Source organism: Mycobacterium sp., assembly GCF_035506235.1.
Taxonomy (GTDB): domain Bacteria; phylum Actinomycetota; class Actinomycetes; order Mycobacteriales; family Mycobacteriaceae; genus Mycobacterium.
Genome location: NZ_DATJPU010000248.1, coordinates 53,897 through 166,482, shown reverse-complemented (window position 1 = coordinate 166,482; position 112,586 = coordinate 53,897). Strand labels below are relative to the sequence as shown.

The window sequence follows — 112,586 nt, the reverse complement described above, 5'->3', positions numbered from 1 at the left end:
ACCTGGATTGTGGGTACGCCAGGCGCGTTGACCGTCGACGCCAAGAACCTGTCGCCCTCGTATTCGATTCTGGCGATTGGCGATCCACCCACACTGGCCGCGGCCATGAACATCCCGGGTGGCGCGGAGGACAGCATCAAGCGGGTCGGCGCGCGGATGTCCGTGCAGCAGGCCGACCGAGTGGACGTGACCACCTTGCGGCAACCAAAACCGCACCAATACGCTCAGCCCGTCAAGTGAACTCGCCTTGTGAGAAGCGACAGAACAGGATCACCCGTGAGCGATATTCCGTCCGACCTGCACTACACCGCCGAACACGAGTGGGTTCGACGAAGCGGTGAGGACACCGTCAGGGTGGGGATCACCGACTTTGCGCAGTCGGCCCTGGGCGACGTCGTTTTCGTCCAGCTGCCCGATGTGGGCAGCCAGGTGGCCGCGGGCGAATCGTTTGGCGAGGTGGAGTCGACGAAATCGGTGTCGGATCTGTTCGCCCCCGTTTCCGGGACGGTGTCGGCGGTCAACGGCGACCTGGAGGGCAGTCCGCAGCTGGTCAACTCCGACCCGTACGGGGCCGGCTGGCTGGTGGATGTCCAGGTTGCCGACGGCGCCGAGCTCCAGTCGGCCATATCGGCGCTGCTCGACGCCGAGGCCTACCGGGGGACACTGACCGAATGACGATTGCTAATGTCCCTGCCAGCCCGCCCGCCGACGCGTGCGGCGGGCAGCCCCACAATCGGGCTCGACGATCCTCAGGTGGTGGGCGCATCGCCGACCGGCGCGCGGTACGGTCGACGGATCGACACTTGATAGACACTAGAAGGCACCAGACGGTCGAGTAATAGGCAATACGGGGGGCCGAGAACGACTCGGGAACCTCGAGAAACCTAGAGGAGAGCCGGGCACGCCGCCCGGCCGGATAACGCCACAGCGGCCAGTGAGGAGCAGCGCGTGACGGACATGGACTCGGATATGGGGAAAGACCAGACCTCTGAGGAAGTCACGGTGGAGACGACTTCAGTTTTCCGTGCCGACTTCCTCAACGAACTGGACGCCCCCGCGCAAGCGGGGACCGAGAGCGCGGTGTCCGGGGTCGAAGGGCTCCCGGCCGGCTCGGCGCTGCTGGTCGTCAAACGGGGACCGAATGCCGGATCGCGGTTCCTGCTCGACCAGCCCATCACGTCCGCCGGCCGGCACCCCGACAGCGACATCTTCCTCGACGACGTCACCGTCAGCCGTCGCCACGCCGAATTCAGGTTGGAAAACAACGAATTCCACGTCGTAGATGTCGGTAGCCTGAACGGCACGTACGTCAACCGTGAGCCCGTCGATTCGGCGGTGCTCGCAAACGGCGACGAAGTGCAGATCGGCAAGTTCCGGTTGGTGTTTTTGACCGGACCCAAGCAGGGTGACGACGATGGAGGTTCCGGAGGGTAGTGAGCGCACCCGATAGCCCGGCGCTCGCCGGGATGTCGATTGGGGCGGTCCTGGATCTGTTGAGGCCGGATTTCCCCGATGTCACCATCTCCAAGATCCGCTTCTTGGAGGCCGAGGGGCTGGTGACACCGCAGCGCGCCGCGTCGGGATATCGGAGGTTCACCGCCTACGACTGCGCCCGGCTGCGGTTCATCCTCACCGCCCAGCGGGACCACTACCTGCCGCTGAAGGTGATCAGGGCGCAGCTGGACGCCCAGCGCGACGGTGAGCTGCCCCCCATCGGATCGCCTTACGGTGTACCGCGATTGGTGTCGGTGCCGGATCGCGGGGAAGTGGGCGCCGGGGGCGAGGCCAGGCCCGACGCGGCGGCGGTGGCGCCGCCCCGCATCCGGCTGAGCCGGGAAGACCTGCTGGAACGCTCCGGGGTGGACGACGGCCTGCTCACGGCGCTGCTCAAGGCCGGGGTGATCACCACCGGTCCGGGCGGCTTCTTTGACGAACACACCGTCGTAATCCTTCAATGCGCGCGGGCGCTGTCCGAGTACGGCGTCGAGCCGCGGCATCTGCGCGCCTTCCGTAACGCCGCCGACAGGCAGTCCGACCTGATCGCCCAAATCGCCGGGCCGGTAGTCAAAGCCGGCAAGACGGGGGCCCGCGATCGTGCCGACGACCTGGCGCGTGAGGTGGCTGCGCTCGCTATCACACTGCATACCTCGCTGATCAAGTCCGCCGTTCGCGACGTTCTGCATCGCTGAGGATTAGACTTCGTTGGACAGCTAGGTGCTCGGCGGGGCGACACCGTCGCACCGAGTTGTCGTGAGACCACAGCGGCCTATGCGGAGGGCAGACACAAATGGCTGAAGTTCGTGTTGTCGGCATTCGCGTCGAGCAGCCGCAGAACCAACCGGTGCTGTTGTTGCGCGAAGCCAACGGTGACCGATACCTGCCAATTTGGATCGGTCAGTCTGAAGCCGCCGCGATCGCGCTGGAGCAGCAAGGCGTCGAGCCGCCTCGCCCGCTGACGCACGACCTGATCAGGGATCTCATTGCTGCCCTTGGTCATTCGCTGAAAGAGGTGCGGATCGTCGATCTCCAGGAAGGCACTTTCTACGCTGACCTGGTCTTCGACCGCAACATCACCGTTTCGGCGCGTCCCTCGGATTCGGTGGCGATCGCTCTGCGGGTCGGCGTTCCGATCTACGTCGAGGAAGCCGTGCTCGCCCAGGCCGGCCTGCTCATCCCCGACGAGAGCGACGAAGAGGCCAACACCGCCGTCCGGGAGGACGAGGTGGAGAAGTTCAAGGAGTTCCTCGACAGCGTCTCTCCGGACGACTTCAAGGCCACCTAGCCCGCCGACGATGCAGCCCGCGCGACGGGGTGTTGAGGAGGCGGGCCATCCGGCCCAGCCCGCCGACGATGGGGCCGGGACGCCGCATGCGGCGGGCCCGCGCTGCGCACCGCTACGCTGGATGTCGAATCACGGATCTATCTCATCTGGCACCGCGATGTCGACACGCTGGCCGATGGTGCGGCCACAAAGCTCCGCAGCGGCCATACTTTGATCACGACTTTAAGGGCGCGGCGGCTATCGAAAAGCGTAAGCTCTCTAGCACTCGGGCCTGAGCAAACGTGGCTGCGGTGCGGCCAATAACGACAGCGCGATCGGCGAGAGGAACCACCGTGAGCGAGCAGCCACGTCAAGAGCAGCTGGACCTAGCTGACAATGCGAACGCCGCGAGCAGCGCCCAGACCGGCACCGCAGCGAGCGCACCCGTGCAACCAGGGCTGTTTCCCGACGATTCCGTGCCCGACGAGCTCGTGGGTTACCGCGGGCCGAGCGCTTGCCAGATCGCCGGTATCACCTACCGGCAGCTGGACTACTGGGCGCGTACGTCGCTGGTGGTCCCGTCGATCCGCAGCGCGGCCGGCTCCGGCAGCCAGCGGCTGTACTCGTTCAAGGACATCCTCGTTCTCAAGATCGTCAAGCGGTTGCTCGACACCGGCATCTCGCTGCACAACATCCGCGTCGCGGTCGACCATCTGCGCCAGCGCGGCGTGCAGGACCTGGCCAACATCACCCTGTTCTCGGACGGCACCACGGTGTACGAGTGCACCTCGGCCGAAGAGGTTGTCGACCTGCTGCAGGGCGGGCAGGGCGTCTTCGGCATCGCCGTCTCGGGGGCCATGCGCGAGCTGACCGGCGTCATCGCCGACTTCCCCGGCGAGCGCGCCGACGGCGGCGAATCCATAGCCACCCCCGAAGACGAGCTGGCCTCCCGGCGCAAGCACCGCGACCGCAAGATCGGCTAGCCGCCTCCCTCCGCGAGCAGACGCGAAAGCACCCCACTTCGGCATGAAATGGGTGCTTTCGCGTCTGCTCGCCAGTGTGTCGCGCGCCCGGGTAAACTGGCGCACGCGTCGCACTTGGGCGGGAGAGTTCCGTGGCTGCCAGTCACGGACGCCGAAGGAGCAACACCTCTCCGTCAACCTCTCAGGCACCCGGACCGCGCGAGTTGACGATGCCTCTGGAAAGCGGTGGAGATCGGGAACGGTCCCCGCCCGCCGATGGGGAAAGGCGCTGGGGGACAGCACCGGCGCCGAATCTCTCAGGCGCCCGGCGAACGGGTGAAGACAGAGGGAGAGGGCCGCTAGTCCCTCGACCTCAGGAGTTCGCGTTGGCTGAGTATTCCGGAATCGTCAGGCCCGACCGATCAACGTTCGCAGACCGGCACATCGGCCCCGACAGCCAGGCCGTCGCGGCCATGCTCGCCGTCATCGGCGTCGAGTCGCTAGACGAGCTGGCATCCAAGGCCGTTCCCGCGGGCATCCTCGACCAACTCGTCGACGGCGGTGCCGCGCCCGGTCTGGAGAAGTTGCCGCCGCCCGCGAGCGAGGCCGAAGCGCTGGCCGAACTGCGGCGGCTGGCCGACGCCAACACCGTCGCCGTGTCGATGATCGGGCAGGGCTACTACGACACCCTCACGCCGCCGGTGCTGTTGCGCAACGTCGTGGAGAACCCGGCCTGGTACACCGCCTACACGCCCTATCAGCCGGAGATCAGCCAGGGCCGGCTGGAGGCGCTGCTGAACTTCCAGACGATGGTGGCCGACCTGACCGGCCTCGAGGTGGCCAACGCGTCGATGCTCGACGAGGGCACCGCCGCGGCCGAGTCGATGACCCTGATGCACCGCGCGGCCCGCGGCGGCTCGAACCGGCTCGCGGTGGACACCGATGTCTTCGCGCAGACCGCGGCCGTGCTGGCCACGCGGGCCGAGCCGTTGGGCATCGAGATCGTCACCGCCGACCTGCGCGACGGGCTGCCGGACGGTGACTTCTTCGGAGTCATCACCCAGCTGCCCGGCGCCAGCGGGCGGATCACGGACTGGTCGGCGTTGGTTTCCGAGGCCCACGGCCGGGGCGCGCTGGTTGCCGTCGGCGCCGACCTGCTGGCGTTGACGCTGATCACACCGCCGGGGGAGATCGGCGCCGACGTGGCGTTCGGCACGACCCAAAGGTTCGGTGTCCCAATGGGATTCGGTGGGCCGCACGCCGGCTACCTGGCGGTCCACGCCAAGCACGCCCGCCAGCTGCCGGGGCGGCTGGTTGGTGTGTCGCTGGACGCGGACGGGTCACCGGCCTACCGGCTGGCGCTGCAGACGCGGGAGCAGCACATCCGTCGCGACAAGGCGACCAGCAACATCTGCACCGCGCAGGTGCTGCTGGCCGTGATGGCCGCGATGTACGCCAGCTACCACGGAGCCGACGGGCTGACCGCGATCGCGCGTCGGGTACATGCCCAGGCCCGGAAGATCGGCGCCGCGCTGGGCGATGCGCTGGTGCACGACACGTTCTTCGACACCGTCCTGGCGCATGTCCCCGGGCGCGCCGACGAGGTGCTGGCCGAGGCGAAGGCGCGCGGGGTCAACTTGTGGCGCGTCGACGCCGACCACGTCTCGTTGGCCTGCGACGAGGTCACCACCGACGAGCACGTGGCCGCGGTGCTCGAGGCCTTCGGGGTCCAAGCCGCCGAGCCGGCATCCGCCGGCATCGTCACCCGCACCTCGGAGTTCCTCACCCATCCCGCGTTCACGCAACACCGCACCGAAACGGCGATGATGCGGTACCTGCGCACGCTGGCGGACAAGGACATTGCCTTGGACCGCAGCATGATTCCACTCGGCTCCTGCACGATGAAACTCAACGCCGCCGCCGAGATGGAACCGATCACCTGGCCAGAATTCGCCCGCTTGCATCCGTTCGCGCCGGCCTCCGACACGGCAGGAGTGCGCCGGCTGATCGCCGATCTGGAGAACTGGCTGGTGCAGATCACCGGTTACGATGCCGTGTCGCTGCAGCCCAACGCCGGGTCGCAGGGCGAGTACGCCGGCCTGTTGGCGATCCACGCCTACCACGCCAGCCGGGGCGAACCGCACCGCGACATCTGCCTCATCCCGTCCAGCGCGCACGGCACCAACGCCGCATCGGCCGCGTTGGCCGGGCTGCGGGTGGCCGTGGTCGCCTGCCGCGACAACGGCGACGTCGACCTCGACGATCTACGGGCCAAGGTGGCCGAACACGGCGACCGGCTGGCGGCGTTGATGATCACCTACCCGTCCACACACGGCGTCTACGAGCATGACATCGCCGAGATCTGCGCGGCCGTGCACGAGGCCGGCGGTCAGGTCTACATCGACGGCGCCAATCTCAACGCGCTGGTCGGTCTGGCCCGGCCGGGGAAGTTCGGCGGCGACGTCAGCCACCTGAACCTGCACAAGACGTTCTGCATCCCGCACGGCGGCGGCGGGCCGGGCGTCGGCCCCGTCGTGGCGCGCGCGCACCTGGCCCCGTTCCTGCCGGGTCACCCCTACGCCCCGGAGTTGCCCGGGGGCCATCCGGTGTCGTCGGCGCCCTACGGGTCGGCCTCGATCCTGCCGATCACCTGGGCCTACATCAGGATGATGGGCGCCGAGGGCCTGCGGGCGGCCTCGCTGACCGCGATCGCGTCGGCCAACTACATCGCCCGGCGGCTCGACGAGTACTTCCCGGTGCTGTACGCCGGCGAGAACGGCATGGTCGCCCACGAGTGCATCCTCGACTTGCGCGGCATCACCAAGTCGACCGGCGTGACCGTCGACGATGTCGCAAAACGGCTGGCGGACTACGGATTCCACGCGCCCACCATGAGCTTCCCGGTGGCCGGCACGCTCATGGTCGAGCCCACCGAAAGCGAGACGCTGACCGAAGTCGATGCGTTCTGCGAGGCCATGATCGCCATCCGCCGCGAGATCGACCGCGTGGGCGCCGGGGAGTGGACCGCCGACGACAACCCCCTGCGGGGCGCGCCGCACACCGCGGAGTGCCTGCTGGTCTCCGACTGGAATCACCCCTACACCCGGGAGGAGGCCGCCTACCCGCTGGGCAAGGGCTTCCGGCCCAAGGTGTGGCCGCCGGTGCGGCGCATCGACGGCGCCTACGGCGACCGCAACCTGGTCTGCTCCTGCCCGCCGGTGGAGGCGTTCGCCTAGCGCAACACGCTCGCGAACGTAACCGCACTGTGAAATGCGGCCGGATTTTTCACAGTGGCGTTACGCTCGCGGCTGGTCGAGGCACGCAGGTCAGCCGAAGCGCTCGATGATCGCCGCGGCGATCCGGTCCGGCGCGTCCTCCTGGATGAAGTGCTTGGCGTCGGGCAGTTCGACGACGACATGATCGGGAAACGCCGCGCGCATGCGCGGGAGCGCCGGGCCGGGCCTGAAGGCGAAGTCCTTCATCCCCCAGACGAACAGCGCGGGCTTGCCGCCCAATTTGGCCGGCACTTCCGCGGCCAGCCGGGCCAGCAGCGGATGGGCGGCCAGGATCTGCTTGGGCATCTCGGCCACGCCCTTCCGCGCCTCCGCGCTGGGCTGCACGGCCCGGTAGTGCTCCATCACCGCTGCGCTGGGCCGGTGCTGGGTGCCCGCCGGGATCAACCGTTCGACAAAGAAATTGCGGTGCAGGATGGCGTACTGCATGGGCGGGCTGGACATGACCCGGCTGAAGGCCTTCGTCGACAGCGTGTCCGCCGGCCAGAACCAGGTGTTGCCCAGCGTGATGCCGCGCACCCGGTCGGCGCGCTCGACGGCGACCGCCATGCCGATGGGCCCGCCCCAGTCCTGGCCCATCGTCAGGTAGCCGTCGAGCCCGAGGTGGTCGACGAATTCGCCGACCACCCGGGCGTGCTCGTCGATCTTGTAGCCGAACCCCGCGGGGCGCTCCGAGAGCCCGAACCCGAGGTAATCCGGTGCGATGCAACGGAACCGGTCGCGCAGCGCGACGATGATGTTCCGGTACAGGAAGCTCCACGTCGGGTTGCCGTGGCACAACAGAAGCGGCGGGCCGTCACCCTCGTCGACATAGTGGAGACGTCCGCGCGAGCTGTCGAACCAGCGCGACTGGAAAGGATAAAGCAGCGGATCCGGAGTGAAATCGACCTTCATGACGCTCCCTTCGGCAACGCACACGATGCTATGCGGGAGGGGTGATCGCCGGAGTGTCAACGGGAGTCGATCACCATAGGCTGACCCCCGACAGCCACGCCAACCCTGGTCGCGAGCGTAACGGGACTACGAAAAACTCGGCCTAAACTCGCAGTGCGGTCACGCTCGCGGCGGGTCGCGCGTCGATTAGCGCTCTCAGCTCAAAAACATGTTGACGGCTGTGGCCAAATCCGGTGACGCCGACGTGGCCAGGTTCTGGTATCCGCCGCCGCTGAGTTGGGCGACGGCCTCCCATGTCGATCGGTCCGGGTCGCCGCCGAAGTCGATGACGTTGACGGCGATCGGTTTGGCCGGGTCGGCGCTCCTACGGATGAAATCCTGCAGTCCGGCGCCATCCAGGCTTTGGTCGGTGTGCGGCCCGGACGTGATCACCAATATCGAATTCGCCTGCCCCACATGGTAATTGGCCTGGAGCTCCTGGTAGATGATGCGCAGGGTGGTGAACGACACCGCGCCGCCCGCCGACGAATACTGCTTGTCCAGCGCCGCCGCCAGCGCCGCCGAGCGCGGCTGGCCGCCGACGGGGTCACCCAGCGGTCCACCCGGCACCTCCGAGCGGCCCTCGTGGCCGTCGAAGGTCCACAGACCCACGCTGGCGGTGGGCGGCAACGACTTGATCTTGTCCCGAAGCGCCCCGATCACGTTGGCAAGCCGGGTCTTTCCGCCTTCGTCGGTGGGCATCGACTGGTCGAGCATGATGGTCGCGGCCATTCCGCTCGACGGGGCGGCCATGGCTTCGGCCAGCGTGACGCGCATCGCGTCGTCACCCACCGACAGGGTGGCCGGCAGCGCCGGGAAACTGGTGACCGGGCTGCTCGGCGGTTTGACCCCGTTCACCCGGAAGCCGGCCTTCGCCAGCTTCGCGAGTTGCTCGGGTTTTTGCAGGAAGCGGGCGAACCCGCTGGCCGCGGAGGTCTGCTCCGGTGTCAGCCACGAGCCGCTGAGCTGCACCGCGGGATAGTCGGCGACCGGCGCGGGCCCAGCCGGCAGCCAGGAGGCCAGCGCGCCCTTGGCGTCGGACAACGACTGGCCGCGCTGGAACAGTTGCTCCTCGGTGGTGATCACCGCGTGCACCGGTGCGGTCGCCGCGTCGCCGGACTTGAGCAGCGTGTTCATCGCCTCGGTCAGGGAGTTGTCGGCCAGCTTGGGTTGGGCGTTCAACAACGTGCGCACGGCGCCGGTGCCCTGGGTCGGCGGCGCACCCGCCGGAACCGACGCGGCCGCGACGGCCTCGCCGGCCAGAAACGACGCGTCGCCGTTGCCGTTCATGGGCAGCGCCAGCCGCAGCGATCCCCACGCCGGCATGTTCAGGCCGGCCAGCGAGGTCGGGTTGGTTTGCAGGCCGGGCAGCGCGGCCCAGTTCTGGGTCGCCAGGGCCTGCCCGAGTTCGGGCCGGACGGCGAGCACGACCGGCGACGTCACCAGCGAATGGCTTTCCGTGATCGTTTTCTGGCCCGCGGTGGCGGCGAGCCGCGCGGCGGAAACTGAGCTGCCCGGAATCCACAAGGCCGGCTGGCCGCCCAACTCGGCCGGCCACTTGCCGGCGAATCCGTTGAGCACCGCATCGGAGCCGGCCGGTTTGACACCCACCACCATGCAGTGATCGCCGACGGGGCCGGCCGTGGAGTTGTAGCTCTCGGCGAGCTGCTGCACGGGATCGGAGATCGACGGGTCGGCAATGACGGCGACCGACTCCTTGCCCCCGATGCAGCGGGCGGCGGCGTTGTGCGAGCGGTGGGACAGCGCGTCACCGAAGAAGCTCCACAGGATCACGGTGCCCACGACGACGACCACGGCGACGAGCGCGACGATCACCCCGATGCTGACGCCGCGGCGCCCGCCCTCGCTGCGGTGGCCGCCGAGCCGCTCGCCGAGCCCCCGGCGCCCGCCACGGAACCGCGACGACAGCGACGGTGGGGAGGCCGGCGGCTCGGCGCCCGGCTTGCGCGGGGGGAATTCCGGATAGTCGTCGGCGGTGTGGGCGGGAAAGCCTTCGTCTGCGTAGTCGTCCTCACCCCGATATTCATCGGTCGCGGCGCCGCGGTGGTGGTGACCCGTGTCGTCGGCGGGGTACGGCTCGTCGGCGAGGTGTTCGTCAGCGGGCTGGTCGACGGAATCCTCCGGCTCGGGCATGCTGTGCCTACCCATACCGGTGCCCGCCGCCTTTCCGTCGACTCGTCACGTGGGCTTCATTCATCACGTGGGCTTTCCCATCACGTGAGGTGGACTCGGCGCAGATTCTAGTCATCGGCCGCACTACCTACCGCATTGTCGAGCCGCGTTCACCCACCGGCGGCGCGGGCCTTGAATTCGCGCCGGCGCCGATGCAGGATCGGCTCGGTGTAGCCGTTGGGCTGCTGTGTTCCGGACAAGATCAGCTCCTGGGCGGCCAGGAAGGCGACGCTGTCGTCGAAGTTGGGCGCCATCGGCAGGTACTTGGCGTCACCGGCGTTCTGCTGATCGACCATCGGGGCCATCCGTTCCAGGCTGGCGCGGACGTCCTCGCTGGTGATGACGCCGTGCCGCAGCCAGTTGGCCAGCAGCTGGCTGGAGATCCGCAGGGTGGCGCGGTCCTCCATGAGGGCCACGTTGTGGATGTCGGGCACCTTGGAGGATCCGACGCCCTGGTCGATCCAGCGCACCACGTAACCGAGGATGGACTGGCAGTTGTTGTCGACCTCCTCGCGGATCTCCTCGGGGGCCCAGGCCAGCTCCTTGGCCAGCGGAATGGTCAGCAGCTGATCGATGGTCGTCCGCTTCTTGCCGGCCAGTTCCTTCTGCACCGCGATGACGTCGACCTGGTGGTAGTGCATGGCGTGCAGGGTGGCAGCCGTCGGCGACGGCACCCAGGCAGTGCTGGCGCCCTGCTTGGGCTGGCTGATCTTCTGCTGGACCATGTCCGCCATCAGCTCGGTCATGGTCCACATGCCCTTGCCGATCTGCGCGTGACCGGCGAAGCCGGCGGCCAGGCCGGTGTCGACGTTGTTGTCCTCGTAGGCCAGGATCCACGGCTGGGTCTTCATGGCGCCCTTGCGGACCATCGGACCGGCCTCCATCGAGGTGTGGATCTCGTCTCCGGTGCGGTCCAGGAAGCCGGTGTTGATGAACACGATCCGGTCGGCGGCGGCCTTGATGCACGCCTTCAGGTTGACGGTCGTGCGCCGCTCCTCGTCCATGACGCCCACCTTGAGCGTGGTCTGCGGCAGGCCGAGCACGTCCTCGACCCTGCTGAACAGCTCGGTGGTGAACGCCACCTCGTCGGGGCCGTGCATCTTGGGCTTGACGATGTAGATGGAACCGGTGCGACTGTTGACCAGCGGGCCGTTCGCCCCGTCGTTGTCCGAGGCGCCCTTCAGCCCGTGGACGGCGCACAGGCCGGTGAAGAGCGCGTCCTGGATGCCCTCGAAGATCTCTTTCTCCTCGCCGCCGTCGCCGCTCAACACGATTGCGTCGTTGGTCATCAGGTGCCCGACATTGCGCACGAACAGCAGCGCGCGCCCGGGCAGCACCAGCTCGCCGCCGTCGGGGGTGGTGTAGTGGCGGTCCTGGTTGAGCACCCGGGTGAACGTCTTGCCGTCCTTGTCCACCTCCGCGGCAAGATCGCCCCGCATCAGGCCCAGCCAGTTGCGGTAGGCGCGGGTCTTGTCGTCGGCGTCGACGGCGGCCACCGCGTCCTCGAAGTCGATGATCGTGGTCACCGCCGACTCCAGCACGACGTCCTTGATGCCGGCGCGATCGGTCTTGCCGATGGGCGAGTCGGGATCGATCAGGATCTCGATGTGCAGGCCGTGGTTGACCAGCAACACCGACCAGTCGGGGGAGCCGAGCTCGCCGCTGTATCCGACGAACTTGTCGGGCTCGGCCAACCCGACGGCCTCCGCATCCGCACCGACGGCGAGCTCCAGCCGGCCGTCGGCGATGCTCAGGCCCGTCACGTCCGCCCATGAACCCGACGACAGCGGCACGGCCTCGTCGAGGAACCGGCGGGCATAGGCGATCACCTTGTCGCCGCGCACCTTGTTGTAGCTGCTGCCCTGTTCGGCGCCGTCGGTTTCCGGGATCACATCGGTGCCGTAGAGGGCGTCGTACAGTGAGCCCCACCGGGCGTTCGCGGCGTTGAGCGCGAAGCGGGCGTTGGTCACCGGCACCACCAGCTGGGGGCCGGCCGTCGTGGTGATCTCGGGGTCGACGCCGGAGGTGGTGATGCCGAAGTCGTCGGGCTCGGGCAGCAGATAGCCGATCTCGGTCAGGAACTCGCGGTAGGCCTCCGTGTCGATCGGCTCGATGACCCGCTGCCGGTGCCACCTGTCGATCTGGGCCTGCAGCTCGTCGCGGCGGTTCAGCAAATCCTGGTTCCGCGGCGTGAGGTCGGTGACGACTTTGTCGACGCCGGCCCAGAAGCTGTCCGGGTCGATGTCGGTGCCGGGCAGGGCCTCGTTGTTCACGAAGTCGTAGAGCACCTTGGCGACGCGCAAGTTCCCCACCGACACACGATCAGTCATGTTTCTCCTCCATAATGGCTCCTCGGGGGCCAGGCGGAACCTCACCGGCCTCGACAGGCATCGTCGTCAGCCTACCGACCGGCAGCCTGGCGACAGTTACCCGGCCGACCCGCAACAGCAGGTCACGCCGGGCTCCAGCCACAACGATGGTGCCGCGGCGGGCCCGGAGGGTCGCGTCTGGCAACGCATGTTCCGCGGGCCGGGACCCTCTGCTTCTCCAGCATTTCCTTGACTGGTAACCGCTGCAGATCATACGGCCTCCGCGCGGCGCCGCCCGCCTGCCAGGCCCCGGCTGAGCTATGCGTCGCGCATGGCGCCGACGAGGTCCTCCACCAGATCCTCCATCGCCACCATCGCGACCACGGTCTCGGTGGCCCCGGTGGTCCCGCTATCAGCGGTCACCAATGCCAGGTGGCTGTTGCTGCGGCGCATCCGCGACAGCGCGTCGGCCAGCGGCAGCGACCTGGGAACCCGCGGCAGCGGCCGCACCAGCGCCAGGTCGATCACGGTCTTCGGGTCGTCGTCGAGCGTCAGCACGTCCTTGATGTGCAGGTAGCCGATGAACTTGCCGTCGAGGTCGGCGACGGGGAACCGCGAATAGCCGGTTTGCGCCAGGGCCTCCTGGACCGCGCCGACCGTCGGCCCGGAGCCGGGCGCGGCCACCCGCACCGCGCGGATCTCGGCGAGCGGCCGCGCGACATCGCCGACCATTCGGGTACGAAGCTGCAGCGCCCGCGTCAGCCTGCCGTGCTCCTCGGCGTCCAACAGGCCCTCGGACACCGATTCGGTGATCATCATCCTCAACTCCGTGGTGGACACCGCGGCGTCGAGCTGTGACTTGGGCTCCACACGCAGCGCGCGAAGCACCACGTTGGCGCACTTGTCGTAGAACGTGATGAACGGCCGCGCGACGCGGACGTAGGCGAGGTAGGGCGGAACCAGCAGCATCGCCGTGCGCTCCGGGCCGGCGAGCGCGATGTTCTTCGGCACCATCTCACCCAGCAGCACATGCAGGGTCACCACGATGCCCAGCGCGATCACCAGCGACACGGTGTGCAGCACCGCCGGATGCATGCCGGTCAGCTCGAACGCCCTGCGCAGCAGGTCGGCGACCGTGGCCTCGCCGATCCGCCCCAGCAACAGGGAGGCGACCGTCACCCCTAACTGCACGCCGGCCAGCATGGCCGGCAGATTCTGACTGGCGCGGATCACCGTGACGGCGCGCGCCTTGCCCTGCTCCGCCAACGCCTCGAGGCGGTCGCGCCGGGCCGAGATCAACGCGAATTCGGCGCCGACGAAGAACGCGTTCACCCCGATCAGCAGGATGGCAAGCAGCACTCCGAGGGCGTCGTTCATCGCCGGTCCCGTCCGGCGGCGGTTTGGGCGCGGCTGTCCAGTTGTTGCAACTCGAGCAGGTCGATCCGGCGCCCGTCCATCCGAACCACCGTCGCCTGCCAGCGCACCGAGGTGTCCAGCAGGCCGTCGGCGTCCAGGGCGGTCAGTTCCACCGTTTCCCCGGCCACCGGGATGTGGCCGATTTCGCGCAGCACCAGGCCGCCGATCGTCTCGTATGGCCCTTCGGGGGCCCGAAATCCGGTGGCGGCGGCCACCTCGTCGATGCGCAGCAGCCCGTTCACCCGCCAGCCGTTGCCGGCCGCGACCACATCGGGGGTGGCATCGTCGTGTTCGTCGCGGACGTCGCCCACGATCTCTTCGATCAGGTCCTCGACGGTCACCATGCCGGCCGTGCCGCCATACTCGTCGACGACCATCGCGGTTTGCAAGGGGTTGGCACGGATCTCGGCCATCACCGCATCGCCGTCCAGCGTCGAGGGCACCACCGGAACGTGCTGCGCGAGCGTCGTCAGCGGGGTGTGCGGACGATCGGCCGGCGGCACCGCGAACACCTGCTTGACGTGCACTATGCCGACGGTCTCGTCGAGGTCGCCGTCGACGATGGGGAACCGGGAGAACCCGGATTCGGCGGCCGCGGCGATCAGGTCGGCGACGGTGTCGTCGGTCTGCAGCGCCACGATCTTCGACCTCGGCGTCATCAGTTCCTCGGCGGTCAGGGCGCCGAACTGCAGCGATCGCCGCACCAGGGCGGCGGTGGCCGCGTCCATGGTGCCGCTGCGGGCCGAGCTGCGCACCAGCGACGCCAGCTCCTGCGGCGAGCGGGCCGAGCGCAGCTCCTCGGCCGGCTCGATCCCCAGCTTGCGCACGATCCAGTTGGCCGCGCCGTTGGTCAGCCGGATGGCCGGGGTGAAGAGCAGCGAGAAGAGCGACTGAAAGCCCACGACGGCGCGGGCGCTGGACAGCGGGCGCGCGACGGCGAGGTATTTCGGAACGAGCTCACCGAACACCATCGACACCGACGTCACGATCACCAGCGCCAGGAACGCGATGATCGCGTCGGCCAGCCGGTTCGGGATGCCGAGCGAGCTCAGCGCCGGATGCGGCAAGTCCGCCACCAACGGGTCGGTCAGGTACCCGGTCGCCAGCGTGGTGGTGGAGATGCCCAGTTGGGCGCCCGACAGCTGAAACGACAGCTGCCGCTGGGCGCGCTGGATGAGGCGGTCGCGGCGGCCGCCGGCGCGGGCGTTGGCGTCCACCACGCTGCGGTCCAGCGCGGTCAGGGAGAACTCGGCCGCGACGAAGACCCCGTTACCGAAGATGAGCAGCGCGATGGCGAGCACGCTGCCCAGGGTGAGGGCGACGTTCACGACCGCGTCCTGCGGAAGGCCCGGGTCGGCGGTGGGGCCCCGGCGCGTGCCTGCGGCACGTCATCCCTTTCCTCGATGCGGCGCAGCGCTTTGCTGCCAGCCGAAAACTCACGTGAATTCACATGGTAGCCAAGACGTCCAGCGGACAGAACCGCCGTCGCCGGCTTAGCGCTCACCAGCCCAACGGCAGCGGATGGCCCTCGGCGAAACCCGCGGCCGACTGGACACCCACGACGGCGCGCTCGTGCAGCTCGGCCAGGGTGGAGGCACCGACATAGGTGCAGGTGCTGCGCACTCCAGAGGTGACGTGGTCGATCAGGTCCTCGACGCCGCCCCGGATGGGGTCCAGCCCCATCCGCGCCGTCGAGATGCCCTCCTCGAATAGCGCCTTGCGGGCGCGATCGAACGCGGTGTCGTCGCCGGTGCGGGCGACCACCGCCCGCTTGGACGCCATGCCGTAGCTCTCCTTGTAGGGCTGGTCGTCGCGGTCGCGCATCAGGTCCCCGGGCGACTCGTAAGTGCCGGCAAACCACGACCCGATCATGACGTTCGACGCCCCGGCCGCCAGCGCCAGCGCGACGTCCCGCGGATGCCGGATGCCGCCGTCGGCCCACACGTGGCCGCCGGCTTCCCTTGCCGCGGAAGCACATTCGAGCACCGCGGAGAACTGCGGGCGACCCACGCCGGTCATCATCCGGGTGGTGCACATCGCGCCCGGCCCGACGCCGACCTTGACGATGGTCGCCCCGGCGCCCAGCAGATCCCGGGTGCCCTCCGCCGACACCACGTTCCCCGCCGCCAGCGGCAGGCCGAGGTCCAGCTCTGCCACCATCTTGATCGCGTCCAGCGTCTTGACCTGATGCCCGTGTGCGGTGTCGATCACGAGCACGTCGACACCGGCCTCCGCCAGCGACCGGGCCTTGGCGCCCACGCCGCCGCTGATGCCGACGGCCGCGCCGACCCGCAGCCGCCCGCGGGCGTCGGTCGCCGGGGTGTACAGGCCGGCACGGATCGCCCCGGTGCGGGTGAGCACCCCGGCCAGGGTGCCGTCGGCGTTGGTCACCACCGCGACGCCGATCGCCGAGTGCTCGAGCAGGTCGAAGATCTTGCGCGGTTCGGTGCCCACCGGGGCGGTGACGAAGTCGGTCGCGACGACATCGCGCACCCTGGTGAAGCGGTCCACGCCCAGGCAGGAGGATTCGCTGACCACGCCGATGGGACGGCCCTCGAACAGCACGACGGCCACGCCGTGCGCGCGCTTGTGGATCAGCGCCATGGCGTCGGACACCGAGTCGTCGGGCTCCAGCACCACCGGGGTGTCGAGAACCAGGTCGCGGCTCTTGACGAACTGCACCGTCTGCTGCACCGCGGTGATGGGCAGGTCCTGGGGCAGGATCACGATGCCGCCCCGCCGCGACACGGTCTCGGCCATCCGCCGCCCGGCCACCGCGGTCATGTTGGCGACCACGACGGGAATGGTGGTGCCGGAGCCGTCGGTGCTGGACAAGTCGACGTCGAAGCGCGACGCGACCTCCGACCGGTTCGGCACGATGAACACGTCGTTGTAGGTCAGGTCATACCCCGGCCGGTGCCCGTCCAAGAACCTCATGTGACTCGACTGCCCCCTTTGCGCCCTCTTACACGCCGGCCGCCGTCAGGCGGGCACTTCGCTGCGGTCACCGCTCCACAGCGTATGGAAGCGCTTGTCCGGTTCGTCGTCGACGCGGCCGTAGGTGTGCGCGCCGAAGAAGTCGCGCAGTCCCTGGGTTAGCGCCGCGGGCAGCCGCTCGGTGCGCAGCGCGTCGTAGTAGGACAGCGCCGAGGAGAACCCCGGGATCGGGATGCCCAGCTTGGTGGCGGTCACCACGACGCGGCGCCAGCCGTCGATCGCGGCCTCGATCGCGCTGCGGAAGTACGGCGCGACGATCAGCGTCGGCAGGTCTCGGTCCTCGTCGAACGCCTCCTTGATGCGGTTGAGGAACTTCGCCCGGATGATGCAGCCGCCGCGCCAGATGGTGGCCAGGTCGCCCGGCGTGATGCCCCAGTCGTATTCGGCGCTGCCGGCCTGAATCTGGTTGAATCCCTGGGCGTAGGCGATGATCTTCGACGCGTACAGGGCCTGCCGGACGTCTTCGATGAATTGGGCTGCGTCGCTTGGCTTTTGGCCCAGCCGGCCCGAGGCCAGCCCGGTGGTGGCCCTGCGCTGGGTGACCGAGCCCGACAGCGCCCGGGCGAACACGGCCTCGGCGATGCCGGTCACCGGCACGCCGAGGTCGAGGGCCGACTTGACCGTCCACCGGCCGGTGCCCTTCTGCTCGGCCTCGTCGAGGATGACGTCGACGAGCGGCTTGCCCGTCTTGGCGTCCTTCTGGCGCAGCACCTGCGCGGTGATCTCGACCAGGAAGCTGTCCAGGTCGCCGGAGTTCCAGTCGTCGAACACGTCGGCGATCTCGTCGGCGGTCTTGCCGAGCCCGTCGCGCAGCAGCTGGTAGGCCTCGCCGATCAGCTGCATGTCGGAGTACTCGATGCCGTTGTGCACCATCTTGACGAAGTGGCCGGCGCCGTCGGGGCCGATGTGCGTGCAGCAGGGCACCCCGTCGACGTGGGCGGAGATCTCCTCGAGCAGCGGGCCCAGCGACGTGTAGGACTCGGCCGGGCCGCCCGGCATGATCGATGGCCCGTTGAGCGCGCCCTCCTCGCCGCCGGAGATGCCGGCACCGACGAAGTGCAGGCCGCGCTCGCGCATCGCCTTCTCGCGGCGGATGGTGTCGGTGTAGAGGGCGTTGCCGCCGTCGATGATGATGTCGCCTTCTTCCATGGCGTCGGCGAGCTCGTTGATGACCGCGTCGGTGGGGTCGCCGGCCTTGACCATGATCAGCACCCGCCGCGGCTTCTCCAGCGCGTCGAGGAACTCCTCGATGGTCTCCGAGCGCACGAACTTGCCCTCGTCGCCGTGCTCGGAGAGCAGCGCGTCGGTCTTGGCGACGGATCGGTTGTGCAGGGCCACGGTGTATCCATGGTGGGCGAAATTGCGGGCGATGTTCGAACCCATGACCGCGAGGCCGGTGACGCCGATCTGCGCGGTAGCGGTTTTCGCGTCCGACGAACTCATGGCTGCCCTCTCCGTTGGGGAACTCTTCCGAATATCCTTCGGTGACACTGTGTCACAGCGGGCCTGCGTCCGCCCGCGGTGACCGCCGCCCGGGAATCAGAGGTTGAACAGCCGTCGCAGCTCGGTGAGCCACGGAACGACGAGCGCGATGGTGGGCACCACCATGACGGCCGCCGCGGCCAGATATGCGGCTGCCGCGAGCCTCAGGCTGTTGCCGCGCCCGGACAACCGGCGCACCCGCAACACCGTGCTGGGGCCGCCGACGGCGAGCGCGCCCGAGGGCGCCCGTCCCGACGCGCAGGCCACCAGAGCGCGGGCCAGGGGAGTGCGACCGGTGGCGCGTACCGCGGCGTCGTCGGCCAACAGCTCGACGAGCAGCTGCACCGCGCGCAGCGCGTTGGTGCTGCGCACGAGCCGCGGGAAGGCGGCGTGCACGGCGGTGAACGCTTCCAGCACCAAATCGTGGCGGGCCCGCAGGTGGGCGCGCTCGTGGGTGAGGATCGCCGTGACCTCCTCGTCGGCGAGCGTGCTCAGCGCTCCTTCGCTGACGACGACGCGGCTGCGCACGCCGGGCAGGCAGTAGGCGAGCGGCTGCCGAACGTCCAGGATGCGCAGGTCGCGACGGCGGGCACGCGGCTGGCCGGCGGCCGCGTCGTGCCCGACCCCGACGAGGTCGACGAGCATGCGGTGATGGGCCCGCCGGCGCCGGTTGGCGATGGCCACCCGCACGACAGCGACCATCAACCGGGCGCCGACCACGACGGTCAACGCGAAGACGGCAATGTATGCGGTCCACAGCGGCCATCCGAGCCGGCCGGCGGAGCCGACGATGCCGGCCGTGGGCCGCCCGTCGGGACCGGGGACGAGCAGCCGGCTGGCGATCGCGATCCCGGCGCTGAACGCCGACAGGACCGCGGCCAGCGCGACGGACTGCCAGAGCACCATAGCGGCGCGGGGCGCGCGCAACGGCCAACTCGCTCGTGCCAGTATGGCCGGCGCCGGGCCGACCAACAGCACCGCGAGGATGGTGAAGGCCAGCGCTGACACGCTGCTAGTCTCCCTCAGTCCTCCGCCGCTGCGCCAGCCGACGGCGTGTCATTGCGTTGACTGGCTTCCAGCTCGGCGAGCGCGCGCCGCAGCGCCTCGGCCTCGTCGGCGCCGACCCGCTCGACGAAGTGCACCAGCGCCGCCTGCCGTCCCCCGGAGTCCTCCGCCTGCGCCAGCGCATCGACCATGAGCCCGGCGACCAGCTCGTCGCGACCGTGCACCGGTGCGTACCGGTGGGCGCGGTCGTCGCGGATCTGGGAGACCAGGTTCTTCTTGGCCAGCCGCTGCAGGACGGTCATGATCGTCGTGTAGGCGAGGTCGCGTTGCGCCGACAACGCCTCGTGGACTTGGCGAACGGTCTGGGGTTCGGCGGTGGACCACAAATGATCCATCACCGCGCGTTCCAGATCCCCGAGCCGGGTCAGCTTGGCCATAGTGCGTTCATCTCCTGAGCGTCGAAACCAGGGTACTCCGCTTACTACCGACGGTCGTACCAACAAGGTCCGCGTGCGCCGTGTTTCAGCGAGAACATACCTTGCGAGCTTAGGGCAGCCTTGCCTATGCTAATGGCGGTCGAGCGACAATGACCGCGGCGGAGTCCTGAGGGCTGCAGCGACCCCCGGTCTACTCGATCGGCGAGCCCCGCGCCCGGCGCGGGGCTCGCCCGTTTCACGGGCAGGCGTTCCGCTCCGACGGCCCCGTGTCGCCAATGGTGTAGACACATAACGTGCCACCGCCGCCCGACGCGAACTTGCCGCCGAATGCCACCGCGCCGTTCGATGCCGAGCTGGGGCTGCGGTTCACCGAACTCGGCCCCGACGGCGCCCGCGCCGAGCTCGAGGTCACGCCGAAACTCTTGCAGCCGATGGGCCTCGTGCACGGCGGCGTCTACTGCTCGATCATCGAGAGCATGGCCAGCGTGGCCGCCTACACCTGGCTCAACGCGAAGGGCGACGGCGGCAACGTGGTGGGCGTCAACAACAACACGGACTTCCTGCGCTCGATCGGCTCCGGGATGGTGTACGGCGACGCCGAACCGATTCATCGCGGCCGGCGCCAGCAGCTGTGGCTCGTCACGATCACCGACGACGGCGATCGGGTGGTGGCCCGCGGTCAGGTGCGGCTGCAGAACCTCGAGGCGTAATTCCCAGCAAGTTCCCAGCAGCCGGCCAGTCATTACGGAGGCTGCCAGCCACGGCGGCGTGGGCCTTCCGAAAATGCCTGTTCCGCAAGGGAAATCACGACGCCCCCGTGCTCCCGCGGCCGATGTTCGGGGCCGCGGCGGCTCCCGCCACCTCGGTGCACTTCGTGGCACCGCAGGCCATCGAGGCGGGCCTGGCCGAAAGGCTCGCCCTCAACCGGCGATTGGTCCCCGTCAAGGACGTCGGCTCCGTCGGCAAGGCCGACCTGCCGCTCAACGACGCCATGCCGGCCATCGAGATCGATCCCGACACCTTCACCGTGTGCATCGACGGCGAAGTCTGGGAAGAGCAACCGGCGACGGAACTTCCCATGGCACAACGATATTTCCTGTTCTGATGGTGCGCTGATGGTTCAGACGCCACTGGCAACCCTGCTCGCGCTGGCCGACTCGCGGCTGCCCACCGGCGCGCACGTGCACTCCGGTGGCGTCGAAGAGGCCGTCACCGGCGGCATGGTGACCGGCCCGGCTCCGGCAAGACCGCACTGGTCGCGGCCCTGTGCCGGCAGTTGCGCGGCGAGCTGTCGCTGGCGGTGCTGACCAACGACATCTACACCACCGAGGACGCCGACTTCCTGCGCAAGAACGCCGTGCTGCCCGACGACCGGATCGCGGCCGTGCAGACCGGGGGCTGCCCGCACACCGCGATCCGCGACGACATCACCGCCAACCTGGACGCCATCGACGACCTGACCGCCGCCCACGACGCGCTGGACCTGATCCTGGTCGAGTCCGGCGGCGACAACCTGACCGCCACCTTCTCGTCGGGCCTGGTGGGCGTGCAGATCTTCGTCATCGACGTGGCCGGCGGGGTGACCTACTCGGATCTGTTGGTGGTCAACAAGATCGACCTCGCGCCATTGGTCGGCGCCGACCTGCAGGTGATGGCCCGCGACGCGGACGCCGTGCGCGAGGGCCATCCAAGATCATGCAGCCGTTGACCAATGACCCGGCGGCCACCGAGGTGCTGGCCTGGGTGCGCGCCCAGTTGGCCGCTTCGCCCTGATGCACTCCGAGGTTGTGCTGGTCGCGTCGGCCGGCCGGGTGCCTCGCATCCGGTGCCGCGGCGGCGGCATCCAGGCGCGCTGCACCCGCGGCCGACGCGGTGCACCTGGTGTCGGCGGCCGCCATGCCGCTGGGCGGCGACACCATCGACATTCGGGTCATCGTCGAATACGGTGCCCGGCTCAGGCTGCGCAGCGCCGCGGCCACAGTGGCGCTGCCGGGCGCAACAACGCCGACGTCGCGCGCCCGCTGGGTGCTCGAGGTGAGCGGGAGCCTCGACGTCGACCTCGAGCCGACCGTCGTCGCCGGCGCTGCCCGGCACCTGTCCGGCGTGGCCCTGTCCCTGCACGACGAGGGGATGGTCCGGTTTCGCGAGCGGGTGCAGATCGGCAGATACACTGAGCGCGAAGGGTTTTGGTTCGGCTCCCTGCACGCCGACCGGAACGGCCTGCCGCTGCTGCGCCATCGGGTGGAACTGGGCGCGGGATGGCTGGCCGACGACCACATCGCGTCGCCCCGCGCCGCCGTCAACGAATTACGCTATCCGGCAACGAGTTTCGAAGCCGCCGCCATGGACGAAGGATCGACCGTGCTGGCGTTGGCCGGCGGTGGGACGCTGAGCACCTGGCAGGCCGAGCGGCTGGCGGGTTAGCTGGCCCGCCTGGCCGCCGGACGCTTGGCCTCGGCCGCTGCCACCGCCAATTGTTCGAGGCGGGTGCGGGCAAACGCCTGCTGCTCGGTGATGGTGAGCTGGCCGCGGCGGGTGCTCAAGAAGGTCACCGTCCACGACAGCAGCGTGCTGACCTTGGTTTTGAACCCGACCAGGTAGACCAGGTGCAGCACCAGCCACATCAACCAGGCGATGAAACCGCTGAACTCCAGCGGGCCGATCTTGGCCACCGCGGAAAACCGCGACACCGTGGCCATGGAGCCCTTGTCGAAGTACTGGAACGGCTCGCGCTCGGCGGGATCGGCGCCGCCGAGTTCGGCCTTGATCGCGGCGGCGGCATACTTGGCGCCCTGGATGGCGCCCTGCGCCACGCCCGGCACGCCCTCGACGGCGGCCATGTCACCGATGACGAACACGTTCGGATGCCCGGGGATCGACAGGTCCGGCAGCACCTTGACCCGCCCGGCCCGGTCGACTTCGACCGATGACTGCTCGGCGAGGTCTCTGCCCAGCCCGCTGGCCTGAACCCCGGCGGACCACACCTTGCACGCGGACTCGATGCGCCGGGTGGTGCCGTCGGAGTCCTTGACCGTGACGCCGTTGCGGTCGACATCGGTGACCATCGCGCCCAGTTGGATCTCCACACCCATCTTCTCCAGCCGCGCGGCCGCCCGCTCGCCGAGCTTTTCGCCGAACGGCGGCAGCACCGCGGGGGCGGCGTCGAGCAGGATCACCCGCGCCCTGGTGGAGTCGATGTGCCGAAACGAGCCCTTCAGGGTGTGCGTGGCCAATTCGGCTATCTGACCGGCCATTTCGACGCCGGTGGGGCCGGCACCGATGACCGTGAACGTCAGCAGCTTGGCCTGTCGTTCCGGGTCGCGGGACCGCTCGGCCTGCTCGAAGGCGCTCAAGATCCGTCCCCGGACCTCGAGCGCGTCGTCGATCGATTTCATGCCCGGGGCGAACTCGGCGAAGTGGTCGTTGCCGAAGTACGACTGGCCGGCGCCGGCGGCGACGATCAGGCTGTCATAGGGGGTTTCGTAGGTGTGGCCGAGCAAGTCCGAGACGACGAAACGCCCGTCCAGATCGATGTGCGTGACGTCGCCGAGCAGCACCTGGACATTGCGCTGCCTGCGCAGGACGACCCGGGTCGGCGGGGCGATGTCGCCCTCGGACACGATCCCGGTGGCCACCTGATAGAGCAGCGGCTGGAACAGGTGGTGGGTGGTGCGGGCGATCAGCTTGATGTCCACGTTGGCGTGCTTCAGCTTCTTTGCCGCGTTGAGCCCCCCGAATCCCGATCCGATGATGACGACTTGATGACGACGCTCCGGTGCGGCAGTGGTTTCTGCCTGCGTGCTCATGTTCGGGCTGCTCCTGATCGGGGGCTGCTGGACGCGCGAGTTCAGTTAGCTACCACGCTAGTCAAGGCGATGCCCCCATACCAAAATCGTAAGCATGTGTAATCAAGCACATTGCGCATCGGGCCTGGTCGAGTGAACGTGATACTCGTCATGCCCGACGCGAAATGCGTTGTGCGTTAAAGCCCGACGACCGGGCGCAGCGCTTCGCCGGCCGCGCTGATGACGCCGGGCGTGTAGAAGGGCATGTTGATGATCACCCCGTCGACCCCGGCGTCGAGGACCTTGGTCTTGATTTGTTCGGCGACCGACTCGGCGCTACCTACCACCATGCGCTGGGCCATCTCGGCGGGGATCTGGTCGGCCTTGAAGTTCTCGTCGACGACCGCGGTGGTCAGCGTGCTGGTCTCCAGCGTGGCCGGGTCGCGGCCGATTTCCTCGCAGCGCTGCTGCACGACCTTCAGCTTCGCCGGCAGCTCGTCGAACCCGGCGATGACGTTGAGGTGATCGAAGTGGCGCGCGGCGAGCGGGATCGTCTTCTTCTCGCCGCTGCCGCCGATCATCAACGGAATGTGATCGCGGAAGCGGGGATTGGCCATCGCCTGGTCGACGTGGTACCACTTGCCGGCGAACGTCGGCCGCTCACCCTTGAGCATCGGCAGGATGATCTGCAGCGCCTCGTCGAGCCGGTTGAACCTGTCGGTGAAGGTGCCGAATTCGAAGCCCAGCTGGTCGTGCTCGAGCTCGAACCAGCCGGTCCCGATGCCCAGGATCGCCCGCCCCTGGCTCACCACGTCCAGGGTGGTGATGATCTTGGCGAGCAGGGTCGGATTGCGGTACGTGTTGCCGGTCACCAGGGTGCCCAGCTGCACCCGCTCGGTCCCGGTGGCCAGCGCGCCCAGCGCGGTGTAGGCCTCCAGCATCGGCTGGTCGGGATCGCCCAGCATGGGCAGTTGGTAGAAGTGGTCCATCACGAAGACCGAATCGAAGCCGGCCGCTTCGGCCTCGCGAGCTTGAGCCAGAACAGTGGGGAAGAGCTTGTCCACCCCGGTGCCGTAGGAAAAGTTGGGAATCTGCAAACCGAGTCGAATAGCCACGCTAGTTACCGTAGCCACCGGCCCGGCGTCCGAACCAGAGCGTGAAACCGATTCGATTCAGCCTCAGGCGAAATGCGCCAGCGCGCCGTGGCTCACGTGCAGCGTCTGTCCGGTGATGTGGCGAGCCGCCGGGGTGGTGAGGAACAGCGCCAGGCGAGCCAGCTCCGCGGCCGCCGGCGGCGCGGTGCGGGACAGGCCGTCGTAACCCGGCTGGACGCTGCGGCCACTGGCCACGGCGTTGACCGTGATCCCGCGAGTGCCGAAGAGGCCCGCCTGTCCGGTGATCCAATTCGACAGCGTCGCTTTGATTGCGGCATCGATGCTTCCGGCGGGCGGGTTCTCGGCCACCACGCTGACGATCGAGCCACCGGAGCGGAGGTGATCGCCGACGGCCTGCACGGTCAGCACCGCCGACAACACCGTCGCGTCGAGGGCATGGCGCCACGCCGCGGCCGTGTCGGACAGCGAGTACGCGCGCGGGTCGCCCGCGTCCCGGGTCGGCGCCGGCACGTTGACGATGGTGTCCAGGTGATGCGGGAACAAACCGCGAACCGACTCCAGGCTGGCCGGGTCGGTGGTGTCGCAGACGATCGCGTCCGCGTCGAGCTCCTTCGCGGCGATCTCGAGGTCGTCGCGGCGCGCGCCCACCAGGGTGACCTTGTGACCGTCATCGCGGAAACCCTCGGCTACCGTGCGCCCCAGCTCCGTGTCCCCGCCAGTGACCAGCACCTCCACTGCCATGACCTCCTCGTCTCGGCCCGCTATGGCATCGACCGCGGTTTATGTTACTGGACGGTAGCTAGTCGGCGAAATTCCGGACGCCGCGACGCGCGGATCAATTGCATAACGCTTCAGCCGTTCCTTTTTTGCGACGATTCGGCCCGCGAGCCGACCGCATCCTCGGCGGGATAGGGTTCACCCATGCGGCGGATCGGGATCCTGGCCGGTGTGGTTTCGACGGTGCTGATCGCGGGCCTGGTCGGGTGCGGTTCGAAACCGCCCTCGCCGGCGTCCGGGAAGGTTGTCGTGTTCGGCGCGGCCTCGCTGAAGCCGGCGTTCACTCGGATCAGTCAGCAGTTCACGGGCGAAAACCCCGGCAGCACTGTCGATTTCGAGTTCGCGGGTTCCTCCGAGCTCGCCACCCAGTTGACGCAGGGCGCGACGGCCGACGTCTTCGCGTCGGCCGACACCGCGCAGATGGACACCGTCGCCAGAGCGGGACTGCTGGCGAGCGGCCCGACCAACTTCGCGTCGAACACGCTGGTCATCGTCACCGCCCCGGGCAACCCGAAGAAGCTCGGATCCTTCGCCGACCTCGCCCAGCCCGGGCTGGTCGTGGTGATCTGCCAGAAGCCGGTGCCGTGCGGGGCGGCGACCCGGCGCATCGAGGACAACACGGGGGTGCACCTCAACCCGGTCAGCGAGGAACTCAGCGTGACCGATGTCCTGAACAAGGTCACCACCGGACAGACCGACGCCGGGTTGGTGTACGTCACCGACGCCCGCAGCGCCGGGAACAAAGTGGCGACCGTGAACTTTCCGGAGGCCGCCGGCGCGGTGAACGTCTATCCGATCGCGGCGCTGAAGAACGCCCCGCAACCGACGTTGGCGAAAAAGTTCGTGGCCATGGTGACCGGTGACACCGGTCAAAACATCCTGTCCCAGTACGGCTTCGCCAAACCTTGAACCGTGCACCGGTGCACCACCGCTCACCGCTGAACCACCTCCGCTCCTGAGGGGGCGTTCAGCTGGGGGTGCTCGAGTTCTGTTCGGGCCTGGTCGATTCGGTCATAGGCGTACGTCGCCATGGCGGTAATCGTCATCGTTTCGCCCTTGCGGGCGAGCGATTCGTAGCGTTCCTCGCCGAGAACGTCGCGGAGATTGGCGATCGCAGTGGTGATCTCGGGAAGAACCGTGAACAGGAACGTCACGACACCCGAAGGAGCGGGCACCTCTGCAGAATCTCACAACAGACCCGCTCCGAACTCGCACATTGGCGGAAACTAACGCGCCGAGCACAGGACGCTAGCCGATTCGCAACACGCCCAGCCGGGACGTTCAAGCCTGCTCAAAGCGCTCGGCGTGGGAGCACAGATCGACCAGCGCGAGTCAGTACTGATAGATGAGGATTTTCTGCCGATCACCGCCCGGTGAAACGAACACCCGGCGTCCCGCCTTGTCGACCTCCAGCCACCTGGTGTCGCTGGGCGCCGACCCGGGAATATCGGGGAGTGCCACAAATTTCGTCAGGGTGCTCGCTCCGCCGGAGAGCACATACAGATCGTTCGAGTTGAAAAATATGACAAACAAGCGCCCGTCACCGGTAGCCGCAAACCCCTGACACCGTCCCGGTCCGCTGAATTCCCCTGTTTTCGTGCCGGTGCCACCGTCAAAGACGGAAATCCTTGAGGGCGAGATGACCGGGTCAGCCCCGACTTCGACGTAGGCAGTATTCGTCTTCGGCTCGAAGCCCATGGTCATTGGTTCGCCTGGGCCGTTGACTGGCGTGCGCCATTTCTCCTTCAACATCTTGTCCGCACGCGCGAGACCGAACGCGTTCAAGTACAGAAGGTCACCACTCGCCGAGTCCACCGCGATCTGTCCGACCATCGGGCTCTTGCCCTTCACGTTTGGCCCGACGACATTTTCGCGGAGGATGTGGCCGTCGGCATCGAACTCGACGAGGCACGCGCCCTCGTCGGTGGCTCCGCCGGCGTACACCACGTTGGTGGCCTGGTTGATCGCGAGCCCCTCTAAGGAGCAGGACGGCTTCTGGGCTGTGGACATGAGCGTGTCCGAGTCCGTGCTGAACACCTTGATATCCCCCGACATCATGAGCGCGTACCCACGCCTGAGGTGGTCATTGACCACGATGTTTTGCTGCAAGCCCTCGATCGACGTGTCGAACCGCTCAATTGGCCCCGTCGGTGCTGCCGACAGCGAGACGACATACTCTCTCCATCGTGGCGGCGGTGAACCCCGTGCTGTTCCACCCTCGATGCCACTTGCATACAACTTGTTGGCCGAGGCACTAAACGTCACAGACATAGGCTCAAATGGCAACGCTATGGCGGTCGTCAGCGGCGGCGGGCCAGTTGGGGACAAGGTTGCGGGCTGGGACATTCTTAGGGGTTGTGGCGGCGTCCTATTGAGCCAGCAGCCAGCGAGAATTGCGGTCAGCGCGATCGCGATTGCCCAGCACAACTGCCGGTTCCGCATGGAGGCAATTGTCGCAGCAGCGGGCTTTTGCTGCGCGCACTTCGGGGCGGACGCTGCACCACTCCGCGCCGCGCCGATGCAGGCAGACGTTCGGTTGACCAATATGCGGCGGGTCGACCTGCACCCGGACCGGGTCGTCGGTTCGCCCGGAGCTGAGCAAGGCAAGGGCTCCGAGCTCGCACATCGGCGGAAACTACCGCGCCGAGCGCACGACGCTAGCCGATTCGCAACACACCCAGCGCTAAGTTGAGGCGGTTTAGATCTCCCGACCATGGCTAGGGGTGTACGTATTAGCGAGCGTCGCACGGATCTGCCGCGGTGGGTATACATTCCCGCCGCCGTGGGGACCGCGTTCGTGGTCCTGCCGCTGGTCGCGATCGCGATCAAGGTCGACTGGCCGAACTTCTGGTCGCTGATCACGAGCGACTCGTCCAGGACGGCGCTGATGCTGAGCCTGAAGACCGCCGCCGCCAGCACAGTCCTGTGCCTGCTGCTGGGAGTGCCGATGGCGCTGGTGCTGGCCCGCAGCAGGGCGCGCCCGGTGCGGATGCTGCGACCGCTGATCCTGTTGCCGTTGGTGCTGCCGCCGGTGGTGGGCGGCATCGCGTTGCTCTACGCGTTCGGCCGGCTGGGCCTGATCGGGCACTACCTGGAGGCCGCCGGCGTGAGCATCGCCTTCACCACCAGCGCGGTGGTGTTGGCGCAGACGTTCGTCTCGCTGCCGTTTCTGGTGATCTCCCTCGAGGGCGCCGCGCGCACCGCCGGAGCCGACTACGAGGTGGTGGCCGCGACGCTGGGCGCGCGGCCCAGCACGGTCTGGTGGCGGGTGACCCTGCCGTTGCTGCTGCCGGGGATGACGTCGGGAGCGGTGCTGGCGTTCGCCCGCTCGCTCGGGGAGTTCGGGGCGACGCTCACGTTCGCCGGTTCCCGGCAGGGCGTCACCCGGACGCTGCCGCTCGAGATCTACCTGCAAAGGGTGACCGACGCGAACGCGGCCGTGGCGCTGTCGATCCTGCTGGTGGCGGTCGCGGCGCTGGTGGTGCTGGGTTTGGGGGCCCGCCGGCTGACCGGGACGGACGCGGGGTAGCCGCGATGAGCGAGCTGCAGCTGCGCGCCGTCGTCGCCGACCGCCGCCTGGATGTGGAGTTCTCGGTATCCCCCGGCGAGGTGCTGGCCGTCCTGGGGCCCAACGGCGCCGGCAAGTCCACCGCCCTGCACGTCATCGCCGGCCTGGTTCGTCCCGACGAGGGGGTGGTGCGGCTGGGGGATCGGGTGCTGACCGACACCGCGGCCGGGGTGAACGTGGCAACGCACGATCGTCGGGTCGGGTTGCTGCTGCAAAACCCGCTGCTGTTCCCGCACCTGAGCGTCGCCGCCAACGTCGCGTTCGGGCCGCACAGCCGCCGCGGGTCGGTCCGCCCGGCCCGGGCCGGACGGCGGGCGACGGCGCTGCGCTGGCTGCGCGAGGTGGACGCCGAGCGCTTCGCCGACCGGAAACCGCGGCAGCTCTCCGGGGGCCAGGCCCAGCGGGTGGCGATCGCCCGCGCGCTGGCGGCCGAACCCGATGTGTTGCTGCTCGACGAGCCGCTGGCCGGGCTCGACGTCGCCGCGGCCGCGGGCATCCGCGCGGTGCTGCGCAACGTGGTCACCCGAACCGGCTGCGCGGTCGTCGTGGTCACCCACGAACTGCTCGACGTGTTCACGCTGGCCGATCGCGTGCTGATCCTCGAGTCGGGGAAGATCGCCGAAATCGGGCCGGTGGCAGAAGTTCTCACGGCGCCGCGCAGTCATTTCGGTGCCCGCATCGCGGGCATCAACATCGTCAACGGCACCGTGGGCGCCGACGGGTCGCTGCACGATCGCTCCGGCGCTCATTGGCATGCGACCCCGGCCCAGCAGCGGGACCCCCACACTGAAAACATCGTCAACGCGGTCGCGGTGTTCGCGCCCACGGCGGTGGCCGTGTATCGGGACCATCCACACGGCAGCCCGCGCAATACGGTCGAGGTGACGGTGGCCGAGCTCGATGTCCGCGGGTCCGCGGTCGTGGTGCGGGGCCGGGAACAGTCGGATGGCGCCCCGGGACTGGCCGCCGAGATCACCGTGGACGCCGCCACCGAGTTGCGGCTGACACCCGGGGAGCGGGTGTGGTTCTCCGTGAAGGCCCACGAAGTCACGCTGTATCCGGCACCGCGATGACCTGCGTGGACGCCCGCAAGGTTGCACGTCGGCAACATCGGCAAAACTGCCGCAAGGCGCCCTTGCGTCACAGCGGTAACACGGTAGGTTCGTCGCCATGGAGCAGGTGGACGCGAACTCGACACGTCGCAAAGGATTCTGGGCGACGCTGGCGGTCGCCACGGTGACCGGCGCCAGCGCGGTCGCCATCGCATTGCCGGCGACCTCCAGCGCCGATCCGGAGACCCCGACCCCGGTGCCGCCGAGTACGACGACGGCGCCCGCACCCGCCCCCGCACCGGGCACCACCACGCCACCGCCCCCGCCGGGCGCCCCGGGAGCGCCGCAGGCCCAGCCGGGCGATCAAAACCCGGCACCGCCGCCACCGCCAGTTGACCCGAACGCGCCGCCGCCACCGCCCGTCGACCCCAACGCGGGCCGGATCGGCAACGCCGTCGGCGGGTTCAGCTTCGTCCTTCCGCCCGCCTGGGTGGAGTCTGACGCGTCCCACCTGGATTACGGTTCGGAGTTGCTCAGCAAGACCACCGGCCAACCCCCGGCTCCCGGGCAAGCGCCGCCCGTCGCCAACGACACCCGCATCGTGATGGGCCGGCTGGATCAAAAGCTCTACGCCAGCGCCGAAGCCACCAACGCCAAAGCCGCGGTCCGGTTGGGCTCGGACATGGGTGAGTTCTTCATGCCTTACCCCGGCACCCGGATCAACCAAACCAGCACCCCGCTGACCGCCGCCAACGGGATCACCGGAAGCGCGTCGTACTACGAGGTCAAATTCAGCGACCCGTCCAAGCCGAACGGCCAGATCTGGACGGGCGTGGTCGGCTCGCCCTCGGCCGGTAGCGCACCCCCGCAGCGCTGGTTCGTGGTGTGGCTGGGGACCTCGAACGACCCGGTGGACCAGGGTGCGGCGAAGGCGCTGGCCGAGTCGATCCAGCCCTGGGCACCCCCGGCCGCCCCGGCGCCCGAGCCGGGTGCCCCCGCGCCGGCCCCGGGGGCACCGGCACCGGCTCCGGCTCCTGGTGCTCCCGCCCCCGCACCGGCCCCGGGCCAGGCGCCCGCGGGCGAGGTCACTCCCGGCGCCGCGCCGACGCCGCAGCAACGGCCCGCGGCAAGCTGATCCGGCGGTCCTCTCTTCCGCCAATTCGGCACATGTTTCATAAGGAGAAATCGGGTATTCCCAGAGGACGGCCCAGCGGTCCCGCTGGGCTTTGCCGACGATTGCAAGGAGAGCCGCATGGACGTCATCGCAGCAACCGAATTTCTTGCCCGATCATCCACCCTGACCAGCGTCGGCTGGCTCGGCTACATCATCATCGGCGGCCTGGCGGGGGCGCTCGCCAGCAGGATCATGAGAGGCAGCGGAGCCGGCATCCTGATGGACATCGTGATCGGCATCGTCGGCGCGTTGATCGGTGGCTTCATCCTGAGCTTCTTTCTCAACACCGCCGGCGGCGGCTACATCTTCACCTTCTTCACCGCGCTGCTCGGCTCGTTGATCCTGCTCTGGGTCGTGGGCATGGTGCGCCACCGGACCTGATCACGGTAACCCGTTGCGGCCGTGCCCATTAGCGGCATGATGTAGTGATGGCCTCGGCGGCGACCACCACTATGCGCGCGTGGCGGGTGCGCCACCCGGGACCCATGGAGACCGGCCCGCTCGAGCAGGTCACCGCCGAGGTGCCGCGGCCCCAACCGTCGGAGCTGCTGGTCGCGGTCCGCGCGTGCGGGGTGTGCCGCACCGACCTGCACGTCACCGAGGGCGACCTCCCGGTGCACCGCGTGGGGGTGACGCCCGGCCACGAGGTGGTGGGGGAAGTCATCGAAGTCGGCCCTGAGGCCGGCGACGGGTTCAAACCGGGGGACCGGGTCGGCATCGCCTGGCTGCGCCACACCTGCGGCGTGTGCAAGTACTGCCGGCGGGGCAACGAGAACCTCTGCCCGGAATCCCGCTACACCGGCTGGGACGCCGACGGCGGGTATGCCGAATACGCCACCGTCCCAGCCGCTTTCGCGCACCACCTGCCGAGCGGTTACAGCGACACCGAGCTTGCCCCGCTATTGTGCGCCGGCATCATCGGATACCGCTCCCTGCTGCGCGCCGAGCTACCGCCGGGTGGACGGCTGGGCCTCTACGGCTTCGGCGGCAGCGCCCACATCACCGCGCAGGTGGCGCTGGCTCAGGGCGCCGAGGTGCACGTGATGACCCGCGGAGCCGAGGCCCGCAAGCTGGCCCTCGACCTCGGCGCGGCGTCGGCTCAAGGCGCCGCCGACCCGCCGCCCGTGCCGCTGGACGCCGCGATTCTCTTTGCTCCCGTGGGAGAGTTGGTGCTGCCCGCGCTGGAGGCGCTGGACCGCGGCGGCACGCTGGCGATCGCGGGAATTCACCTCACCGACATCCCGCCCCTGAACTACCAGCGCCATCTTTTTCAGGAGCGCCAGGTCCGGTCGGTCACGTCGAACACCCGCGCCGACGCGCGGGCTTTCCTCGATTTCGCCGGTCAGCACCACATCGAGGTGACCACGCCGGAATACCCCCTCGACCGGGCCGACGAGGCCCTGACCGATCTCAGCGCCGGCCGCATCGCCGGCGCGGCGGTGCTGCTCGTCTGAGCGGGCCTCAGGTCGACAGGTGCCAGACCAGCGCCGCGGCCAGGGCACCGAGCCCGTTCAGCGACCAGTGCAGCGCGATCGGCGCGATCAGGCTGCCGCTTCGCCGCCGCAGCCAGCTGAAGACGAAGCCCGCCGCCCCGGTGGCCAACACCGCCAACGTCACCCCGGCCAGCATCCCAGCGAACCCACCGCCGAACAGCCGGGTGAAGCCGACGTTGTTGCTGGTGAGCCCCAGCGACGTGGCGACGTGCCAGAGGCCGAACAGCAGCGACCCGCCCAGCGCCACGCCCCGGAAGCCCCAGGCCCGGTTCAGCGCGCCGTGCAGCACACCCCGAAACGCCAGCTCCTCGGGGATCACGGTCTGCAGCGGGATGATCACCATGGAGGCGATCAGGGCGCCGGAGACCGTGGCGTAGTGGTTGTTCAGGAACATCGGCCGGGTCATCGGCAACAGGATCCCCAGGGCGATCACCGCCGCCACGACGCCCACGGCGGCCAGCGCGTAGCCCAGACCGGACCGCCAGTGCTCGCGGCCCAAACCGAGATCGGCCCAGTCCAGACCCCTGGTGCGCATCAGAATCGCCAGGCCGACGGCGGCGGCCGGGACGGTGGCGACGCTCGCCCACGGCGTGGTGAAGTGCGCGATCAGGTTCGTCAGCACCAGCACCACGACGACCACGGCGATGTCGAGGTGGATGTGGAACCGCTGCAGCGCCGAGGGCTGCCGTACCAACGGATGGGTGTCGGTGGCAGCCGGCGCGTCAAGCATTGGGCAAGCTTACCCGCGAACCCCGTTTCCCCAGTTCAATGTCGCCTGCTGGGCGCATGCCCGTTCCATCGAACATGCGCTCGTGTGAATGCGGCGGTCTCCGAGTACCCGAGCCGGCGTGCGGTTTCCTCGACACTGAGACCCGCGTTCAGCAGTTCGGCGGCCAATGTCGCGCGGACCTCCTCCAGTAGCGCGCGGTAGCTGGTGCCCTCGGCTGCCAGTCGGCGGTGCAGGGTGCGTTCGGTGATACAGAGTTCTTTGGCGACGGCGGCCATCGTGGGAATCTCTGTCGAGTCTTGAATCAACCGGGTGCGTATCGCCGCCGAGATCCCACGCCGGGCGCGCCGCCGATTCAGCAGCTCCTCGCACTGCCGGATGCAGATCGCCGCAGTCTGGGGATCGGCCGCGGGCATCGGCTGATTGACCAGGCCGGCTGGGATCGCCAGCGCGTTGCGCGAGGTTTCCTGCACGATGACGGTCAAGTTTTCGATCTCCACCATGTCGGTCGGCAACGGCAGATCGGCGAACTCGACTCGCACGGTTATCGGCGGGTGGCCGGCGCCGAGGAGCAGGGGCAGGGTTCGCAGCATGATCGCGAAGTCACGCTCGAGCAGGAATCGCCGCACATCCCGCGGAACCTGCGCATCGTCGAAAGCCACGACCGCCTCGGTATGGCTCACCTCCGGGCCGGCCAGGCTCAAATACGAGGCCGTGAGCGCGGCGTACCGGCACGCTACGTCGATGGCGTCACCGAACGTCGGACTGGCCATCAAGGCGAAAGCCAGGATGCCAATATCGGCGATGCTGTAACGCGAACCGGTTTCCATGCCGAGCCCGGGTTGGTCGCCGAGTAGCCCGATCAGGTTTCGGATGATGGTCAGCTCTTGGCCGCCGTAGACCTCGATGGCGGGATCGGCGAGCTCGTCGGGCGTCAAACCGGTTCCGGACAGGCAGGACGCGGCATCGAGCCCATGCTGCCGGGCGGTTTCCAGGACGTGCCGCGCAGTTGCCGAGGACTGTGCCACGTCCCAGACCGATGACGCGACGCCGCGCATGTGTCTGAAAATATCAAATGCCTGTCCGAATCCATCATTCCGGTGGTGGCGCGGCATCCCTAGCGTCATCCGTATGCCCACCGAACTCCTCAGGCCCCCACCGCGGGCTCTCTTCTCGGCGGCCCGCAGCTCCGTGCCCAGCCTTTTGCGGCCCGTCGCGACCGGCGCATACCGCGACCTGCGTCGTCCGCGGCCGAGCTCAGCGCCGGCCTCCGTGCCGCGCACGACGCTCGACCCCACGCTCGCGCCGCACATCGCCAACCCATATCCCGACTACGAGCGAATCCGCGAGCATCCCGTCGTCATCAACGAACGACTCGGCGTCTGGATGATCGGGCGATACGACGCCGTGCACGCCGCGGTCCGCAACAACGTGGTGTTCTCGTCCAAAGACGGCGTTATGCTGCGATCGTTCGTGTCCAGCGTCGTTCTCCTCGCCGACCCGCCCGAACACACCCGGTTGCGCCACATCACCGCGCCGATGTTCAGCAAACGAGCGGTTCAGACGTTCACGACGGACATCCGTGAACTGGCCGCCGAGTCGATCGCGAAGCTGTCCGATGGCGACGTCGTCGACCTTGTGGCGGCGTTGACAATCCCGATGCCGATCAACGTGATCGCCAGAATTCTCGGTGTTCCGCACGATCAATGGCCGGCGTTCCGGGCGGTGTCGGACAAATTCGCGCAGATGTTCGCTCCTCGATCAATGCCAGAGGTCGCGCGTTTCATGGGGTCGATCCTGCAGGCCTACGTGCAAATGCGAAGCTTCCTCGACACCGAAATGCGCCGCCGCGCCAGCGAGCCGGCCGACGACCTGCTGAGCCGGTTGCGGGCCGCGACAGCGACGGGCGAGCTAACCGATGACGAAGCGTTCATGTACGCACTGATCCTGTTGGTGGCCGGCAACGAGACGACAACCAACCTGCTGGGGATGCTCTTGATCAGGCTGGCCGAAGACCGCGAACTGTTCGCGGAACTGAAAGCCGACCGCAGCCTGCTTCCCGCCGCGGTGGAGGAGACTGCTCGGTGGGGCTCGCCGGTTCAATGGGTGACCAGAACCGCAACCGCCCCATATCGGATCGGCGACACCGTGATCCCCAAGGGCGCGAAGACAGTGCTGTTCTACGCATCGGCCAACCGCGACCCCGCCAAGTTCACCGACCCGGACCGCTTCGATATCCACCGCGACACCACGGGGCATCTGGCCTTCGGCCACGGACTTCATTTCTGTCTGGGGGCTCATCTCGCGCGGCTCGAGGCGATCACGGCCCTCGACTACCTGCTCGACGAAGTCGACGACCTCGAACTGGCCGGGCCCGTCCGATGGGGTACGACGCCGTCGTTGCAGGGTCCGGCGTCGGTGCCCGTGCGGATCAGGCGGCGCTAAATCCGCTCGCTCGACTCCCAGGTCCATCCTGCGATCGCCGGGTCGTCCTCGCCGTGCTCGCGGGTGTAGCCGCGGGCGGCCAGCCGGGCGTCGACCATGCGCTGACGCAGCATCGCGGCCTGGCTGGCCAGCCCGTCCACCCGGTCGATGACGTCCATCACCAAGTGGAACCGGTCGAGGTCGTTGAGCATCACCATGTCGAACGGCGTGGTGGTGGTGCCGCGCTCCTTGAAGCCGCGCACATGGATGTGCGGGTGGTCGGTGCGCCGGTAGGTGAGCCGGTGGATCAGCCACGGGTAGCCGTGGTAGGCGAAGATGACCGGCTTGTCGCGGGTGAACAGCGCGTCAAACTCCCTGTCCGGCAAGCCATGTGGGTGCTCGGACTCCGGCTGCAGGCGCATGAGGTCGACGACGTTGACGACCCGGACGGCCAGGCCGGGCAGTTCGCGACGCAGGATGTCGGCGGCGGCCAGGGTCTCCAGCGTCGGGACGTCCCCGGCGCAGGCCAGCACCACGTCGGGTTCCGCGCCTAAAGATCCAGCCGTGCTCGCCCACGGCCAGATGCCCAGGCCGCGCGCGCAGTGGGCGATGGCCTGATCCATGTCCAAATAGGCGAGCGCGGGCTGCTTGCCGGCGACGATCACGTTGACGTAGTTGCGGCTGCGCAGGCAGTGGTCCGCGACCGACAGCAAGGTGTTGCCGTCCGGCGGCAGGTACACCCGCGTCAACTCGGCCCGCTTGTTGGCGACCAGGTCGATGAACCCGGGATCCTGGTGCGACGCGCCGTTGTGGTCCTGGCGCCAGACGTGTGAGGTCAGCAGGTAGTTCAGCGAGGCGATCGGCCGCCGCCACGGCAGCTCGCGGCTGGTGGCAAGCCACTTCGCGTGCTGGTTGAGCATCGAGTCGACGATGTGGACGAACGCCTCGTAGCAGTTGAACAGGCCGTGCCGCCCGGTCAGCAGGTAGCCCTCCAGCCAGCCCTGGCACAGGTGCTCGGAGAGCACCTCCATCACCCGGCCGTCCGGCGCGAGGTGCTCGTCGTCGGGCCCGATCTCCGACAGCCACACCTTGGCCGTCGAGCCGTAGACCGCGTCGAGCCGGTTGGAGGCGGTCTCGTCGGGACCCATCAGGCGGAACCGGTCGGAGTTGCGGGCGATCACGTCGCGCAGGAAGGTGCCCAGGATCCGGGTTGCCTCGTGCGTCTGGGTGGCCGGCCGCGACACCTGAACCGCGTAGTCGCGGAAGTCGGGCAGGTCGAGGTCGTGCAGCAGCAGGCCGCCGTTGGCGTGCGGGTTGGCGCTCATCCGGCGGTCGCCGCGGGGCGCCAGCGCCCGCAGCTCGGGGCGCAGCGCGCCGCTGCTGTCGAACAGTTCCTCGGGCCGGTAGCTGCGCAGCCATTCCTCGAGCTGTGCGCGGTGGGTGGGATTGTCGTGGGTTTCGGCAAGCGGCACCTGGTGGGCCCGCCAGGTGCCCTCGACCTTCTTGCCGTCGACAACCTTCGGGCCGGTCCAGCCTTTGGGCGTGCGCAGCACGATCATCGGCCAGACGGGCCGCTCGACACTGTTGCCGCCGCGCGCGGCGCTTTGGATGGCCGCGATCTCGTCGAAGGCGTCGTCGAGCGCCGCGGCCAGTTGCCGGTGCACGTCGGCGGGATCATCACCGGCGACCGTGATGGGCCGGTAGCCGTACCCGCGCAGCAGCGCTTCCAGTTCGGGGTGGGGGATGCGGGCCAGCACGGTCGGGTTGGCGATCTTGTAGCCGTTGAGGTGCAGGACGGGCAGCACCGCGCCGTCGGTGACCGGGTTGAGGAACTTGTTGGAGTGCCAGCTGGCCGCCAGCGGGCCGGTCTCCGCCTCGCCGTCGCCGACCACGCAGGCCACCACCAGGTCCGGGTTGTCGAAGGCCGCGCCGTAGGCGTGCACCAGCGCGTAGCCCAGCTCGCCGCCCTCGTGGATCGACCCGGGCGTCTGGGCCGCGACGTGGCTTGGGATGCCGCCGGGAAAGGAGAACTGCCGGAACAGCTTTCGCAGCCCTTCGGCGTCCTCCTCGATGCCGGTGTACACCTCGCTGTAGGTGCCCTCGAGGTAGGCGTTGGCGACCAGCCCGGGCCCGCCGTGCCCGGGGCCCGTGACGTAGATGACGTTGCCGTCGCGGTTGCGGATGACCCGGTTCAGGTGGGCGTAGATGAGGTTGAGCCCGGGCGTGGTGCCCCAGTGCCCCAACAGCCGGGGTTTGATGTGCTCGGGCGACAGCGGCTGGGTCAGCAGCGGGTTGTCGAGCAGATAGATCTGCCCGACCGACAGGTAATTGGCGGCGCGCCAGTACGCATTGATGAGGTCGAGCTCGTCGTCGGCCAGGGACGTGGTCGTCCGGGTTGCTGCGGTTTCTGCGGTCACCCGGCCGATTGTCCGCGCCTCAGGTGAACGGCGCGCGTCTACTCCGCGCCGCGGGCGCGCGCCTCGTAGGCGCGGCGCTTTTCCACGTCGACGTCATCGGTGAAGACGTGGTCGCCGCCGAGCATGCGGTTGAGCCCCTCGGCGAGGCGGCGCGGCCAGAATTTCTGGGACACCACCATCGCGCCCGCGGCCTTCGTGATCCGCACCCGCGGCTTCGGGTGGGCGATCAGCCCGACGATCGCGTCGGCAATCTCCGCCGGCTCGGCGTTCCGGAAACCCTTCATGCCGGGAGTCCCGGCGGCGAGCTCGGTGTTGACGAACGTCGGCAACACCATCGAGAACTTCACGCCGGTCGAGTGGTACTCCAGCCGGGCCGAGTCGGTGAACCCGACGACCGCGTGCTTGCTGGCGCAGTAGGTGGCCAGGCCGACGACGTTGAGCTCCCCGGCCAGCGAGGCGACGTTGATGACGTGGCCGGATCCGCGGGGGACCATGCGCTGCGCCGCCAGCTTGCTGCCCAGGATCACGCCGTAGACGTTGATGTCCAGGATGCGGCGGGTGACCGGGTCCGGCTCGTCGATGATGCGGCCGACCGGCATGATGCCGGCGTTGTTGATCAGCACGTCGATGGGGCCGAGTTGGCGCTCGACGTCGTCGAGGAACTCCGCGAACGAGTGCGCGTCGGTGACGTCGAGCCTGCCGTAGACGTCCAGGCCCAGCGCAGCGCCCGACTCCTTCACCCGCACTTCGTCGATGTCGCCTATTGCGACCCTGGCGCCCAGGTTGTGCAGCGCGGTCGCGGTGGCCAGCCCGATTCCCCGCGCCCCGCCGGTGATCACAACCACCTTGTCGCGGACCTTGAGACCGATCGATGCCGTGTCTGCCATTGTGGTCCTCCCACCGAGGTTGACGCGTGTCAGGTTCGTGCTGGGGTAAGCACAGCACTCGGCGTCGCGTCGCGCAAATAAGGCCGTCGCGGCCGATACTGCAACGATGACCGAGGTGCGGGCGGCCGTCCCCGCGGACGCCGACGAGGTGGCCCGGGTGCAGGTGCGGTCGTGGCAGTCTGCCTACCGGGGCCTGATCGCCCCGGACTACCTCGACGGCCTCACGCCCGAATTCTTTGCCGACCGCTACACCTTCGGCCGGGTGGGACTTCGGATGCCGTCAACCATGGTCGCGGTCGACGGTTTCGCGATCCGCGGCCTGGTGACGACGGGCCTGTGCCGTGATGGGAACTTCCCGAATTTTGGTGAGCTGATGGCGATTTACGTCGATCCCGCGTATGCGCGCCGCGGAGTCGGGCGGTTGCTGATGGCCGCCGCCCGGGGGCGGCTTCGCCTGGTCGGCGTGGCGGGCGCCGTGTTGTGGGTGTTGGACGGCAACGCCCCCGCCCGGCGGTTCTACGAACGCGACGGGTGGAGGTTCGACGGCGCCCGCCGAACAACGACTTTCGGCGACTCACCGGTGCGCCAGGTGCGCTACCGGTGCGAGCCGGTCTAGTCGGCGCCCTTGCTCGCGTCGCGTTCGAGCTGATATGTTGACGGCGATAACATCGCAGGGAGGTGCGCAGCGGTGAAAGCGATGTTCGACGGCGAGAATTCGATCCCGGCGGCGCAGCCGTGTGCGGACGGTTATCCGTCGGTGTGGTTGCAACTTCAGGTGCGGCGGCTGAACCATCTGCCCACCTTTGCCGCCGCGATACCGTCGGTGATCGCGCACGCCAAGGCCTTTCCCGGCATGGTTCGCTTCGGGTTCGACATCGATTGGGAACGGGGCAGGTTTCGGACGTTCGGCGCGTTCGACACCCGAACCTCGCTGCAGGCCTACATCACCGACGGCGCGCACGGGGTGGTCTACCGACGCCTCCGCGGCCGGCTCGGCGAGGTCTCCGTCAACTACGGCACCCTGCCCGTGACGGCTCTGCCGGCCACCTGGGACGAGATACCCCACTCGCGCTTCGCCAAAGACCCGACAACGCACGCCAAATGAAGTGGCGGACCTTCCCGGGCGCTGCGGTGAGTCTCGGCGGAACCGCTGGGCGGCGATGTCACCATAACGCTATGCCACGACGGCCAACCGCGCATCGCACCGACACGTACCACCACGGGGACCTTCGAAGGGCCCTGCTGGACAACGCCGTGGAACTGGCCCGCGCCGGTGGCCCCGACGCGGTGGTCATGCGCGACGTGCAGCGCCGGGCGGGCGTGAGCAACGCGGCCGCCTACCGCCACTATGCGGACCGCGATGAATTGCTCGCCGGGGTCATCGCCTATGCCCTGGAACGGCTGGCCGCCACGATGCACGAAGCCGTGGACGCGGTGCCGGCGCGCGGCAATCGAGAGCGCAGGGCACTGGCGCGATTCCGCGCGACCGGCCAGGCGTACGTGGACTTCGCGCTCGCCGAACCCGGATTGTTCCGCACCGCTTTCGCGGCTCACCCGGCCAGCCGCAAGGCCGTCGAGGCCGCCGAAGACGCTGCGGGGGAAGAACATCCGTTTCATCTCCTGCGACGCTGCGTCGATGACCTGGTCGCGACCGGGGTGATCTCGCCTCGCCGACGAGCCGGACTGGACGAAGCGGCATGGGCCGCCGTCCACGGCCTGGCCACCTTGTACTTGGACGGAGCGCTGAGCGGCCTGGGGACGGCCGAGAAGCAGCAAATCACCGGCCGCCTGCTGGACGCCTTCGAGCGAGGCGTCGGCTAGCGGCGCATCTCAGATGTTGACGCCGCTAACATGTAAGGGTTACGCTTGCGCCGTGAACGCCGTCGACAGCGCGCGCCCGATGAGCGCCAACCGATTTCGCAGTCGCTACGGGCCGTGGGCCGTGGTCACCGGGGCCAGCGACGGCATCGGTCGCGCGATCGCCGGCGAGCTCGCCCGTCGCGGTGTCAACGTGGTGCTGGCGGCCCGCAGCCGGGCGCGGCTCGACGCGATCGCGCGGGAAATGCGCGATGCCACCGGCGTCGAAACCCTGGTCGTCGCAGCCGATCTCGCCGACGCCGCGGGAACCTCAGCGCTTGCCGATGCGACGAGCCGCCTCGACGTCGGCCTCGTCGTCCTGGCCGCGGGTTTCGGGACCACGGGCCCCTTCACCGACTTGGCGCTGGCTCCGGAGCTGGAGATGATCGCGGTCAACGTCAGCGCGGTGACCGCGCTGGCGCACGCGTTCAGCCCCCGCCTGATCCGCCGTGGAAGCGGCGGCATTGTGTTGTTCGGGTCGATCGCCGGGTGGCAGGGCGTTCCCGGGCAGGCCACCTACTCGGCAACGAAGGCCTATGTCCAGAGCTTCGCCGAAGCGCTGCACGGCGATCTGCGCCCACACGGGATCGACGTGCTATCGGTGGCACCGGGTCCCGTCCGCACCGGCTTCGGCGCGCGGGCCGGGATGACCATGAACTTCGCCACCACACCCGAGGTGGTCGCCAAAGCCGCCCTCTCGGCTCTGGGGCGCCGCACGACCGTCGTGCCCGGGCTGCAGGCGAAGTTTCTGACGGCGTCGCTCATGGCGCTGCCCCGAGGCCTTCGCAGCGCGATCCTTGCGGGCGTGATCCGCCGGATGCGCAACGCAGACCATGCCGGCGTGAGGGGTTGACCCCTTCGGGGCCGCGCGTATCGTCACCACCCCATGGATCCTGGGACGCCCTTGAACGGACCGGTGACCCAGCTCGTGATCCAGCCCCCGTAGAAACCGCCCGGTTGCGGCGCCACGACCTCGCCGTTGACCGTGCAGCGGTCGACTTTCGACACCAGCACCGCGACCGCGCCGCGTATCGAGGCATACCCGGGCGATGGGTTGAGGTAGCTCCACGCGGCCCTCGATGCGACGACGGTCGTGGTGACCAGGTCGTAATAGGTCGCCTGACCTTTCCACTCGCACCACGAGCTTCCCGGCGCCTCACGCAACGTTGCGGCCGCAAAAGCTTCCCTCGGAAGGTAATAGGTCGGCGGATGACTGGTCTCGAGCACCCGCCAGGCCCGTTGGGTGGACGCGATCACTTCGCCGCCCAGCTCCACGGTGATGGGCCCGTTGAACGACTCCACGCGCGGCGGTCGCGGGTAATCCCACACCGATTCCCGCTCGGGGGCGGCCCCTGGGCTGTCGGCTCGGCTCACGCGGGCAGCCTCCGGACTCATCGATCGAGTTTCGGTCGCCTATGCGACCGAAGGTGATCCCAGGTTAAGCGAATCGGGGTTGCGCCTCAGCGCAGAGAAAGCCACACCAGGCTGGCGGCCCCGGCCAGGACGCAGTAGACGGCGAACGGTGTCAGGGTCCGGGTCTGGAAGTATCGCGTGAGGTAGCGGACGGCCAGGTAGGCCGCGACGAAGGAGGCCACACTGCCGGCCAGCACCTGGCCGTGGATGCCCGCCCCGACCGGCCCGAAGAGATCGGGGATCTTGTACACCCCGGCGGCCAGGATGATCGGCGTGGCCAGCAGGAAGGAAAACCGCGCGGCGTCTTCGTGGGACAGGCCGCGCCACAGCCCGGCCACCATGGCGATGCCCGAGCGGCTGATCCCGGGCAGCAGCGCCAGGATCTGGGACGCCCCGATCAGCAGCCCGCGGCGCATCGGCAGTTGGGCCAGCCGGTTGTCGATGGCCTCACCGCTGTGCGGCTCGTCGCGCTCGTCCATGGCGCCCACCGGCGAGACGCGGCGGCGCAAAACCTCACCCGCGTAAAGGACAAACCCGTTGACCATGAGGAACGCCGCCGCGGGTATCGGCTTGCCCAGTGTGGTCCGGAACAGGTGCTCGAGGGCCACCCCGGCCAGCCCCACGGGGATCGTCCCGACCACGATCAGCCAGGCGAGCCGCTCGTCGGGCGTCTGGATCCGGCGATACCGCAGCGACGAGACGAAGCCGGCGACGATGCGCAACCAGTCCCGCCAGAAGAACACCAGCAGGGCGGCGGCGGTGGCGACGTGCAGGCCGACGATGAACGCCAGGTAGGGCGATTCGGGGGCGGAGACGTTGAGGTCCCGGGCCCATTGTCCGCCCACCAGCGCGGGCACCAACACCGCGTGCCCCAGGCTGGAGACCGGGAACAGCTCGGTGACGCCCTGGAACGCGCCGACGATCACGGCCTCGACGTAGCTCAGGTGGGCGGTCATGGGCTGAGGGCCTCCATCCGGGGGATCGTCGACAGGACTACCGAGCGTAGCGGGTCCGGATTTCCGTTCGAACCGGCTTGGGCGGCTGGGCATTTGGTCTCCACGCGAACATGCGCGGTTAGCTGCGGATGCTCCGGGTACGGTGGGCGGATGGCCGACGGGTTGCTCGACGCCGTGCGCGTCCTCGACTTGGCGAGCGGCGACGCCGACGCGGTGACCCGGCTGTTCGCCGACCTGGGTGCCGACGTGCTCAAGGTCGAGCCTCCCGGGGGAGACCTGGAGCGCGAGGAATTGCCGACGCTGGCCGGCGCGAGCATCCCGTTCGCTGTGCACAACGCCAACAAGCGCAGCGCCGTGCTGGACCCGCTCGAGGAGGACGACTGCTACCGGTTGCTCGACCTCGCCGCCGAGGCCGACATCGTCGTGGACAGCGGCCTGGACGGGCTGGGCGGCGCGTTCGGCGCGCCGGGCCCCGACCTGGCCGCCCGATACCCGCACCTGGTGGTGCTGTCGATCACCGACTTCGGCGCGACGGGCCCGCGGTCGTCGTGGCGGGCCACGGACCCGGTTCTGTACGCGATGTGCGGCTCGCTGTCGCGGTCCGGTCCCACCACCGGCACCCCCGTGTTGCCGCCGGACGGCATCGCTTCCGCCACCGCCGCCGTCCAGGCGGCGTGGGCCGCGCTTGTCGCCTACTACAACCGACTCCGTTGCGGCACAGGCGATTACATCGACTTCTCGCGGTTCGACGCGGTCGTGATGGCGCTCGACCCGGCGTTCGGCGCGCACGGGCAGGCCGCTGCCGGCGTCCGCCGCAGCGGCCGGTGGCGGGGACGCCCGAGAAACCAGGACGCCTACCCGATCCTTCCGTGCAAGGACGGCTACGTCCGGTTGTGTGTGATGGCGCCGCGGCAGTGGCGCGGCCTGCGGCGCTGGCTGGGGGAGCCGGAAGACTTCCAAGATCCCGAGTACGACGCGATCGGCGCCCGCTTTGCGGCCTGGCCCGAGATCAGTTTGCCGGTGCGGGCCCTGTTCGCCGAGCAGACCATGAAGGACCTGGTGGCCGCCGGCCAGGCGCACGGGGTGCCCATCGCGGCGGTGCTGCCACCGTCCTGGGTCCTCGGCTCCGAGCACTTCCAGGCGGTGGGCGCGATCACGGAGGCCGAGCTCGTCCCCGGGGTGCGCACCAGCGTGCCCACCGGCTATTTCGTCGTCGACGGACAGCGGTCGGGTTTTCGCACGCCGGCCCCCGCCGCGGGGGAGGACGAACCGTACTGGCGCGGCAATCCGGTGGTGGTGCCGGCGCCGTCGGGCAGGGTGGGCGAGCGGCCGTTGGCGGGGCTGCGGATTCTGGACCTGGGCATCATCGTCGCCGGAGGCGAGCTGGGCCGGCTGTTCGGCGACCTGGGCGCCGAGGTCATCAAGGTCGAAAGCGCCGACTACCCCGACGGACTGCGGCAGGCCCGCGCCGGCGACGGCATGAGCGAGTCGTTCGCGTGGACCCACCGCAATCAGCTCGGGCTCGGCCTGGACCTGCGCAGCGAGCGGGGCAAGGACGTCTTCGGGCGGCTGGTCGCGGAGGCCGACGCGGTGTTCGCCAACTTCAAGCCGGGAACCCTTACCGCCCTTGGCTTTTCCTACGACACGCTGCGCCGGCTCAACCCGCGGATCGTGCTCGCCGGCAGCAGCGCCTTCGGCAACACCGGTCCGTGGAGCACCCGGATGGGCTACGGCCCGCTGGTCCGCGCCGCCACCGGCGTCACGCGGCTGTGGACGTCCGACGCCCCGGACGACGACGCGGACAACGGCGCGCGGCATTCCTTCTACGACGCGACGACGATCTTTCCCGACCATGTGGTCGGGCGGGTGACCGCGATCGCCGCGCTGGCCGCGCTGATCCGCCGCAATCGGACCGGCCGGGGCGCCCACGTGCACGTCTCGCAGGCCGAGGTCGTGATCAACCAGCTCGACACGCTGTATGTCGCCGAGGCCGCGCGGGCCGCGGGGCTCGGCCCGATCCGCGACGACACCAGCCTGCACGCGGTGTACCCGTGCGCCGGTGACGACGAATGGTGCGTCATCTCGATCGGCTCGGACGAGGAATGGCGCTGCATGGCAACCCTTTTCGACCACCCGCAATGGGCGGACGACCCGCGCTTCGCCACCGGCGAGTCGCGCCTGGCCAACCGGCGCGAGCTGGTGGAGCTGGTGTCGGCCCTGACCCGCACCCGCACCCCGGTGCGCGTCGCCGAACTGTTGCAGTCGGCCGGGGTTGCGGCCGGGCCGATGAACCGCCCGCCCGACATCCTGGAGGACCCGCAGCTGACCGAGCGAAAACTCTTCAGCGACATGGCGCATCCGCTGATCGAGCGGCCGCTGCCGGCGGAGACGGGTCCCGCGCCGTTTCAGCACATTCCGCCCGCCCCACAGCGCCCGGCGCCCCTGCCCGGCCAGGACACGCGGGAGATCTGCCGACGTTTGCTCGGCATGGGCGCCGACGACACCGAGCGGCTGATCGACGAAGGCGTGCTGTTCGCAAGCGACTAATGCCCGACGCCGCTTGCGCCGAGCGTCACGCTGGGGTGGCAGCGGCGGTCCAGCGTCACGCTGGCGTGTCCCCCGTGAGCGGGCGGCACCCCGCAAGCGGTGAATGCCCGGCGCCGGCCCGATTCATAGCCACGCTAAATTCGTCGTATGACCGTCGATCCCAGGACACCGGTGTTGATCGGCTACGGCCAGGTCAATTGCCGCGACGACATCGACCCGGCGACGCGGTCGATCGAGCCGGTCGACCTGATGGCCGACGCGGCCCGCCGGGCCGCGGATTCCCGGGTGATCGAGGCCGTGGATTCCATCCGCGTGGTCAACGTGCTGTCGGCGCACTACCGCGATCCCGGGCTGTTGCTCGGCCGGCGGATCGGCGCCGGTGACTTCACCACCCTGTACAGCCCCGTCGGCGGCAACGTGCCACAGTCGCTGCTCAACCAGGCCTGCCTGGACATCCAGCGGGGCCGGGCCGGCGTCGTGCTGTTGGCCGGCGCCGAAACCTGGCGCACCAGAAGGGGGCTCAAGGCCAAGGACGGCAGACTCGAGTGGACCGTGCAGGACGAGTCCGTTCCGACGGCCCCGGTCGCCGGCGACGACGTCCCGATGGCCGGCGACGCCGAGCTCAGGATCGGGCTCGACCGGCCCGCCTACGTCTATCCGCTGTTCGAGCAGGCGCTTCGCATCGCCAACGGCGAGTCCGTCGAGGACCACATCGAGCGCGTCGGCGAGCTGTGGGCGCGGTTCAACGCCGTCGCGGTCGGCAATCCGCACGCATGGATCCGCACACCGATAACCGCCGAGGAGATCCGGCGGCCCGGACCGCAGAACCGCATGATCAGCTGGCCCTACACCAAGCTGATGAACTCCAACAACATGGTCGACCAGGGCGCCGCGCTGATCCTGACCTCGGTCGAGCAGGCCGAGCGCCTGCGCATCCCCTCCGAACAGTGGGTTTACCCGCATGCGGGCACCGACGCCCACGACACCCCGGCCGTCGCCGAGCGCGACGAGCTGCACCGCTCGGCCGCCATCCGGATCGGCGGCGCGCGGGCGCTGGAGCTGGCCGGCCTGGGCATCGACGACGTCGACCACGTCGACCTGTACTCCTGCTTCCCCTCCGCCGTTCAGGTCGCGGCGGCCGAACTCGGACTGAGCACCGACGACCCCGCCCGCCCGCTCACCGTCACCGGCGGGTTGACCTTCGCCGGCGGCCCGTGGAGCAACTACGTGATGCATTCCATTGCCACCATGGCCGAGCTGCTGGTGGCCAATCCCGGGCACCGCGCCCTCATCACCGCCAACGGCGGCTACCTCACCAAACACAGCTTCGGTGTCTACGGCACCGAGCCGCCGGCGGAATTCCGTTGGGAGGACGCCCAACCGGCGGTCGACCGCGAGCCCACCCGCAAGGGCCTGGTCTCCTGGGAGGGCGTCGGGACCGTCGAATCGTGGACCACACCGTTCGACCGCGAGGGCGAACCCGAGAAGGCCTTCGTCTCGGTGCGCACGCCCGACGGTTCGCGCACGCTGGCCGTCATCGGCGAGCCCGCCGCAGCCGAAGCCACCGTGCGCGAAGATATCGGTGGGGCCAAGGTTGCCGTCACCGCGGACGGCGCCGCAGTGCTGCAGTAGCCGGTCAGGGCCATTAGGCCCTGGACAGAGGGCAGTTGGTTGGGCAACGGTCGCGTAAGTGCTCGCGACTTGCCTATTGTCGAGTCTGGACGTTGGGAGAGGTGGACCCGGGTGCAGATCCTGGTTACCGACGCCACCGGCGCGGTCGGGCGGCTGGTCGCACGCCAGTTGCTGGCCGCCGGGCACGCGGTCATCGGGATTGCCGAGCGGCGCCACCCCTACCTGGACCCCGGCGTCGAGCTCGTTTGCGCGCCGCTGCGCCACCCCGTTCTGCAAGACCTGGCCGACGAAGCCGACGCGGTGATCCACCTGGCCCCGGTCGACACCAGCGCACCCGGCAGCGCGGATATCGACGGGGTCGCCCACGTCACCGACGCCGCCGCCCGCGCGGGGGCGCGGCTGCTGTTCGTGTCGCAGGCCGCGGGTAGGCCCGACCTGTATCGACCGGCCGAGGAGCTGGTGTCCACCAGCTGGGCACCCAGCCTGGTCATCCGGATCGCCCCGCCGGTCGGCCGCCGGCTCGACTGGATGGTGTGCCGCACGGTGGCCACCCTGCTGCGCAGCAAGGTTTCCACCCGGCAGGTGCGGGTCCTGCACCTCGACGACCTGGTGCGCTTCCTGGTGGCGTCGGTGCACAGCGACCGCACCGGCTCGGTGGATCTGGCGACTCCGGACACCATCAACGTGGTCACCGCGTGGCGGCTGCTGCGATCCGTCGACCCCCGCGCGCGGCTGCATGGTGTCCTCAGCTGGCCGCAGTTGACTCCCGCAATGGATATTGCTGCCGCGCAAGAGGATTGGGACTTCGAATTCGGCTGGCAGGCCCTCGACGCGGTTGCCGACACCGCGCGTGGACTCGTCGGGCGCCGGCTGCATGTCGCGGGCGCCATCAGCCACGACCGCCAGCTGGCCCTGCCGGTCGAGATCCTCCCGCGCCCCCGACCGTCCGAGGAGGTGCGCAGGGCGGCCCCCGACGGGATGGAGGGGGAGTTCGACGACCGGATCGATCCCCGGTTCCCGGTCTTCAGCGCGGCCAGGCTCGCCGAGGCGCTGCCCGGGCCGCTGACCCCGATGACGCTCGACGTCCAGCTGGGCGGTCTGCGCACGGCCAGCCGGGTGGTGGGTCACGTGCTCGCCCTTGGTGGCGTGGTCGACGACGAGTGGGGCAGCAGGGCCATCGCGGTCTTCGGCCACCGCGCCTACGTCGGGGTGTCGGCCAACGTCGTGGCCGCGGCGCAGCTGCCCGGCTGGGACCGGGACGCCGTCACCCGCCAGGCCCTGGTTGACCAGCCGCAGGTGGGAGACGTCCTGCCGTTCGGTGAGCCGAGGCTCGCCGAGGGGGCGGTCGGGTCGATGGCCAAGGCGGTCGTCGCGGCGCGTTCGCTGGCGCTGATGCGCCGCCTCAAGCCCGACACGCGGGCCTATCGCGCGGCCGCCGAGGCCGAACACCTCGACTCCGCCCAGCTGGCCGCGCTGCCGGACGCGGCGCTCCAGGTCCGGGTGCGGCTGTTGAGGGACCGCATCAACCAGGGCTGGATTCTCACGGCGCTGTGGTTGATCGACTCCGGGGTCACCGCGGCGGCGCTGGAGCACACCCGGGCGGCGTCGAGGGTGTCGGGGCTCGGCATGATCATGGAAAGCACCCGCGTCGCGGCCGAAACCGCCCAACTGGCGGCGGCGTTGCGCGCTGACCCGCCGCTACGCGCGCTGGCCGCCGAAGGCAACGTCGGCAGCATCCGCGCGTTGTCCCCCGACACTGCCGGCGCTCTCGACGCCGCCGTCGCCCGGATCGGGCACCGTGGGCCCGGTGAGGCCGAGCTGGCCAGCCAGGTGTTCAGCGACAATCCGGCGATGTTGCTCGTGGCCGCCGCTCAAGCCGCTGAGGCGGCCGAAGCCGCCGAAGCCGCTGAAGCCGCTGAAGCCGCTGAAGCCACAGTGGCCGCCGCCACGCCGACCGAGCCCGCGCAGGCGAGGACGGTGGCACGGCGAATGGCGGCCAATGCCCGAGAATCGCGCGAGCTGGCCCACGACAGCACCATCCGGTTCACCCACGAACTGCGGATGACCTTGCGGGAGTTGGGCTCCCGACGGGTCGCGGCGGACCTGTTCGACGTGGTCGACGATGTCTATTACCTGACCTGTGACGAACTGGTCACCATTCCGGCCGACGCGCGGCTGCGGATCAAGCGCCGACGCGCCGAACGGGACCGCTTGCAGGCGCAGCGCCCACCCGACGTGATCGACGGGGCGTGGACCCCCGTTGAGCAGGTCGCCGATACCTGACCCGGATCAGCCCAGAAGCCCACGCAGATATAGCGCGTTGCGCACGGCGTGGCCGCCGAGGTCGTTGTTGAAATACATCCACACGTCCTTGCCGTCGCCGTCCCATCCCCTTATCCGGTCGGCCCAGCGCCGCAGCTCGCCGTGCGAGTAGCAGCCGGCATAGATCGCATCCTGATCCGGACCGTGCATCCGGACGTACACCAGGTCGGTGGTGGCGCGCGGCACGCACGCCAGCCCGGCGCCGCTCATCACCACGTATGCGGCGCGGCGCCGTTCCAGCAACGCATACACGGCGGGGTCGTTCCAGGACGGATGCCGCAGCTCGACGGCCACCCGGATCGAGTCGGGCACGAGGGCCAGGAAAGCATCCAGGCGCGCATCGTCGCGCTGTTGCTCGGGGTGCAACTGAACCAGCAGCACCCCGTGGCGATCGCCCAGCAGCTGCCAGCAGCGCTCGAACCGCTCGATCCAGGGCTCGGGGGAGGACAGCCGACGGTAGTGGGTCAGTCCCCGATGCGCCTTGACCGACATTTTGAAACCGTCGGGCAGCTGGTCGCGCCACCCGGCGAACGTCGAATCCTTCGGCCACCGATAGAAACTGGCGTTCAGCTCGACGGTGTCGAAAACCTCGACGTAGCGGGCCAACCGGCGCGCCGACGGCAGTCCCGTCGGGTACAGCACATCCGCCCAATGGTTGTAGGACCATCCGGATGTGCCGATCCGTACGGTCAATGCCCGGTCACCCGGCCACCCGGCGGCGCACGTCGTCGTCGAGCGATGCCCGGACGAGCGCGGCGGCCAGCCGCGCATTGTCGTGCGGCGCAAGGGCTCCCAGCTTCTCCGGCTCGGCGGGCAGACCCAATCGCTTCGCGGCCGTGGTGGCGCGGTCGTCGAAGTACGGCCGCACCCAGGTCCAGACGTCCTGCACTTCGCGGAGGTAGATGTCGGCGCCGGTATCGCCAATTCCGTTGAATTCCTTCAGCATACGTTTGGTCGCAGCGACGTCGTGCCGGCTGCGTTCGGCGATTTTGCGCAGATCGCCGCCGTAGTCGTCACGGACGCGCTCGGCCATGTCGGTCAGGCGGGTGGCCGAGCTTTCGTCGTAGCGCACGTAATGGGCGCGGCCGAACGCGCTGATCATCGTCTGCCTGTCAGCCGCCAGCACGGCTTTCGGTGTCCGCAGGCCCGCCTTGAAGAGTTCGTGTGCGGCGCGCACGGCGATGGCGGCATCGATCGGCTTGCTGGCCAGCATGCACAGCACCAGCAACTGGAACAGCGGCATCGGCTTGTCCCTGATCGTGATGCCGGCTTCGGCTGCGTAGGTTGTCCCGGCGACCTTGAGCAGCCGTCGCACCAGTTGGCGCTCGTCCATACGGCACCGCTTACCCGGGCCAGGTCGGGGTTAACCGCACGGTCATTTTGGGGGCAGGCTGCGGGCGTACCCGATTCCGCGGGTGACCCAGCCCTGCAGCAGGCGTTTGGTTTGCAGGCCGTCGACGTGAACACACAACCAGCCACGGGCTTCCCGGCCCGCCATCACCATCGGGCTGACGTGGTCCCGTTCGAGCAGCTTGTCGGTGTCGTCCGGCGGTACCCGCACCAGCAGGCCGCCCCGGCCGCTGGCCGCCACCGACATGTTGCCGTTGACCAGGAAAGCCAGGCCGCCGAACATGCGCTTCTCCTCGACGCCCCGCTCGGAGCCGAGCAGTTCGCGGACGCGGTTGGCCAGGTCTTCGTCGTAGGCCATGTCAGTCCAGGTCGACCCGGATGGTCAGCAGGTCGCTGCCCATCGTCCGCACTCCTGCGCTGTTGAGTCGGGGTAAGCTCCGCAGCCGTTGCCGCGGGTCATCGTCAGGCAGCAGATGCGCAGTGCCATTGCGCCACTGACCATTGACGCGTACCCGCACCGCTGGGTTGGCCTTGATGTTGTAGACGTAGTCCGAGTGGTCGCCGTGCTCGGAGACCATCCAGAATTGGTTGTCCACCACGCTTCCGCCGACCGCCGTGCGCCGCGGCTGCCCGCTCTTGCGGCCCGTGGTTTCGAGCATGGTCACCGGCAACTTCCGGCCCACCGGGTTGACTACAAGCCGTTGAACTCTGTGCACGAATCGCCGTTTCAGACTCATGCTGTTATTCAACGCCGACCCTTCTGCCGATGTCACGCGCAACGGCAACAGCCGCCCCCAATGTCGGGGGCGGCTGTCGCATTGCGGCTTTGGGTCCCGGTTTTAGCGGGGGGTTCCGGGCGTTCCGGCGCCGCCGTTCACCTGGCCTCCGGCCCCGCCCGCAGGCGTGTACGCCTGGAAACCGGCAGACGTGTTGACGCCCCACTGGCCCACCTGCGGGTTGAATACGACCGGAAGTTGGGTCCCGTCGGGGTCACCAACCGGCGGCACCCAGGTTGCCGGGAGCCCGTAGCTGCCCGGGTCGTTGTAGTGTCCCGGCGGCGGCGCGCCGCCCTGTCCGGGCGGAAGCGGACTGCCCGGCTGGTTGCAGTTGACGCCCGGCCCACCGTTACAAATGGGCTGCCCCGGCACCGGCCCCTGCCCCGGCCCATTCGGGCCCGGCACGTTCGCGCCCGGCACGTTCGGACCCGGCACATTCGGGCCCGGCCCCGGCATGTTCGGACCGTTCGGATCGGCTTGCGCGAAACCGGCCCCGATCCCGAGCGCCGCGGATCCGAGAGCGCCTGCCATCGCAGCGGTTGCCGCCATCTTGTTGAGCTTCATGTGAACTCCCTCGTCGAGCGGGTTGGCTGCCACGCAGGCAGCGCAACAGCGTTGACGTCGTTGTTCAGTTATCGCAGCTCCCATTTTCGGGCTGCGAGGGATCACCCCCGACCTCCCGGCTACCCGGGCCGGCCGAACCGAAAACGCGATCGCGACGATTTATTCCCAGCCGTCCCGGCCAGTCGACCAGCGATCAGCAGGCTCCTAGGCCGCGACGGTCGCGGCCTGCGGCACCGGTTCCAGCGCCTGCGCGACGATGTCGGCGACGTCGGTCATCGGCTTCACCTCCAGCGCGCCGAGCACCTCGGCAGGAACGTCGTCGAGATCGGGCTCGTTGCGCGACGGGATGAAAACCGTTGACAGGCCCGCACGTTGGGCCGCCAGCAGCTTCTGCTTGACGCCGCCGATCGGCAGCACCCGGCCGTTCAGCGTGACCTCGCCGGTCATGCCGACGTCGGAGCGCACCTGGCGCCCGGTCGCCATCGACACCAGCGCGGTCACCATCGTGACGCCGGCCGACGGGCCGTCCTTGGGCACCGCGCCGGCGGGCACGTGCACGTGGATGCGCCGGTCCAGCGCCTTGGGGTCGACGCCCAACGCGTCGGCGTGCGAGCGGACGTAGGACAGCGCGATCTGCGCCGACTCCTTCATCACGTCACCCAGCTGACCGGTCAATTGCAGACCGGGCTCGCCGTCGGTGGCTCCGGCCTCGATGTAGAGCACGTCGCCACCCAGGCCGGTGACGGCCAGGCCGGTGGCCACGCCGGGCACCGCGGTGCGTTCGGCCGATTCCGGCGTGAACCTCGGACGGCCAAGGTAGTCAACCAGGTCCGGCTCGTCGACGGTGATCGGCTCGGGGCTCTCGGCCAGCTTGGTGGTCACCTTGCGCAGCGCTTTGGCCAGCAGCCGCTCGAACTGCCGCACCCCCGGCTCGCGGGTGTAGTCGGCGGCGACCTTGCGCAGCGCGGCGTCGGTGACGACGACCTCGTCGTCGGTCAGCGCCGCCCGCTCCCGCTGCCGCGGCAGCAGGTAGTCGCGGGCGATGGCGACCTTGTCGTCCTCGGTGTAGCCGTCGATCTGCACCAGCTCCATGCGGTCCAGCAACGCCGACGGGATGTTCTCGATCACGTTCGCGGTGGCCAGGAACACCACATCGGACAGGTCGAGATCCAGGTCCAGGTAGTGGTCGCGGAACGTGTGGTTCTGCGCCGGGTCCAGCACCTCGAGCAGGGCAGCCGAGGGATCGCCACGGTAGTCGGAACCAACCTTGTCGATCTCGTCGAGCAGCACGACGGGGTTCATCGACCCCGCCTCGCCGATGGCCCGCACGATCCGGCCCGGCAGCGCGCCCACGTAGGTGCGCCGGTGCCCGCGGATCTCGGCCTCGTCGCGCACACCGCCCAAAGCGACGCGCACGAACTTGCGGCCCAGCGCCCGGGCCACGCTCTCGCCCAGCGACGTCTTGCCGACCCCGGGGGGGCCGGCCAGCACCATCACGGCGCCGGAACCGCGCCCGCCGACGACCTGCAGCCCGCGCTGGGCCCGACGGGTGCGCACGGCCAGGTATTCGACGATGCGGTCTTTGACGTCGTCCAGCCCGTGGTGGTCGGCGTCCAGGATTTCCCGCGCGGCCTTCAGGTCCGTGGAGTCCTCGGTGCGCACGTTCCAGGGCAGGTCGAGCACGGTGTCGAGCCAGGTGCGGATCCAGCCGCTTTCCGGGCTCTGGTCGCTGGCGCGTTCCAGCTTGCCGACCTCGCGCAGCGCGGCCTCGCGCACCTTTTCGGGCAGGTCGGCGGCCTCGACGCGGGCGCGGTAATCGTCGGACCCGTCCGGTTCGCCCTCGCCCAGCTCCTTGCGGATGGCCGCGAGCTGCTGGCGCAGCAGGAACTCCTTCTGCGTCTTCTCCATGCCCTCGCGGACGTCCTCGGCGATCTTGTCGTTGACCTCGACCTCGGCCAGGTGGCTGCTGGTCCAGTCGACCAGCACGCGCAGCCGCTCGGCGACGTCAACAGTCTCGAGCAGCTGCCGCTTCTGCACGTTCGTCAGGTACGACGCGTAGCCGGAGGTGTCCGCCAGCGCCGAGGGATCGGTCAGCCCGTTGACGTAGTCGACGATCTCCCACGCCTCACGCCGCTGCAGCATGGCCAGCAGCAGCTTCTTGTACTCGGCCGCCAGCGCCTTGACCTCGTCGGTCACCTCGGGCGCCGGGACGTCGGTCACCTCCACCCACAGCGCCGCGCCGGGACCGGACGCGCCCGCCCCGATCTGCGCCCTGCGCTCGCCGCGCACGACGGCGGCGGTGCCACCGCCGGCGATCCGTCCTACCTGCAGGATCTTCGCGATCACACCGTGCGAGGGGTAGCGGTCCTCGAGTCGCGGCGCGATCAGCAGCTGCCCCGATTCGCTGGCCTTCGCGGCGTCGATCGCCGCCCGCGCGGCGTCGTCGAGCGCGATCGGCACGACCATGCCGGGCAGCACGATGGTGTCCGTGAACAACACAGGCACCGACTTGGCTTCAGCCATCAATCCTCCAAAAGTTGAGTCTGATGCGCTTAACCCAGCCCGGCGCCGGTTTGTTCCCCGGCGGGGCCCCACCCCCAGCGGTTCCGCGGCGGATTGTGGTGGCTATCACATCGCCGCATCGGCGTTCTGCGACAATCGGCACGTGCCGCTGACGCGCCCGGCCCCGCACTTTCTCGACCCGGACATCCTCGAATCCGGGGCCCGGGATGTCGCACGCGCCGGTGCGATCACGTTCCGCGTCGGCGACGACGCCATCACCTACGCCGTCGACGGGCCGACGATCCGCGTCGACGAGGGCCGGGACGACGGCCCCGCCGTCGTGCGCCTCTCCCGCCAGGCCTGGGACGACATGGTGAACCAGGTCCGCACGGTCATCAACCTGTTGCTCAGCAACGACCTCCTCTTCGAGCGGGGCGGATTCGAGCAGCTGGCCGACTGGGATCCGATCCTGCGGTATCTGCATGCCGGCATCCCGCCGTACGATCCGGCCCGCGCCGACCTGCAGGGGCGCGACCCACGCGCGGTCTTCACGCTCGCAGCCGGCGACGACGAATTGGCGGCCCAGCTACGGACGATGGGCTACCTGCACGTCAGGGGAGTCTTCGGCCCCGACGAGATGCAGGCCGCCAACCGCGAGGTCGACCGCCTTGCGGCGCAAGCCCGCCCCGGCGACGACCAGTCCTGGTGGGCCACCGCCGAAGACGGCACGGGTGTGCTGTGCCGACTGGTCTACGCGACGTTGCGCTCGCCGGTTCTGGCCGCCCTGGAAAACGATCCCCGGGTGCGGCGGCTCGGCACCCTCATCGACCCCGCGCTGCGCGCGGCCCCCGACCGGATGGAGGGCAGCGCGGTGTTGCTCAAAGCGCCGGGGAACACCAGCGGGCTGTCCAACATCCCCTGGCATCAGGACTGTGGCATGGGCGGACACGCCATCATGTGCCCCGCGGCCAGCGTCGGCATTCAACTCACGGGCTCGGACCCGTCGACCGGCAACCTGCAGGTCGTTCCCGGAAGCCACGGTCAAGCCATCCATTACCGGTGGGAACAGCGGCTGCAGCAGGTGCCGGTGGTGAGCATCGACACCGCACCGGGCGACGTCACCGTCCACATCCAGGACCTCATGCACGCCTCACCGCGCCCGACGGGCGCCGGCGGCCGCCGCACCATGTATGTCACCCACTACCCGCCGCGGCTCTTCGACAACATCGGACCGGGGCAGGCCTTCAACGACCTGGTGCGCAACCGCACCGAACAGGTCGCGCGTCTGCAGTAGTCCCGCCCGGCGGCCTACCCAACGGGCTCCGCACGCCGCAGTTGCGTCACGTGCCTGGGCGAAAGCTCCTGTAGGCAGGTGACGCCGAGCAGCGCCATCGTCCGCATCACCCCGCCCTGCAGGATTTCGATCGCGCGGGTCACGCCCGCCTCACCACCGGCCATCAGCCCATAGAGGTAGGCCCGCCCGATCAGCGTGCACCGGGCCCCCAACGCGATCGCCGCCACGATGTCGGCGCCCGACATGATCCCGGTGTCCACCAGGATCTCGGTGTGCTTGCCCAGCTCACGCGCGACCGTGGGCAACAGGTGGAAGGGCACCGGGGCCCGATCCAGCTGGCGCCCACCGTGATTGGACAACACGATGCCGTCGACGCCGCGATCGACGACGGCGCGGGCGTCGTCGAGCGTCTGGATCCCCTTGACGACCAGCTTGCCGGACCATTGCGCCTTGATCCACTCCAAGTCATCGAAGGTGAGGCTGGGGTCGAACATCGTGCTGAGGTATTCGCCGACGGTGCCCGGCCAGCGATCCAGCGACGCGAAGGCCAGCGGCTCGGTGGTCAACAGGTCGAACCACCACTTCGGGTGGGGCAGCGCGTCCAGGACGGTGCGCAGGGTCAGCGTCGGCGGGATCGTCATCCCGTTGCGGTTGTCGCGCAGCCGCGCGCCGGCGACCGGGACGTCGACCGTGGCGAGCAGCGTGTCGAAGCCCGCGTCGGCCGCGCGCTGCACCAGCGCCATCGACCGGTCGCGGTCTCGCCACATGTACAGCTGAAACCATTTGCGGCCCTGGGGGACAGCGGTGACCAGGTCTTCGATCGCGGTGGTGCCCAGGGTGGAAAGCGAGAACGGGATCCCGGCCCTGGCCGCCGCCGCCGCGCCGGCGATCTCGCCCTCGGTATGCATCAACCGGGTGAATCCCGTCGGCGCTATCCCGAACGGCAGGGCGACCGGCTGACCCAGGACGCTCCAGCCGGCGGTCACGTTGGTGACGTCGCGCAGGATCGTCGGGTGAAACTCGATGTCGCGGAACGCTTGTCGGGCCCGCTCGATGGACAGCTCGTCCTCGGCGGCGCCGTCGGTGTAGTCGAACGCCGCCCTGGGCGTGCGGCGCTTGGCGATGCGCCGCAGGTCTTCGATGGTGAACGCGGCGTCGAGGCGGCGCTTGGTCGCGTCGAACTGCGGTCGTTTGAACTGGATCAGCGGCGCGAGGTCACGCACCTTGGGCACTCGTCGTTTGACGGCCTCCCGCCTTTTGGATTCCATAGTGTGCAACCGTAGTCGCATGGCGAGCGACCCCTTCGACTTGCAGCGCTTCGTGGACGCGCAGGCCCCGGCCTACCGCACCGTGGTCGAGGAGTTGCGCGGCGGGCGAAAGCGCAGTCACTGGATGTGGTTCGTCTTCCCGCAACTTCGCGGCCTGGGCAGCAGCCCGGCGGCCGTCCACTACGGCATCTCCTCGCTCGAGGAAGCGCGCGCCTACCTCCGGCATGACGTGCTCGGGCCGCGGCTGCGAGAATGCACTCGGCTGGTCAACCGGGTGCAGGGCCGTTCGATCGCGGAGGTCTTCGGCTCGCCCGATGACCTCAAGCTCTGTTCGTCGATGACGCTGTTCTCCCGCGCCACCGAGGACAACGAGGACTTCGTCGCGCTGCTCGACCGGTACTACGGCGGCCGTCAGGACGAGCTGACGCTGGCGCGCTTAGACCGGGGTTAGGATCCGCCAGCCGTGCGGTTCCACGACCACGGTGTCCACCACCTCCGATGGCGGGGCCGCCGATCCGCCGACGACCTGCCCGCGTGCCGTGCCGAACTCCGACAGCACCAGGCGCAGCGGCTCGTCGTCGATGTTGAGCGCGACCAGCAGCGCGTCGTCGCCGTTGCGGGTCTCGTAGAGGTAGTGGCGATTTTCTAGCCGCAACGCGGTGGTCGATGCCGCATGCAGCCATGGGTGGCGGCGACGCAGCCCAACGAGGAACTGGTGCAACGCCCACATCTCTGTGCCGAACGCATCCAGTTCCAGTGGGGGAGAGCAGAACTCGGGGCGCACCGCGTCGTCGCCGCCGTACCGCTCCTCCTTGACGCCGCGGAACCCGAGTTCGTCGCCGGCATACACGCTGGGCACACCGCCGACCGTCAGCAGGATCACCAGCGCGTGGGCCACGTGTTCGGGCCGCTCCAGCCGGCTGGCGATGCGGGTGACGTCGTGATTGCCGATGAACGTCATGGGGGCGAAGCTGGCCAGAAACGCGTTGTGCCGCTGCAGCGCCCAGTCCAGCTCGAAGAAGTTGCCGTCGTTGAGGCCGCTCCAGATCGCCTTCCACAGCTCGTATTGGGTGGCCGAGTCGAACCTCGCCGCCTTCACCACCGCGGCGTAGTCGCCATGGATGAGCTCGCCGACGAACCAGGCATCCGGGGACCGCTCGCGCACCCTTGGCAGCGTCGACGCCCAGAATTGTTGCGGCACAACGTAGGCCGCGTCCAAGCGCCAGCCGTTGGCCCCCCGCCCCAGCCAGTGCGCCATCACGTCCACGGTGTAGTCGATGACCTCGGGGTTGTCGTGGTTGAGGGTGATGAGCTCCGAGTGGCCCTCGAACGTGTGGAAGTGACCGGGGCGTCCCCGAAACCAGCGCGCCGATGCCTTATCGTCGGGCGCCTCCCGGTAACGCGCGAAGTCCACGCCGACGTGGTTGAACACGCCGTCGAGCAGGACGCGCAGGCCGCGGCGGTGGGCCTCGGTGACGAGGTAGTCGAAGTCGGCGTCGTCGCCGAGCCGGGGATCGATACGGTAGTGGTCGGTGGTGTCGTAACCGTGAGTGCGCGAGGCGAAGATCGGTCCCAGGGCGACCCCGGAGGCCCCCAGCGCGATGGCGTGGTCGAACCAGTCGACGAGCCGCCGCAGCCGGTGTTCATCCGGCCGCGGCGGCTCCGACCCCGATGCCTGCGGATACGCGCCCACGAATCCGAGCGGGTAGACCTGCCACCAAATGGCGTGTTCGATCCATGCTGGTGCGGTCACGGCGCCGCGATCACCCGACGGCGGCCGGCGTCTGGGCGGCGATCATCGCTTGCGCCACACCGGAGACGATCGCGGCGGCCTTCAGCGCCTCGAGGAGGGTCTCCCGGCTCACCCCCGCCTCGCGCAGCGTGCGCTCGTGAGAGGCCACGCAATCGGGGCACCCGTTGATCGACGACACCGCGAAGCACCACAGCTCGAAGTTCGCCTTCGCCACGCCCGGATTGGCGATGAAGTTCATCCGCAGCCCGGCCCGCAGGTCGTCGTAGGCGCCGTTGAGGAAGCCTCGGCCACGGTAGAACACGTTGTTCATGGCCATGATGGACGCGGCTCCCAGTGCCGCCTGGTACGCCTCGGCCGACAAGTGGTCGGCCGCCTCCGCGCCGATCTCGGCCAGCACCTGGGCATTCCGCGTGGCCGCGGCGCCGGCGAGCAGCGTGCCCCAGAGCTGCTCCTCGTTCAGCTCGCCGCTGCGGGTGATCGATCCCAGGTTGAGCTTGAGGTCCTTGGCGAACTCGGGCAGTGCGGCCTTGAGGTTTTCTACGCTCATATCCCCCTCCTAAGCGGAAGCCTTGAGCAACTCGCCGGCGTCGATGGTCGGGTCGCCCTTGCGCCAGTTGCAGGCGCACAGCTCGTCGGATTGCAGCGCGTCGAGGACCCGCAGCACCTCGTCGACATTACGCCCCACGGATCCGGCGGTCGCCGAGACGAATTGGATTTCGTTATGCGGATCGACGATGAAGGTCACCCGGTCCGCCACGCCCTCGTCGTTGAGCACGCCGGTGGCCAGCGCGAGCTCGCGCTTGATGTCCGACAGCATCGGAAACGGCAACTTCTTCAGGTCCTCGTGCTGGGCGCGCCACTGGAAGTGCACGAACTCGCTGTCGATCGAGACACCGAGGATCTGCGCGTCGCGGTCCTCGAACTCGTCGTTGAGCTTGCCGAACGCCGCGATCTCCGTCGGGCACACGAAGGTAAAGTCCTTGGGCCAGAAGAAAACCACGCGCCACCTGCCGGGGTGGTCCTCGTTGTTGATGGTGGTGAAGTAGGCGCCGGGCTGCTTGGCGTCGACCTTCGACAGGTCGCCGCCGATCAACGCGGTGAGTTGGTAGGCGGGGAACTGGTCGCCGATGGTCAGCAGGGACATGTCGCTCCTTATCTGGAATCACTCAAGATTAGCTGCCTGTCACCCATGATGCCGCGCGGTTGATTTGAAGTAAAGGTGATATATCGCACTATACTTATAGCTATGTCCGATAAGACCTATCAGCCCACCCTCGCGGGGCTTCGCGCGTTCGTCGCGGTGGCCGAAAAGCAGCATTTCAGCAGCGCCGCAACAACTCTCGGTGTGAGCCAGTCGACGTTGTCCCAGGCGCTGGCGGCGCTCGAGGCCGGCCTCGGCACCCAGCTGATCGAGAGGTCGACACGGCGTGTCTTCTTGACGGCGGAGGGCGCGCAGCTCCTGCCGCGGGCGCAGGCTGTCGTCGAGGCCGTCGACGCGTTCACCGCCGCCGCCGCGGGCGCGTCCGACCCTTTGCAGGCCGGCGTGCGGCTGGGGCTGATTCCCACCGTGGCGCCCTATATCCTGCCGACGGTGCTGGCCGGCCTGGCCGAGCAACTGCCGTCGCTGACGCTGCGGGTGATCGAGGACCAAACCGACCGGCTGCTGCGGCTGCTGCGCGAGGGGTCGGTGGATGCCGCGCTGATCGCGTTGCCCGCCCCGGAGGCCGCCGGGATGACCGCGATCCCGATCTATGACGAGGATTTCGTGCTCGCGCTGCCACCCGGGCACCCGCTGTCGGGCAAGCGCGGGGTGCCGGCGACGGCGCTCGCCGAGCTGCCGCTGCTGTTGCTGGACGAAGGCCACTGCCTGCGCGACCAGGCGCTCGACGTCTGCCACAAGGCCGGCGTGCGCGAGGAGCTCGCCGACACCCGTGCGGCGTCGCTGGCGACGGCGGTGCAGTGCGTGACGGGCGGATTGGGGGCGACCCTCATTCCGCAGAGCGCGGTGAAGGTGGAGGCCGCCAGGAGCCGGCTCGGGCTCGCGCAGTTCGCGACGCCCCGCCCGGGACGACGGATCGGCCTGGTGTTTCGTTCCTCGAGCGGTCGCGACGAGTCCTATCGCCGGCTGGCCGCGACGATCGGCACCGTGATCGGCCGGGAACACCAGGTACGGCCCGTTAAATAGCCGCGCTCCGGCGGTAAGTTCGGCGCATGGAAAAAGTCATCGCGGTGCTGATGCGTGCCGATTCGAACGACGACTGGTGCGCCCGGCAACGCGGTCCGGTCGCCGACGCGCTGTTGGAGCTGGGCGTGCCCGGGCTGTCCGTCAACGTCCGCGACGACGCGGTGCGCCACTCGCTGATGACGCTCACGACGCTGGACCCGCCGGTGGCCGCGGTGGTGAGCCTGTGGACCCAACAGTGCTACGGCGACCAAACGGCGGCCGCGCTGAGGTTGCTGGAGGCCGAATGCGAACGGCTTGCCGCCTACCTGGTGACCGAGTCGGTCCCGCTCGTCGCGCCGGCAACCGAATCGGGTTGTCGCACAACGGGTCTGGCTAACGTCGCGTTGCTGCGCCGGCCCGCCGAGCTGGACCTGGCGACGTGGCTGACCCGCTGGCAGCGTGACCACACGTCGGTCGCCATCGAGACGCAGTCGACGTTCGGCTACACCCAGAACTGTGTGGTACGCACCCTCACCCCGGACGCGCCGGGAATCGCCGGGATCGTCGAGGAGTTGTTCCCCGCGGAGGCGATCACCGATCTGAAGGCGTTCTTCGGTGCCGCCGACGACAACGATCTGCAAAACCGGATAAGCCGGATGGTCGCCAGCACAGCGGCGTTCGGTGCCAACCAGAACATCGACACCGTGCCCACCAGCCGTTACGTCTTCAGGACGCCGTTCAAGGATTGAGGGACCCGCATGACCACACTGCGCGACGCCGTGGCGCTGGCCGCCGCGGACAACGGCCTGGCCGTGGTCTCCACCGTTCGCGCCGACGCGACGGTGCAGGCCTCACTGGTCAACGTCGGCCTGCTGCCGCACCCGGCGACGGGTGAGCCGGCCCTGGGGTTCACCACTTACGGCAAGGTCAAGCTGGCCAACCTGCGGGCCAGGCCCCAGCTGGCCGTCACCTTCCGCAACGGATGGCAGTGGGCGACGGTCGAGGGCCGCGCGGAGCTGGCCGGCCCGGACGACGCGCAGCCCTGGCTGAAGGACGCCGACCAGTTGCGGCTCCTGCTGCGCGAGGTCTTCACCGCCGCGGGCGGCAGCCACGACGACTGGGACGAATACGACCGCGTCATGGCCAAGGAGCGCCGCGCGGTGGTGCTGATCGCCCCGACCCGCGTCTACAGCAACGGGTGAGCGGCGAGCAGACGCAAAAGCCCCCAAATTGGCCCATTTTGGGGGGCTTTTGCGTCTGCTCGCCGGTAGGTTGGCAGCCGTGACGCTGCAGATCGACGACGAGAACCGGGTGCGCACCCTCACGCTGAACCGGCCCGAGGCGCTCAACGCATTCAACGAAGCCCTCTATGACGCGACGGCCGACGCGTTGCTCGCGGCCGCCGACGATCCGGAGGTCGCCGTCGTCCTGCTGACGGGCGCGGGCCGCGGCTTCAGCGCCGGCACCGATCTCGCCGAGATGCAGGCCCGCATCACCGACCCGAACTTCGCCCCGGGAAGGCACGGCTTCACCGGCCTGATCGACGCGCTCAGCGCCCTCCCCAAGCCGCTGATCTGCGCCGTCAACGGCGTCGGCGTGGGGATCGGCGCCACCATCCTCGGCTACGCCGACCTGACGTTCATGTCCTCGGCGGCCCGCCTGAAGTGCCCGTTCACCAGCCTGGGCGTGGCCCCCGAGGCCGCCTCGTCATACCTGCTGCCGCAGCTGGTGGGCCGACAAAACGCCGCGTGGCTGTTGATGTCGTCGGAATGGGTCGACGCCGACGAGGCGTTGCGGATGGGTTTGGTCTGGCGGGTCTGTGATCCGGAGGATCTGCTGCCCGAGGCCCGTCGGCACGCCGAAGTCCTTGCCGCCCGGCCGATTTCGAGCCTGATGGCCGTCAAGCACGCGATGATGGAGCCGATACGCCCCGAGATCGCCGCGGCGAGCGCGCGCGAGAACGCTCACTTCGCCGAACTGATGGGCGCCCAGGCCAACGCCGCAGCCCTGGCCGATTTCACCAACCGGCGCTGACCCCGCGCCCAGACGCTATTGAGCGGGCTCGAACTGGCGCGAGGCCGCGATGATCGCGCGCAGCGTGCGCCTGCAGCGTCCGCAGTCGCCGCCGGCCCCGCACGCTTCGGCCACCTCTTTCGACGTCGACGCGCCCCGCGCGACGGCGTCGGACACGGTCTGGTTAGTCGCCCCGACACAGAGGCATACGTACATCAGCACACCCCCGGGGGGCAGACGTAGGCCGAGCGAGCAACCCGCATGTTAGTGGAGTCTAACCTAAGTAGATTAGTGAAGTCTAACCTAACCGCGAGTGATGTAGCTCATTCCCGCGACACACACTGAGCACAGCCATACCTTGCTGGCAGATTCGAAATCGGCATGGCAAAGTGCCAGAAAGCCCAGCAGCCTTCACATCGTAGGAGCGAGCATGCAAGGTGATCCGGACGTTCTACGCCTGCTCAACGAGCAGCTGACCAGCGAGCTCACCGCGATCAACCAGTACTTCCTGCATTCGAAGATGCAGGACAACTGGGGCTTTACCGAGCTGGCCCAGAAGACCCGCGAAGAGTCCTTCGACGAGATGCGGCACGCCGAGGAGATCACCGATCGCATCTTGCTGCTCGACGGCTTGCCCAACTACCAGCGCCTCTTCTCGGTGCGCATCGGCCAGACGCTGCGCGAGCAGTTCGAGGCCGACCTGGCCATCGAATACGAGGTGCTGGACCGGCTCAAGCCGGGAATCATCATGTGCCGGGAGAAGCAGGACAGCACCAGCGCGATCATTCTGGAGAAGATCGTCGCCGACGAGGAAAAGCACGTCGACTACCTAGAGACCCAGTTGGAGTTGATGGAAAAGCTGGGCGAGGAGCTGTACTCGGCGCAATGCGTATCGCGGCCACCGAGCTGACCGCAGTCGCTGTTCCTGGTCATCCTCGGCGCGGGGATCGGGATGTGCATGCAGACCCTGGTCCTGATCGTGCAGAACACCTCGAGCTTCGACGACCTGGGCGTCGCCACCTCGGGGGTCACTTTTTTCCGGACGATCGGAAGTTCGTTCGGCGCGGCGATTTTCGGGTCGCTGTTCACCAACTTCCTGCTCAGCCGGATCGGTCCGGCCATGGCGGCGAGCCGCGCGCCGGCGGCGGCCGCCGCCTCACCGGAGGCCTTGCACCGGCTGCCGCATACGGCGGCGGCCCCGATCGTGGCCGCCTACGCCGACTCGCTCACCCAGGTCTTCCTCTGGGCGGTCCCGGTCGCGCTGGTCGGGTTCGTCTTGGCGCTGTTCCTGCGGGAGGTCCCACTCCGCGACATCCACGACAGCACAGTCGATCTCGGCGATGCGTTCGGGATGCCCAACAGCGAGACACCCGACCAGATGCTGGAGGCGGCCATCGCACGCATGCTGCGCAGCGAGCCCGGCATGCGCCTGCGCAGCATCGCGATGCGACCCGACTGCCGGCTCGACGTCGCCGGGTTGTGGGGTGTCCTGCGCATCAACCGCTACCGCCAGATGTACGGGGCGGCGCGGCTCACCGACATGGGCGAACACTTGCGGATCCCGTTCGAGGTGCTGGAGCCCACCTTCTCCCGGCTGATTGCCGCCGGGTACGCGCAGGGCGACGGCGACGAGTTGTGGCTGACCCCCGCCGGAACGCAGCAGGTCGAATACGTGCATTCGCTGCTGCTGGCCTGGCTTGCCGACAAGCTGGCCCGGTCACCCAGCTTCCAGGGCCGGCCCGACCTGCGTCAGGTACAGGCCGCCCTCGAACGCGTCGCGCATCGAGTGCTGCACCAACGCGATTGGCACGACGAACACCCGACCGTGGCCATCAAGACGGCGGGCGCGGGGGCCGGGCGTACCATCTCGCCATGAGCCGAATCGGAACGTTCGCTGACGACGACATCTACGGGTGGGCCGCCAAGTCGCCCGACCTCGGCGGCGCGATCGCCAACTTCAGCCAGGCCGTCTACACCAAGAACCGGCTGGCGATGCGCACCCGCGAGCTGGCCCGGGCCGTGATCGCCCACGACAACGAATGCACCGTGTGCATGAACACCCGCGACGCCGACGGCCCCGCCGCCGGGGTGGACGAAGAGCTCTACGAGCACGCGCTCGAATGGCGCACCTGGCCGGGGTACAGCGAACAGGAGCGCCTGGCCGCCGAATTCGCGCACCGCTTCGGCACCGAGCACACCAAGCTGCGTGACGACGAGGACTTCTGGAGCCGCTGCAACGAGCACTTCTCCGAGGAGCTGCTCGCCGACCTCGCCATGTCCTGCGCGCTGTGGGTCGGCATGGGACGGATGCTCCGGACCCTCGACATCGGCCAGGCCTGCAAGCTCACCCTGCCCAGCCGCGCCTAGGCTCGGCGCGGGCACAAACGGCAGCACCGCCGCGTTGCGCTACCCGTGAAGATTCGCTTCGGCGTCGGGCTCGGCGCCGACACCGCTCCCGATCAGCTCGCCGGCATCGTCGATCACCTGGAGAGCAACGGGGTCGACTCGCTGTGGTTTTCCGAGCTGGTCTACTCCCCGGCGGTCGATCCGGTCGTCGGCATGGCCTACACCTTGGCGCGGACGACCCGGTTGAAGGCGGGCACGTCGGTGGCCGTGCTGCCGGGTCGGCATCCGGTGCTGGTGGCCAAACAGCTGGCGTCGCTGGCGGCCGTCGCGCCCAAGCGGGTCCTGCCGGTGTTCGGGTTGCGCTCGGCGATACCGGCGGAACGCGAGGTGTTCGTGGTCCCCGACGGGGAGCGCGCGGCGGTGTTCGACGAGTCGCTGCGAGTGCTGCGCTCGGCTCTCGTCGACGACGCGGCCACCTACCGTGGCCGGTATTTCACCGTCAGCGGGGCGGCGGTCGCTCCGCGGCCCGTGCCCCCACTGGACATCTGGCTGGGCGGCTCGGCGCCCGCGGCGTTTCGGCGCATCGGCGCGCTGGCCGACGGCTGGCTGGGCAGCTTCCTCACCCCGGCCGAGGCGCGCGCGGGGCGCGAGGCGATCGAGCGGGCCGCCGCGCACGCGGGACGCCGGATCGAGCCGGATCACTTCGGCATTTCGCTCGCGGTCGCGGACGGCGAGTTGCCCCCGGAGCTGGCCGCGGCGGCCCGCCGGCGTCGTCCGGGGGTCGATCCCGGCGCGCTGATCGCCGCCGGCTGGGATCAGCTGCACCGGCAGCTCGACGCCTACATCGAGGCGGGGCTGACGAAGTTCGTCATCCGCCCGGCGGGTAGGGCGCCGCTGGACGGCTTCATCGATCGGTTCGTCGCCGAGTTGGTCGGCCGCCAGAACTGATCGGGCTTGCCCAGGCTGCAGAATGACTCCATGACAGCCACCCCGCTCGCCGCCGCCGCGATCGCCCAACTGGAGGCCGAAGGCGTCGACACGGTCATCGGCACGGTCGTGAACGCCGCCGGCCTCACGCAAGCCAAGACGGTCCCCATCCGGAAAACCAACACGTTCGCCGATCCCGGCCTGGGCGCCAGCCCGTCGTGGCATGCCTTCGCCATCGACCAGAGCGGCATCGCGTTCACCGACGGCGTCGGGGTCGTCGGCGATCAGCGCCTGCGCCTCGACCTGGCGGCCCTGCGGATGATCGGCGACGGGCTGGCCTGGGCGCCCGCATCGTTTTTCGAGCAGGACGGCACCCCGGTTGCGGCCTGCGCCCGGGGGACGCTGGGCCGGATCGAGGTCGCGCTCGAGGATGCCGGGCTCGACGCGGCGATCGGCCACGAGATCGAATTTCTTCTGGTCGGCCCCGACGGTGGCGGGCTGCCCGCCGTGCTGTGGGCGCAGTACGGCCTGGTGGGCGTGCTCGAACACGAGGCGTTCGTGCGCGACGTCAACGCCGCGGCCACGGCCGCCGGCGTCGGGATCGAGCAGTTCCACCCGGAGTACGGGGCCAACCAGTTCGAGATCTCGCTGTCGCCGCTGCCGCCGGTGGCCGCCGCCGATCAGCTGGCCTTGACCCGGCTCATCATCGGGCGGGCCGCCCGCCGGCACGGGCTGCGCGTCAGCCTGTCACCTGCACCATTCGCGGGCAGCGTCGGATCCGGTGCGCACCAACACTTTTCGCTTGTGACGGAAGAGGGGCCGCTGTTCTCCGACGGCACCGGCCGGGCGGGCATGACACCGGAAGGGGAGAGCGCCGTCGCGGGGGTCATCGGCGGGCTGCCCGAAGCCCAGGGCGTCCTGTGCGGATCTATCGTGTCCGGCCTGCGCATGCTGCCCGGCAACTGGGCCGGTGCCTATGCGTGCTGGGGCACCGAGAACCGTGAGGCGGCGGTGCGATTCGTCAAGGGGGGTCCCGGCGCGCCGCGCGGCGGCAACGTCGAAGTCAAAATCGTCGACCCGTCGGCCAACCCCTACCTGGCGACGGCGGCGATCCTCGGCCTCGCACTGGACGGGATCAAGCGCCGGGCGGCGCTACCGCCTGAGATCACGGTGGACCCGGCGAAGCTGTCGAATTCGGACCGCGATGACGCCGGCGTCGTGCGCCTGTCCGAGTTTCAATCGGAAGCCCTTGCCGCGCTTGATCGTTCCGCGCTGCTGCGCGGCATCCTGGGCGACGCCGTGGTCGACATGGTGGTCGCGGTCCGCCGCCTGGAGCAGGAACGCTATGGCGCCCTGGGTCCGGAGCAACTGGCGGACAAGTTTCGCATGGCATGGAGCCTGTGACGGGGCCCGCCATGGTGTCCGGCCCGTCCGCGTTGGCACAGCACATCGACGGCGTGGCCCTGATCGACCAGCACGCCCACGGCTGCTGGTTGACGGCGGGGGACCGGCGACGATTCGAGAATGCCCTCAACGAGGCCAACACCGAACCGCTGGTGGACTCGGGTTTCGACTCCCAGCTGGGTTTCGCCGTGCGCGCGCATTGCGCGCCGATCCTGGGACTACCGAAACACGTTGAGCCACAGGACTACTGGGAACGACGGCGGCAACTCGGCGAGACCGAGCTGGCGCGGCTGTTCCTGCCGGCCGCGAAGGTGAGCGACTGGCTGGTCGACACGGGAATCGGCGAACACACGGCCGGCACCGCCGAAATGGCGGAGCTGTCCGGCAACCGCGCCCGCGAGGTCGTCCGCCTCGAGCAGGTGGCCGAGCAGGCCGCGCGGGCGCCGGGCGACTACGCCTCGGCGTTCGAGGAGATCCTGCACCGGCGCGCGGCCACCGCGGTGGGCACCAAGTCCATCCTGGCCTACCGCGGCGGGTTCGACGGAGACCTGAGCGAGCCGTCGGCGCCGCAGATCGCCGAGGCCGCCGCCCGGTGGCGCGACCGCGGCGGCACCCGGTTGCGGGATCGGGTGCTGCTGCGCTTCGGGCTGCACCAGGCGTTGCGGCTCGGCAAGCCACTGCAGTTCCACGTCGGCTTCGGTGACCGCGACTGCGACCTGCACCAGGCCAACCCGCTGTTGCTGCTCGACTTCCTGCGGCAGTCCGGCGACACGCCCGTCGTGCTGCTGCACTGTTATCCCTACGAGCGCGAGGCCGGATATCTGGCGCAGGCCTTCAACAACGTCTACCTCGACGGCGGATTGAGCGTGAACCATCTGGGTGCGCGCGCCCCGGCGTTCATCGCCCGGCTCCTCGAGCTGGCACCCTTCGGCAAGCTCCTCTATTCGTCGGACGGGTATGGCCCCGCGGAATTGCACTTTCTCGGCGCTGCGCTGTGGCGCAAGGGTATTCACCGCGTGCTGCGCGAATTCGTCGCCGCCGGGGACTGGAGCGAGGACGACGCCATCCGGGTGGTCGACCTGATCACCCACCGCAACGCCGCCCGCATCTACGGCGTTTGACACCGGGTGACACCGGGGTATACCCGCGATTATGGCGACCGTGGGGGACGTCGTGGAGTGGGCCCGCAACCAGGTGGTGTCGCGGGTTCCCAAAGCCGACCTCGATCAACGCGATCCCGACTACATCCGCGACCAGCTGCCCGGGACCTGGCTGCTGGCGTCGCTGTACTTCCGGGCCGACGTGCGGGGCCTGGACCGGATCCCCCCGGAGGGACCGGTGCTCCTGGTCGGCAACCACAGCGGCGGCAACGTGCCCCCGGACACCTTCGTCTTCACGCTCGCGTTCTGCTCCTACTTCGGTGTCGAGCGGCCCTTCTACCAGTTGGCCCACAACCTCGTGGTCTCGGCGCCACCGCTGGGCTGGTTGCGCAAGTTCGGCACCGTCGCCGCCAACCCCGAAAACGCCCGGCTGGCACTGGATTCCGGGGCGGCGCTGCTGGTCTATCCGGGCGGTGACTACGAGGTCTTCCGACCATCGTGGGAACGCCACAAGGTCGACTTCGGCGGCCGCATGGGCTACGTGCGGCTGGCCCGCGAGGCGGGCGTGCCGATCGTCCCCGTCGCCAGCGTCGGCGGCCAGGAAAGCGCGCTGTTCCTCAACCGCGGGCAGTGGTTGGCCAAGCTGCTGATGGCGGACAAGTTGCTTCGGCTCAAGAGCATCCCGATATCGCTCGCGCTGCCCTGGGGCCTCAACATCAGCGACCTGGCGGGGCACATTCCGCTGCCGACGAAGATCGTCATCGAGGTGCAGGACCCGATCGAGGTCGACGGTGACGACCAGGCCGTGCACGACAAGGTGATCGGCAGCCTGCAGGGCGGCGTCGACCGGCTGGCCGCCGAACGCCGATTCCCGGTGATCGGCTGATGCGCGTCGAACGCCGCTGCATGATCAAAGCCGACCGCGACGCGGTCTGGAAGATCGTCAGCGACCCCGACTGCTACCCGTCGTTCATGACGAGCCTCGAGCGGTGGGAGTCGTCGAACGACGAGCCCCCCGGCGTGGGCGCGCGCTACACGGTGCACTGGAAGATCGGCTCGGTGCCGGTCGGCGGCCTGATCGAGGTGGTCGAATTCGACGACCGCCGCGACCTGGCGTGGGTGGGCATCACCGGTGTGACCCTGCGTGGGCGGATGCGGCTGCGCGACACCACGGAGGGCAGGACGAAGGTGACGTTCCGGCTGTCGTACCAGGCGCCCGGCGGCTTGGTCGGCTACATCGCCGACCGCATCGCCGTGCGTCAGGTGGGCCGCAACCTGTCGCAGACCCTGAAGTGCCTCAAGCGGCTGGCCGAGTCGTAGCCAAGCCTGCGCGAGCACACGCGAAAGCCCCGACACGCCGTGCGTGCGGGGACCTTTACGTCTGCTCGCGCGGGGGCTATGGGTACTAGCGCCCGGGCCGCAAAGTTGTCACGACGGTCTTCACAACTTCTATTGTGAGTAAGCGGCGGCAGCGTTTACGCTCATCTTGACGAATCGGGCCACGTCACCACGCACGACCGTCACCAACCGGGGAGATTTGGGGGACGTGTTGTCCCGTGCAACATCACTTGTAGTAGCCGCCTTATGACCGTCGCGTCGCTGAGCCGGAATTTGTATGAGTTCGCCGTAGAGTTACGCCGGTTGGCCTATACCATGCCCGGCGGGCATGAGGACCCGCTGATCCACCTGAGCGAGCGGATGCTCTGCTGCGCCAGGGAAGAGGCCCTCGACCACCGGCTCGCCGAGTAGCAACCGCCCGCATTAGAGCGGCACGAACCTCCGCAGTTTCCCGCTGGCCTGATGGCGCTGCAGGCGGTCGGCCACCCGGATTCGGATCGACGGCTCGGGTAACCCGTGCCGGCGCAGCGCGGCGACCAGCGACGCGGCCAGGTTCTCGAGGTTCGGATCGCCGACGACGACGATGTCGGCGCCCGTGCCGGTCTGGACGACCTGGTATTCGGAGATGCGGGGATCGGTGCCCAGGAGGTGACGAAACGCGATCGCCGGCACCGTCGTTGCGCCGTAACGGAAGTCGTCGTCGCGGCGCCCACCGATGTCGGCGACGCGTGCGAAGGCGCTGCCGCAGGCGCAGTCGCCCGGCAGCGGCGTGACCTGATCGCCGAGGTCGTAGCGGATGAACGGGAAGGTCCGGTTGGCCAGCCCGGTGGCCAGCGTGCGCGCCGCCGGCTCGTCGGGCCCGACCGGGTTGCCGCCATCGTCGACGCGCTCGAGGACCACTTCGTCCTCGCAGACGTGCAGTCCCTGGCCGCACCCGCAGCCCACCGCCTGGACGCCGATTTCGGTGGAACCCCACAGGTTGTGGATCGGGGCGTCCCACGCCTCGCGGATCGCCCGCCGGTCCTCGTCGAGCAGCGGCTCGGAGTTGGTGCTCACGCGCACCGGCGCGATCCGAAGTTCGCCGGCCGCGGCGGCGCGGGCAAGCCGCCCGATCACCGACGGATAGCCCACCAGATGCGTGGGTTGGGCGGCCGCCACCGCGGCAAGCACCTGCCCGAACGGCCCACCCGCGGCGATCCCCACCGTCTCCATGCCCGGGGCGGTCGGCACGTCGAACAACGGCGTGCTGGCGTGCGGCGGAACGCCGGCCTCCAGCACGGCGAGCCGCGCGGGAGGCGAAGCCTTGCCCCCGTGCAGCTCCTCTCGCGCCTGAGTTCGCCACGCCAGGCACGCCGCCGAGACGAAGAACTGCCAATCCCACACATAGACGCCGCGCACCCCGCTGGAGCCGCCCGAGCTGAAGATCTGCTGACCTTCCGCGGTGTACGAAAACCATTGCTGCTCAGCGAGAATCCGCTCGGCGCGGGCGCGGTGGAGGCCGGGTGAGGTGACGATGTCGTCCCACTGCTCCCGGGCGTCCTGCTTGGTCATCATCGGAAGCGACGCCAGTTCGGCGACCGTGGCGCGGGAGGGGTCGAGGCCCCGCAGCCGCCGGGCGTGAAACGCTGACCGCTCGCGTGCGAAGGCGAGCAGGGATCGCAGCCGCCAAGTCTGGTAACGCTCGATTTGCTGGCGGGACCAATCCAGCCGTCCGACGTGGTCTTCGAGGCCGGCCCGCACGGCATTCAGGTGCGCCGCCCGCATCCGCTCGTACGCCGCCCGCGGCATCGCTGCCCTCCATTAGCCGTTTTGCCGCCGCCATCCGCGACGACGGCAACACTGTATCCGTGAGCCCTCCGGGGCGGCAGGCCTTCAGGCTCGCGTCGCCGTATCCAGCTGCAGACCTGCGTCTTGCGGCCTGGTGGCCGGGGGCAAGATGTAAGGCGTGAGTTGGACGAGGTATGAGGGAAAGGCGCTCGCGGACACGACTCGTACCGGCGCAGCGCTGCTTGCGGAGCTGGAAGACTATGTCCGCCTGCAGAATCCGCATTTGACGGACGTTCGCCTGGAGCGGGCAACCGCGACCGAGGCGCATGAAACCGGTGTTCGATCCCCCAGGCGGTGGTACGAAGTCACCTACTTGGCCGACGACGGCCAGGGCTATTGAGCCGGCGTTGCCGGCTTCTGCGACATGGCAAAGGTGTTGTAATGACCGCTCTAGCCGCCGTACCAGACTGTTACCCGGGTTAATAATCGAGCGGCACAGGCACTTTCGGGCGTACCATCCCCGCCGTAAACCCATACGACAACATCATCGGTATCGCCGCAGGACCGCCGAGGGTGGGCCGACCCCGTAGTCGCGCTGGGGGCCGGTTCACCGGGCCGACTATTTAACCCCGCGTGGGTAACATGGATAACCCAGAGCTTTAGAGACGATGAATGTCACACGGAGTTTTGCCCTAGCCGCCATCTTCGCCGCCGTCGCCTTGGAGCCAGCTAGCCCCGCCTCTGCTGCTCCCGTGATGAGCGGCCACTACATCATGACCACTACCGGTCCCACACGAGGCGGCCATACTTTTACCGAGGATTGGTTCTTCACTCCCTGCGGTGATGGATGCGCTGACATGTCGAGTCCGGCGGCAGGCGGCGGCGCCCGGGCGAGGCTGGTGAATGGTCAATGGACAATTGATAGCGTCAGCGACGTCGTGTGTAACGACGGTACGACGGAGGGCCTCGCGGCGAACACCCATTACACGTGGGATCCGAACACCCTTGCCGGCACGGTCCAAGTCATCCAAAATCGGGCCGTCTGCGACCATGCGCCCCAGTCATATACCGTGAGCGTCCAACTCACGAAGGCACCGTGATGCATACTGCTGGGCAGTCTCGGCAGCCACATGCAGGAAGTCCTACACCATTGCGGGAGTGGCAGCCGCCTATAACAAACCCACCGCAAGCTATTAAGTGAGCTCCTACGAGATCGACATCCCTGCCGGTAGTAGCTGTCTTCCTTTCCCTCGTGCGCGACCCTGACCGGCTTGTCATGGTGGCCGATCCAGCGGCGACTGCGACTGCCTCCCATGACGGCTCGAGTCTCGAATCTGATGCCGACGGCCTGTAACGGGCCGCGTCAGACCAAGGCTGTCGCGTCAAAAACCCAGCTGGTGTCGGCTTTCGCAAGGTTCTCGAAATGGTTCGGGGGCGCGAAGCTGACGAGGCTGTTGAAGTCCCAATAGTCTTTCCAGACAGTGATTTTCGCCTCCCCGTCTCGCAAGACGACCTTGTGGACCGTGACGAACCTCAGCACGCCCTGCTCGCCCGACGCGAAAGTCCAAGTCTCCGAGTGCTCGTAGATGACGTCGGACCCGTTGGACACCAGCACGCCGTCGTGGTTTTCATAGCCGGCCAGCGGTTCGAGCCCCATCTTGAGCCGCTTCACGATGTCTTCGGGACCGCGCGCCGCTAACGCGGGGACCGGCATGTCGACGTAGAGGCAGTCCTCGGCCAGGAACGTCTTGACCGCATCCCAGTCCCGACGCGATAGTGCCTGCCACATCCCGACGACGACGTCCTCGACCGCGACCGGAGAAACCGCAGAGACTTCAGCCATAGCGGCCAATAAACCCGGTTGCTGAACGCGTGTCAACCACAGTTAAGCGGCGGATACTGCTGAGGGTGACCGCGCTCAACCGCTACATCGCCGAGGAAATTGCCACCGACCACGCCGACGGTCTGCTGACCCGGCGCGAAACCTTAAGGCGGCTCGCCCTGCTCGGCATGGGCGCCGCGGCCGCCAGCGAGCTCATTGCGGCCTGCGCCCAGCGCGACGAGGCAGCCGATTCCCCCCAGCCCACCGCAGCCGAAAGCCCAGCGGGCTCAACGCAACCGCCGGGGGCGGCGAACACGCTGCCCACCGCCCCGATCACCTGGGCCGGGCCACAGGGCCCGCTGCAGGGTACATGGGCCCAAGCATCCGATTCCAAGGGGTGCGTGCTGGTCATTCACGAGAACAAGGGATTGAACGACTGGGTGCGGTCGGTGGCCGGCCGGCTGGCCGGCGCCGGCCATTCGGCGCTGGCCATCGACCTGCTGTCCGAGGAAGGCGGGACCGGCGCCTTTCAGGACCCGGCGCAGGCCACCGCCGCCTTGGCGAAGGTTCCGCCCGAACGGTTCACCCATGACCTGAATTCCGGTGTCGCGGAGCTGAAGTTGCGCGCGCCCGGGCAGAAGGTCGGCGTGGTCGGCTTCTGCTTCGGCGGGGGACTGGTGTGGCAACTGCTGGCCTCCGGGGCGCTGGGCGTCTCGGCGGCGGTGCCGTTCTACGGTCCCTTGCCGGCCAACCCTGACTTTGCCGGATCCAAGGCCGCCGTCCTGGCGATCTATGCCGCCCAGGACTCGCGGGTCACCGGCTCGCAGGCCGCCGCCAAAGCGGCCCTCGACCGCACGGGGCTGGTCAACGAGATCGTCGTCGAGCCCGACGCCGACCATGCGTTCTTCAACGAAACCGGCCCGCGCTACAACGCGGACGCGTCGGCCGACGCGTGGCGGCGGCTGCTGGATTGGTTCGGCCGCTACCTCGCCGGGCAATGAACGGCGCAACCGGCGACATCCTCCACCACGGGTGCGGAAATCTCGGTGCCGCTCACGACTTTGCCGCATACTTGGCGACGTGACCTTGCAGCGCGATGCCTCCGAGGAGACCCGGGACGAGCAGGTCGACCGCCTGCTGACCCGGCGCGAGGCCTTCCGACGACTGGCGCTCGTCGGCCTGACCGCGACCCCCACCGCGCTCATCGCGGCCTGTTCGGGCAGGGGGAACTGGCCGAGCCGGCGACGGCGGCGCCGCCGCTGAAGGCAGAGAGCTAAGCGTCGACCGGGGCCATCGACCGTGCCGGCCCCAGGGTCACCGGCAGCGTCGACCAACCCCGCAGCACCCGGGTGTCGCGCCTGCTTCCGGTGCCGGCCGCCCGCGCCTGCGGAAAATGATCGAAGAACGTTCGCAACCCGACCTCTCCCTCGGCACGCGCGAGCGCGGCCCCCAGGCAGAAGTGACGGCCCCCGGAGAAAGCGAGATGCCTTCCCGCATTCGCCCTTTCGATGTCGAAGCGGTGCGGATCGGGAAACACCGATGGATCGCGGTTGGCCGCGGCCAGATAGATCACCACCAACTCGCCCGCTTTGATCCGCATGCCCGCCACCGCCACGTCCTTGCGCGCCGCCCGCGCGGTGAGCTGCACCGGAGAGTCGAGCCGCAGGATCTCTTCGACGGCATTGGGCCACAACTCTGGACGTCGGCCCAACGTGTCCACATGCTGGGGCGCATCGAGCAACATGCGAATCCCGTTGCCCAGCAGGTTCACCGTGGTCTCGAAGCCGGCGGCCAACACCAAACCGGCGATCCCCTGCAGTTCGGCCCGGTCGAGATGCGTTTCGGCGGAGCCGCTTTCGGCCGTCTGGATCAACTGGCTCATCAGGTCGTCGCCCGGCGCCCGCCGCAATCCGTCCAGGTGGTCGGCGAGCCAGAAGTTGAACCCGGCGATCCCTTCCTGCACCCTTCGGTATTGCCACCACGGCAATCCGATGTCCAGGCTCGGCGCGGCGAGTTCGCCGAACTCCAGCACGCGCGGCCGGTCGCGCTCGGGTACGCCCAGGATGTCGCTGATGATCGCGACCGGAAGTTGCGAGCAGTACCGCCCGACGACGTCGACCACGCAGGGCCGGCCGGCCAGTTCGTCCAAGAGCTTCGTCGCGGTCTGCTCGACGCCGTCCCGCAGCGCCGTGACCGCCCTGGGCGTGAACACGGCGGATACCGTCTTGCGGTAGCGGGTGTGGTCCGGTGGCTCGACGGCCAGCAGCGACGGCGCGCGCAGCGGGTACAGAAAGTCGTCGCGGCTGCGGCGCTCGAGCCAGCGCAGCGGCGCCGGCAGATTCGAGCCCATGTTCACCACGCGGAAGTCGTCGGATCGCAGCAACTCGTGGGCCAGCGCGTGATCGGTCGTCAGGTAGTTGATGCGCCCTTTCACCAATGGACCGAGGGCCCTCAGCTGCTCGTAGAACGGCACCGGATCGGCGGCCACCGTAGGGTCGGCGATCAGCCTCGCCTGGGGTTCGCCGCGCCGCGCCCCAAACGCCGCGACGCCTCGGATGAAGCCGTGCATCGCAAGCCAGTGCAACTGCTCTTTCACCGCGCCTCCCTCACCTCGGGCCTTCACCCAGGGTAAGCCGCGACGACTCAGCACTCGGCGATGATCTTGAAGTCGGTGTTCACCGTCTTGTTGGGATTGCTGCTGTTGATGCCGTAGGCGCTGCCGGTGATGGTGTAGGCGCTGTTGGTGACGTCGGCGTGCGCGTCTCCCACCCCGCCCTGCCAGTAGCTGCCCGTGAACCCGTCGACGTTGCGGATCTTGACCCACTGCGGGATGACGCGGTAACCGCTGAGCACGACGACCGCTTCGACGTGGCCGTTCTCGTCGCGGATGTCGATGGTCCGATACGCCTGGATCTGGCTGCACGCCGCCGGACGCGCCGTGCGTGTGGTGCCGTCGATGGTGACGCGGGCGGCTTTCCGGGGCGTCGTCTGCGCCTGCCCGCATCCCGCGACGCCGGCCGCGGCGATCAGGATGAAAGCGACTGCGAGCAACCGGTTGTGCACCAGGCGATCTCCTTTACTGCGGCTTCGGCATGAGCGCCGGCAGGGACTTGGCGATGCGACCCCGCACGAACTCCGGGCTCAGGCCCTTGAGCAAGTCAATCATCCGAATGCTCTTGGGCACATACCAATGCAATCGCTTCGGGTTGTGGTAGGCCTGCCACGCCGCCGCCGCCACGCTGCTCGCCGGCATCAGTCGCATCATGCCCTTCTTGGGCGCAAGCGCACGAAGCTCCTCCCCGGACATCGCCCGACCGCCGTCGTCGGAGTGGTTGGCGGTGGTGGTGAGGATGGCGGTGTCGATCAGACCCGGCAGCACGTCGGCGACGCGCACACCGTGTCGCTGCCATTCCACGCTCAGCGCCTCGGTCAACCCCTTGACCGCGTGCTTGGTCGACGAGTAGACGGCGATGCGCGGCATCCCGTAGGTGCCCGAGGACGACGACGTCGAGAACATCAGGCTGCCCGGAGTCTTTTTCAGGTAGGGCAGCGAGGCGTAGGCGCCCGTCAGCACCGCCTTGAAGTTGACCTCGACGACGCGCATCGCGGCGTCGTACGGCACGTCCTCGAACCAGCCCGATTCGCCGATGCCGGCGTTGTTCCACATCATGTCGAGCCCGCCGCCGGCGTTGCCGGCGCAGAAGTCCGCCAGGGCACCGTCCAGGGCGGCCTTATCAGTCACGTCGACCGTTCGCGTCCAGAGTTGATCGTCACCCAGCTCCGCCCGCAGCGCCGCCAGGCCGTCTTCGTTGCGGTCCACCGCGCCGACCCGCCAGCCCCTGGCATGGAAGAGCTTCGCACCCTCGCGGCCCATGCCGCTGCCCGCGCCCGTGATGAAGACCGATTTCACGACGCGTCAGCCCGCCTCGACCACGTCTTTGATGCGGTTCAAGGTCTTGGTCATGTCACGGACGTTGCGTCGCCTGCGCAGGAAGCCCCCGAACAACCAATAGATGCCCAGCCACGGCGCGGGGGTGAGCCGGAAAGACTCCGTCACGTCGGTGCCGCCGCCACCGCTGGGCGCCAACCGGTAGTGCCAGTTGTTGACCGGCCTGTCGCCGAGCATCACCGCGAACCCGAACTCGCGGCCGGGCTCGCACGCGGTGACCTCGCACGTGGTCCAGTACACCGGTCCTAATTCGTTTCGCCGGACGTGGCCGCGAAATTTCGCGCCGAGTGCGGGGCCGGTCGCGCCGCCCAGCCACTCCGCCTCAAACACCTCGGGGGAGAACCGTCCGGTGTTGCGAACGTCCGCAATGAGATCCCAGATCTTGCCCGCGGGCGCGGCCATGTGAACAGTCGCCGAACCTTCCATGGCCTGATCCAAACACAGCTTGCCGCCGGGTCATAGGGCGCGGGCCCGAACGTATCAGTGCGGCACCGCCGCCTGGATGAGGCCGTTGATGATCTGCTTGATGCCCTGCGCGGGATGCGAATACCACGCGATGGGAAGGCCCGAGGCGGTGCCGCATTTCGGCCATGGCTCCAGCCCCTCTTCGGCGAAGACCCGGTTGGCCACGGCGATCTGCTGATCCCTGGACGCGGCCGCCGGGTTGCCGACACCGCCGTATTGGGTCCAGGTGCCCGGCTTGAATTGCAGCCCACCGTATTCGCCGTTTCCGGTGTTGGCCTGCCAGTTGCCACCGGACTCGCATTGCGCGACCGCGTCCCAGTTGGGGGCCGAGGGGACGGCGTTGGCAACGCCGGTGGAGGAAGTCAGCGCCACTGCAACTAACCCGCCGACCATCGCGGACTTGGCGAGAGGCTTGCAGAGTTTTCTCATGTCAGGCATTTCGCGGAGCGTGTCCGAAGCGTTACCGATTCGAAAATGTCGCGAGATAGGCCCACTAGCAGCGAAATCGGCTCTCTGAGCAGCGGATTCGCAGCTTTAGAAAATGGTGAGAATTAAGTAAGTCAGCCCTGGCAATACGACTGAGTCGCCAGCGAAAGCGCTTGTCGATAAAGGTCATCCAGGTGTCGGGCGCGAATGACGTTGCCCCTGGCGGCGTCCAGTTCCGGGGCGCAGGCGGGCGAGTGCAACAGGCCCCAGTCGGCCACGATCTGAGCCAGCATCGTCCGGTTGAAGCCGTCGATGGTCGACCGCGACGCCGACAGGTCCGGCGGCGCGGATGGCGCATCGGCCGGATTCAGCTTCCATCCCGCGAACCGGCTGTATTCGATTGCCTCCGTGGCGTTGATCTGATCGCCGAAGATCCGGACGACGTAATCGGCATCGATGCGTGCGGCGTCAGCCTCGGAGCGCTCATCCGCGAGCTCTTGCCGGACGCGGCCGGGGTCCTCGATGGCGCCGTGCGTATTCCACTTGAACGCCGCCACCGGCTCGGCGACCTGTAGCCGTTGCGCGGCCGCGTCGACTAGGGCCATCAGCGCGCCGGTGGTGTCGGCTCGCGCCTGCGTCGTCGACAGGATCGCGGCCACCAAGCAGCCGATCACGCCGGCTCGCGCCCAACCCATGACCATGATTGTGACCTGACGCCGGCTTTTTCCGGAGTTAGCCTGGCCGCTGATGCCACTGACGTCTGCATGGTTGCGCTCGACGCAGGTTCGCGCGCTGATCGCGGCCGCGCTCGCGGCCTCGCTACTCCTGGGCGGGGTTTTCCTGGCGGTGGACAGGCTGCACACGACACCGGCCGACATCCTGGACCATCCCGCCCACCCGGTCACCGACGAGCAGTCCCGGGCGCAGGTGGTCGAGTCGGCCCGACAGATCGTCGCCCTGACCGGGCTACAGACGGCGTCGGCGGGCTACACGCTGATGTCGTGCAAAAACCGGGACGACCCACCGTATCAGGGGGCGATCTATCTGACCTTCGCGCTGCCCCCCGCCGCCCGGCCCGACGTCTATTTCCCGACGATTGCCGCGACGCTCGCCACCCACGGTTGGACACACGGCCTGCCGCCGAACGATCAGGAATTCGCCGAGTCCCTCTCCAAGGACGACGTCACGATGATCGTCTACCTGCAGAGCGAGGAGCCGGGCCTGGGCATCCTCCGCGTCTACGGTCAGTGCCGGAACATGAACGACCACCGCAGCGACTCCACGGCGTGGGTCGACGTCACCGACCGACTCAGGACCCCGTAACGCGCTACTGCGCCCGACGTCGTCGTCGGGCGCAGTAGCGACCTCAGGTTTTGGGTGGGTGGTTATCCGCCGCCGCCGGGAGTGGCGCCCAGGCTGCCCTGCAAGTCGGGCTTCATGGCGTTGACCTGCGCACCCCAATACTCCCAGCTGTGGGTGCCATTGGCATCGAAGTTGAACACGGCGTTGTGGCCGCCGGCCCCGTTGTAGGCGTCCCGGAACTTCAGGTTGCTGCTGCGCACGAAGTTCTCCAGGAACTCGGCGGGCATGTTGGCCCCACCCAGCTCCGACGGCGTGCCATTACCGCAGTAGATCCACAGGCGGGTGTTGTTGCCCACCAGCTTCGGGATTTGAACCGTGGGGTCGTTGCGCTGCCAGGCGGGGTCGCTCGACGGACCCCACATGGCGTCGGGCTTGTAGCCGCCGGCGTCCCCCATTGCCAGGCCGATCAACGAGGGCCCCATCCCCGAAGACGGGTCCATCAGGGCCGACAGCGAGGCCGCGTAGATGAACTGCCCGGGGTGGTAGGCGGCCAGGATCAGCGACGAGGATCCGGACATCGAGATGCCGACCGCGGCGCTGCCGTTGGACTTGACGCTCTTGTTGGAGGCCAGATACCCGGGCAGTTCGCTCGTCAGGAAGGTCTCCCACTTGTAGGTCGAACAGCCGGCCTTGCCGCAGGCCGGCCCGTACCAGTCGGTGTAGAAACTCGATTGCCCACCGACCGGCATGACGATCGACAGACCCGACTTGTAGTACCACTCGAACGCGGGCGTATTGATGTCCCAGCCGTTGTAGTCGTCCTGGGCCCGCAATCCGTCGAGCAAGTACACCGCCGGGGAGCCGCTTCCGCCGCTTTGGAACTGGACCTTGATGTTGCGGCCCATCGCCCCGGACGGCACCTGCAGGTACTCGACCGGCAAACCCGGGCGCGAGAAGGCCCCCGCGGTCGCCGCGCCGCCGGCAAGACCGATCAGGCCCGGCAGGGTCACAGCCGCGGCTGCACCGACCACAAGCCGGCGCCCCCAGGCCCGCATCTTCTCGCTCACGTCTGTCATACCTGCCCCTTGTCTGTATGTGCTGGCGGTCTCAGCTGGAATTTACCGGGTTATTCGGCCAAATGTCGATTAGGACGCGGTGTTGTCTCGGTTTCATATCGGTTTCCGACCGAATTTCGCATTGTGGACACGGGAATCACGCGGCCGGCACCGGCTAACGCACCGGCCCCCTCGTGGCGCCATACCGGGCCGAAAAGCGCCAGGCAGCGGCTCCGCGGCGACGAACGCAAGCCGGTGCAGCAACCGCGACCGCGTCCGGTGCGGAGCACTTCTCCACGAATGGCCGAGCCGATTTCCCCGGCATGCGCTGCGGGACGCCCGCCGGTGGATCCAGTGGCGTGGTGGCCGGTCGTCATGTGTTCCATTTCCGCCGCCGCAAAAGGCGATTTCCGCGGCCGGCGCGGGCGGCCGTTGCCCGATCCGCCTGCTCGCAGGCGCGTGGCCTGCGAGTTCAACGCGAATTCAATACCGGGGCAGCCGAACTTGCGCGGACCGCGTAGGCTCTCACGGAGCAAGCCGATGGAGACCACACATTCCGGTCCGTTCCGGTTCTCACGAACTGCCGTGCCAGCGAGCTTTTGGTGCGCAAACGCGGGTGAGGGCGACGGAGGTCCGGACCGATTGAGGTGCGAGTTTGGACACGGTACTGGGGCTATCACTGACGCCGACCACCGTCGGTTGGGTCCTCGCCGAGGGACACGGCGCAGACGGCACGATCCTCGACCATCAGGAGTTGGGTCTGCGCGCCGACCGTGGGGTGCGCGCCCTGACTACCGCGGAGCTGGTGGCAGACGAGGTGTTGCGGGTCGACGAGCTGGCCGCCGCGAGCGATCGCCGGGTGCGTGTCATCGGGCTGAGCTGGAGCGACGAAGCGTCGGCTCAGGCGGCACTGCTGGTGGAGGCGCTGACCGACGCCGGCTTGGACAACGTGGTGCCGGTCCGGTTGCTCGAGGCGGTCGAGACCCTCGCCCGCGCGATCGCGCCGGTCATCGGCTACGAGCAGTCCGCCGTCTGCATCCTCGAGCATGAGTGGGCGACGGTCGTCATGGTCGACACCCATGACGGCGAGACGCAAACGGCCGTCAAGCACGTGCGCGGCGGATTCGACGGGCTGACGTCCTGGCTGAGCGGCATGTTCGAGCGACCGAGTGGATGGCGCCCCGGGGCGGTGGTGGTCGTCGGCGCCGACAGCGACATCAACGGATTCTCGTTGCAGCTCGAAAAGGCTTTGCCCGTACCGGTTTTCGCGCAGACCATGGCCCAGGCGACCATCGCGCGGGGCGCCGCGCTGGCCGCGGCCAAAAGCACCGAATTCACCGACGAACGGCTGGTGGCGCAGGTCAGTGAGCCCGCCGCCGCCCCCGCGGTTCGGCCCCGGCGGTTGTCCTACACCGGCGCTGCGACGGCTTTGGCGGCCGGCGCAATCACTTTCGTGTCCTCGCTGTCGCTCGCTTTGGGTATTCACCTTGCCCCGGCCGGCGAATCCGCTCCGGCGAAGCGCGTCGTGCACGCGCCGCCCCCGCAGATCGCCGAGGCCGTCGCGCCCTCCGTCGCACCACCTCCGGAGGCGGTCCCGCCCGCACCGCAGTCGAAGGCGCCCGCCGGCGAACCCGCCCCGGAGTCGGGCGCCCAGGGGCGGCAGGAAAGCGCTCCCGCCGACCAGCAACCGGACGCCGACGTGCGCCAGCCCTACTTGACCCGCGTGCTCGAGCACATCCCCGGCGACGCCGGTGATCCGGCGCCGCCCGCGCCGACGCAGCCTTAACCCCCGTCGGGATCGCCCTTGGGGTGCACCGCGGTGAAGGACAGCGACACCTCGTCGGTGACCTTCACCGAGCCCATCAGCAGCGAGTAGGGTTTGACGCCGTAATCGGTTTGCCGCACCGTGGTTTCGACCGACATCCGCCACTTGTCGCCGAGATCCTCTGTGCGCAAATCGATTACGTGCGTTCGGGACTTGCCGCGGATGTGCAGCTTGCCCGTCAGGCGGTACCCGTCACCGGCCTTCTCGATGGTGTCTGCGGCAAATCGGATCTCGGGATAGCGGTCGGCGTCCAGCGACTTCAACGCGTTCGATTTCACCATGGCCTTCTCCGGGCCGGACAAGCCCTTGACCCCGCCCTCGCCGCGCAGCACCTCGAAGGAATCGACCTCGACGGTCAACTCCGCGGTGACCGGTTCGGCGCCTGCCCACGCCACCGTGGCCTCCCAGCGCGTCATCGCGATGGTGAGCCGATGGCCCATCCGCGCCGCCCTGCCGGTGACACCGGTGCGGATCAACAACTCGCCGTCGGATGGGGTGAGGGTCCATAGCTCGGTCACAGATCGACTGTAGTCACATCGTCAACACGGTGCGGTAGTGCGCTCGCCCCTGCTCCAGCGCCGCATAGCCCTCGGCCGCCCGCGCCAGCGGCAGCTCCTCGATCTAGGCCCGAACACCGGACAGGACCGCGAAATGCATGGTGTCCTCGACGTCTTTGGCCGTGCCGGAGGCATGGCCGACGATGCTGTTCCCCGGCGTTATCAGCTGTACGGGACTGCTGGGCAGCGGCTCAGCGGTCACGCCGATGGTCACCAACTCGCCTTGCGGCGCCAACCCGCCGACCGTGTCGGCCATGGCGCGGGAGTTGCCGGCGGTGCCGAGAACGACCGTCGCCCCGCCCAAGGCCCGCAGGGCTTCGGAGACGTCACCGCTGGAGGAGTCGACGTAGTGATGAGCACCCGATTTCTTTGCATCCTCGGCCTTTCCGGTGCCGCGCGCGATCGCGATGGTCTCGAATCCCATCGCGCGGGCGAACTGCACGCCGAGGTGGCCGAGCGCGCCGACGCCGAGGATCGCCACCCGGTCACCGGGCAACGCCTTGGTGTGGCGCAGCGCGTTGTAGGTCGTGACCCCGGCGCAGCCCAGGGGCGCGGCTTCCACATCCGTGAGCCCCGAAGGGATTCGGGCCAGGGCGCTCGAAGGCACCGTCACCGATTCCGCATAGCCGCCGGGATAGTGCCAGCTCGGAACCTTGCCGTTCACGCAGTTGATGAAAAGGCCTTTGCGGCAGGGGTCGCAGTGGTAGCAGCACCCGCCGAACCAGCCGACGGCGACGCGATCGCCGACCGCGAAGTCGTCGACGCCCTCGCCGAGTTCGGCTACGGTACCGGCGATTTCGTGTCCCGGCGTCAGGGGCCACGACATGTTCGGGAAACCTCCGTTGACGAACTCACGGTCGGTTCCGCACATGCCGCATGCGGTCACGGCTATCCGCACCTCGTCGCGACCGGGTGGGCGCGTTTCTGCTTCGGCCAGCTCTAAAGGGCCGCCCACGGACTGGATCCGGACGGCTTGATGTGTCGGCATCGGCTTAGCCTAGTGCGCGACAGGTCATTTCGTCGCCCCGTCGGTGTGGTAGTCGACCTGCCAGTGCTTGATCCCGTTGAGCCAGCCCGACCGTAGCCGCTCGGGTTTTCCGATCGATTCCAGGTTCGGGATGCCGTCGGCGATCGCGTTGAACATCAGGTCGATGGTCATCCGCGCCAGGTTGGCCCCGATGCAGTAATGCGCACCGGTGCCACCGAATCCCACGTGCGGGTTGGGGTCGCGCAGGATGTTGAACGTGAACGGGTCGTCGAACACGTCCTCGTCGAAATTGGCGGAGCGGTAGACCATCACGACCCGCTGCCCCTTCTTGATCTGGACGCCCGACAGTTCGTAGTCCTCCAGCGCGGTGCGCTGGAACGACGTGACCGGGGTGGCCCACCGGACGATCTCGTCGGCGGCGGTGGCGGGGCGTTCCCTCTTGAACAGCTCCCACTGGTCGGGAAAGTCGGTGAACGCCATCATGCCCTGGGTGATGGAGTTGCGGGTCGTCTCGTTGCCGGCGACCGCCAACAGGATGACGAAGAAGCCGAACTCGTCGTCGGACAGCTTGTGGCCGTCGATGTCGGCCTGGACCAGCTTGGTGACGAGGTCTTCGCCCGGATTCTTCGTCCGCTCGGCGGCCATCTGCATGCCGTACATGATGAGTTCGACGGACGCGGTGATGGCGTCGTTGTTGGCGAACTCGGGGTCCTGGTCGCCGACCATCTCGTTGGACCAGTGGAAGAGTTTCTTGCGGTCTTCCTGTGGCACGCCCATCAGCCCGGCGATCGCCTGCAACGGCAGCTCGCACGACACCTGCTCGACGAAGTCACCGCGACCCTCGGTGGCCGCTTCCTCGACGATGCGCCGGGCGCGCTCGGCGAGGTCGCCGCGCAGGCGCTCGATGGCCCGGGGAGTGAAGGCCCGCGAGATGATCTTGCGCAGCCGGGTGTGTTGCGGTGCATCCATATTGAGCAGGACGAACTTGCCGCGTTCGACCTGCTCGCCGACGGTGCCGTCCTTATAGCGCGGCAGCGCGGTCTTCTGCAGGCTGGAGAAGACGTCGCTGCGCAGCGAAACCTCTTTGACGTCCTTGTGCTTGGACACCACCCAGAAGCCGCCGTCGTCGAATCCGCCCGCCCCCATCGGCTGCTCGTTCCACCAGATCGGCGCGGTTCGGCGCAGCTCGGCCAGCTCTTCCACCGGCAGCCGCTCGGCGTGCACGTCCGGGTCGGTGAAGTCGAATCCGGGCGGCAGATTCGGCTGGGTGGTCGGCTCTGCGGTCGACATGGCGCACTCCTCGATACGAAGTCCTCTAGGCGTCCTCTGGGCGTCCTTGTGCAAGGAAACCATTGCTAGGCCACGGTTGGGAAGCACCGAAGCAAGATCGCCGGCCCGAATTGCAACACGTTCAGCACCGATGAGTTTCACAATTGATCGAGCACGACCTCGTCGACCAATAACGGTTGATGCTCGAGCCGATCCTGCTCGGCGGCGGCAAGCGGCTGTTCCCCAGCGACGGCAGGGCCCGCGCGCTGGAGCTGGTGTCGGCGAAGATTACCGGGCACGGGAAATCTTCTGGGGTACACCCCTGCTTGTATCCGCCGGGGGCAGCTAGGCAAGGGCGAGCACGTGATTCCTAGCAATCCAGTCGTCGATGTGGCCCATGGTCACGCGTAGTGCCTCCCCTGAAAACACCATGTGGTCGGAACGCGGAATCTCGACGTGGGTGCAGTGCTGATATCGGGCTGCGGTCTGGCGCACGACTCCGGATGGCACGATGTGGTCGCACTCGGCCCCTATCACCAGCACCGGGGCGGTGACCGCCGCGAAGTCGACAACGGTGGCCTTCGAAAGCTTGGCCACGCTAAGGGCCGTTTCCCAGATAAAGCGCCCGGATTCGCAGACCAAACCATCATGTATCTCGCGGGCGATGTCCTCGGTCTGGGTGTGGGCGAAGTAGCGTCGAAATTGCTCGAACGTCGGGGGGCGCGACGACTTAGTCCAGGGGCGTGGCCATAACAAGTGCCGCAGGGACATGCGCACGCTTGTGGGCGTCGCACCGGCGATGCCCGCTGCCGCGCCGGGGCATGCAGCCACTACGCCAGCTGGGCGTGTGCGCGCGGCGACCAACTGCGCCAGCAGCCCGCCCATCGGGTGACCTACCAGAAGCGGTGGTGAATCCAGCGAATTCACGAATCTCACTAGGTCGTCGGTGTAGTCGCGAAGGCTCAGTGACGCGATTTTCATCGCACCCTCGTTCAAGGGCAGCTCGTGATGACGCAACGTCGGGGTGTGCGCGGTGTAGCCGCGCTGTTCGAACGCGGCGCGCGCTGAAGTCCACAGCTCCCCACGGCACCAGGAGCCGTGAATCAAGACGACGTGTTTGGTTTCGGCCATGACGCTAGAGGATGACAGCCAAGGCGCCACACGTTCAGCGATTCGCTACCGTCGTGGGTGCGTTGTCGCGTGTGGGATACGTCACACGTGACGCGCCACGCAGACAGGATCGCGGTGGGCGCGCTTTGTCACGTGCCCTCGCAGTCCAGCAGCGTTACCGCTTGAGTTTTTCCCGCTGCCGCACCCACGGCGTAAGAACACACTTCAGACAATCGATAACACCATTTGCTCAAACATTCTGCGGGTGGCGCGACCAACAACTGCGCGACGTAGCGGGGTGCTGATCTGCACCTACCGGCGCCGTTGACCGTCGGGGGCAAACGAGCTTGTGGCTCCCGGCGCAATGGATATGCTTTGATGCAGGTCAAAGGCGACAGGCGGGGTGGAACATGATTCGCGAACTGCTCAGCGCCGCTTCCATAGCGGGCATCATGATCGGCGTGGCGCCGTGCGCGGCCGCCGATCAGCATTACGACGGCGACGTGCCGAACATGAACTACCAGGCCTCGCTGGGCGCGCCGTGCGACAACTACGAGCGCTTCATCTTCGGGCGCGGACCCAGCGGCCAGGCCGAGGCCTGTCACTTCCCGCCGCCCAACCAGTTCCCCGCGGCCACCACCGGCTACTGGGTCATCTCCTATCCGCTGTACGGGGTGCAGCAGGCCGGCGCCAAGTGCCCGGGCCCACAGGCGGCCGCCCAGTCACAGGCCGGGCTCCCGATGCTCTGCCTGGGCGATCAAGGCTGGCAGGAGGGATGGTTCACCGGGGCGGGGTTCTTCCCCCCGTCGGGATGACCGGCTGACGCCGTGAACCAGGCTCAGCCTGCAAAAGCGCCGGTTCCGCGCTGGCTGCGCTTCGTCCTGGCGTCCGACCGGGCCGGCTCGGCCTGGTACGTCGGGGCCAGCTTCTTCTTCGCGCCGGTGCTCGCGGTGCTGTCGCCGTGGCCGGCGGTCACCGCCGTACTCTGGGGTGTCATCGGCCTGGCCGGGCTGTGGCTCGGCCTGCTCGGCGTCGCGATGGCCGTCGGACTGGCGCGGGTATTGCGGTCCGGCGCCGAGATTCCCGAGGACTACTGGCGCACCCTGGTCAACTACTGACGCCCGCGCTGCCCGTCTGGGTCGATGGTGGCGACCCGCAGCGCCCGGTCCCCCGCAAGCGGGAGGTGCCCCCAACGCGCGCTTGCGATCGCCACCAAGCCGATCGTGGCGACCCGCAGCGCCCGGCTACGCTGCGCTTGCAATCGCCACTAGAGTCGTATCAAAGGCGTTGCAACGAAAGGGGACTCCGATGGGCTTCAACCCCAGGGATGCGGTGGACGCGGCCAGGGACATCGCGACGAACGCCGTCGAAAAGGCTTCGGACATCGTCGAACACGCCAGCGACATCATCCGGGGTGACATCGCCGGCGGCGCCAGTGGCATCGTGCAGAACTCGATCGACATCGGCACCTACGCGGTGGACCGCACCAAAGAGGTCTTCACCGGCAGGGAGGACGTGGACGAAGTCGATGACGAGTAGTCGTCAGACGGAGGCGGCCTCGTTCAGCTCGTCCAGCCTGTTGGTCGCCTCCAGGTACTCCTGCACCCACCGCTCGATGACGGTCGCCGTCTTCTCCACCTTGCTGAATTGCCCGACCACCTGACCGACCGGGTTGAACGCGACGTCCACGGTCTCGTTCGGGTACCTGTTGGTGGCGCGCACGGCCATGCCGGAAACCATGTACTGCAACGGCATACCGAGCGGCTTGGGATTGTCCGGCTGCTCCCATGCCTCGGTCCAGTCGTTGCGCAGCATCCGGGCCGGCTTGCCGGTGAACGAGCGGCTGCGCACGGTGTCACGGCTGGACGCCTTGGCGTACGCCTGTTGCTGCACCGGGGTGTTGGAGGCTTCCTCGACCATCAGCCACTGGGAGCCGGTCCACGCCCCCTGGGCCCCCAGAGCCAGCGCGGCCGCGATCTGCTGACCGCTGCCGATGCCGCCCGCCGCCAGCACCGGCACCGGCGCGATCTCCTTGACGACCTGCGGCCACAACACGATTGACCCCACCTCGCCGCAGTGGCCGCCGGCCTCGCCGCCTTGGGCGATGACGATGTCGACACCCGCGTCGGCGTGCTTCCGCGCCTGCGACGGCGAGCCGCACAAGGCCGCCACCTTGCGACCGGTTTCGTGGATGTGCTTGATCATGTCGGCGGGGGGAGTGCCCAGCGCGTTGGCGATCATCCGCACCTTCGGGTGCTTCAGCGCCATCTCGACCTGCGGGGTGGCGGTCGCCTCGGTCCAGCCGAGCAACTGCAAGGTGTCCTCGTCGGCGTTTTCCACGGGAACACCGTGATCCGCCAGGATCTTCTTGGCGAAGTCCAGGTGTTCCTGCGGCACCATCTTGCGCAGCGTCTCGGCCAGCTCCTCCGCGGACAGGTGGGAGTCCATGCCCTCGTACTTGTTGGGGATCACGATGTCGACGCCGTAGGGGTGGTCGCCGATGTTCTCGTCGATCCAGTTGAGCTCGATCTCCAGCTGCTCGGGCGTGAAGCCGACGGCGCCGAGCACGCCGAAACCACCGGCCTTGCTGACAGCGACCACGACATCGCGGCAGTGGGTGAAGGCGAAGATCGGGAACTCGATGCCAAGCTCGTCGCAAATCGCGGTGTGCATGCCTACTCCTGGGGCGCTCGCCGAACTGAAACGTGTTCTAGTTTAGTACGGCCGTCATTGACGTGGAAAGCCGCCCCGGGCCGGCGCGGCGGCACTACAGGGTGTCAGCTCGACGCGCGCGCCGTCCACACGATGAGGAACGAGAGCATTCCTGCGAAGCAGACGAGATGATCGCGGCAGATGGCTCGCGCCAGACGGGTTTGTTCGGCTCGACCGTCCGCCCGATGCCCGAGCCGAACGGCGCTCGGGACCGTGTGCGTCAGGGCAAGGACCATAGGCACCCCGGCAAGCGCGGCCGATATCGCCGGCACCCATGCCGGGTCGTGACCCCGAGCGGCCTGAAACCCCAACGCCGCCAACAAGATCAGCATGACGAGGGCGATGAGGTGGCTCATCGGTCTCGACGTGGTCGTCGCGCGGTGGTAGTAGTCCGCGATGGAAGCGAGCACGGGCTCGGGCAATTCCTCACCCGCACTTCGGTATTGGAGGACCTGGACGTCGAAGATCAAATCCATCCACAAGACGGCGAGCAGGAAGCCACTGCAGGCCGTGAGCAACGGGGCCACGACGCTCATCTAACCCCGGGGTGAGCCGGGCGTCTTCTGAGAAACTGGTGCCAATTGTTGTAAAGGTGTCAAATAAATCCGCCGGAGCGCCTAGCATCCGCCTAATCCCTGATCGCGTGATGATCCCCGTCGTGCCCCTTATTGGAGGTCGTGCCCCCTATTGGAGGTTGACACATGTCGTTTTTGGTTGCAGCGCCGGACGCAGTGGCGACGGCGGCAGAGAACGTGGCGGGTATCGCGTCGTCACTGAGCGCAGCCAATTCGGCGGCGGCGGTCCCGACGACCGTGTTGCCGGCCGCCGCCGACGATGAGGTGTCGGCGGCGATCGCTTCGTTGTTCTCCAGCCACGGCGCGCAATATCAAGTGCTCGGCGCGCGGGCGGCGGCCTTCCACGCGCACTTCGTGCAGGCGATGAGCACCGCGGCTGGCAGCTATGCGGCCGCCGAGGCCGCGAACGCGTCGCCGTTGCAGACCCTGGAGCGAGACGTGCTGGGGATCATCAACGCGCCGACCAACGCCCTGTTGGGGCGCCCGCTGATCGGCCCTGGCACCGATGGCGCCGCGGGGACCGGGGAGAACGGCGGTGCGGGCGGGATCTTGTGGGGCCGCGGGGGCAACGGCGGCTCGGGTGGGGCCGGGCAGGCCGGCGGCGCCGGCGGGGCGGCAGGCCTCATCGGCGTCGGCGGTATGGGTGGGACCGGGGATCCCGGCTTGGCGGGGGGCCACGGCGGCACCGGCGGCTGGCTGTGGGGCAGTGGCGGCGCCGGCGGGATGGGCGGGACCGGCGGCGGTGCCGGTGGGGCCGGCGGCAGCGCCCTGCTGTTCGGCTCCGGCGGCCTCGGCGGGGCCGGTGCGGCCGCCAGCGGCGCCGGGAACGGCGGGGCCGGTGGCACCGGCGGCCGCGCGGGCTTCTTCTCGGGCATCGGCGGGGCCGGCGGGGCCGGCGGCGACGCCACCACCGGCACCGCGGGGGACGGCGGGGCCGGCGGCAACGGGACCGGCCTCTTCCTTGGCTTCGGCGGGGAGGGCGGGCACGGCGGCAACGTCACCACTGGAATCGCCGGGGCCGGTGGCGCCGGCGGCCAGGGCTTCGCCCGCAGCCCCTTGGGGATCGACTTGAGCCTCGGCGGGGTCGGCGGGCACGGGGGCGACGCCACCGCCGCCGGGGGTACCGGCGGCACCGGCGGCGCGGGGGGCGCCGGCGCCTCCTCCGGCTTCTTCGGAATCGACCTGGCCCAGGGCGGCGCCGGCGGCGTGGGCGGCGCCGCCACCACCGGAACCGCGGGGACCGGCGGCGCCGGTGGCATCGCCGCTGCCCCCGACTTCGTCGGGTGGGGCGCTTCCGTCGGCGGCAACGGCGGGGCCGGCGGCGCCGCCAGCGGCGCCGGCGGGACAGGCGGCAACGGCGGCGCCGGCGGGACAGCCGGCACGGTGGTTGGCATCGCCGGCGGCGGCGCGGGCGGGGCCGGCGGCGCCTCGGCCCTCGGCAACGGTGGCGTCGGCGGGGCCGGCGGCATGGCCGCCGGGCTTCAGGCCGCCGTGGGCGGTAACGGCGGGCACGGCGGCGCCGCTCCCACCGGCAACGGCGCCAACAACGGCGGCGCCGGCGGCGACGGGCTCGGGTTCTTCGGGTACGGCGGCACCGGCGGCGACGCCGGCACCGGCAGCGGCCCTGCCACCGGCGGCAACGGCGGCAATGCCGGGACAGTAGACATGGGCTCCTACACCCCGTCGATACTCGGTATCGGCGGCAACGGCGGCAATGGAGTCAACGGCGGGACCGGCGGCACCGGTGGCCTCGGCGGCGTGATTGGCGCCCCTGGCACGAACGGCAAGCCGTAGCGGCTGAAGCCACTTGCGCCGCTTACGTTCAGCGGCGACGCCGTCCGGCTCTGGGCGCCGGGACGGCGCGGGCCCACCTCAGGATGCCTGTTTGATTTCGAGCTTGTTCGTTTGCGTATATCCGGCCGGTTGGCCGCAGGCGGGGTAGATGTAGGAGATTTGAGACGTGCCCACAAGGGTATTGGGATCCCATGTCATGTGGGAGCGGGTAGCCAATTGAAGATAGGTACCGTCCGGGCACATCAAGTCATTGATCCCGTCCAGCACCCATTGGCCATCGACCAACCGCGCCTGACCACCCCCCGCCCCGGCTTTCACGTACACGCATCCGTCACCGCAGGGACTGACGGTCCATGACGTGACAACGGCCCGGCCGGCCGGCGACGTCGACGTCGCGTTGTAACTGCCGTTCATTGTCGGTGTGTCGGCCCATGCTGCGCCAGCTGCTCCGACAGCCAAACCGGCAAACACAGAAGTCGCGGCGAAGCCCCGCACGATAGCCATGTTGTTACCCTCCCCTGAGGTCAATCACTACGTCAGGCTTGGTTGATGGTGTATCACAGTTCGGGGCCTGCGGCGACTTGGCAAACTCCGACTGCCGGAGGGGCGCTCTGCGGCAACTCAAAATGGACGGGGACGACCCGCGGCGGGCTCTCTTGATCCGCCCCGGCGCCACGGGGTAGCGTAGTGCTGCCAATTACGACACGGCGGGTAGCGTAATTGGCAGCACCCTTGACCGGAAGGATCGGCCTGATGCGCAGCCGTTACGCCGGCCGCCCCTTCACCGCCTCAACGGCCGAGATCGCGGCCGCGCTCGAGGATGTCAGCATCCCGACCCTGCTGCTCTCGCTCGTCCACATCACCGGCGACCCCCGGTTCATCCGCGACTTCAAGCCCATGGGCATCTTCCTCAACGAGGTCCAGGGCTTCATGTCCGAGGAGGACAGGGCCCGGGCCCGCGCGGCGGCGCTACCGGTGCTCACCGGCTATCGGGACCGCGGTTGCCCCGAACCCGAGCCGCTGAGCCTCGACCTCATCCGGGAGATGATGGACTGGGCGGCCTGCGAACACGTCACCGACGACTACCTGCCGCTGATCCTGGAAGAGATGGATCTCGACGGCGTCGACCCACGCCGTCCGGAGGCCCTGCCGGCGGAGTCCGCGGCCGACCTCCCGGTCCTGGTGGTCGGATGCGGCGAATCCGGCCTGCTGGCGGGCATCCGTCTCAAACAAGCCGACATCCCCTTCACCATCGTCGAGAAAAACGCGGGGCCCGGCGGAACCTGGTGGGAGAACAGCTATCCCGGCGCCCGCGTCGACGTCGCAAACCATTTCTATTGCTACAGCTTCGAACCCAACAACGATTGGACCCACTTCTTCGCCGAGCAATACGAGTTGCAGGACTATTTCACCGGGGTGATGAACAAGCACGGCCTGGCCGAGCACATACGGTGGAACACCGAGGTTATCGCGGCAGAGTGGGCCGATGACGACGGGATGTGGAGCGTCTCGGTGCGCAGCGCCGACGGCCGGACGAGCACGCTCAGCGCGCGGGCCGTCCTGACCGCGGTCGGTCAGCTGAACCGGCCCAACATTCCCGAATTCGACGGCGCCGACACCTTCGGGGGACCGTCATTTCACTCCGCGGCCTGGGATCACTCGGTGGATCTGACGGGCAAGCGGGTCGCGCTCGTCGGCGCCGGCGCCAGCGGCTTCCAAATCGCGCCCGCGATTGCCGGCGGGGTCAAGAAGCTCACCGTGTTCCAGCGCACGGCCCAGTGGATGTTCCCGAACACCATGTACCACGACGAGGTCGGCGACGGCGTGCGCTGGGCGATGCGCCACCTGCCGTTCTACGGCCGGTGGTACCGGTTCCTCGTGCTGTGGCCCGGCGCCGACAAGGGACTCGACGCCGCAGAGGGCGATCCGAACTACGGCGATCAGGACTACGCCGTCAGCGACATCAACGCCGCCGCCCGAATGATGTTCTCCCAGTGGATCACCAGCCAGGTCGGCGAAGGCTCGAACTCCCAAGAGCTGTTGGACAAGGTGTTGCCCGACTATCCCGCCACCGGAAAACGGACGCTGCAGGACAACGGCAGCTGGTTGCGGACACTGCAGCGGGACAACGTCGAGTTGGTGCGCACGCCGATCCAGCGGATAACGCCGCAGGGCGTCGTCACCGGGGATGGCGTGACGCACGACGCCGATGTCATCGTCTATGCAACCGGGTTTCGCCACACCGATGTGTTGTGGCCGCTAAAAGTGACCGGCCGCAACGGGATTGACCTACACCAGATGTGGGGGAGCCGCCCCTACGCCTACCTCGGGGTCACCGTGCCGGGATTCCCGAACTTCTTCATCATCTATGGGCCCGGAACTCATCTCGCCCACGGGGGCAGCCTGATCTTTCAGTCCGAACTGCAGATGCGCTACATCGACCAGTGCCTCCAACGGCTGGCCGAGGAGAACCTGCACTCGATTGAACCGAGGGCCGAAGCCGCCACCGAGTGGCATCGACGGACCCAGACCCAGATCAAGAAGATGGTGTGGTCGCACCCCGCCGTCAAGCACTCCTACCTCAAGAACGCCGACGGGGAGATCCACACGGTCAGCCCGTGGCGCCTCAACGAGTATTGGGCCGCGGTGCGCCAGCCCGATTGGTCCCAATTCGTCGAGCGCCAAAAAGAGTGAGCGCGAAAGAGAAAGTGAGCACCCAAGCATGCGCACCGTAGTTGTCGATGGTCCCCGCAGCATCAGGGTCGAAACCCGTCCCGACCCGATCCTGCCCGGCCCGGACGGGGCGATCGTCGAGGTGAGCGCCGCCGGCATCTGCGGATCCGACCTGCATTTCTACGAGGCCGACTTCCCGCTCGTCGAGCCGACGGCGCTCGGCCACGAAGCGGTGGGCACCGTCGTCGAGGTCGGGCCCGAGGTCCGCACGGTCCGAACCGGCGACCGGGTCATGGTGTCCTCGGTGACCGGCTGCGGCGCCTGCCCGGGGTGCGCCACCCGCGACCCGGTGATGTGCCATTCCGGGTTTCAGATCTTCGGCGGCGGCGTGCTTCCCGGGGCGCAAGCCGATCTGCTCGCCGTGCCGGCGGCCGACTTCCAGCTGCTCAAGACTCCCGACGGGATCAGCACCGAGCAGGCGCTGCTGCTCACCGATAACCTGGCCACCGGCTGGGCGGCGGCCCAGCGAGCCGATATCCCGTTCGCCGGGACGGTGGCGGTGATGGGCCTGGGGGCGGTGGGGCTGTGCGCGCTGCGCTGCGCGCTATTCCACGGCGCTGCAACCGTTTTCGCTGTCGATCGCGTCGATGGCCGGCTGGACCGCGCCGCCGGGTGGGGAGCGACGCCGATCAAGGCGCCCGCCGTGGAAGCCATCCTGGCGGCCACCGGTGGGCGCGGCGCCGACGCGGTGATCGACGCCGTCGCGACGGACGCGTCCCTGACCGACGCACTGAACGCGGTGCGGCCGGGAGGCACCGTTTCGGTCGTCGGTGTCCACGATATGAATCCCTTTCCGCTCAACGCGCTGGGCTGCCTGATTCGCAGCATCACGCTGCGGATGACCACGGCGCCGGTGCAGCGAACCTGGCCGGAGTTGATCCCGCTGCTGCAGTCCGGCCGGCTCGACGTCGACGGCATCTTCACCACGACCCTGCCGTTGGACGAGGCGGCAAAAGGCTACGCGACCGCGGAGTCGCGGTCCGGTGACGAGGTGAAGGTCCTGCTGACGCCCTAGTCCCGGTCGCGGCGGACATGCTTGGCGACATAACGCAACTTGCGCACGGGCCCGCGGCGGCCCGAGGCGATGCACATCACCGGCCAGCCGTGCGCGGCGGCCGCCGCGGCGAGCCCCGAGCGGGGGTTCACCGGCCGCGGAAACCCGACGAGCGACATCGACACCGCATCCTCGTCACCGTCGGCATAGAAGTAACTGCGTTGGACCGCAACGTCGTTGGCTGAACAGAACTGCTGTACCGCGGCGGCCTTGGTGGCCCCCCACACGATCGGTTTGACGATCCCGCCGGTCAGTCGTCCGTGCTCGTCGAGTTCGAAATGGTTGCACTGCACGTTAGAAATCCCGAGGAAGCGCGCGACGGGCAGCGCCTGGATGGACAGCGCCGACGAGCTCAGCACGACGGTGTGCCCGCGCTGCTGGTGCGCCTGCACGATCTCGTGCATGTGCGAATACAGGCGCGAGGCAACGCGTTCGACGAACAGGCGCTGGCCCAGCTCGTCGAGCTCGGCAAGCGATTCGCCACGCAGGTAGCCGGCCGCCCGCGCGATGAGGCGTTCGAACTCCAGGCGACCCAAGCGGTATCGCAGCGCGGCTTCGAACACTCCGAGCAGCTCGCCGAGCCCGGCCTGGCGACGACGGATCCGATCACCGACGTGAACCGCCGCCGTGAAGCCGTCGACCAACGTCCCGTCGAGGTCGAAGAACGCACCGATCCCGGGCCCCGGTGTGCTGGCGCCGATCTCCGCGATGGCGTCGGCGGGCGAGAGCCTCGTGAGCGGCACCATCGCGGCTCACCCCGACCGCGTCGCCGTGATGTATTGGGAGTGCATGAACGCGTCGATCTTGACGTCCACCTCCGGCGGGGTCATCCCGTAGCCGGCCTGCAGGTCGAGCGTGTTGCGGACCGGTTCGACGGCCCACCCGTGCGCGGCGAGCCATTCCGCAGGGTCGCCCTTGGGGTCGTAGGTGAGGGCGGAGAAGTCCACATCACCGGACACGTTGACTCCGGGATGGTCCGTTTCCAGGGCGGCGAGCTGAGTGCGGTCCAACCGGGATCCCAGCGCGCCGATGGCGATTCGGCTGCCGGGCGCACTAAGCCCGCTGATGCGGGTGAAGAGCGCGTTCTGGGCTTCGTCGGTCAGGTAGGGAAGCACCCCCTCGACCGACCAGGCGCTGGGGGTTTCCGTGTCGAAGCCCGCTTCTTCCAACCGCCTCGACCAGTCGGTGCGCAGATCGGCCCCGACCTCGACCCTGCGGGCTTTGGGCGTAGCGCCGTGCTCGCCGAGCACGCGCGCCTTGAATTCCAGGACCTTGGGCAGGTCAACCTCGAAAACCGTTGTGCCGTGCGGCCAGTCAAGGCGGTACGCGCGGGAATCCAAGCCCGCCGCGACGATCACCGCCTGTCGGATGCCCGCGTCGCCGGCGGCGGCGAAGAAGTCGTCGAAGAACCGGGTCTGCACACCGTAGAGGCGGGGAAAGGCCGTCTCGTCGTCGGAGGTTCCCGGGTTGGCGAGCACACCCGCCAGATACGGGTCCCGCGCGGCGGCGATGAAGACCTTCGCGTATTCGTCGCGGACCAGCGGCCGCGGGCTCATGGCGTGCAGCGCACGCCATCCCGCCACCAACAGCGCGGTGTAGCCCACGCCACTGACGATGTCCCACTGGTCGTCGTCGGAACGAAGCGACCCGAATTCAGGCGAAGTGCTCATGCTCGCCCCCTCATGTCGAAATCGGCCACCAAGCCGACATCAATAAACGGTACCCGCGGATGCGCCGTCAAATCTCCAAAAACACCGTAACCGGACCGTCGTTCACCAATTCGACCTGCATGTTCGCCCCGAAGACGCCGGTCCGCACGTCGGCACCCAGCTCGCGCAACGCCTCCGCGAACGCCGCGACCAGCGGTTCGGCGACCGCCCCCGGGGCGGCCGCGTTCCAGGACGGCCGCCGGCCCTTCGCGGTGTCGGCATACAACGTGAACTGGCTGACCACCAAGATCGGCGCGCTGACATCGGCCGCCGATCGTTCATCGGCGAGAATGCGCAGATACCATAACTTTTCGGCCAGCCGCCGCGCTTTGTCGGGATCGTCGCTGTGGGTGACCCCGACGAAAGCCAGCAACCCCTGGCCGTCCGGGCGGATCGCGCCCACCACCTGGCCGTCGACCGCCACCGACGCCGACGAGACCCGTTGCACCAGAACCCGCATGGCCCTCGATGCTGCCAGGCGGGTCCCGAAAAGGGTGGGTAGGCTCGTCACGTGTCCGTGCTCGTCGCGTTTTCCGTCACCCCGCTGGGCGTGGGCGAGGGCGTCGGAGAGATCGTTGCCGAAGCGGTTCGGGTGGTCCGCGAATCCGGCCTGCCGAACGAGACCGATTCGATGTTCACCGTGATCGAGGGCGATACCTGGGCGGAAGTGATGGCCGTCGTGCAGCGCGCGGTCGAGGCGGTGGCCGCCCGCGCTCCCAGGGTCAGCACGGTCATCAAGGTGGACTGGCGCCGTGGGGTCAGCGATGCGATGACGCAGAAGGTCGCTACCGTCGAGCGCTATCTGTCCGACGACTAGCCCTGCACCGCGTCGCGGAACGCCCGCTCGGCGGCGTCGCCGCGCACCGCGAACACAACCTTGGCCAGCGATCTCGGCCGGTGTTGCCGGACCGTATCGGCCATCAGCCGCGCCGCATCTTCCAGCGGGAAGCCACCCACGCCGGTGCCGAACGCCACCAGAGCCAGCGAGCGGCAACCGAGTTCGTCGGCCTTGAGCAGGGTTGAACGGGTCGCCCGCTCGATCACCTCGGCCGAGGTCGGGCCACCGAGCTCCATCGTCGCGGCGTGGATGACGTAGCGCGCCGGCATGTTGCCCGCGGTGGTTTCCACCGCTTCCCCGAGCCCGATCGGTGCCTTTTCGGTCGATTCGCGCTGCACGTCCGGCCCGCCGGCGCGTGCGATTGCCGCGGCGACACCGCCCGCGTGCCGCAATTGGGTATTGGCGGCGTTGGTGATCGCATCGAGGTCGAGCTTGGTGATGTCGGCCTGCACTACCTCTAACTCGATCATCGGTTCATTGTCGCGCGATGCTGGGCGCTCGCGCACAAACCCGACCAGGGCGCATTGGATCTGGTCCATTTCCGCAGCTCGGGCTAGCTTCACGCGAACGGAGGAGAATAGGCTGGTCTGGCGCTCAGAGAGGCAGGTGCCGTATGACGAGCGAGACGCCCATGAGCGCCGGACCCGGCGAGCCCGGCGGACCCGGCGGTGCTGGTGGCCACGGCGGGGCAGGGGGTGCCGGCGGGCCCGGCGGCCGCGGCGGAGCAGGTGGAGCCGGTGGGGCGGGCGGAGCCGGAGGTGCCGGGGGCGCTGGTGGAGCCGGCGGCCGTGGCGGTGATGGCGGCCGAGGCGGCGACGGAGGTGCGGGCGGAGGCCCCGGCGGTCAGCCCGGCGAGGGCGGCGCCGGCGGAGCCCCGGGCCCCGGCGGTCAACCGGGCCAGCCCGGTCAACCCGGTCAACCCGGTCGGCCGGGCCGGTAGACAGGCCCGGCGCGTTCGGCGTAGCGGCGCTGCGGAGCCTCGCCGCGGGCTGAGGCCAGTTCAGTAGGCTCGTGCCGGTGAGCGCACGCGCAGGCATCGTTGTCACCGGAACCGAGGTCCTCACCGGACGCGTCCAAGACGCCAACGGCCCCTGGATCGCCGATCGCCTGCTGGAACTGGGCGTGGAGCTGGCGCACATCACCATCTGCGGCGACCGCCCGGCCGACATCGAGGCGCAGCTGCGATTCATGGCCGACGAGGGCGTGGACCTGATCGTCACCAGCGGCGGCCTGGGGCCGACGGCCGACGACATGACCGTGGAGGTGGTGGCGCGGTTCTCCGGCCGCGACCTCGTGCTCGACCCCGAGGCCGAGAACAAGATCGCGAACATCCTCAAAAGGCTTATGACACACTTCGATCAAGGAAATTTCGATGCGGTGCGCGCCGCCAACCGCAAGCAGGCGATGATCCCCGCCGGTGCGCAGGTGCTCGACCCGGTGGGCACCGCGCCGGGCGTGGTGGTGCCCGGTAAGCCGGCGGTGATCGTGCTTCCGGGTCCGCCGCGCGAGCTGCAGCCGATGTGGCGCAGGGCCATCGAAACCCCGGCCGCGCAGGAAGCGATCGCGGGCCGAACAACCTACCGACAGAAGACGATTCGGATGTTCGGGCTGCCCGAGTCCGGGCTGGCCGAGACGCTGCGCGACGCCGAGGCGTCCATCCCCGGTTTCAACAGCCTCGAAATCACCACTTGCCTGCGGCGCGGCGAGGTCGAAATGGTCACGCGCTACGAGCCGGACGCCGCCGACGTCTACGCGCAGCTGACCCGGTTGCTGCGCGACAAGCACGGCCAGCAGATCTACTCCGAAGACGGCTCGAGGGTGGACGATCTGGTCGCGAAGTTGCTCACCGGCCGCTGGATCGCGACGGCGGAGTCCTGCACCGCCGGGCTGTTGGCGGCCCGGCTGACCGACCGGCCCGGCTCGTCGGAGTATGTGGCGGGGGGCGTGGTGTCGTATTCCAACGAGGCCAAAGCGCAACTTCTCGGCGTCGACCCGGCGCTGATCGAGGCGCACGGCGCGGTGTCCGAGCCGGTGGCCGAGGCGATGGCGGCCGGTGCGTTGAAACGCTTCGGGGCCGACACCGCGGTCGCGATCACCGGGATCGCCGGCCCGGGCGGCGGCACGCCGGAAAAGCCGGTCGGCACAGTCTGTTTCACCGTGAAGCTGGCGGAGGGCCGCCAAGTCACCCGGACGCTGCGGCTACCCGGCAACCGGTCCGACGTCCGGGAGCGGTCGACGACCGTGGCGATGCACCTGCTGCGGCGCGTGCTCACCGGCCCCGAATGAATTCAGGTCACTTCCGTTGGCAGGAAAGCGCTTTCGGTGGTACCGAAGCGGACCCCCGTGGCGTCCTTGCCGATGAACGTGAGGAAGGCGACGGCGATCAGCACCGGCACGATCGTCGCCGCCAGCGCGAAGGGATAGCCGTGCGTCTCGGCCAGCCGCTCCTGAATGGGCAGGTTGAACGCGGCCAGCAGGTTTCCGAGCTGGTAGGTCACGCCGGGGTAGAGGCCGCGGATGGCGTCGGGCGACATCTCGGTCAGATGAGCGGGGATCACGCCCCAGGCGCCCTGCACGCACACCTGCATCAGGAACGAGCCGAGGCACAGCATCGCCGCGCCGTGCGAGTAGGCGAACATGGGCACGATCGGCAAGCCCAGCAAGGCGCAGAAGATGATGGTGTGGCGGCGGCCGAAACGCTGTGACAGCGTGCCGAAGACCAGCCCGCCGATGATGGCGCCGAGGTTGTAGACGATCACGATCCACTTGACCGTCGCGCTGGCCAGCCCCGCGCCCTGGTTGGTGGTCGCCGTCAGGAACGTCGGGTAGACGTCCTGTGTCCCGTGGCTCATCCAGTTGAACGCGGTCATCAGCAGCACCAGATAGACGAACCGGCGGACTATCGCGGCGTCACGCAGCACGTCGCGAATCCTGGTGCTGGTGAGCCGCATTCGGTCCTGCGCGGCCTCCCATACCTCGGATTCCTCCACACGGTAGCGGATCATCAGGCTGATCAGCGCCGGGATGATGCTCAACCCGAACAGCCAGCGCCACGACAGGCCCAGCCAGTTCATCACCACCAGCGAGGCAACACTGGCCAGCAGGTAGCCGAAGGCGTAACCCTCCTGCAGCAGCCCCGAGAAGAACCCGCGTCGCTCGACGGGAACCTTCTCCATCGCGAGCGCCGCGCCCAATCCCCACTCACCGCCCATGCCGATGCCGTACAGCAGCCGCAGGATCACCAGCACGGTGAAATTGGGCGCGAAGGCGCACAGGAACCCGACGACGGAGTAGAACATCACGTCGACCATCAGGGGCAGCCGGCGGCCGACGCGGTCGGCCCACAGCCCGAACAACAGCGCCCCGACGGGGCGCATGACCAGGGTGGCCGTCGTGACGAAGGCGACCTCGGCCTTGCTGTGATGAAAAGTCTTTGCGATGTCGGCATAGACGAGCACAACGATGAAGTAGTCGAAGGCGTCCATTGTCCAGCCGAGCAATGCCGCGATGAAGGAGTTTCGCTGGTCGGCGGTCAGCTTCATTCGAGGACTTTGTGTGGTCACTTGAGCATCGTGCAGTACCGGTTGGCAAAGCGCGAGAGTAAGTTCCGGATACATGCGAATCATCGACGCCGATGGACACGTTGCCGAGAACTCCTCGCTGGCGATCGAAGCGATCAAGCGCTGGCCCGACCACGTCAAGCCCAGCACCGACGGGCGGCTGCGGTTGACGCTGGAAGGCCGCAATTACCCTGAGGACCGGGGCCCGGGAGCGGGTTGTCCGCCCGAGCACGGGATCAGCAAGGCACCCGATATCAATTGCCGCTCACCCGAAGGCGTGCTGGGCGACGCCGACCGCGACCACATCGACACGATGGTGCTGTATCCGAGCATGGGGCTGTGCGCGCCGAGCCTCGAGGACCCCGAATTCGCCGCGGGATTCTCGCGCCTCTACAACCAGTGGATCGCGGATTACTGCGCCTCGTCCGGGGGCCGGTTGCGCGGGGTCGCCGTGACCCCGATCGAGCACGGTCAGGCGGCCATCGACGTCATGACCGAGGCCAAGGACCTCGGGCTGGTGGCGACTTTGGTGCCGCCCGCACTCAAGACCCGCAACCTCGACCACCCGGACCTCGATCCGTTCTACGCCGCCGCCGTCGACCTGCAGATGCCCCTGGGCGTCCACGGCGCCCCCGGCATTCACCTGCCGAAGATCGGCGTGGACCGCTTCACCAACTACATCCAGGTGCACTGCATCAGCTTCCCGTTCGACCAGATGACGGCGATGACCGCGATGGTCTCCGGCGGTGTCTTCGAGCGCCATCCGCAGTTGCGCGTCGCCTTTCTCGAGGCCGGCGCGGGCTGGGTCCCGTTCTTCATCGACCGCCTGCACGAGCATTACGAGAAGCGGGGGGATTGGGTCGAGCGCGGCTGGCGGCGCGATCCGCACGAGTACCTGGCCGCGGGCAACATCTTTGTGACCTGCGAGCCGGAAGAGCCGATCCTGCCCGGCGTGATCGACGTGCTCGGCGCCGACTTCATCATGTTCGCCAGCGATTACCCCCACTGGGACGGCGAATGGCCGGAGAGCACCAAGCACCTGCGCACCCGCGCCGACATCAGCGAGGAGGCGCGCGAAAAGATCGGCGGGCTCAACGCGCAGCGCTTCTACAACCTGAACTGAGCCGGGTGGCAGGATTCACTGCTATGGGCCCTTTTCTGCTGCGCGCCGCGCTGACCGGACTTGCATTGTGGATCGTCACGCTGATCGTGCCGGGGATGCGGTTCGTGGGCGGTGACACCAAGCTGGAGAGGGTCGGCATCATCTTTGTGGTCGCCGTGATCTTCGGCCTGGTCAACGCGTTCATCAAGCCGGTCGTCCAGATCCTGTCGATCCCGCTCTACATCCTGACGATGGGGCTCATCCATATCGTGATCAACGCGTTGATGTTGTGGATCACCGCCTGGATCACCCAGCACACCACGCACTGGGGCCTGGCGATCGACCATTTCTGGTGGACGGCGATCTGGGCCGCGATCGCGCTGTCGATCGTGAGCTGGGTGCTGTCACTGGTCATTCGCGACGTCGGCCGCGCTCGCGCCTGAGGTTCAGCGGCCCCGCCAGCGCGGTGGTCGCTTCTCGGCGAAGGCGCGCGGACCTTCCTTGGCGTCCTCGGTCTCGAAAACGCGGTCGCTGTGCCGTGTTTCGTTGGCGTAGGCCGACTCGAGGTCGAGCGCCAAGCCCTCGACGGCTGACTGCTTGGTCGCGAAGACCGCGAGCGGCGCGTTGGCCGCGATGCGCTCGGCGTAGTCGTACGCGGTGTCCATCAGCCGGTCCGCGGGAACCACCCTGTTGATCAAGCCCATGGCCAGGGCCCGCTCCGCGTCCACCATGTCGGCCGTCAGCAGCAGCTCCATCGCGAGCGGGTAGGGCATCTGCCGGGGCAGCCGGACGGTGCTCCCGCCGCCGGCGAACAGGCCGCGCTTCGGCTCCATGACCGCGAAGCGCGCCTCGGGCACGGCGACGCGAACGTCGGTCGAGGTCAGCATCTCGAAGCCGCCCGCGACGCAGGTGCCGTTGACGGCCGCGACGATCGGCTTGTACACCGGGAACCGATGCAAGACGGCGTGGATGGCGTCGTCCTTGTTCCAGCCCTCGGGCCTGGGCAGGTCCCCGGTGAGCTCCGGGATGAATTTCTTCAGGTCGGCCCCGGTGCAGAAGTCCCGGCCGGCGCCGGTGATCACCGCGACCCAGGCGCGCTCGTCGTCGCGGAACGCCGCCCAGGCATGGGCCAGATCGCGGAAGTGTTCCATGTCCAGCGAGTTGCGCGTCTCGGGACGGTTGATCGTGATGGTGGCGATGTGGGCCCGCAGGGCGTAGTCGATGCTCACCGCGCCTCCGGGTGATCAACCAGGCGCACCACGTCACGCGCGCAACCCCACGACAGCGTCACGCCGTTGCTGCTGTGCCCGTAGTTGTGAATGCACCGGGCCCGCCCGAGCGGTTCGGCCTCCACCCGCACCGCCGGCCGGTCCGGACGCAGCCCGGTGATCGTCTCGATCACCTCGGCCCCGCGCAGCCGCGGCTCGACCCGGCGGCAGCGCCGAACGATGCGGTCGGTCACTTCGGGATCCGGGGTGGTGTCCCAGCGGTCGGGAATGCTGATGCCGCCGCACACCACGCGCTGCGGGTGGGGGAAGAAGCAGGTCCATTCCGGCCCCCCGCTCAACTCGATAAACAGTTGCCGCACACCGGGATTGGCCAGCACGACGTGCTGACCGAACAGCGGCCGCACGGTGTCGTCGCCCGCGAGCGCTGCCGCGCCGAGCCCGGCACAGTTGACGACTACCGGTGCGGAGTCGGCGGCCTCGGCCAGCGACCGGACCGGGCGCCGCTCGATCTCGCAGCCGGCCGCGGCCAGCCGGCGGGTCAGGTAGTCGAGGTAGCGCGGCATGTCGATCATCGGCATGCTGGCGCGGAATCCGGCCCCGTAGCCGTCCGGGACATCGGCCGGATCGGCCGGCCGCAGGTCGGGGATCAGCCTGGCCGCGGGCGAGGCAGCCGCGGCCGCGATGAACTCCCCGACGGCCAGCGCCGGTGCCAGGCGAACTCCGGCGCCCGGGTCGTCGGCCAGTTGACGAAACACCCGCAGGGAATGCGCGGTCCAATCCAGGGTCGCCGCGGCGCGTTCGGCCGGGCGAGGGGGTGCCCATACCGCACCGGCGACCACCGATGTCGTCTCTTGCGGCATCGCGGCCGCCCACACCCGCACCGGCCGGCCCGCTTCGGCCAGGCACACGGCCGACGTCAAACCGCTGACGCCGGCACCGATGACGACAATCTGCTGCGGGTCGCCCGCGTGACTGGCCAATGGCAGCAAGCTCTCGTCAGGAATGGGGGGGTTGCTGGCCGTTCTGGCCGCCGAGCAGCCCGTTGAGGATGCCGAGAGTGCCTTGCACGCCGGGAGGCACTGTGGTGGGAGGCGGTGTGGCGTCGGGCGTCAGCTGCCAGGGCTGGCAGCCCGATGTCTTGAACGATTTGTCGGTCGGATCGATCTGCACGACCTGTGGCTTTTTGCTCAGGGCGTTGTCGACGAGATTGCCGTCGGGGTTACCCAGCCGCTTCCAGTAGCAAGTCCCGTCACCGACGGGCCCCGCCGAGCTGTAGATGCCCGGCGCGATGTCGGTCCCCACCGCGTACGTGCCGTCGTGGTCGATCGCCGTCTTCGGCCCGGGCGGCGGTGTCGGCTCCGGATCGGCCCCGGCGATGCCCGTAGACGCCGCCGTCACGGCCCAGCCCGCAAGCAACAGCCCGGCAGCCGCACATCGTGTCGCCACGGATGCTTTCACCTCGAGCCCCACGAGCTAGCAGCCTACCGGTGCGAGCAACTCATTTCACATCGACGTTGACGAGCGCGGAACGGAAGGCTCGACGCGAGGCCCGTTACTAGCCACCGTGGCATCGGAGACGTCGTAGCGAGCCCACCCGGCGTTGGCTCCCAGGCCGCCTGTCCCAATTCCGGTCGCCTTCAACAAAGTAATGGGCGTAAGCGGGCCGGGGGCAAGCCATTCCCCCGGCCTCGGCGTTGGCGTCGACAACGGTTGGCCATTGCTCGGTGGCAGGTTGTCGATATCGTCCGAGCTGGGCATGTCGTCGGGGAGTTGTTCTATGGGACTGTGATCCCCGATAGGTTGAGACACGTGTGGTACCGAGCAGCCGGAACATCGGCCCCAGTAGATGACCTCGGTCTGGTCGAGCTGGAAGCCGTTGGCGTCTGACGGGGCCAAGCAAAGTGTGTCACTGACGGCACAGTCCACGTCTGCAATGACCCCACAAACCCGGCAGACCATGTGATGGTGGTTGTCGCCCACCCGGGACTCGTAGCGCGCTACTAAACCCGGGGGCTGAACCCGCCGCAGCAGACCGGCGTCAGTCAGCGTATGCAGGATGTCGTAGACCGCCTGTCGGGATACATCCGACACACAATTACGCACCGCGAAAATGATCGTTTCCGTGTCAGAATGCGGATTCGTGTGCACGGCGTACAACACCGCAATTCGCGGGCGGGTAACTCGTAGCTCGGCCGTACGCAGCCGATCGATGAAATTCGCTGCCAAGGACACCTCAACGAAATGCAAGCCTTTTCTGGAATTGATCAAGCTCTCAACCCCTTCCCTTGGATGGTGAAACCCACGGGCGCCCGACACCTATGAGAACCCTACGGCCGACAGTATTTTCACGGCGCAGCCAAGGTTAGGGTCCTTGGATATCTTATGGTGCGTTTTCGCTCAAATCGAATCAGGTCTCGGCGACGCGCAACGGCAATAATTGACCAAACCTTCAGCTGCTATGACTTGGGTCTGCAATAACGATTTATTTCAGTCGAAAGGTATTCTTTATACGGGTGCTAGCGCCGTCCGGTTTTGGTCAAGGGTGGGGACCGCCTTTCGAGTCCGCGCCACGGTGCGCGGCCCGCACACCGAGCACGGGTTGTGTACCTCGACCGTTGTCGAAGGTCGGGGACCACGGCCAGCGTCCACGCGCGTCGGCCCACACCAGCTGGAGCGCCCTTACCTCGCTGCCGTGGATCGCGATCGCGACGTTCATATGCGCGTCGGGATGTTCGACCTCGACGACTTCGATGAGGGTCGGGCCAGGCAGGGCGAGTCGGGCACCCGGCTTGGGCGCATCGACATCCCAGACCACCTCCGCTGCCGACTCGGCGAGGCCGCCCAACACTTCGAGCGCCCGCAGCGGTGAGACGCCGGTCATCAAGAACTCGGGCAACCCGTGGCCGGCCAGGCCGATGGTGTACGCGTACGGAACCCGGTCCTCGACGTACTGCACCGTCCAGCCTCGTCCGCGAATCTTTCCGCGGATCACATCGAGGTAGTCGTCTACGGTGCTCCCCGGGTGGTCGCACATCCAGCACATCGCAAGTCCCCTTTCATCGTGCTTGCCGACACGATGCACGCGGGGTCTGACATGTTTGGCACTGCGGCCGGGGCGCGGCACACCCTGCACATAGCGAAAGTATTGCGGCAGAAGGGAATACGTTACGTCAGCCGGCGCACTTTGCCGGCGTAGCCCAGCGCATGTTCGTAGGTCTTGAGGTTGTCGCGAGAGATCTTCGCGTGCACCGGACGCTCGAGGAAGAAGCGCAGCACGGGGTTGTAGGCGTGGTAAGTCTCGTGGAACGTCAGCACCGTGGTGCCGTCGGGCTGCTCCTCGAGTTGGTGATAGCCCTCGGCGCGCGACCACAACGGCGCGCCGACCGCCACGTATCGCGACAGCTTGTTGAGCTCCGCCTCGGTCACGGTCTCCCAGGAGCGTGCCCGGCCACCGGTCAACAGGTACTTGGGCACTTCGAAGACGCAGGTGCGGACCAAGCCCTCACCGGCCTCGTTGCCCTCGTTGAGGATTTCCATGCTGCCGTTCGGCCACGTGAGCACTCGCGGCCGCGGCGCGTTCGGCGGAACCGGCGGATGCAGCACCCGCCACACCTTCCTCGGCGGCGCGTCGACGTGGAATCGCACGGTGTAGGACTGCATCAGCGTTCTCCAACCAGGTGTCCCCAGGTATCCCAATAGGTGATGGTTTCCGCGGGCGGCCGCTTGGCCGGTCGGAAGTCGGTGCCGATCGTGTAGGCGACCGGAAAGAGCGCGGCCTGGGTGGCCGTGTCGGGGATCCCGAGCAATTCGGCCACCTCTTGCTCTTTGGCCAGGTGCATCGTCGTCCACACCGACCCCAGGCCGCGGGACCGCAGGGCAAGCAGGAAGCTCCAGCCGGCCGGGATGATCGACGCCCAGGCCGACGCCGCGGTCAGCAGGTTCGAGTTGTCGATCCGGTTGTCCAGGCAGGGGATGACGTGCACGGGGACCCGGGCCAGCGTCTCGGTCAGGGCCAGCGCGCCGGAGTACACGCGCCGGGTCTGCGGATTTGACGCCTCCCTGGCCGCATGCCCGAGATATTCAGCGCCGACGCTGCGATAGATGTCGGCGATCGCGGCGCGCTTGTCGGCGTCGGTGATCACCAGCCAGCGCCAGTCCTGTGCGTTGCTCGCCGTGGGCGCCTGCATGGCCAGTCGTATGCACTCGAGAATCACCTCGCGGCCGACGGGCCGGTTCAGGTCGAGGCGTTTGCGCACCGCTCGGGTAGTGGTCAGCAACTCATCGACCGAGGCGATGTCCATCGGATCCTTACTGTGTTGGGCGAGGCCGATCAAAGGTCGATTGCGCAGGACTGGTCGACACCGAGCACCGCCAACGAGCGCCCCAGGCCGAGGAACACCGCGACGCAGAGCGTCAGATCGAGGATCTCCTCGTCGGAGAACGCCCCGCCCAGCCGCTCGAAGAACGCGTCGTCCATCGACGCGTGGTCGTTGGCGAAGCGCTCCGCGAACTCGATGGCCAGGCGCTGACGCGGCGTGTAGCCGGGGTAGCTGGCGTAGGCGGCGACGTTCTCGTACAGCTCCGGGGCAACACCGGCGTCCAGCACGGACCGGGCGCGGAAATCCGAGCAGGCGACGCAGTCGTTGATCTGCGCGATTCGCATCCGCGCCAGCTCCCGCTCCTCGGCCGGCAGAATGCTCTGCTCGTACGCGCCCCGAATCATCCGCTCGACCATGCCGCCGAGCTGCGGCCGCAGCGTCCAGAGCATGGCGGCTTCGCCGCCGGGCCCATCCGGTACATCGAGTCGGGCCATGCGTGAACTCCTGCCCGGTGAAGGTCGTTACCGTGTTGAGCAAACCAGATTCTCAACTCGGCTGTCTAGGTCGGCCTACGCGCAATCGTGCGGATGCAGACCCGGCGCTGACGCGAGAATTTGGTCGGGTTACGGTCCGTTGATCGAGGGCGTTCATCGGGCGAACGTCCCGTGTTTGGAGGTCTCGGCGTGCTGTTCATGCACGAGGTACACAGGGTGCGCGGCCGCGCCGAAGATGACTTCGAGGCCGCGTTCCGACAGGGCTGGATGCCCACGCTCGCCGCCCATGACGACGCCCGGCTACTGTGGTACGCCGATCACGCGCAAGGCAGCGGGCCCGCCTACACCGTCGTCACCATCACCGCGGTCAAGGACGGCGCGGCCTGGGAGCGCCTCGCGCTGCGGGTGCAGCACGGCGACCTGCAGAAGTGGATCCGCGGCCTCGACGAACTCCGCCATGAGGTCGAGGCCAAGCTGCTGGTGCCGCTGCCGTGGTCGCCCCGACAGGACGTCTCGTTCGACGAGGTGCCCACCGACGGCCGGGAGCATGAGCTGACGCTCTACATGGAAGACACCATGTGGCCCTACCAGGACAAGTTCGAGCAATACATCGACCGCTGCGGCGACGTCTATGCCCGCAGCCTGGAGCGGCCGTCTTCGATGCTGACGATCCAGGCGGCCCTTCAGCCCGCGCTGGGCAGCCACGTGCGCCGCGAGGTCATCCTGATGCAGCGGATCAAACGGCCGGAGCAACTGCTCGAACTGCTCCGAAGCCACATTCCCTCCGAATACCGCGCCCCGGGCACGTGGATGCACGACGCCCTGGACCTACGCGACCAGTGGACCAGCCGGCTACTGCGCACGTCCGCGTGGTCACCCCTGTATTAGGCCCACGGATGAACATCGGGACCCTCCTCGATGCCGCCGCCACCGGCGAACCGGCCCGGACCGCGCTCATCATCGACGGCCGCTTCATCAGTTACGGCGACCTGGCGACGACGGTGCGGCGCTGCGCCGCCGCCCTGGCCGCTCATGGGGTGGTGGCCGGCCGGCGCGTCGCGGTCGTCGACAACGGAAGCCTGCTCTCGGTCGCGACGGTGCTCGGCGCGGCGCGCGTCGGCGCCGCCGCCGCCTTGATGAATCCCGCGCTGACGCCGCCCGAGCTGCGGGGGCTCCTGGCGAATGCCGGCTGCACCGACGTGGCGGTCGCGGGGGAGCCGTACGTCGAGCGCGTCCGCGACGCGGGCGCTCCGACGGTGCTGACGGTGTCCGACCTCACCGGCGAATCGCCCGAGCCGCCACCACCCGCCGATGACCACGCCGCCGGGGACGCCCTGGTCCTGTTCACCAGCGGCACGACGGGACTGCCCAAGGCCGTTGGCATCACCGCCCGGCAGCTCACCGCGCGGATCAGGGGGATGGCGGTGCCATTCCGGGCCGGGGCCCGACCGGCGGTGGGGATGATGTGCGTCCCCTTCTTCCATGTCGGCGGCGCGCTGGGCACGCTCGGCGGTTTGTATTCGGGCACCACCTCGGTGGTGCAGCCGCGCTTCGACGCCGGCGAGTGGCTACGGCTGGTGTCGGAGCACCGGGTGGCGACCACCTTCATGGTGCCCACGATGCTGCAGCGCATCCTCGACCATCCGGACTTCGCCGGCACCGATCTGACGTCGTTGGTCGCCATCGCCTATGGGGCCGCCGCCGCGCCAGTCGCTTTGGTGCGCAGGGCGATGGCCGCGCTGCCGCACGTCGCGTTCGCCAACGTGTTCGGCCAGACCGAGACGCTCGGGGCATACACGACCCTGCTGCCCGACGATCACCGCGATCCGGCGCGGGCCGGTTCGGTCGGCCGGCCGCTGCCCGGGGTCGAGGTGCGGGTGGTCGATCCCGCCACCGGCAACGACGTCGCGCCCGGAACGGTGGGCGAGCTGTGGGTGAACACCACCCAGAACGTGACCGAAGGTTGGCTGCGCACCGGTGACCTTGCCCGCCAAGATCCCGACGGCTACATCTTCCCGTCCGGCCGGCTGAGTGACACGATCAACCGCGGTGGAGAGAAGTTCGGGCCGGTCGAGGTCGAGGAGGCGTTGCGTTCGCATCCGGCAGTGAGCGACGTGGCGGTCGCGGGTGTCGCCGACGAGGAGCTCGGCCAGCGGGTCGGGGCCGCCGTAGTCGCTTGCGCGCCAGTGACACTCGAGCAGTTGCGATCGCATTGCCGGGAATTGATCGCCTACTTCAAGCTGCCCGAGCGGCTGGCGATCGTCGATCAGATTCCCTACAACGCGACCGGCAAGGTCAGCCGCCGTCAGATCGCCGCGCTCATCGTGGACGAGACCTGAGCCAACGCCTGAAAGAGGAGAGCCAGTGCTGTTTCTTCACGAGACCCACAAGGTGGTCGGCGCGCGGCAGGACGAATTCGAAGCCGCCTACCGCGACGGCTGGATGCCCATGCTGGCCCGCGAAGACAACGCCCGGCTGCTCTGGTACACCAACCACGCCCACGGCAGCGGGGCGTCCTATACCGTCGTCACCATCACCGGGATCAGCGACGGCGCGGCCTGGGAGAGCCTGGCCCGCCGGGCCCAGGGCGGGGACCTTCGGCCCTGGATGCGCGAGCTGGACAACCTGCGCCACGAGGTGACGGGCAAGCTGCTGCTGCCGGTCGCGTGGTCACCGCTGCAGGCCGTCGATTTGGCAAGCGTGCCCACCAACGGCCAGACCCACCCGCTGACCATGTTCATGGAGGACACCGGCTGGCCCTACGCGGCGTTGGACGACTACATCCGCTCCTGGGACGAGATCTACTACCGGCCGCTGTCCCAAGCGCCCGCCAGGATGCGGATCCTCGACATCCAGGCGTGCTTCCAGGTCGCCCACGGCAGCTATCGGCGCCGAGAAGCCATGCTGTGGCAGAAGATTGACGACTCCGACAACTACGCGGCCCTGGTCCACCTGCTCACCGAGGAGGTTCCGGCCGAGCACCGGGCGCCCGGCAGCTACATGTTCGAGGCCCTGAAGTTCCGCGACCAGTGGCAGAGCCGGCTGTTGCGGACGTCGGACTGGTCACCCCTGTACTGAGCCGGGCGCGTGCGCCCGGTTCAGGATCTCGTTGGCCTCCGCGACCATGTCGGCGACCACCTCTGCGGCGGGACGTACTTGGCGAATACGCCCGACCGCCTCGCCGATGATGATGGCCGCG

General features: G+C 68.5%; 113 protein-coding genes, 6 pseudogenes and 2 riboswitches (2 of these 121 running past the window's edge). Of the genes and pseudogenes, 58 read left to right on the top strand and 61 right to left on the bottom strand.

All coding sequences use genetic code 11. The features are described from left to right. From VMD50_RS23030 to gcvP, 7 genes are all read left to right on the top strand, one after another. A protein-coding gene (locus VMD50_RS23030) for a DUF881 domain-containing protein (RefSeq protein WP_414686146.1) crosses the window boundary here: on the top strand, positions 1-240 show its end. The gene continues 498 nt to the left of window position 1, outside the view; 240 of the gene's 738 nt are visible here — the last part of the coding sequence; the start codon falls outside the window, past its left edge; it ends in the stop codon at positions 238-240. A gap of 36 nt (positions 241-276) precedes the next feature. After that, complete coding sequence (gcvH, locus tag VMD50_RS23025; RefSeq protein WP_325431056.1) at positions 277-675, top strand: glycine cleavage system protein GcvH; 399 nt, start codon at positions 277-279, stop codon at positions 673-675. 273 nt (positions 676-948) lie between these two features. Beyond that, complete coding sequence (gene garA / locus VMD50_RS23020) at positions 949-1,434, top strand: glycogen accumulation regulator GarA (RefSeq protein WP_085100686.1); 486 nt, start codon at positions 949-951, stop codon at positions 1,432-1,434. Continuing rightward, complete coding sequence (gene ftsR / locus VMD50_RS23015; RefSeq protein ID WP_325431053.1) at positions 1,434-2,189, top strand: transcriptional regulator FtsR; 756 nt, start codon at positions 1,434-1,436, stop codon at positions 2,187-2,189. Before garA ends, ftsR begins: the two co-directional genes overlap by 1 nt. Positions 2,190-2,287: 98 nt before the next feature. Next, the gene (locus VMD50_RS23010) at positions 2,288-2,782 is read left to right on the top strand and encodes a bifunctional nuclease family protein (RefSeq protein WP_325431051.1); all 495 of its coding nucleotides are present in this window, start codon (positions 2,288-2,290) and stop codon (positions 2,780-2,782) included. Between the two features lie 332 nt (positions 2,783-3,114). Then, a complete protein-coding gene (locus tag VMD50_RS23005) occupies positions 3,115-3,744 on the top strand; it encodes a MerR family transcriptional regulator (RefSeq protein WP_325431049.1) in 630 nt (209 codons plus the stop codon). A gap of 109 nt (positions 3,745-3,853) precedes the next feature. Beyond that, positions 3,854-3,951: riboswitch (glycine riboswitch) on the top strand. 2 nt (positions 3,952-3,953) lie between these two features. Next, positions 3,954-4,079, top strand: a riboswitch (glycine riboswitch). 48 nt (positions 4,080-4,127) lie between these two features. Further along, positions 4,128-6,959 carry an aminomethyl-transferring glycine dehydrogenase gene (gene gcvP, locus VMD50_RS23000; protein WP_325431114.1) on the top strand — a complete coding sequence of 944 codons (2,832 nt, stop codon included), beginning with the start codon at positions 4,128-4,130 and terminating at the stop codon, positions 6,957-6,959. A gap of 90 nt (positions 6,960-7,049) precedes the next feature. On the opposite strand, the gene VMD50_RS22995 is transcribed toward gcvP, so the two are convergent. The 9 genes from VMD50_RS22995 to VMD50_RS22955 form a co-directional block, all read right to left on the bottom strand. Continuing rightward, a complete protein-coding gene (locus VMD50_RS22995; protein WP_325431047.1) occupies positions 7,050-7,910 on the bottom strand; it encodes a haloalkane dehalogenase in 861 nt (286 codons plus the stop codon). Between the two features lie 195 nt (positions 7,911-8,105). Beyond that, positions 8,106-10,118 (bottom strand): substrate-binding domain-containing protein, encoded by a 2,013-nt coding sequence (locus VMD50_RS22990; RefSeq protein ID WP_325431045.1) that lies wholly within the window; start codon positions 10,116-10,118, stop codon positions 8,106-8,108. Between the two features lie 134 nt (positions 10,119-10,252). Further along, on the bottom strand, positions 10,253-12,472 hold the full coding sequence (locus tag VMD50_RS22985) for a malate synthase G (protein ID WP_325431043.1): 2,220 nt from the start codon (positions 12,470-12,472) through the stop codon (positions 10,253-10,255). A gap of 297 nt (positions 12,473-12,769) precedes the next feature. Next, the gene (locus VMD50_RS22980) at positions 12,770-13,828 is read right to left on the bottom strand and encodes a hemolysin family protein (protein ID WP_325431041.1); all 1,059 of its coding nucleotides are present in this window, start codon (positions 13,826-13,828) and stop codon (positions 12,770-12,772) included. Next, positions 13,825-15,195, bottom strand: a complete 1,371-nt coding sequence (locus VMD50_RS22975) for a hemolysin family protein (protein ID WP_325431039.1) — start codon at positions 15,193-15,195, stop codon at positions 13,825-13,827. The genes VMD50_RS22980 and VMD50_RS22975 overlap by 4 nt, the downstream gene beginning before the upstream one ends. Before the next feature lie 172 nt (positions 15,196-15,367). Continuing rightward, positions 15,368-16,804, bottom strand: coding sequence for a GuaB1 family IMP dehydrogenase-related protein (locus tag VMD50_RS22970; protein WP_325431037.1), 1,437 nt, complete (start codon positions 16,802-16,804; stop codon positions 15,368-15,370). A gap of 45 nt (positions 16,805-16,849) precedes the next feature. Then, positions 16,850-18,307, bottom strand: a complete 1,458-nt coding sequence (gene gndA / locus VMD50_RS22965) for an NADP-dependent phosphogluconate dehydrogenase (protein WP_325431035.1) — start codon at positions 18,305-18,307, stop codon at positions 16,850-16,852. 96 nt (positions 18,308-18,403) lie between these two features. Beyond that, entirely contained in the window at positions 18,404-19,354 is a 951-nt protein-coding gene (locus VMD50_RS22960; protein ID WP_325431033.1) for a M56 family metallopeptidase, read from the bottom strand. Positions 19,355-19,368: 14 nt separating this feature from the next. Continuing rightward, complete coding sequence (locus VMD50_RS22955) at positions 19,369-19,788, bottom strand: BlaI/MecI/CopY family transcriptional regulator (protein ID WP_325431031.1); 420 nt, start codon at positions 19,786-19,788, stop codon at positions 19,369-19,371. A gap of 293 nt (positions 19,789-20,081) precedes the next feature. On the opposite strand from VMD50_RS22955, the gene VMD50_RS22950 reads away from it, so the two are divergent. The 4 genes and pseudogenes from VMD50_RS22950 (at position 20,082) to VMD50_RS22930 (ending at position 22,212) form a co-directional block, all read left to right on the top strand. After that, the gene (locus tag VMD50_RS22950) at positions 20,082-20,498 is read left to right on the top strand and encodes a PaaI family thioesterase (protein ID WP_325431029.1); all 417 of its coding nucleotides are present in this window, start codon (positions 20,082-20,084) and stop codon (positions 20,496-20,498) included. A 104-nt stretch (positions 20,499-20,602) separates the two neighbouring features. Continuing rightward, positions 20,603-20,893, top strand: a pseudogene (gene ureC / locus VMD50_RS22945) (urease subunit alpha); the annotation flags it as partial. A gap of 72 nt (positions 20,894-20,965) precedes the next feature. Next, positions 20,966-21,561 (top strand): annotated as a pseudogene (gene ureG, locus VMD50_RS22935) (urease accessory protein UreG); the annotation flags it as partial. Continuing rightward, positions 21,561-22,212, top strand: a pseudogene (locus VMD50_RS22930) (urease accessory protein UreD). The pseudogenes ureG and VMD50_RS22930, both read left to right, overlap by 1 nt. Here VMD50_RS22930 and VMD50_RS22925 read toward each other — a convergent pair. The 3 genes from VMD50_RS22925 to VMD50_RS22915 all read right to left on the bottom strand — a co-directional run bounded on the left by VMD50_RS22925 (position 22,209) and on the right by VMD50_RS22915 (position 25,429). Next, positions 22,209-23,594: an NAD(P)/FAD-dependent oxidoreductase gene (locus VMD50_RS22925; protein ID WP_325431027.1), complete on the bottom strand. Its 1,386-nt coding sequence runs from the start codon at positions 23,592-23,594 to the stop codon at positions 22,209-22,211. The pseudogene VMD50_RS22930 and the gene VMD50_RS22925 overlap by 4 nt on opposite strands. A 176-nt stretch (positions 23,595-23,770) precedes the next feature. Continuing rightward, positions 23,771-24,688: an LLM class F420-dependent oxidoreductase gene (locus VMD50_RS22920; RefSeq protein ID WP_325431025.1), complete on the bottom strand. Its 918-nt coding sequence runs from the start codon at positions 24,686-24,688 to the stop codon at positions 23,771-23,773. A gap of 63 nt (positions 24,689-24,751) precedes the next feature. Further along, a complete protein-coding gene (locus VMD50_RS22915; protein WP_325431023.1) occupies positions 24,752-25,429 on the bottom strand; it encodes an SDR family oxidoreductase in 678 nt (225 codons plus the stop codon). Positions 25,430-25,609: 180 nt separating this feature from the next. On the opposite strand from VMD50_RS22915, the gene modA reads away from it, so the two are divergent. Further along, positions 25,610-26,374 carry a molybdate ABC transporter substrate-binding protein gene (gene modA / locus VMD50_RS22910; RefSeq protein WP_325431021.1) on the top strand — a complete coding sequence of 255 codons (765 nt, stop codon included), beginning with the start codon at positions 25,610-25,612 and terminating at the stop codon, positions 26,372-26,374. Positions 26,375-26,397: 23 nt separating this feature from the next. Here the strand turns inward: modA and VMD50_RS22905 are convergent, their stop codons facing one another. Both VMD50_RS22905 and VMD50_RS22900 read right to left on the bottom strand, forming a co-directional pair. After that, positions 26,398-26,640, bottom strand: a complete 243-nt coding sequence (locus VMD50_RS22905) for a hypothetical protein (protein ID WP_325431019.1) — start codon at positions 26,638-26,640, stop codon at positions 26,398-26,400. Between the two features lie 157 nt (positions 26,641-26,797). Beyond that, positions 26,798-27,730, bottom strand: a complete 933-nt coding sequence (locus VMD50_RS22900; protein WP_325431017.1) for a YncE family protein — start codon at positions 27,728-27,730, stop codon at positions 26,798-26,800. Between the two features lie 448 nt (positions 27,731-28,178). On the opposite strand from VMD50_RS22900, the gene VMD50_RS22895 reads away from it, so the two are divergent. The 5 genes from VMD50_RS22895 (at position 28,179) to VMD50_RS22875 (ending at position 32,713) form a co-directional block, all read left to right on the top strand. Beyond that, a complete protein-coding gene (locus VMD50_RS22895) occupies positions 28,179-28,994 on the top strand; it encodes an ABC transporter permease (protein ID WP_325431015.1) in 816 nt (271 codons plus the stop codon). 5 nt (positions 28,995-28,999) lie between these two features. Further along, positions 29,000-30,106, top strand: a complete 1,107-nt coding sequence (locus tag VMD50_RS22890) for a sulfate/molybdate ABC transporter ATP-binding protein (RefSeq protein ID WP_325431013.1) — start codon at positions 29,000-29,002, stop codon at positions 30,104-30,106. A gap of 97 nt (positions 30,107-30,203) precedes the next feature. Continuing rightward, on the top strand, positions 30,204-31,220 hold the full coding sequence (locus tag VMD50_RS22885; RefSeq protein ID WP_325431011.1) for an alanine and proline-rich secreted protein Apa: 1,017 nt from the start codon (positions 30,204-30,206) through the stop codon (positions 31,218-31,220). Between the two features lie 117 nt (positions 31,221-31,337). Then, positions 31,338-31,640, top strand: a complete 303-nt coding sequence (locus tag VMD50_RS22880; RefSeq protein WP_325431009.1) for a GlsB/YeaQ/YmgE family stress response membrane protein — start codon at positions 31,338-31,340, stop codon at positions 31,638-31,640. 47 nt (positions 31,641-31,687) lie between these two features. Then, the gene (locus tag VMD50_RS22875; protein WP_414686142.1) at positions 31,688-32,713 is read left to right on the top strand and encodes a zinc-binding alcohol dehydrogenase family protein; all 1,026 of its coding nucleotides are present in this window, start codon (positions 31,688-31,690) and stop codon (positions 32,711-32,713) included. A 7-nt stretch (positions 32,714-32,720) separates the two neighbouring features. Here VMD50_RS22875 and VMD50_RS22870 read toward each other — a convergent pair whose 3' ends face one another. Both VMD50_RS22870 and VMD50_RS22865 read right to left on the bottom strand, forming a co-directional pair. Continuing rightward, a complete protein-coding gene (locus VMD50_RS22870; RefSeq protein WP_325431005.1) occupies positions 32,721-33,482 on the bottom strand; it encodes a CPBP family intramembrane glutamic endopeptidase in 762 nt (253 codons plus the stop codon). 35 nt (positions 33,483-33,517) lie between these two features. Beyond that, on the bottom strand, positions 33,518-34,537 hold the full coding sequence (locus VMD50_RS22865; RefSeq protein WP_325431003.1) for an AraC family transcriptional regulator: 1,020 nt from the start codon (positions 34,535-34,537) through the stop codon (positions 33,518-33,520). 73 nt (positions 34,538-34,610) lie between these two features. Between VMD50_RS22865 and VMD50_RS22860 the strand changes: the two genes are divergently transcribed. Then, on the top strand, positions 34,611-35,924 hold the full coding sequence (locus VMD50_RS22860) for a cytochrome P450 (protein WP_325431001.1): 1,314 nt from the start codon (positions 34,611-34,613) through the stop codon (positions 35,922-35,924). Here VMD50_RS22860 and VMD50_RS22855 read toward each other — a convergent pair. Both VMD50_RS22855 and VMD50_RS22850 read right to left on the bottom strand, forming a co-directional pair. Continuing rightward, positions 35,921-38,320 (bottom strand): phosphoketolase family protein, encoded by a 2,400-nt coding sequence (locus VMD50_RS22855; RefSeq protein ID WP_325430999.1) that lies wholly within the window; start codon positions 38,318-38,320, stop codon positions 35,921-35,923. The two genes, VMD50_RS22860 and VMD50_RS22855, sit on opposite strands and share 4 nt — an antisense overlap. 38 nt (positions 38,321-38,358) lie before the next feature. Next, the gene (locus tag VMD50_RS22850; protein ID WP_325430997.1) at positions 38,359-39,207 is read right to left on the bottom strand and encodes an SDR family oxidoreductase; all 849 of its coding nucleotides are present in this window, start codon (positions 39,205-39,207) and stop codon (positions 38,359-38,361) included. 106 nt (positions 39,208-39,313) lie between these two features. Between VMD50_RS22850 and VMD50_RS22845 the strand changes: the two genes are divergently transcribed. The 4 genes from VMD50_RS22845 to VMD50_RS22830 all read left to right on the top strand — a co-directional run bounded on the left by VMD50_RS22845 (position 39,314) and on the right by VMD50_RS22830 (position 41,917). Further along, positions 39,314-39,823, top strand: coding sequence for a GNAT family N-acetyltransferase (locus VMD50_RS22845; RefSeq protein WP_325430995.1), 510 nt, complete (start codon positions 39,314-39,316; stop codon positions 39,821-39,823). Positions 39,824-39,895: 72 nt separating this feature from the next. Further along, on the top strand, positions 39,896-40,312 hold the full coding sequence (locus VMD50_RS22840; RefSeq protein WP_325430994.1) for a hypothetical protein: 417 nt from the start codon (positions 39,896-39,898) through the stop codon (positions 40,310-40,312). A gap of 71 nt (positions 40,313-40,383) precedes the next feature. After that, the gene (locus VMD50_RS22835) at positions 40,384-41,028 is read left to right on the top strand and encodes a TetR/AcrR family transcriptional regulator (RefSeq protein WP_325430993.1); all 645 of its coding nucleotides are present in this window, start codon (positions 40,384-40,386) and stop codon (positions 41,026-41,028) included. A gap of 52 nt (positions 41,029-41,080) precedes the next feature. Continuing rightward, complete coding sequence (locus tag VMD50_RS22830) at positions 41,081-41,917, top strand: SDR family NAD(P)-dependent oxidoreductase (RefSeq protein WP_325430992.1); 837 nt, start codon at positions 41,081-41,083, stop codon at positions 41,915-41,917. Positions 41,918-41,940: 23 nt separating this feature from the next. Here the strand turns inward: VMD50_RS22830 and VMD50_RS22825 are convergent, their stop codons facing one another. Together VMD50_RS22825 and VMD50_RS22820 are read right to left on the bottom strand one after the other, a co-directional pair. Continuing rightward, positions 41,941-42,459: a DUF427 domain-containing protein gene (locus tag VMD50_RS22825; RefSeq protein ID WP_325430990.1), complete on the bottom strand. Its 519-nt coding sequence runs from the start codon at positions 42,457-42,459 to the stop codon at positions 41,941-41,943. 65 nt (positions 42,460-42,524) lie between these two features. Further along, positions 42,525-43,433, bottom strand: a complete 909-nt coding sequence (locus VMD50_RS22820) for an undecaprenyl-diphosphate phosphatase (RefSeq protein WP_325430988.1) — start codon at positions 43,431-43,433, stop codon at positions 42,525-42,527. A 150-nt stretch (positions 43,434-43,583) separates the two neighbouring features. On the opposite strand from VMD50_RS22820, the gene VMD50_RS22815 reads away from it, so the two are divergent. From VMD50_RS22815 to VMD50_RS22805, 3 genes are all read left to right on the top strand, one after another. Continuing rightward, on the top strand, positions 43,584-45,980 hold the full coding sequence (locus VMD50_RS22815; RefSeq protein ID WP_325430986.1) for a CaiB/BaiF CoA-transferase family protein: 2,397 nt from the start codon (positions 43,584-43,586) through the stop codon (positions 45,978-45,980). A gap of 147 nt (positions 45,981-46,127) precedes the next feature. Next, a complete protein-coding gene (locus tag VMD50_RS22810; protein WP_325430984.1) occupies positions 46,128-47,612 on the top strand; it encodes an acetyl-CoA acetyltransferase in 1,485 nt (494 codons plus the stop codon). A 111-nt stretch (positions 47,613-47,723) separates the two neighbouring features. Beyond that, complete coding sequence (locus VMD50_RS22805) at positions 47,724-49,895, top strand: NAD-dependent epimerase/dehydratase family protein (protein WP_325430982.1); 2,172 nt, start codon at positions 47,724-47,726, stop codon at positions 49,893-49,895. 6 nt (positions 49,896-49,901) lie between these two features. Here VMD50_RS22805 and VMD50_RS22800 read toward each other — a convergent pair whose 3' ends face one another. From VMD50_RS22800 to lon, 6 genes are all read right to left on the bottom strand, one after another. Then, positions 49,902-50,627, bottom strand: a complete 726-nt coding sequence (locus VMD50_RS22800) for a DUF72 domain-containing protein (RefSeq protein ID WP_325430980.1) — start codon at positions 50,625-50,627, stop codon at positions 49,902-49,904. Positions 50,628-50,634: 7 nt separating this feature from the next. Then, entirely contained in the window at positions 50,635-51,267 is a 633-nt protein-coding gene (locus tag VMD50_RS22795; RefSeq protein ID WP_325430978.1) for an endonuclease, read from the bottom strand. Positions 51,268-51,309: 42 nt separating this feature from the next. Next, entirely contained in the window at positions 51,310-51,642 is a 333-nt protein-coding gene (locus tag VMD50_RS22790) for a TfoX/Sxy family protein (RefSeq protein WP_325430976.1), read from the bottom strand. A gap of 1 nt (position 51,643) precedes the next feature. Next, the gene (locus tag VMD50_RS22785; RefSeq protein ID WP_325431112.1) at positions 51,644-52,033 is read right to left on the bottom strand and encodes a nitroreductase family deazaflavin-dependent oxidoreductase; all 390 of its coding nucleotides are present in this window, start codon (positions 52,031-52,033) and stop codon (positions 51,644-51,646) included. Between the two features lie 90 nt (positions 52,034-52,123). Then, entirely contained in the window at positions 52,124-52,624 is a 501-nt protein-coding gene (locus tag VMD50_RS22780; RefSeq protein WP_325430974.1) for a hypothetical protein, read from the bottom strand. A 204-nt stretch (positions 52,625-52,828) separates the two neighbouring features. Further along, entirely contained in the window at positions 52,829-55,147 is a 2,319-nt protein-coding gene (gene lon, locus VMD50_RS22775; RefSeq protein WP_325430972.1) for an endopeptidase La, read from the bottom strand. A 142-nt stretch (positions 55,148-55,289) separates the two neighbouring features. Between lon and VMD50_RS22770 the strand changes: the two genes are divergently transcribed. Beyond that, on the top strand, positions 55,290-56,420 hold the full coding sequence (locus tag VMD50_RS22770) for a phytanoyl-CoA dioxygenase family protein (RefSeq protein WP_325430970.1): 1,131 nt from the start codon (positions 55,290-55,292) through the stop codon (positions 56,418-56,420). A gap of 14 nt (positions 56,421-56,434) precedes the next feature. Here the strand turns inward: VMD50_RS22770 and VMD50_RS22765 are convergent, their stop codons facing one another. Then, complete coding sequence (locus tag VMD50_RS22765) at positions 56,435-57,688, bottom strand: alpha-hydroxy acid oxidase (RefSeq protein WP_325430968.1); 1,254 nt, start codon at positions 57,686-57,688, stop codon at positions 56,435-56,437. 19 nt (positions 57,689-57,707) lie between these two features. Here VMD50_RS22765 and VMD50_RS22760 point away from each other — a divergent pair, with 19 nt between their 5' ends. Continuing rightward, positions 57,708-58,139, top strand: coding sequence for a DUF1810 domain-containing protein (locus VMD50_RS22760; protein WP_325430966.1), 432 nt, complete (start codon positions 57,708-57,710; stop codon positions 58,137-58,139). Here VMD50_RS22760 and VMD50_RS22755 read toward each other — a convergent pair. Genes VMD50_RS22755 through VMD50_RS22745 form a run of 3 tightly spaced genes read right to left on the bottom strand, consistent with a single transcriptional unit; the run spans position 58,125 to position 60,585 of the window. Further along, on the bottom strand, positions 58,125-59,441 hold the full coding sequence (locus VMD50_RS22755) for an alpha-amylase family protein (RefSeq protein WP_325430964.1): 1,317 nt from the start codon (positions 59,439-59,441) through the stop codon (positions 58,125-58,127). The two genes, VMD50_RS22760 and VMD50_RS22755, sit on opposite strands and share 15 nt — an antisense overlap. Positions 59,442-59,451: 10 nt before the next feature. Next, complete coding sequence (gene ahpD, locus VMD50_RS22750; protein WP_325430962.1) at positions 59,452-59,988, bottom strand: alkylhydroperoxidase, AhpD family; 537 nt, start codon at positions 59,986-59,988, stop codon at positions 59,452-59,454. Between the two features lie 9 nt (positions 59,989-59,997). Further along, positions 59,998-60,585, bottom strand: a complete 588-nt coding sequence (locus VMD50_RS22745; protein WP_325430960.1) for a peroxiredoxin — start codon at positions 60,583-60,585, stop codon at positions 59,998-60,000. A gap of 102 nt (positions 60,586-60,687) precedes the next feature. Between VMD50_RS22745 and VMD50_RS22740 the strand changes: the two genes are divergently transcribed. The 4 genes from VMD50_RS22740 (at position 60,688) to VMD50_RS22725 (ending at position 63,639) form a co-directional block, all read left to right on the top strand. Then, positions 60,688-61,626 carry a hydrogen peroxide-inducible genes activator gene (locus tag VMD50_RS22740; RefSeq protein ID WP_325430958.1) on the top strand — a complete coding sequence of 313 codons (939 nt, stop codon included), beginning with the start codon at positions 60,688-60,690 and terminating at the stop codon, positions 61,624-61,626. 26 nt (positions 61,627-61,652) lie between these two features. Next, entirely contained in the window at positions 61,653-62,354 is a 702-nt protein-coding gene (locus VMD50_RS22735; protein ID WP_325430956.1) for a hypothetical protein, read from the top strand. Between the two features lie 9 nt (positions 62,355-62,363). Next, complete coding sequence (locus VMD50_RS22730; RefSeq protein ID WP_325430954.1) at positions 62,364-62,807, top strand: TIGR03618 family F420-dependent PPOX class oxidoreductase; 444 nt, start codon at positions 62,364-62,366, stop codon at positions 62,805-62,807. Positions 62,808-62,886: 79 nt separating this feature from the next. Next, positions 62,887-63,639 carry an enoyl-CoA hydratase/isomerase family protein gene (locus VMD50_RS22725; protein ID WP_325430952.1) on the top strand — a complete coding sequence of 251 codons (753 nt, stop codon included), beginning with the start codon at positions 62,887-62,889 and terminating at the stop codon, positions 63,637-63,639. A gap of 15 nt (positions 63,640-63,654) precedes the next feature. On the opposite strand, the gene VMD50_RS22720 is transcribed toward VMD50_RS22725, so the two are convergent. Continuing rightward, positions 63,655-63,834, bottom strand: coding sequence for a (2Fe-2S)-binding protein (locus VMD50_RS22720; protein WP_066932927.1), 180 nt, complete (start codon positions 63,832-63,834; stop codon positions 63,655-63,657). Positions 63,835-64,048: 214 nt separating this feature from the next. Between VMD50_RS22720 and bfr the strand changes: the two genes are divergently transcribed. From bfr to VMD50_RS22680, 8 genes and pseudogenes are all read left to right on the top strand, one after another. Beyond that, positions 64,049-64,528 carry a bacterioferritin gene (gene bfr / locus VMD50_RS22715; RefSeq protein ID WP_325430948.1) on the top strand — a complete coding sequence of 160 codons (480 nt, stop codon included), beginning with the start codon at positions 64,049-64,051 and terminating at the stop codon, positions 64,526-64,528. Positions 64,529-64,531: 3 nt separating this feature from the next. Further along, a pseudogene (locus VMD50_RS22710) lies at positions 64,532-65,494 on the top strand (MFS transporter); the annotation flags it as partial. Beyond that, the gene (locus VMD50_RS22705; protein WP_325430946.1) at positions 65,491-65,985 is read left to right on the top strand and encodes a carboxymuconolactone decarboxylase family protein; all 495 of its coding nucleotides are present in this window, start codon (positions 65,491-65,493) and stop codon (positions 65,983-65,985) included. The pseudogene VMD50_RS22710 and the gene VMD50_RS22705, both read left to right, overlap by 4 nt. A gap of 45 nt (positions 65,986-66,030) precedes the next feature. After that, positions 66,031-66,912: a TIGR03854 family LLM class F420-dependent oxidoreductase gene (locus tag VMD50_RS22700; RefSeq protein ID WP_325430944.1), complete on the top strand. Its 882-nt coding sequence runs from the start codon at positions 66,031-66,033 to the stop codon at positions 66,910-66,912. 30 nt (positions 66,913-66,942) lie between these two features. After that, positions 66,943-68,295 carry a glutamine synthetase family protein gene (locus VMD50_RS22695; RefSeq protein WP_325430942.1) on the top strand — a complete coding sequence of 451 codons (1,353 nt, stop codon included), beginning with the start codon at positions 66,943-66,945 and terminating at the stop codon, positions 68,293-68,295. An 11-nt stretch (positions 68,296-68,306) separates the two neighbouring features. Then, complete coding sequence (locus VMD50_RS22690; RefSeq protein ID WP_325431110.1) at positions 68,307-69,416, top strand: amidohydrolase family protein; 1,110 nt, start codon at positions 68,307-68,309, stop codon at positions 69,414-69,416. Positions 69,417-69,447: 31 nt separating this feature from the next. Next, positions 69,448-70,281 carry a lysophospholipid acyltransferase family protein gene (locus VMD50_RS22685; protein WP_325430940.1) on the top strand — a complete coding sequence of 278 codons (834 nt, stop codon included), beginning with the start codon at positions 69,448-69,450 and terminating at the stop codon, positions 70,279-70,281. Further along, the gene (locus VMD50_RS22680) at positions 70,281-70,715 is read left to right on the top strand and encodes an SRPBCC family protein (RefSeq protein ID WP_325430938.1); all 435 of its coding nucleotides are present in this window, start codon (positions 70,281-70,283) and stop codon (positions 70,713-70,715) included. The genes VMD50_RS22685 and VMD50_RS22680 overlap by 1 nt, the downstream gene beginning before the upstream one ends. Before the next feature lie 441 nt (positions 70,716-71,156). On the opposite strand, the gene VMD50_RS22675 is transcribed toward VMD50_RS22680, so the two are convergent. Beyond that, positions 71,157-72,521 carry a phenylacetate--CoA ligase family protein gene (locus VMD50_RS22675; protein WP_325430936.1) on the bottom strand — a complete coding sequence of 455 codons (1,365 nt, stop codon included), beginning with the start codon at positions 72,519-72,521 and terminating at the stop codon, positions 71,157-71,159. Positions 72,522-72,678: 157 nt separating this feature from the next. On the opposite strand from VMD50_RS22675, the gene VMD50_RS22670 reads away from it, so the two are divergent. Then, on the top strand, positions 72,679-72,900 hold the full coding sequence (locus VMD50_RS22670; protein WP_325430934.1) for a hypothetical protein: 222 nt from the start codon (positions 72,679-72,681) through the stop codon (positions 72,898-72,900). A gap of 963 nt (positions 72,901-73,863) precedes the next feature. Here VMD50_RS22670 and VMD50_RS22665 read toward each other — a convergent pair. Further along, complete coding sequence (locus VMD50_RS22665; RefSeq protein ID WP_325430932.1) at positions 73,864-74,343, bottom strand: nuclear transport factor 2 family protein; 480 nt, start codon at positions 74,341-74,343, stop codon at positions 73,864-73,866. Between the two features lie 65 nt (positions 74,344-74,408). On the opposite strand from VMD50_RS22665, the gene VMD50_RS22660 reads away from it, so the two are divergent. Together VMD50_RS22660 and VMD50_RS22655 are read left to right on the top strand one after the other, a co-directional pair. Further along, positions 74,409-75,323: a dienelactone hydrolase family protein gene (locus tag VMD50_RS22660; protein ID WP_325430930.1), complete on the top strand. Its 915-nt coding sequence runs from the start codon at positions 74,409-74,411 to the stop codon at positions 75,321-75,323. A gap of 79 nt (positions 75,324-75,402) precedes the next feature. Next, on the top strand, positions 75,403-75,585 hold the full coding sequence (locus tag VMD50_RS22655; protein WP_325430928.1) for a hypothetical protein: 183 nt from the start codon (positions 75,403-75,405) through the stop codon (positions 75,583-75,585). Between the two features lie 10 nt (positions 75,586-75,595). On the opposite strand, the gene VMD50_RS22650 is transcribed toward VMD50_RS22655, so the two are convergent. The 6 genes from VMD50_RS22650 to VMD50_RS22625 form a co-directional block, all read right to left on the bottom strand. After that, the gene (locus tag VMD50_RS22650; RefSeq protein ID WP_325430926.1) at positions 75,596-76,918 is read right to left on the bottom strand and encodes a cytochrome P450; all 1,323 of its coding nucleotides are present in this window, start codon (positions 76,916-76,918) and stop codon (positions 75,596-75,598) included. Between the two features lie 47 nt (positions 76,919-76,965). Further along, positions 76,966-77,385: a lipoprotein LpqH gene (locus VMD50_RS22645; RefSeq protein WP_325430924.1), complete on the bottom strand. Its 420-nt coding sequence runs from the start codon at positions 77,383-77,385 to the stop codon at positions 76,966-76,968. A gap of 13 nt (positions 77,386-77,398) precedes the next feature. Next, on the bottom strand, positions 77,399-78,232 hold the full coding sequence (locus VMD50_RS22640; RefSeq protein ID WP_325430922.1) for an SDR family oxidoreductase: 834 nt from the start codon (positions 78,230-78,232) through the stop codon (positions 77,399-77,401). A gap of 6 nt (positions 78,233-78,238) precedes the next feature. Next, positions 78,239-78,715, bottom strand: coding sequence for an SRPBCC family protein (locus VMD50_RS22635; RefSeq protein ID WP_325431108.1), 477 nt, complete (start codon positions 78,713-78,715; stop codon positions 78,239-78,241). 36 nt (positions 78,716-78,751) lie between these two features. Continuing rightward, on the bottom strand, positions 78,752-79,165 hold the full coding sequence (rpfC, locus tag VMD50_RS22630) for a resuscitation-promoting factor RpfC (RefSeq protein WP_414686145.1): 414 nt from the start codon (positions 79,163-79,165) through the stop codon (positions 78,752-78,754). Between the two features lie 131 nt (positions 79,166-79,296). Beyond that, positions 79,297-79,857 carry a chorismate mutase gene (locus VMD50_RS22625; protein ID WP_325430918.1) on the bottom strand — a complete coding sequence of 187 codons (561 nt, stop codon included), beginning with the start codon at positions 79,855-79,857 and terminating at the stop codon, positions 79,297-79,299. Between the two features lie 52 nt (positions 79,858-79,909). Here VMD50_RS22625 and VMD50_RS22620 point away from each other — a divergent pair, with 52 nt between their 5' ends. Then, a complete protein-coding gene (locus tag VMD50_RS22620) occupies positions 79,910-80,485 on the top strand; it encodes a hypothetical protein (protein WP_325430916.1) in 576 nt (191 codons plus the stop codon). Positions 80,486-80,547: 62 nt separating this feature from the next. Here the strand turns inward: VMD50_RS22620 and ag85B are convergent, their stop codons facing one another. Continuing rightward, a complete protein-coding gene (ag85B, locus tag VMD50_RS22615) occupies positions 80,548-81,540 on the bottom strand; it encodes a diacylglycerol acyltransferase/mycolyltransferase Ag85B (protein ID WP_325430914.1) in 993 nt (330 codons plus the stop codon). Positions 81,541-82,174: 634 nt separating this feature from the next. Between ag85B and VMD50_RS22610 the strand changes: the two genes are divergently transcribed. Further along, the gene (locus VMD50_RS22610; protein WP_325430912.1) at positions 82,175-83,305 is read left to right on the top strand and encodes a DUF7159 family protein; all 1,131 of its coding nucleotides are present in this window, start codon (positions 82,175-82,177) and stop codon (positions 83,303-83,305) included. Here VMD50_RS22610 and VMD50_RS22605 read toward each other — a convergent pair. From VMD50_RS22605 to VMD50_RS22590, 4 genes and pseudogenes are all read right to left on the bottom strand, one after another. Next, positions 83,302-83,862: a YceI family protein gene (locus tag VMD50_RS22605; RefSeq protein ID WP_325430910.1), complete on the bottom strand. Its 561-nt coding sequence runs from the start codon at positions 83,860-83,862 to the stop codon at positions 83,302-83,304. The two genes, VMD50_RS22610 and VMD50_RS22605, sit on opposite strands and share 4 nt — an antisense overlap. Before the next feature lie 13 nt (positions 83,863-83,875). Then, positions 83,876-84,889, bottom strand: a pseudogene (locus VMD50_RS22600) (alcohol dehydrogenase). Positions 84,890-84,913: 24 nt separating this feature from the next. Beyond that, positions 84,914-86,179 (bottom strand): cytochrome P450, encoded by a 1,266-nt coding sequence (locus VMD50_RS22595; protein ID WP_325430908.1) that lies wholly within the window; start codon positions 86,177-86,179, stop codon positions 84,914-84,916. A gap of 324 nt (positions 86,180-86,503) precedes the next feature. Further along, positions 86,504-87,289: an alpha/beta hydrolase gene (locus tag VMD50_RS22590; protein ID WP_325430906.1), complete on the bottom strand. Its 786-nt coding sequence runs from the start codon at positions 87,287-87,289 to the stop codon at positions 86,504-86,506. Positions 87,290-87,678: 389 nt separating this feature from the next. Here VMD50_RS22590 and VMD50_RS22585 point away from each other — a divergent pair, with 389 nt between their 5' ends. From VMD50_RS22585 to VMD50_RS22575, 3 genes are all read left to right on the top strand, one after another. Next, the gene (locus tag VMD50_RS22585) at positions 87,679-88,083 is read left to right on the top strand and encodes a hypothetical protein (protein ID WP_325430904.1); all 405 of its coding nucleotides are present in this window, start codon (positions 87,679-87,681) and stop codon (positions 88,081-88,083) included. A gap of 12 nt (positions 88,084-88,095) precedes the next feature. Continuing rightward, positions 88,096-88,386, top strand: coding sequence for a hypothetical protein (locus VMD50_RS22580; RefSeq protein WP_325430902.1), 291 nt, complete (start codon positions 88,096-88,098; stop codon positions 88,384-88,386). A gap of 190 nt (positions 88,387-88,576) precedes the next feature. Further along, a complete protein-coding gene (locus tag VMD50_RS22575) occupies positions 88,577-88,807 on the top strand; it encodes an Rv1893 family protein (RefSeq protein WP_325430900.1) in 231 nt (76 codons plus the stop codon). Positions 88,808-88,810: 3 nt separating this feature from the next. Here VMD50_RS22575 and VMD50_RS22570 read toward each other — a convergent pair whose 3' ends face one another. Together VMD50_RS22570 and VMD50_RS22565 are read right to left on the bottom strand one after the other, a co-directional pair. Continuing rightward, positions 88,811-89,941, bottom strand: coding sequence for a nitronate monooxygenase (locus VMD50_RS22570; protein WP_325430898.1), 1,131 nt, complete (start codon positions 89,939-89,941; stop codon positions 88,811-88,813). A gap of 104 nt (positions 89,942-90,045) precedes the next feature. Then, positions 90,046-90,507 (bottom strand): hypothetical protein, encoded by a 462-nt coding sequence (locus VMD50_RS22565; protein ID WP_325431106.1) that lies wholly within the window; start codon positions 90,505-90,507, stop codon positions 90,046-90,048. Between the two features lie 174 nt (positions 90,508-90,681). On the opposite strand from VMD50_RS22565, the gene VMD50_RS22560 reads away from it, so the two are divergent. Continuing rightward, positions 90,682-92,349, top strand: a complete 1,668-nt coding sequence (locus VMD50_RS22560) for a PE family protein (RefSeq protein WP_325430896.1) — start codon at positions 90,682-90,684, stop codon at positions 92,347-92,349. A gap of 78 nt (positions 92,350-92,427) precedes the next feature. Here VMD50_RS22560 and VMD50_RS22555 read toward each other — a convergent pair whose 3' ends face one another. After that, complete coding sequence (locus VMD50_RS22555; RefSeq protein ID WP_325430894.1) at positions 92,428-92,853, bottom strand: hypothetical protein; 426 nt, start codon at positions 92,851-92,853, stop codon at positions 92,428-92,430. Between the two features lie 249 nt (positions 92,854-93,102). Here VMD50_RS22555 and VMD50_RS22550 point away from each other — a divergent pair, with 249 nt between their 5' ends. Both VMD50_RS22550 and VMD50_RS22545 read left to right on the top strand, forming a co-directional pair. Further along, positions 93,103-95,043, top strand: coding sequence for a flavin-containing monooxygenase (locus VMD50_RS22550; RefSeq protein ID WP_325430892.1), 1,941 nt, complete (start codon positions 93,103-93,105; stop codon positions 95,041-95,043). A 28-nt stretch (positions 95,044-95,071) separates the two neighbouring features. Beyond that, the gene (locus VMD50_RS22545; RefSeq protein WP_325430890.1) at positions 95,072-96,097 is read left to right on the top strand and encodes an alcohol dehydrogenase family protein; all 1,026 of its coding nucleotides are present in this window, start codon (positions 95,072-95,074) and stop codon (positions 96,095-96,097) included. On the opposite strand, the gene VMD50_RS22540 is transcribed toward VMD50_RS22545, so the two are convergent. From VMD50_RS22540 to dtd, 3 genes are all read right to left on the bottom strand, one after another. Then, the gene (locus VMD50_RS22540; RefSeq protein ID WP_325430888.1) at positions 96,094-96,882 is read right to left on the bottom strand and encodes an HAD-IB family hydrolase; all 789 of its coding nucleotides are present in this window, start codon (positions 96,880-96,882) and stop codon (positions 96,094-96,096) included. The genes VMD50_RS22545 and VMD50_RS22540 overlap by 4 nt on opposite strands. 6 nt (positions 96,883-96,888) lie before the next feature. After that, entirely contained in the window at positions 96,889-97,806 is a 918-nt protein-coding gene (locus VMD50_RS22535) for a class I SAM-dependent methyltransferase (RefSeq protein WP_325430886.1), read from the bottom strand. A 67-nt stretch (positions 97,807-97,873) separates the two neighbouring features. Beyond that, positions 97,874-98,305: a D-aminoacyl-tRNA deacylase gene (gene dtd, locus VMD50_RS22530; protein WP_325430884.1), complete on the bottom strand. Its 432-nt coding sequence runs from the start codon at positions 98,303-98,305 to the stop codon at positions 97,874-97,876. Positions 98,306-98,356: 51 nt separating this feature from the next. On the opposite strand from dtd, the gene VMD50_RS22525 reads away from it, so the two are divergent. Then, a complete protein-coding gene (locus tag VMD50_RS22525; protein WP_325430882.1) occupies positions 98,357-98,662 on the top strand; it encodes an MTH1187 family thiamine-binding protein in 306 nt (101 codons plus the stop codon). Here the strand turns inward: VMD50_RS22525 and VMD50_RS22520 are convergent. Continuing rightward, the gene (locus tag VMD50_RS22520; RefSeq protein ID WP_325430880.1) at positions 98,659-99,153 is read right to left on the bottom strand and encodes a macro domain-containing protein; all 495 of its coding nucleotides are present in this window, start codon (positions 99,151-99,153) and stop codon (positions 98,659-98,661) included. The genes VMD50_RS22525 and VMD50_RS22520 overlap by 4 nt on opposite strands. Before the next feature lie 198 nt (positions 99,154-99,351). Here VMD50_RS22520 and VMD50_RS22515 point away from each other — a divergent pair, with 198 nt between their 5' ends. Continuing rightward, positions 99,352-99,690, top strand: coding sequence for a hypothetical protein (locus VMD50_RS22515; RefSeq protein WP_325430878.1), 339 nt, complete (start codon positions 99,352-99,354; stop codon positions 99,688-99,690). A 10-nt stretch (positions 99,691-99,700) separates the two neighbouring features. Then, the gene (locus VMD50_RS22510) at positions 99,701-100,969 is read left to right on the top strand and encodes a competence/damage-inducible protein A (RefSeq protein WP_475448127.1); all 1,269 of its coding nucleotides are present in this window, start codon (positions 99,701-99,703) and stop codon (positions 100,967-100,969) included. 2 nt (positions 100,970-100,971) lie between these two features. Here VMD50_RS22510 and VMD50_RS22505 read toward each other — a convergent pair whose 3' ends face one another. Further along, positions 100,972-102,225 carry a sialate:H+ symport family MFS transporter gene (locus VMD50_RS22505; RefSeq protein WP_325430874.1) on the bottom strand — a complete coding sequence of 418 codons (1,254 nt, stop codon included), beginning with the start codon at positions 102,223-102,225 and terminating at the stop codon, positions 100,972-100,974. 73 nt (positions 102,226-102,298) lie between these two features. Here VMD50_RS22505 and VMD50_RS22500 point away from each other — a divergent pair, with 73 nt between their 5' ends. Together VMD50_RS22500 and VMD50_RS22495 are read left to right on the top strand one after the other, a co-directional pair. Beyond that, on the top strand, positions 102,299-103,366 hold the full coding sequence (locus VMD50_RS22500) for an amidohydrolase family protein (protein WP_325430872.1): 1,068 nt from the start codon (positions 102,299-102,301) through the stop codon (positions 103,364-103,366). A gap of 23 nt (positions 103,367-103,389) precedes the next feature. Next, positions 103,390-103,788 (top strand): phage holin family protein, encoded by a 399-nt coding sequence (locus VMD50_RS22495; protein WP_325430870.1) that lies wholly within the window; start codon positions 103,390-103,392, stop codon positions 103,786-103,788. Positions 103,789-103,791: 3 nt separating this feature from the next. On the opposite strand, the gene VMD50_RS22490 is transcribed toward VMD50_RS22495, so the two are convergent. From VMD50_RS22490 to VMD50_RS22455, 8 genes and pseudogenes are all read right to left on the bottom strand, one after another. Further along, entirely contained in the window at positions 103,792-104,574 is a 783-nt protein-coding gene (locus tag VMD50_RS22490) for an enoyl-CoA hydratase/isomerase family protein (protein ID WP_325430868.1), read from the bottom strand. Then, on the bottom strand, positions 104,571-105,554 hold the full coding sequence (locus VMD50_RS22485) for an FAD-dependent oxidoreductase (RefSeq protein WP_325430866.1): 984 nt from the start codon (positions 105,552-105,554) through the stop codon (positions 104,571-104,573). The genes VMD50_RS22490 and VMD50_RS22485 overlap by 4 nt, the downstream gene beginning before the upstream one ends. A gap of 16 nt (positions 105,555-105,570) precedes the next feature. Continuing rightward, positions 105,571-106,044: a hypothetical protein gene (locus tag VMD50_RS22480; protein WP_325430864.1), complete on the bottom strand. Its 474-nt coding sequence runs from the start codon at positions 106,042-106,044 to the stop codon at positions 105,571-105,573. Between the two features lie 330 nt (positions 106,045-106,374). Then, positions 106,375-106,821 (bottom strand): annotated as a pseudogene (locus tag VMD50_RS22475) (Fur family transcriptional regulator); the annotation flags it as partial. Between the two features lie 289 nt (positions 106,822-107,110). Beyond that, entirely contained in the window at positions 107,111-107,608 is a 498-nt protein-coding gene (locus VMD50_RS22470) for a DUF4262 domain-containing protein (RefSeq protein ID WP_325430862.1), read from the bottom strand. Positions 107,609-107,739: 131 nt separating this feature from the next. After that, the gene (locus VMD50_RS22465) at positions 107,740-108,234 is read right to left on the bottom strand and encodes an SRPBCC family protein (RefSeq protein WP_325430860.1); all 495 of its coding nucleotides are present in this window, start codon (positions 108,232-108,234) and stop codon (positions 107,740-107,742) included. Continuing rightward, on the bottom strand, positions 108,234-108,875 hold the full coding sequence (locus VMD50_RS22460) for a nitroreductase family protein (RefSeq protein WP_325430858.1): 642 nt from the start codon (positions 108,873-108,875) through the stop codon (positions 108,234-108,236). Before VMD50_RS22460 ends, VMD50_RS22465 begins: the two co-directional genes overlap by 1 nt. A 29-nt stretch (positions 108,876-108,904) precedes the next feature. Beyond that, a complete protein-coding gene (locus VMD50_RS22455) occupies positions 108,905-109,387 on the bottom strand; it encodes a carboxymuconolactone decarboxylase family protein (RefSeq protein ID WP_325430856.1) in 483 nt (160 codons plus the stop codon). Between the two features lie 198 nt (positions 109,388-109,585). Here VMD50_RS22455 and VMD50_RS22450 point away from each other — a divergent pair, with 198 nt between their 5' ends. From VMD50_RS22450 to VMD50_RS22440, 3 genes are read left to right on the top strand one after another with little or no spacing between them, the layout of a single operon-like run. After that, positions 109,586-110,275: a hypothetical protein gene (locus VMD50_RS22450; RefSeq protein WP_325431104.1), complete on the top strand. Its 690-nt coding sequence runs from the start codon at positions 109,586-109,588 to the stop codon at positions 110,273-110,275. Between the two features lie 8 nt (positions 110,276-110,283). Beyond that, the gene (locus VMD50_RS22445) at positions 110,284-111,726 is read left to right on the top strand and encodes a class I adenylate-forming enzyme family protein (protein WP_325430854.1); all 1,443 of its coding nucleotides are present in this window, start codon (positions 110,284-110,286) and stop codon (positions 111,724-111,726) included. Positions 111,727-111,751: 25 nt separating this feature from the next. Next, positions 111,752-112,465, top strand: coding sequence for a hypothetical protein (locus VMD50_RS22440; protein ID WP_325430852.1), 714 nt, complete (start codon positions 111,752-111,754; stop codon positions 112,463-112,465). Here VMD50_RS22440 and VMD50_RS22435 read toward each other — a convergent pair. Continuing rightward, on the bottom strand, positions 112,451-112,586 hold the final stretch of the coding sequence (locus VMD50_RS22435) for an NAD(P)H-dependent flavin oxidoreductase (RefSeq protein ID WP_325430850.1). 851 nt of this gene lie beyond the right edge of the window; the window shows 136 of its 987 coding nt (coding positions 852-987); the start codon falls outside the window, past its right edge; it ends in the stop codon at positions 112,451-112,453. The two genes, VMD50_RS22440 and VMD50_RS22435, sit on opposite strands and share 15 nt — an antisense overlap.

Excerpts from the sequence above, each read along its gene's own strand:
- VMD50_RS23010 (WP_325431051.1), top strand. The coding sequence starts at position 2,288 with ATGGCTGAAGTTCGTGTTGTCGGCATTCGCGTCGAGCAGCCGCAGAAC.
- VMD50_RS22995 (WP_325431047.1), bottom strand. The coding sequence starts at position 7,910 with ATGAAGGTCGATTTCACTCCGGATCCGCTGCTTTATCCTTTCCAGTCG.
- VMD50_RS22990 (WP_325431045.1), bottom strand. The coding sequence starts at position 10,118 with ATGGGTAGGCACAGCATGCCCGAGCCGGAGGATTCCGTCGACCAGCCC.
- VMD50_RS22985 (WP_325431043.1), bottom strand. The coding sequence starts at position 12,472 with ATGACTGATCGTGTGTCGGTGGGGAACTTGCGCGTCGCCAAGGTGCTC.
- VMD50_RS22980 (WP_325431041.1), bottom strand. The coding sequence starts at position 13,828 with ATGAACGACGCCCTCGGAGTGCTGCTTGCCATCCTGCTGATCGGGGTG.
- VMD50_RS22970 (WP_325431037.1), bottom strand. The coding sequence starts at position 16,804 with ATGAGGTTCTTGGACGGGCACCGGCCGGGGTATGACCTGACCTACAAC.
- gndA (WP_325431035.1), bottom strand. The coding sequence starts at position 18,307 with ATGAGTTCGTCGGACGCGAAAACCGCTACCGCGCAGATCGGCGTCACC.
- VMD50_RS22955 (WP_325431031.1), bottom strand. The coding sequence starts at position 19,788 with ATGGCCAAGCTGACCCGGCTCGGGGATCTGGAACGCGCGGTGATGGAT.
- VMD50_RS22925 (WP_325431027.1), bottom strand. The coding sequence starts at position 23,594 with ATGAGCACGCAGGCAGAAACCACTGCCGCACCGGAGCGTCGTCATCAA.
- VMD50_RS22915 (WP_325431023.1), bottom strand. The coding sequence starts at position 25,429 with ATGGCAGTGGAGGTGCTGGTCACTGGCGGGGACACGGAGCTGGGGCGC.
- modA (WP_325431021.1), top strand. The coding sequence starts at position 25,610 with ATGCGGCGGATCGGGATCCTGGCCGGTGTGGTTTCGACGGTGCTGATC.
- VMD50_RS22895 (WP_325431015.1), top strand. The coding sequence starts at position 28,179 with ATGGCTAGGGGTGTACGTATTAGCGAGCGTCGCACGGATCTGCCGCGG.
- VMD50_RS22890 (WP_325431013.1), top strand. The coding sequence starts at position 29,000 with ATGAGCGAGCTGCAGCTGCGCGCCGTCGTCGCCGACCGCCGCCTGGAT.
- VMD50_RS22885 (WP_325431011.1), top strand. The coding sequence starts at position 30,204 with ATGGAGCAGGTGGACGCGAACTCGACACGTCGCAAAGGATTCTGGGCG.
- VMD50_RS22880 (WP_325431009.1), top strand. The coding sequence starts at position 31,338 with ATGGACGTCATCGCAGCAACCGAATTTCTTGCCCGATCATCCACCCTG.
- VMD50_RS22875 (WP_414686142.1), top strand. The coding sequence starts at position 31,688 with ATGGCCTCGGCGGCGACCACCACTATGCGCGCGTGGCGGGTGCGCCAC.
- VMD50_RS22870 (WP_325431005.1), bottom strand. The coding sequence starts at position 33,482 with ATGCTTGACGCGCCGGCTGCCACCGACACCCATCCGTTGGTACGGCAG.
- VMD50_RS22865 (WP_325431003.1), bottom strand. The coding sequence starts at position 34,537 with ATGCGCGGCGTCGCGTCATCGGTCTGGGACGTGGCACAGTCCTCGGCA.
- VMD50_RS22860 (WP_325431001.1), top strand. The coding sequence starts at position 34,611 with ATGCCCACCGAACTCCTCAGGCCCCCACCGCGGGCTCTCTTCTCGGCG.
- VMD50_RS22850 (WP_325430997.1), bottom strand. The coding sequence starts at position 39,207 with ATGGCAGACACGGCATCGATCGGTCTCAAGGTCCGCGACAAGGTGGTT.
- VMD50_RS22845 (WP_325430995.1), top strand. The coding sequence starts at position 39,314 with ATGACCGAGGTGCGGGCGGCCGTCCCCGCGGACGCCGACGAGGTGGCC.
- VMD50_RS22835 (WP_325430993.1), top strand. The coding sequence starts at position 40,384 with ATGCCACGACGGCCAACCGCGCATCGCACCGACACGTACCACCACGGG.
- VMD50_RS22825 (WP_325430990.1), bottom strand. The coding sequence starts at position 42,459 with ATGAGTCCGGAGGCTGCCCGCGTGAGCCGAGCCGACAGCCCAGGGGCC.
- VMD50_RS22820 (WP_325430988.1), bottom strand. The coding sequence starts at position 43,433 with ATGACCGCCCACCTGAGCTACGTCGAGGCCGTGATCGTCGGCGCGTTC.
- VMD50_RS22815 (WP_325430986.1), top strand. The coding sequence starts at position 43,584 with ATGGCCGACGGGTTGCTCGACGCCGTGCGCGTCCTCGACTTGGCGAGC.
- VMD50_RS22810 (WP_325430984.1), top strand. The coding sequence starts at position 46,128 with ATGACCGTCGATCCCAGGACACCGGTGTTGATCGGCTACGGCCAGGTC.
- VMD50_RS22795 (WP_325430978.1), bottom strand. The coding sequence starts at position 51,267 with ATGGACGAGCGCCAACTGGTGCGACGGCTGCTCAAGGTCGCCGGGACA.
- VMD50_RS22790 (WP_325430976.1), bottom strand. The coding sequence starts at position 51,642 with ATGGCCTACGACGAAGACCTGGCCAACCGCGTCCGCGAACTGCTCGGC.
- VMD50_RS22780 (WP_325430974.1), bottom strand. The coding sequence starts at position 52,624 with ATGAAGCTCAACAAGATGGCGGCAACCGCTGCGATGGCAGGCGCTCTC.
- lon (WP_325430972.1), bottom strand. The coding sequence starts at position 55,147 with ATGGCTGAAGCCAAGTCGGTGCCTGTGTTGTTCACGGACACCATCGTG.
- VMD50_RS22765 (WP_325430968.1), bottom strand. The coding sequence starts at position 57,688 with ATGGAATCCAAAAGGCGGGAGGCCGTCAAACGACGAGTGCCCAAGGTG.
- VMD50_RS22760 (WP_325430966.1), top strand. The coding sequence starts at position 57,708 with ATGGCGAGCGACCCCTTCGACTTGCAGCGCTTCGTGGACGCGCAGGCC.
- ahpD (WP_325430962.1), bottom strand. The coding sequence starts at position 59,988 with ATGAGCGTAGAAAACCTCAAGGCCGCACTGCCCGAGTTCGCCAAGGAC.
- VMD50_RS22745 (WP_325430960.1), bottom strand. The coding sequence starts at position 60,585 with ATGTCCCTGCTGACCATCGGCGACCAGTTCCCCGCCTACCAACTCACC.
- VMD50_RS22740 (WP_325430958.1), top strand. The coding sequence starts at position 60,688 with ATGTCCGATAAGACCTATCAGCCCACCCTCGCGGGGCTTCGCGCGTTC.
- VMD50_RS22735 (WP_325430956.1), top strand. The coding sequence starts at position 61,653 with ATGGAAAAAGTCATCGCGGTGCTGATGCGTGCCGATTCGAACGACGAC.
- VMD50_RS22730 (WP_325430954.1), top strand. The coding sequence starts at position 62,364 with ATGACCACACTGCGCGACGCCGTGGCGCTGGCCGCCGCGGACAACGGC.
- VMD50_RS22720 (WP_066932927.1), bottom strand. The coding sequence starts at position 63,834 with ATGTACGTATGCCTCTGTGTCGGGGCGACTAACCAGACCGTGTCCGAC.
- bfr (WP_325430948.1), top strand. The coding sequence starts at position 64,049 with ATGCAAGGTGATCCGGACGTTCTACGCCTGCTCAACGAGCAGCTGACC.
- VMD50_RS22705 (WP_325430946.1), top strand. The coding sequence starts at position 65,491 with ATGAGCCGAATCGGAACGTTCGCTGACGACGACATCTACGGGTGGGCC.
- VMD50_RS22695 (WP_325430942.1), top strand. The coding sequence starts at position 66,943 with ATGACAGCCACCCCGCTCGCCGCCGCCGCGATCGCCCAACTGGAGGCC.
- VMD50_RS22690 (WP_325431110.1), top strand. The coding sequence starts at position 68,307 with ATGGTGTCCGGCCCGTCCGCGTTGGCACAGCACATCGACGGCGTGGCC.
- VMD50_RS22685 (WP_325430940.1), top strand. The coding sequence starts at position 69,448 with ATGGCGACCGTGGGGGACGTCGTGGAGTGGGCCCGCAACCAGGTGGTG.
- VMD50_RS22680 (WP_325430938.1), top strand. The coding sequence starts at position 70,281 with ATGCGCGTCGAACGCCGCTGCATGATCAAAGCCGACCGCGACGCGGTC.
- VMD50_RS22675 (WP_325430936.1), bottom strand. The coding sequence starts at position 72,521 with ATGCCGCGGGCGGCGTACGAGCGGATGCGGGCGGCGCACCTGAATGCC.
- VMD50_RS22665 (WP_325430932.1), bottom strand. The coding sequence starts at position 74,343 with ATGGCTGAAGTCTCTGCGGTTTCTCCGGTCGCGGTCGAGGACGTCGTC.
- rpfC (WP_414686145.1), bottom strand. The coding sequence starts at position 79,165 with ATGAGAAAACTCTGCAAGCCTCTCGCCAAGTCCGCGATGGTCGGCGGG.
- VMD50_RS22625 (WP_325430918.1), bottom strand. The coding sequence starts at position 79,857 with ATGGGTTGGGCGCGAGCCGGCGTGATCGGCTGCTTGGTGGCCGCGATC.
- VMD50_RS22620 (WP_325430916.1), top strand. The coding sequence starts at position 79,910 with ATGCCACTGACGTCTGCATGGTTGCGCTCGACGCAGGTTCGCGCGCTG.
- ag85B (WP_325430914.1), bottom strand. The coding sequence starts at position 81,540 with ATGACAGACGTGAGCGAGAAGATGCGGGCCTGGGGGCGCCGGCTTGTG.
- VMD50_RS22595 (WP_325430908.1), bottom strand. The coding sequence starts at position 86,179 with ATGTCGACCGCAGAGCCGACCACCCAGCCGAATCTGCCGCCCGGATTC.
- VMD50_RS22590 (WP_325430906.1), bottom strand. The coding sequence starts at position 87,289 with ATGGCCGAAACCAAACACGTCGTCTTGATTCACGGCTCCTGGTGCCGT.
- VMD50_RS22585 (WP_325430904.1), top strand. The coding sequence starts at position 87,679 with ATGATTCGCGAACTGCTCAGCGCCGCTTCCATAGCGGGCATCATGATC.
- VMD50_RS22575 (WP_325430900.1), top strand. The coding sequence starts at position 88,577 with ATGGGCTTCAACCCCAGGGATGCGGTGGACGCGGCCAGGGACATCGCG.
- VMD50_RS22570 (WP_325430898.1), bottom strand. The coding sequence starts at position 89,941 with ATGCACACCGCGATTTGCGACGAGCTTGGCATCGAGTTCCCGATCTTC.
- VMD50_RS22560 (WP_325430896.1), top strand. The coding sequence starts at position 90,682 with ATGTCGTTTTTGGTTGCAGCGCCGGACGCAGTGGCGACGGCGGCAGAG.
- VMD50_RS22555 (WP_325430894.1), bottom strand. The coding sequence starts at position 92,853 with ATGGCTATCGTGCGGGGCTTCGCCGCGACTTCTGTGTTTGCCGGTTTG.
- VMD50_RS22550 (WP_325430892.1), top strand. The coding sequence starts at position 93,103 with ATGCGCAGCCGTTACGCCGGCCGCCCCTTCACCGCCTCAACGGCCGAG.
- VMD50_RS22545 (WP_325430890.1), top strand. The coding sequence starts at position 95,072 with ATGCGCACCGTAGTTGTCGATGGTCCCCGCAGCATCAGGGTCGAAACC.
- VMD50_RS22540 (WP_325430888.1), bottom strand. The coding sequence starts at position 96,882 with ATGGTGCCGCTCACGAGGCTCTCGCCCGCCGACGCCATCGCGGAGATC.
- VMD50_RS22535 (WP_325430886.1), bottom strand. The coding sequence starts at position 97,806 with ATGAGCACTTCGCCTGAATTCGGGTCGCTTCGTTCCGACGACGACCAG.
- dtd (WP_325430884.1), bottom strand. The coding sequence starts at position 98,305 with ATGCGGGTTCTGGTGCAACGGGTCTCGTCGGCGTCGGTGGCGGTCGAC.
- VMD50_RS22520 (WP_325430880.1), bottom strand. The coding sequence starts at position 99,153 with ATGATCGAGTTAGAGGTAGTGCAGGCCGACATCACCAAGCTCGACCTC.
- VMD50_RS22505 (WP_325430874.1), bottom strand. The coding sequence starts at position 102,225 with ATGAAGCTGACCGCCGACCAGCGAAACTCCTTCATCGCGGCATTGCTC.
- VMD50_RS22500 (WP_325430872.1), top strand. The coding sequence starts at position 102,299 with ATGCGAATCATCGACGCCGATGGACACGTTGCCGAGAACTCCTCGCTG.
- VMD50_RS22495 (WP_325430870.1), top strand. The coding sequence starts at position 103,390 with ATGGGCCCTTTTCTGCTGCGCGCCGCGCTGACCGGACTTGCATTGTGG.
- VMD50_RS22470 (WP_325430862.1), bottom strand. The coding sequence starts at position 107,608 with ATGTGCGACCACCCGGGGAGCACCGTAGACGACTACCTCGATGTGATC.
- VMD50_RS22465 (WP_325430860.1), bottom strand. The coding sequence starts at position 108,234 with ATGCAGTCCTACACCGTGCGATTCCACGTCGACGCGCCGCCGAGGAAG.
- VMD50_RS22460 (WP_325430858.1), bottom strand. The coding sequence starts at position 108,875 with ATGGACATCGCCTCGGTCGATGAGTTGCTGACCACTACCCGAGCGGTG.
- VMD50_RS22455 (WP_325430856.1), bottom strand. The coding sequence starts at position 109,387 with ATGGCCCGACTCGATGTACCGGATGGGCCCGGCGGCGAAGCCGCCATG.
- VMD50_RS22450 (WP_325431104.1), top strand. The coding sequence starts at position 109,586 with ATGCACGAGGTACACAGGGTGCGCGGCCGCGCCGAAGATGACTTCGAG.
- VMD50_RS22445 (WP_325430854.1), top strand. The coding sequence starts at position 110,284 with ATGAACATCGGGACCCTCCTCGATGCCGCCGCCACCGGCGAACCGGCC.